We start from the raw sequence: 83940 nt of genomic DNA, 5'->3' as shown, positions 1-83940 counted from the left end.
CCCCCCCCCCCCCCCCCCCCCCCCCCCCCCCCGCCTGCGCCCGGCGCCCTGTCAGATCCTGATTGCGAGCAGTTCGCGCAGGATGTCGCGAACGGCTCCCAGGCCATCCCGCGGGTTGTCCCAGAAGAGCATGTGCCCCGCGTCGGGGACCTCGACCAGGCGCGCGGCGGCGTTCGTCCTGGCCGCCTCCTGCGCTCCGAGAGCGGTCACCACCGGGCTGAGCGCGCCGTACACCAGGAACGTCGGCGCGGGCACCGACGGCCAGAAGTCGAAGAAGTCCTCGCTCTCGAAACCCCGGTGCGTCTGCGCGACGGCCTCGTCGCCGCAACTGGCCAGCCAGCGCGCCCTCAGTTCCTGCTCGCGCCGCGGCCAGCGAGGCCAGGATCCGGCCACCTCGTCGGCGTCCGTCCCGCGCCGCGCCTGCCGGAGCTGGCTCTGGAACGCCGCGAGCGTGGTCGGATACGGCCCGCGCCGCGGGCCGCTCATCGGCGGGTCCGCGAGCACCGTCCCCCGCAGCGCGACGTTACCCCTGGCCGCCGTCAGGCCCGCGATCCGCGCCCCCATCGAGTGGCCCAGCAGCACGGCGCCTTCGAGCCCCAGGCCCGCGAGCACCGCCTCGGTGTCGGCGGCGTAGTCCTCCAGCGTGTAGGAGGGGCCGTCGTCGGAGAGTCCGCGGCCGCGCACGTCCATGACGACGGGGCGGACCAGGCCGGTCAGCTCGCGCGCGACGAAGTCCATGGCGATCGCCGGGCTGGTGATCCCCGGCAGGACGAGCAGGGGCACGCCGTCGCCGCCGTAGTCGAGGACGTGCAGCCGGATCGGGCCCGAGCGGGCCCACCGGCTCCGCGCGGGCACCGCGGCGAGGTCGGCCAGGGCCGGCTGGGTGAGGGTGCGTTCAGACATCGAGGGCGACTCCTTCGGCGAGGTAGTCGACGGCCTCCGCGAGGTCGATGACGTCGCCGTACTTGGCGTGGATGTCGAAGAGGCTCGCCTCGTGCGGGCCTGCGGCGCGGTCGCCGACGCACTCACGCGGCACCAGCACGGTGAAACCGGACTGGACGGCGTCCACGGCGGTCGCCCGTACACAGCCGCTGGTGGTGGCGCCGCAGACCAGGACCGTGTCGCGGCCGAGGCCGGTCAGGATCGAGGCGAGGCCGGTGCCGAAGAACGCCGAGGCGCCCTTCTTCACCACCAGGGCGTCGTCCGGGCGGCGCGGCAGCCGCTCGTCGATCGCGACCGCGGGGCTGCCCTCGCGCATCGCGCGCATGCCCGGAGCCTTGTGCAGCCAGGTCACCATGTCGCCGTCGGCCTCGGCCTGCGTGTAGGCGATGGTGGTGAAGACGACCGGCACGCCGGCGGCGCGACCGTGCTCGATGAGCCTGGCGGTGGCGGCGACCACGTCCGACAGGTCGGCGCCCGACGGGTAGGCGGGGTCGGTGAAGCCGTTGGTCAGGTCCACGACGACGATCGCCGGGCGCTCGCCCCTGCGCGCCGGTGCGCCGAACCCGGCGTGCGCGTACGTGTCGTCGGTCGGCTCGCCGTACATGCCGCTAGCCACGGCGCAGCTCCTTGATGATCTTGGCCTGGGCGCCGACCTTGCCGAGCAGCCAGCCCTGGAACAGGCCGAGTGCGAAGGCGGCGGCGATCGGCACGTATTTGGCGGCGCCCGGCGGCACCAGCATCGACAGCGCATCCAGTTCCGCCGCCGGTCGCGGTGCTGGTTGCGGTGCCGATTGCGGTGCCGGTTGCGGTGCCTGGACGGTCGCGGCCGCGTCGGCCGGTCTCGGGCCGCCGGAGCGGTCGGCCTCGATGAGGCGCGCGAGGTTCCCCGCGAACTGCCTCAGCAGCTTGTCGGAGACGGTGACGATCGCGCCCTTGCCGAACTGGACGATCTTCCCTCGGATCAGCAGGTCGGTCCTCACCCGCAGCACCGCGCCGCCGGGCGCCTCCTCCACCGTGAGGACCACCTCGGCCTCGGCGTCGCCGCTCCCGTGCGTGTCGGCGCCCCTTCCCTGCAGCCGCAGCCGCCGGGCGCCGGGGTCGACCTCCAGGAACCGCACGGTTCCCGCGTACGCGGCGGTGATGGGACCGACCTTGACCTTGACGCCGCCGCGGTAGGCGTCTCCGTCACGGCCGTCGAGCGCCGCGCCCGGCAGGCACGTCACGACCCGTTCCACGTCGTTGATCAGGGCGAAGACGTCGTCCGGCGACGCGTTCACCGTGATCTCGTTGTCCAGGATCATCGGCCTTCCCCCACGTCGCGCCGCCCTCTGGCGCAGGACTCGATCGCGTCGACGATGGTCTGGTAGCCGGTGCACCGGCACAGGTTGGCGGACACGAGTTCGCGGATCTCCTCTCTCGTCGCTTCGGGACGCTCGGCGAGGAAGCCCTCGGCGAGCATCAGGAAGCCGGGCGTGCAGAACCCGCACTGCAGGCCGTGATGGGCCGAGAACGCCTGCTGCAGGTCGTTCAACTCACCGTCTCGGGCCAGCGTCTCGACCGTGCGGATCTCCTGGCCCTCGGCCTGGGCGGCGAAGATCAGGCACGAGCGCACCGGGGCGCCGTCGAGCAGGACCGTGCAGGCGCCGCAGACGCCGTGCTCGCATCCGACATGCGTGCCGGTGAGGCCGAGGTGGTGCCGCAGCACGTCGACCAGCGTGTGCCGGGACTCCACGACCAGATCGTCGTGCCGCGTCCCGTTCACGGTCAGGCTGATCAGCAGTTTCTCCGTCATACCTTCGCTCCGATCGCCCGCTGTACCGTCTCGGGCCGGATGGGTGTGTCGTCGAGCTCCACCCCGGTGGGCCGGAGCGCGTCGTTCACGGCGTTGAGCACCGCGGCGGGGGCGCCGATCGTGCCGCCCTCTCCCGCGCCCTTCGCCCCGCTCTCGGTGAACGCGCACGGGGTCTCCAGGTGATGGATCTCGATGTCAGGGATCTCGTTGGCGGTGGGCACCTTGTAGTCGATGAAGCTCGCGCACGACGGCTCGCCCTGCGCGTCGTAGGTCACCTCCTCGAACAGCGCCCCCGCGATGCCCTGGGCGATGCCGCCGCGGCACTGTCCCTCGACGACCTGGGGGTTGATGGCGACCCCGCAGTCCTCCACGCAGACGTAGCGCAGGAACTCCACCCGTCCCGTCCCCGGGTGCAGTTCCACGACGACGCCGTGCGCGGCGTTGGAGAACGTCCCGTCCCCGTGCACATCGAACGACGCGCTCGCCGTCAGGCCCGGCTCGGCGTCCTTGGGGAGCAGGTTGGCCTTCAGGTAGGCGACGTCGGCCAGCTCCTGGTACGCAACGGCCCGCCCTTGGTCGTCGAGCCTGCGCACGTGCCCGCCGTGCAGTTCCACGTTGTCGCGCGTCGTCTCCAGCAGGTGCGCGCCCAGGTGCAGGAGCCGGTCGGCCAGCTTGGTCGCCGCGCGCGCCACGGCGCTGCCCCCGATGGTGGCCGAGCGGCTGGCGAACGTGCCGAATCCGTAGGTGATCCGGTCGGTATCGCCCTGATGGATCTTGACCTGGGTGAGGTCCAGGCAGAGCCGGTCGGCGACGATCTGGGCCAGCGTGGTCTCGTGGCTCTGCCCGTGGCTCATCGTCCCCGTCGTCACGGTGACGGCCCCTGTGAGGTCCATCCTGATCTCGGCGAGGTCGAAGCCCGGCACCACGGCCATCTTGCGCTTGGCGAAGGCGCCGGAGCCGTAGCCGGTGCGCTCGCTGAAGCAGGAGTAGCCGATGCCGAGGAAGCGTCCCTCCCCGGCCGCCTGCTCCTTCCGCTCGTACCAGCCCTCCTCCCTCAGCGTCCGCTCACAGAGGTCGAGCGACTCCAGGTAGGAGCCGGGGTCGTAGGTGACGTCGTTGATCCCGGTGTAGGGGAACTCGGTGATCAGGTTCCGCCGCCGGATCTCGACGGGATCCAGATCGAGTTCGCGGGCCGCCCGCTCGAAGATCCGTTCCATGACCATGACGAACTGGGGTCTGCTGACGCCCCGGTACGGAGCCGACGGCGCCTTGTTGGTCGTGACGGCCCTGCCGCGCACCCGGTAGGCGGGCACGCGGTAGACGCCCGGCATCTCCGCCGACGCCATCAGCGGCTCGATGCCGGCGGTGAACGGGTAACAGGAGTAGGCGCCCATGTCGCACACCACGTCGGCGTCGAGAGCCAGGATCCTGCCGTCCGCGTCGAAGGCGCCGCGCACGTCGTAGCGCTGCTCGCGGGCCAGGAACGAGGCCGTGAGGGCGTCCCTGCGGTCCTCGATCCACTTCACCGGGCGACGCAGCCGCAGCGCCGCGGCCCCCACGGCGATCTCCTCCCGTCCGACGACGCATTTCTGCCCGAAACCGCCGCCCATGTCGGGCACCACGACCCGTACGGCGCGCTCCGCGAGACCCAGGCACTCGGCCATCACCGTGCGGACCTGGTGCGGGACCTGGGTGCAGGTGTGCACGAGGAGCTGTTCCTCACGCGCGTCCCACGTCGCGACGCTGCCCCTGGTCTCCAGCGGCAGCGCGTTCTGCCGGCCCGTCCTGGACCGTACGCGGACCACGCGGTGCGCGGCGGCGAAGACGTCGTCGATGCCGGGTGTCGCGAACATCGACACGTCCACCAGCGTGTTGGCCGCCGCCGCGTCGTGCACGAGCGGCGCGCCACCGGCGAGCGCCTGCTCGTCGGAGAGCACCGGCGTGCGCGTCTCGTACGTCACTCTGGCGGCCTCCAGGCCGTCCTCGACGGAGTAGGGGTCCTCGGCGAGCACGATGGCGATCGGCTCCCCGACGTAGCGGACCCGGTCCCTGGCGAGCACCGGCATCGCGGTGGGCACGAACTCCGACAGGGGCCGGTCGAGGACGGCGGTGACGTCCCCGACCTGCAGGTCGGCGGCGGTGAACGCGGCGACGACCCCCGGCACGGCGAGCGTTCCGGACAGGTCGATTCCTGTCACGGTGCCGTGGGCGATCGTGCTGCGGACGAACTGCGCGTGCAGCATGCGGGGAAGGTGGATGTCATCGACGAACCGCCCGTTCCCCGTCAGCAGCCGCGGATCCTCCCGCCGGGCGGCCGATCTCCCGACCCAGCTCATCGTGGCATCGCCTCCTCACAGGCTCGGACGATCAGGGTCCTGGTCAGGGCCCTGCGGTAGCCGGCGCTGCCGTTCGCGTCCGAGGGCGGGTCGATGGCCGCCGCGGCCGCCTCGGCGCATTCGGCGAACGTCCCGCCGCCGGCGAGCACGGCCTCCGCCTCGGGGACCCGCAGCGGCACGGGGGCCACCCCGCCGAGGACGACGCGTCGCGCGTCCAGGTCGACGGCGGCGGCCACGACGGCGAAGTCGCCCCGCCGCTCGGCGTGCTCGGCCAGCGCGGCGTGCGGCGCGGGCCGGGGGAAGACCACCTCTATGATCATCTCTTCCGGCTCCAGCGCCGTGGTGAAGAAGCCGAGGAACAGGTCCTCGGCGGGAACGCGCCGCAGCCCTCCTGGCCCGTGGACCACGACCTCGGCGCCCAGCAGGACCGCGAGCAGGCACCACTCGGCGGTCGCGTCGCTGTGGGCGAGACTGCCGCCGACGGTGCCGCGCGTCCGGATCGGCAGGTGGCCGATCCACTCCATGGCGTCGCCCAGCACGGCGAAGTCCCGGCCGAGCGGCGCGGTCTCCACCTGGTGGTGGGTGGTCAGCGCGCCGACGCGCAGCGCGCCGTCCTCACTCCTGATGTAGGCCAGCTCGCCGCGCAGGCCGTTGAGATCGACCAGGTGCGAGGGGCGGGCCAGGCGGAAGTTCATCATCGCCACCAGGCTCTGGCCGCCCGCGATGTACTTGGCGTCCTCGCCCAGCTCGGCGAGCAGGGCGACCGCTCCCGCGACGTCCCTCGCGCGGTGGTAGGCGAACGGCGCCGGCTTCATCACGTCCCCACCTTCGCCGCGTCGTCGGCGCGGCCGGTGATGTGGTCCAGTTCCCTGCCCTTGGTCTCCGGCGCGGCGAAGGCCATCCACAGGACGACCGCCAGCATCACGGCGCCGAGGACGGCGAACGTCAGGGTCAGGCCCAGCAGGGGCCACAGCAACCCGCCGAAGATCAGTGGGATGAAGCCGGAGGTCACCCGGCTGGCCGACGAGGCCCAGCCGAACCCGCTGGCCCTGATGGGTGTCGGGTACAGCTCGGCGACGTAGGCGTACAGCACCGGGATGGCGACCTGGATGAAGAAGCCGAAGACGCCCAGCCACACCAGCGCGGCGGTCTTGAGGTCCAGGAACAGCGCGAAGCCCACGAGCGCGGCCGCGGCCACCGGCGCCGACACTCCGATCACCCACTTGCGGCCGACGGCCTCGACCAGCCACGCGGAGACCAGGACGCCGACGATGCCCACCGCCGTCATCAGCGTGGTCTTGGCGAAGGCCGCGTAGTCGGTGTAGCCCTCCTCCTTGAGAATCGTGGGCATCCAGCTCAGCGCCACGTAGTACACCGTCATCACGGTGATGAACAGCAGCCAGGCGACGGAGGTCACCCGCGGGCTGAAGCTCCAGACCTGGCGGAGCTGGTCGAGCACCGCCCGCACCCCCCGTGAGCCGGCGCCGTCCTCGGCGGGGGCCTCGATGACGTACGGCTCGGCACGGGCGCCCGTCCGGGCGACGAGATCGTCGATGATCTCGCGCGCCTCCTGCTCGCGACCGGCCTTGGCCAGGTAGAGGGGCGATTCGGGAACGCCACGGCGCACCCAGAACAGCAGCAGCGCGGGAAGGACCATCACGGTGAGCATCCAGCGCCAGTTGCCCTGCACCGGCTCGAGCACGAGGGCGACCACGCCGCACAGGGTCGCGCCGATCGGCCACCAGACGTCCATGGCGGCGAGGATCTTGCCGCGCAGCCGGCTCGGCGAGAACTCGCCCACCAGCGCGTAGTCGACGGGAATGCAGCCGCCCAGGCCGACCCCCGCCACGAAGCGCAGCACGAGGAAGACGCCGTAGTTCGGGGCCAGGGCGCCGAGGACGGAGAAGAGCGCGAAGATGAGCAGGGTCAGGCTGAAGGCGCGCTTGCGGCCCAGCCGGTCGGCGATCGTGCCCCACAGGACGGCTCCGACGGCCATGCCGATGAGGTTGGCGGTCGCCACCAGGCCCTTCTCGCCGACCGACAGGCCGAACTCCTTGCCGAGCAGTGGCGTGAGGAAGCCGTTGAGCGCGACGTCCCAGGCGTCGAACATGTAGCCGAGGCCGCCGATGATGAAGATCTTGCCTTGGACGCTCCACTTCCACGGCAGACTCTGGACGATCTGGTCTCCTGTTTGCATGGTGTTCCCACCCTGATGTGAGGTGTTGAGGAGACGGGAACGCGGTAGGAGCGTCCCCGGGGGTGCCCGGGACCCGTCGGGTCCGGGGGCCTGTCAGTTGTGGAACTGGTAGGAGAAGCTCTCCTCGTCGGGGTCGTTCAACGGGGTGCCGTTCCACAGCCACTCGTAAGAGACGTCGGACTCGCCGTCGAACCGCTTGAGCCTCTCGTCGCGGGCCCGCTGCTCAGGGCCGTCGGGCAGGTGGTAGAGGGACATGTTGCGCCAGGCGGCGTCCTGGACCATGCCGGCGTGCTTGGCGCGGCGCGCCACGTACCGCGTGAGGGCGGCCCGCACGCCCTCGGCCGGTACGGCGCCGAGCTCCTCGGCGAGCACGGCCGCGTCCTCCATGGCCTGCGAGGCGCCCTGCGCCTGGTAGGGCAGCATGGCGTGGCAGGCGTCGCCGAGCAGGGCCACGTGGCCGTCCACCCACACCGGATCACGGCGGCGGTGGTACATGGCCCATGCGGAGACGTCGCCTTCGGCCTTGGAGAGCATCAGGGCGACCCGGTCGTCCCAGCCGGGGAAGGCGTCGGCGAGCTCGTCCACCGTGGCCGGTACGGTCCACCGCCGCTCGACCTCGGGCGAGCAGGGCACGATCGCGACGACGTTGAGCCACTCTCCGCCGCGGATCATGTAGTGGACCAGGTGCCGGTCGGGCCCGTACCAGATCGTGCTCTGGAATCGATCCACCAGCCAGCGTGTCGCCGGGTCCGCGGCGATCTTGTCTCCTGGGATGAGCGCGCGGTAGGCCATCTCGCCGGAGAAGAGCAGGGTGTCGGGCAGGCCCAGCGCGTCGCGTACGCCGGAGCGGATGCCGTCCGCGCCGACCAGGACGTCGGCCTCGTACCGCTCGCCCGCGGCGGTGAGCGCGGCGGGCCTGGCGGGGTTCGAGCGGTCGACGGCCACGACCCTGCACCCCGTGCGCACGCGCACGACCGGGCCGGGGCGGGCCTCGTCCAGGCACGCGTCCAGGAGCACCTTGTGCAGGTCGGCGCGGTGATAGTGCCAGTAGGGGGCGTTGTACTCGCGCTTGCAGAAGTCGCCGAGCGGGGTCAGGCCGATCACGCTGCCGTCCTGCCAGCGGCGGCGCACCTGGTCCAGCGGCTCGGTGTGGATCTCCTCGAGAGCGGCGCGCAGCCCGAGCCCGAGCAGGACGCGGCTGGCGTTCGGCGCGGTCTGGATGCCGGCGCCGACCTCGCCCAGTTCGGCGGCCTGCTCGAGGACCGTGACACGCAGGCCGCGCTGCCGCAGTGCCAGCGCGGCGGTCAGCCCGCCGAGCCCACCTCCGACGATCGTCACGCGGTACGACTGGCTCGGCGCCAATGGCTCCTCCAACCCCTCGGAATGTCATCTCGGATGCCGTTGCGGCTGTTCGCGGGCACGCAGATCACAGCCGTTCCGCCTTCGCGGTGGAAGCACGGGTGCTGCGTCCGGCAAAACTAATCCGAACACGGACGATCCGGAAAAAGCAAGAGGTAGGCCAGGATGCGGACGCTTCGCGCGCCGCTTCAGGACCGCGTCACTCGTCGCCCATGAGCCCTTCCCAGCGGGCGGCCAGCGCTGTCATCTCGCGCAGAACGCGGTCCCGTTCGGCCGGTGAATAGCCCTCCAGCAACTGCTCGTCGAGCGCCCGGGCGCGCCGGTTCACCTCGTCGAGGCGCCGCGCTCCCTCCTCGGTGAGGTGCAGCAGCTTGCGGCGGCCGTCGTGCAACGCGGTGTGCCGGACGATCAGCCCGTTGTCCTCCAGCCGCCGGACGATGTCGGCCATCGTGGACCGGTCGAGCGCCACCGACGAGGCGAGCGAGCCCTGGTCGACACCGGGATGGTTGTCCACGGCCGTGAGCACCGCGAACTGCGGGCCGGTCAGGACCGGATCGACCATGCGCGTCCACAGCGCGACATAGGACTGGTAGAGCCGCCGGGCCACGTAGCCAGGCGCGGCGAGGAGTGCGGCAGGGGTCGCGATCGCCTCGCCGCGACCTCCCCTAGCCGCCGTCGATTTACCCGCTTCACGCACCATGCGCCCTACCCAATCATGAACCCGGCGCGCCCCCTTCATCGCCGTCACCGCCGCGACGGTCGGTTCCGCCGTCAGGACGGACTGATCCGTCCGGAGAGATCCTCTCGAGCCGCCTGCGGTTGTGCGCGGACCTGCTCGTCCGGTCTCGGCGCCTGCTGCTCGGGTCGGCCCGCGCGGGCGCTGCTCGTCAAGAAGGGCCGCCCCTTCTGGGAGAGCCGCGTCAGCACATGGTCCATGTGGCCGACTTGGTCTTCCGCACCGGCGAGGTGAGCTGGAAGACGACTGTGTGCGTGGACCCGAGATCGGGAGTGATCTGCCTCTTCGATCCGAAATAGTCGTCTCGGCCGTAGGACGGCAGCCGCCTGGAGCCGCTTTCGATCGCCTGTCCGTCGACGAGCCACTGGTAGGAGAACGGAGCCCCCATCTCGGTCGCGCCCAGGGCGATGCCGAAGCTCACCGAGCCTGAGTAGCAGGTGACACCGTCGCCGTTGATCCTGGACGCGCCGGCGACCCGCACGTAGGCGAGGCTGAACGAGGCGGCCTTGGGCCTGCTCGCGGTGGGCGACGGACTCTTCGTCGCCGGTTTCCGCGTCGCGGGGTTCTTCGTCGTCGGGCTGTTCGTCGCCGGTCTCCTCGTCGGCGTGGGCGTGTCCGCAGGCGTAGGACGGACGGTCGCGCGCTCCTGCGACGGCCTGGGCGTGGGGCGTGGGCGCATGGTCGTCCGGGTGGCCGTCGGGGTTCGTCTCTCCCTGGGCGCGACGGTCTCGCCTCGCTCGGGCGAGGTGGTCGCCGAAGGGGACGGCTCACTGGAGCCAGCGGCAAGCGCGGACCGGGTGGTGTCGGTGCCCGGCCAGGCGTTCCAGACGACGACGCCGGCCGCCAGGCACACGGCGACGGCTCCGGAGGCGGCGGCGAGCAGCGGCACGCGCGGTCTCGCCCGGCCCGGCGGAAGGGTGGCGGGCGGGCCGCCCGCCTGGGCGTGGCGGTGCCAGGGCGGCGCCTGCTGACCCGACGGCGGGTGCCGGTTCCCCACGGTGGTGGCCGGTTGCCCGCCGAGCAGGCCCAGCAGGACGTCCCGCATCTGCGGGCGGGCGCCGGGGTCCTTGGCCAGGCAGGCGTACACGACGGAGCGCAACGGCTCCGGCAGGTCGCCCAGGAACGGCTCCTGGTTCAGGATGCGAGTGATGACCGCCGGCAGCGAGTCGTTGCCGAACGGCGGCGTGCCCGTCCCCGCGAACACCATGACCGCAGCCCAGGCGAAGACGTCCGCCGCGGGGCCGACGCGCGCGCCCGCGAGCTGCTCGGGCGCCATGTACGCGGGCGTCCCGACGACGCTGCTGGTGACGGTGACCGCGGAATCGGCCACCCGGGCGATGCCGAAGTCGACGACGCGCGGCCCGTCCCGTCCGAGCAGCACGTTGGCGGGCTTGAAGTCGCGGTGCACGATGCCCGCCTCATGGATGGCGGTCAGCGCCGTGGCCGTGCTGACGGCCAGGCGCTGCAGGTCGGCGCCGTAATGGCGGCCCGACTGCTGCAGGGAGGGCCCGTCGACGTACTCGCTGACGATGTACGGGCGCCCGCCCGTCGACGCGTCGAGCACCTGGGCGATGCAGAACGGCTCCACGCGCCGGGCCGCGGCGACCTCCCTGGCGAAGCGGTCGTCGCCGCCGACGGACTGCCGCAGCACCTTGACGGCCACCGGTCGGCCGTCCGGAGCCTGACCGAGGTAGACGACGCCCTGGCCACCCTCGCCGAGCCGTCCGACGATCCGGTAGGCCGCGATCGCCTGGGGGTCGTCTGGACGCAGCGGTTCGGCGTTCGGCATGAGGGGAGTGGCTCCTGAGACGGCCGGGACGGACCTCATGCACCTTAACGGGATAGATCCCGATTTGTACGTACGTTTCGCGATCTCCGCTGCATGTGGCCGCTCTCTTGCGCGACCGGTCGGCTACCGGTCGCGGCGGGAGCGTGGTGTGCCGCCGTTCCCGTGCCCCCGGCGGGAACGGCGGCGGTCTCGGTCAGCCGGAGATTTCGACGACGGCGTGCCGGCTCGCCTCGTCGGCGACGTGGGTCAGCAGGTAGTGGGCGAGGTCGGCACGGGAGATCGACCTCGCCTTGGCGAGGTGGGCGTTCTCGGCGGTGCGGTAGTCGCCGGTCACCGGCCCGTCGGTCAGCATCGGTGCGCGCACGATGGTCCAGTAGAGGTCGCGGGCGGCGGCCACCACCCGCTCCATGCGCGTCATGTCGGCGTAGCCGTGCCGGTAGAGGCGCTGGATCACGTACCGGGTGACGAGGCGCTGTCCGAGCGGCGTGCCCGGCGCGATCTCCAGGCCCGCCGACGACAGGCACAGCAGACGGCTCACCCCGCCGTCGCGCATCGCGGCGAGGATGTTGGCGGTGCCCGCGGAATAGACCGTGGTGGGGTGGCGGCGATCCGTGCTGCCCAGGCACGACAGCACGGCCTCCTGGCCGGCGACGGCGACGTGCCAGGTCTCCGGCGTCAGCACGTCGCCGCCGATCACGGTCACCTGGTCGCGCGCGGAGACGCGGGCAGGGTCGCGCGCCAGGACGGTGACGTCGTGCCCTGCGGTGACCGCCTGCTCGACCACCTGGCGTCCGGTGCCCCCGGTCGCGCCGAAGACCATCAGCTTCACGCCGCACCGGCCATCGCGTGGACGACGGCGGTGACGACCTCGCACTGACCGGCGATGTCGAGGTGAACGCCGTCGTCCAGATAGAGGCCCTCGGCCGAGGCGTCGAATCTCGTGTCCACGGTGGGTTCCGGCCGGTCCAGCAGGTATTCGGCGATCTCGTCGATGTCCTTGTTGGCCCAGCTGATCCCGGCGCGCCGGAAGTGCGGATATTCGGCGACGCGCGACTCGTCCACCGCGCTGGGGGTGAGCCATGTCCAGCGCACCGGCCCGCGCTGCCGGGCGAGGTCGTGCAGCAGGGCCAGGTTACGTTGGGTTTCGGGCAGTCCGACCTGGGTCGGCGCGCCGGGCGCGGGATGCTGCGCGTCGTTGCCGCCGAGCATGCACAGCACCATGTCGGGCCGCTGGAACGCGAGCGCGGGCGTGTAGGAGAGCGCCTGGGTGGTGGTGCAGCCGGAGACGGCCAGGTTGGTGAACCGGACGGCGTCGGCGGGGCGGCGCAGCGTCACGGCGTGCCGCAGGATCTCGAACCACGACAGCCGGTCGGCGGTGGTGCTCTCGCCGATGGCGACGATGTGGGGGGAGTCGTTCAGCGGCAGCCGGTCCACGGCGTCGGCGAAATCCGTGCGCGCGAGCAGGGTCTCGGCCGCCTGCCGGGTCTGCCGCTCGAAGTCGTCGAGCAGCGCGCGGTAGGCGGGGGCGTCGAGGCCGAACAGGGCGGCGACGCGGGTCTCGTCCGCGCCCGCCAGATACGGCAGGGCGGTGGTGGGCCGCTGGAACCGGACGAGCCGTACGGCCATCGGATCGAAAGCCGGATGGGGAGTCGCTTCGGTCTCCAGGTGGGGAGTCGCGCCAGGCGTCGAGTCCGAAGTCGCGCCGGTCGTCGGGTCAGGAGTCGCGCCGGGCGTCGAGTCCGGAGTCGCGCCGGGCGTCGAGTCCGGAGTCGCTTCGGTTGTCGGGTCGGTCATGGGGAGGTCTCCGTTCGGGTGGTGGGCGGGTGGCTGCGCGGGTCCCGGTACGCTCGCCGGCCGCAGGCGGCCGGCGTGGGTGCGGTGGGCGGGGGCGGTCATCCGGTCACCCGTCCTCCCGTGAGGTCGAACGTCGCGCCGGTCACCCAGGACGAGGCGGGCGAGGCGAGGTAGAGGACCGCCTGCGCGATGTCGTCGGGCTCGCCGATGCGGCCGAGGGGGAACGCCGCCGCCAGCTGCTCGAGCCGTTCGGCGGGCAGGGAGCCGAGCTTGTCGTTGAGCACGGCCGAGGGTGCCAGGCAGTTGACACGCACTCCGTCGCCGCCGACCTCGGCGGCCAGGTGCTGGGCGAACATGACGACGCCGGCCTTGGCTGCGGCGTAGGCGGCGTTGGCGCCGCCAGGGCGGCGGCCCGCCGTGGACGACATCAGGATGATCGACCCGGCACGGTGCCTGAGCATGCTCGGCAGGAACTCGTGGACCGTGAGGAACACCGACGTCAGATCGGATTCCAGCACGGAGCGCCATCGGGCAGGGTCGAGCTCGGCGGTCGGCGCGGGCGCGCCCTGCCCGCCGGCGAACGGGGCAAGGATCTCCACCGGTCCAAGCTCGCTCTCCACGCTCGCACGGATGCGGGCGAGCGTGCCCGCATCGGTCACGTCGCCGGGCGCCGCGAGCGCTCGCCCGCCCTCGTCGGTGATCGACGCGACGACGCGGGCGACCGCCGCGGAGTCGCGGCCGGTGACCGCGACGCTGACGCCGTTGGCGGCCAGGGCGCGGCAGGCCGCCGCGCCGATGCCACGTGAACCGCCGGTGACCAGGGCGACCTTGCCGTCCAGTCCGGGATATCGCGGCCAATCGGTTGTCATCACACATCACTTCTCTCTAGAGAAAGGTTCACTCGTGTGAATCATTCTGCGTGGAGTACAGTATGCGCCGTGACCGAGTCCCGCAACCATCCGATGGGCGCCGCGTTCCTGCTCGCGCAGCTCGGCGCGCACGCCGCGAACCGGTTCGCCGCGCGGACCGCCGAGCTCGGCCTGTCGCCCGCCGACGTCGGGCTGCTGCGGATGATCGCCGCCAGGCCCGGCCGCAGCCAGCAGTCGCTGGCCGAAGACCTCGGCGTGGTGCCGAGCCGCGTCACCTCCCTGATCGACCCGCTGGACCGGGCGGGACTGGTGGAGCGCCGCCGGTCCACCGGCGACCGCCGCAACTACGAGCTGCACCTGACCCCGGACGCGGCGCGCGTCATGGACGACATCGCGAGGACCGCGATGGCACACGAGGCCGACTTCACCTCGGCCTTGGATCCTGACCAGCGCAAGCAGCTCATCGCGCTGCTGACGGTGATCGCCGAGGACCAGGGCCTCAGCCCGGGCGTCCACCCCGGCTACCGCGGCTCCTCGCCGCGCCCGCCCGGGGCGGGAACCTCATCCGGGTGTCACTGACGGGCCGATCGCCGGCCGTCCCCAAGACCGGCTCCGCGGGCGCCGTCGCGTGTGCCGAGCGTCCCTGCGCCGTGCCGAGCGTCCCTGCGCCGGGTGTCCCTGCGCCGTGCCGTCCGCAGGTCATGGGCGCCGGTCGCGTTCCTCACGGGCTCGGCAGGCAGGGCGAAAGCGCGCATCTTCGCGCCCGCTCGAAGTCCACACACCAGCTCGAAGAGGCTGGTTGCCGCCGGTTCCGGACATAAGCGTCCGCCGCAGGGGGCGGGGATGGGCGTCGCTCCTCATACGGCGAGCGCCGCCGCCGGCCATGACGTCGACGACGGCGCCGGGGGACGGCGACGTGCGGGGCAGGGCGCGACCGGGACGCCCTGCCCGACCCCCTGCGTCAGGACGCAGGGGCGGCGTTCTTGCGCGCGCTCACCAGGGCGAAGGACAGGTACTCACCCCGGTCGGCCTCCAGCATGGCGATCGTCCGCTCGACGACATCCCTGTCGGTGGCGCCGTGTTCGAGGCAGGCCCTGGACCACAGCAGCCAGTCGTGCCAGCCGTTCTCCTGCAGCCGGGCGGAGGTGACGGTGACCAGCTCGGTGATGTCCCACTGGAAGCGCCACCAGTCGGCGGTGTGCCAGGCGATCGCCTCCCACCCGACGAGGGCCTTGACGTGCGGCGGGATGGCGCCGAGGTCGCGGACCTCGCGCGTCATGCCGGGGGTGGCGACCCCCAGCTGACCGCCCGGCTTGAGGAAGCGGGTGATGTAGGCCAGGTAGCTGTCAGCGGTGCCGAAGTACTCGTAGGCGTCGATGCTGACGATCGCGTCGAAGGACTCCGGCTCGAACGGCAGGGCGTGCGCCTCGGCGCTCACGGCGCGTACCTGGTGCGCGACGCCCGCCTCGGCGAAGACGGCCTCGGCCTTCTCCGGCGCGATCCACAGGTCGGCGGCCACGACGTCCACGCCGAACTCGCGGGCCAGGAACACCGACGTGGCGCCCATGCCGGAGCCGAGGTCGAGAACCCGCATGCCCGGCTTGAGTTCGAGATCGCGGGAGAGGTCCTCCAGCAGCCACAGCGGGTTCGGCCCCATGTCCAGACCAACAAGCCAACCGGGGTCGTAGCGAGAGGAGCGCGGGTAGTCGTGGGGGCGGATGAGGCCGCTCATGGCTGTCACAGCGCGGCATCCCATCACACCGTGAAGAGCGCCCGCAAACGGTTAAACCAATGAATCCCACCTGGCAGGGCCGCCGTCGGGCGACGATCGTCGGCGAACAGGAGCAGCCGCTTCGAGCGCGCGCATCAGGCTGCTCCGGTGCTCGGGCGGGTGATCGTTCCCGCGGGGTCGACGACGACACCGATGACGTCCAGGTCCTTGAGCATGCCGCGCAGGGCCGGCTCGCTGAGCCGTACCCACTGCTGGCCGGAGCCGAGCGCTTTGGCCAGGCGCAGGGGAGAGGTGAAGCCCACTGCGGTCTTCCTGCCTGCGACCGTGCGGAACAGCCGGAGCGAGGCGCTGAACCGGCCCTGCCGGACCGGAACGAATAGCGGCACTTCTGACATGTGATTCCTCCTGGGGGAACTTATGTAGAAAGTGACGCTATGGCGTGAGAAATCGGCCTGGGCGGGGCCGATACGGGATCTGAACGGCGACCGCCGAAACCCTGACACGTGATTGACGTCGGTCCTGAGGACGGCGCGTCCCGCGTCATTATCGCGTCAGGATTCGTCATAAAAACGGAGGGATATCGTAGTGATTTATCGCGCGCTTTCCGTAATGCGGTGTGATGAATCGTGCATGTCATTCGTGAGAGGCCGCCGGTGGAATTCCTGATCGCCGGCGGGTTCGTGGTGACCGTCGCGGCCTGTGCCGCCGTCGCCGTCCTCGTCCCCGTCGGCACGCCGCGCGTCGTCGCGATGGCCGCCGTGGCGGGGGCGTACGCGGCCTGGTCGCGAAGTCCCCTCGCCGCCTCGGCGACGGTCCTGATGGTGTGGTGCTTCACGACGGGGTTCCTGGTGAACACCGCGGGGGAGCTGACCTTGACCCGGCCCGACATGCTCAGGTTCGGGGTGTTCGCCGCCGCGGCGTTCGCGGGATCGATGATCGCGCGGTCGCTCGTGACTCTGTCGACAGCGGCCCGCCGGAGTCCTGACGTGCCGCGCCAGGCGCGCGGCCACACGGAGCGGACGGTACCGAAGGTCGGCGCGCGAACCTGAGACCGGCTGAGGCCGCCTTGCGATCGCCGAGGCCGCACAGGCGTTCAGGTCCTCTACTGTGCCTCGCGGAAGTACGCGCGCGCCGACGGCACCGCGAGCAGGATGATCACGAGGACCGAGCCCAGGGTGGTCAGGGCGAGCTTGGCGATGCTCGCCGAGTGCGCCCAGCCGGGCATGACCTGCGTGGCCGCGTCGACCAGGGCCGGCACATCGACGCGCGCCAGCACGGCGTCGCCCGAGCTCTTGAAGGAGGACTCCAGGAGCTGGGCGGTGAACAGCTGGCTCGGGATGATGACGACGCCCATCGCGAAGAGCACCGGCTGGAACACCCAGGACAGGACTCGGCCGATCCTCCTGCCGGTCAGGTTGAGCAGCGCCAGGGTCACCAGGACGAGGACGAGCACGATGGCCGGCGTCTCGCTTCCCGCGAAGGAGATGCCGTGCTGGGCCAGGATGCCGGCGGGCAGTCCCTGCCGCACGATCTCTGCCTCGGCGGCCGCCTGGGCGTCCGCGCCGTGGCGGACAACGATGAAGGTCCCGAGCAGGAAGGGGATCACGGTCAGCAGTTGCAGCGTCGCGGCGGCGATGACACTGCGCGGGCGGCGTCCTGCCCGGGGGACCGGGTCGGTCATGTCTGCTCCTCGGCGGCCAGATTTGAACTAAGTGCAACAGTAGGGCTGAGTTGAACTAAGTGCAACTGGATATTCTCAGCCCATGCCGCGCGACACGCTGACCAAGCAACAGATCGTCCTGGCCGCCGTCGACGTCCTCGACGCCGAAGGCGTGAACGGCCTGAACATGCGGCGGCTCGGGGCCCAGCTGGGCTCGGCGGCCACGGCGATGTACTACCACGTGCAGAGCAAGGACAAGCTGGTGGTGCTCGCCGCCGATCACGTCTTCGGCGAGATCGAACTGCCCGACCTGGGCGCGGTCGGATGGCGCGAGGCGGCGGCGACGCTGGCGCGCGGCGCCCACGAGATGATCATCCGGCATTTCTGGTTGATACCGGCCATGAGCACGCACCTCATCTACGGTCCCGGCAAGGCCCGCTACGACGAGCACTGCCTGGCCGTCTACGAAGCGGCGGGATTCACCGATCGGGACGCGGACCAGGCCGCCGCGACGGTCCTGATGTTCGTGATCGGCGCCGCACAGGGCGAGGCGGCGGAGTCGGCCTGGCGGGCACAGCTGCGCCGCGCGGGCGCCGACGAGGAACGGCAGCTGCGCGACACGATCGCGCACATCAGCGAGATCGCTCAGCGGTTCCCCCGCCTGCGCGCCCGTACCGCGCCCTCGACGGACGCCGCCGCCGCCCAGCCGGCCGAGGCGACCTTCGAGTTCGGTCTGCGGGCCGTCCTCGACGGCCTGCAGTCACGACTCGCGGCCGACTCGCGCCCTCGTTGACTCGTTGACGCGGGCCGGCGGTACGCTCCGGGCCCGTCACCTCGTCCTGGCGTTCGCCATCACGCGGCGTTCGCAGGCTTGGCTCGGTGAACGGCGCCGCCGCTGTGAAGGCCGGCGGGGCGTCACTCGCCGGAACGTCCCTGCCGGGTGCTACCGGAGTGGCCCGTGTCCCTGTGCGCCGGGCCGGGGCTCGTGAACGAGCCGACCGGCAATCTCGACCTGGTCGGCATCGGCCGGCTGGAGGGCGCGCTCGGTGCGTACGAGGGGGCGTTCGTGGTGGCCGGCACGCGCCCTCGCCGGCGTCACCATCTTGACAGGTGCCGATTGGGTTGCGGGTATCGTCACCAGTTAGAAGGGTGACGTGACCGTGTGGACCCGTCCAAGGGGAAGTGCCATGGCTGTCAGCTACACCGCGGTCGTCACCGCGACGGGCGAGGGCCGCGACGGAGGTCGCATGGCCGCCGACGGCGGACTCCTCGACCGGCGGCTGCCAGGCGTTTCCCGCCCATCCGTCAACGAAGGAGCATCATGTCGCATGTATCGAACTACGTGAAGGCGCTGTCGGTGGCCGTGCTCGTCGTGGCCATCGCCCTTGCCTGCTTCGCCCAGGTCTTCTGAGCAGGGAGACGTGAACACGGGGGCGCGTGAGGCGCCGCGCTCGCGCGCCGAGTTCGGCGAGGCGGGTACCGGGCGACCCCGGTCGGTCTACCGGATGCGCACGCCGCCTGGTCGGCCGGTTCCGGAGTCAGGGCGGCCGTACGGAACCGGGTACCCGCGAGCAAGGGGGTGACGGCCACTCCAGACATCGGAGGGGAGCGCATCCCGAGCAAGACTGACGAAAGTCTTACGGACACCCGCCATCGCTGGCCAACGGGAGTCGCGGCTGCTCGAATCGCGAGGTGACTGATGCACGAAAGGGACCCGAAAGCGGTCCACCCATAGCGCGACGGGTGATGTTCTCGATGCTCGGTGCCGGCGCCGCCGGCCTCGTCACCGCGCCCTACCTGCAGGGCGGCTGGGAGAAGGTCCTCGGGGCCGTCTCGCGGAACGACCCGACCGGACTCACCGAGCTGCTGCCCGATCCGGCCGGCTTCCGTTACTTCAGCGTGGCGGCCTCGGTGCCCCGGAAGGACAGGACGAACTACCGGCTGACGGTCGACGGTCTCGTGGACCGTCCTGCGACGTACACGCTCGACGCCCTGCGCGCGTTGCCGCAGACCAGGGTCGTCGGTGACGTGCAGTGCACCGACGGCTGGCGGGTCCCGAGGACGCCCTTCGAAGGGGTGCCGCTCTCGCACCTCCTCGACGCGGCGGGCGTGCGGCCCGAGGCCAGGGCGGTCCGCTTCACCTGCTTCGACGGCGTGTACAGCGAAAGCCTCACGCTCGCGCAGGCACGCCGTTCCGACGTGCTGGTGGCGCTGAAGATGCTCGGCGAACCCGTCACCCACGATCACGGCGGGCCCGTGCGGCTCTACGTGGCGCCGATGTTCTTCTACAAATCGGCCAAATGGCTTTCCGGCATCTCTGTCACCGACAAGGTAATCCCTGGCTACTGGGAGGAGTACGGCTATGACGTCGACGGCTGGCTCGACGGGGCCGACAGGTCCGCCTGAGCGCTCTCGGCGCATACCGCGGTTCACCCGCGCCGAGCGGTCGGTCCACCGCGCCACAGCCGTGCTCATGCTGCTGTGCGTGGGAGCGGCGGCCTGCCTGTACGTCGCGCCCCTCGCCCAGCTGGTCGGCCGCCGCCACCTGGTGGTCGTCGTCCACGAGTGGTCGGGGATCCTGCTGCCGGTGCCGTTCCTGCTCGGGCTCGCCTCGTCCGCGTTCCGCGCCGACCTGCGCAGGCTGAACCGCCTGGCGCAGTACGACAAGGAGTGGCTGCGGGCCGTCCGCAGGCGCTGGACCTCGCCTGGTCTGCGGCCTGCCGGCAAGTTCAACGCCGGGCAGAAGATCTACGCGGGGTGGATCGCCGGAGCTGTGCCGATCATGATGTTCACCGGGCTGCTCATGTGGTTCACCGGACTCCTGCCGGTGATCTCCCGGACGAGCGCCATCTTCGTGCACGACGTGACGGCGCTGGCCATCGGTGTCGTCCTGCTCGGGCACCTCCGGCTGGCCTACCGGGATCCGCAGGCGCGGCGTGGGATGCGCACGGGCTTCGTGGAGCCGGCCTGGGCGGCGAGGGAGCACTCGGAGTGGATGGAGGAGGACCGCGCCGCAGGACTCTCGTCGCCGTCCGGCCGGGGCTTGGGGCGCCGGGAGGGGGAGCGCCTCATGGGGCGCCGAGGACGCCGGCGCGCGCGGCGGCCATAGCGATCTCGGCCGCGTGGTCGGCGGTGTGCTCGTCGACGGGCTCGCCGGTGACCAGCAGCCGGAAGTACACCGGAGCGGCCAGGGCCTTGAGAAGCGTGGAAGGGTCGGTGCGGGGCGGCAGCTCGCCCCGCTCGACGGCGCGTACGACCACGGGTTCGGCGCGCCCGAACCGGTCGTCGAAGATCTGGCGCCTGGCCTCGGCGACCCCTGGCACGTCGGCGGCGCCGGAGAACATCGCCGCCAGCAGCGCCCGGCCGGTGGGTCCCGTCATCATGCGGACCAGCGACCTGGCCAGCTCGCGCAGGTCGGACTCCACCGAGCCGGTGTCGGGGATCGGCACGTCGGTCGCCGACCGGTCCGACAGCGCGTCGACGACCAGGCTCTCCCTGTCCTTCCATCGCCGGTAGACCGTCGTCTTGTGCACCCCGGCTCGCTGGGCGACGCCCTCGACGGTCAGCGCGGCGTAGCCCTTCTCGACGAGTTCGGCCAGCGTCGCGGCGTGGACGGCCACCCGTACCTTCTGGCCGCGTCCTACCGCGGCAGGGCGCGGGGAAACACCTTCCATTGCAACTCCAAGTTGCGTTATCGGTGGATGTGATGTCACGATCACTCTATCGCAACTCTGAGTTGCAATGAGAGAAGGGTTCGACCATGTGGACACTCGACTCCATCCCCGACCAGTCAGGACGGGTGGCCGTGGTGACCGGCGCCAACAGCGGCATCGGCCACGTCACCGCCGGCGAGCTCGCCCGCCGCGGCGCCCACGTCGTGCTGGCCTGTCGCAGCCTCGACCGCGGCAGGGCGGCGCTCGACCGCCTCAGGAACCGGGTGCCGGGCGCGCGGGCCGAGCTGCGCCACCTCGACCTGGCGAGCCTCGACTCCATCCGCGAGTTCGCCGCCGGATGGGATCTCGGGCCGCTGGACCTGCTGGTCAACAACGCGGGCGTCGCGATGGTCCCCTTCGCCAGGACCGCCGACGGCTTCGAATCCCACTTCGGCATCAACCACCTGGGCACGTTCGCGCTGACCGGGCTGCTCATGCCGTACCTGCTGGCCGGACGGGAGCCGAGAGTGGTGACGGTCAGCAGCGAGGGCCAGCGCTTCGCCAGGTTCGACCTGGACAACCTCAACGCCGAGCGCCGCTACAGCGCGCCCTTCGCCTATGTCCAGTCCAAGAGGGCCAACCTCTACTTCTCGGCCGAGCTGAACCGCAGGACGAGCGCAGCCGGCCTGCGCAGCATGGCGGTCGCGCCGGGCCTGACCCGCACCAACGTCCTCACGGGAGGCGCCAACGCCGGTCGCGGCCGCGCGTACCAGAGTCTCATCCGGCTGCTCGTCGCCGCCGCCTTCCAGCCCACCGGCGAGGGCGCGAGGACCTCGCTGTACGCGGCGACGGCTCCCGAGCTGCGCGGCGGCGAGTACATCGCGCCTGACGGACTGCTCGAGCTGCGCGGCCGCCCATCGATCCGGCACGGGCACCGAGCCACGCGTGACACCGGCACCGCGCGCCGCCTGTGGGAGATCTCGGAACGCCTCACCGGCGTGACGTGGAACAGCCCGATCCCCGACACGCGGTGACGAGCCTGCCCCCATCCAGCCGCGTTCACATCAGGATGGCGAGGGTTCTGGTCGCACGCTCTGGGCTTCAGCTGAGCGGCTCGCTGGTCACCGTCCTGGGATCCGGAGCCTTGATCGACACCTTGCCGCCCCACTTGGTGTAGCGGCTGTCGACGGTGATGGTTCTGCCCTCGACGTCCCCGCGGCCCACGACCCCCGTCGCGGTGTACGAACTCCGCACCCCGCTCACCAGACCCGCGGAGGTCAGTGTGAGGGTGTAGGAGACCTTGGTGCCATCGTGCCAGCTGCTTGGGGTCGAGGCCGCGAACCACGGCGAGACCCTCTCGAGCTCCTTGAAGGTGATCGTGCCCGTGACGGTGCTCTTGCCCGGCGTGCCACCCTTGATCAGGGCCGCCAAGGTCTTGGGCTCGGCCGGATTGATGATCTGTCCGTAGAAGCCGAACAGCCCGCCGCCGCGGGTCTTCAACCAGGTCTTGCCCTCTGGCAGCCGCCCGTCCAGCATGCTGCCGGAGACGTAGGTGGTCTTGTCGACGCCGATGGCCCGCTGCCGCTCGGAATCGATCGTCGTGATCGTGACATCGGAGGCTGCGACGCCCCTCTTGTCGAACTGGAAGGCGCCCTTGCGGCTCTGGACCTCCCACTCCTCCTTGTCATCCGACAGAACGGCCTTTTCGGTGAAGCGCACACCGTGTCCGGGCGTCAGCTTGGCCTTCAGCGCAAGGACGGGGTCCATGGGCGCCGCGTGCGCGGGGAAAGCGGTGACCACCAGGGCGCCACCGGCCACCAGTGCCGTGATCATCTTTCTCATGGCGAGGGATCATGTCGGAAACAGATCACAGGCGAGGCACGAGCGGCAGAACGGGGCCGACGGAACAGGCCGAGACGCGATCACAACCCGACTCCAACACCAACGATCTTGGGAGCGGGGCTAAAGGCCTGGTCCGGCAACGCACGGTGGTTCGGCGTCGACACGAGTTCGCGTCGACGCCGGACCTACTCGTCGGTGGCGGTTACGTCGGTCATGCCGAGGGCTCACCGGTTCTGAGGAGTCCGGCGGCGTGCCCCGGCGATGGCCGCGTCACCCACTCGCCAGAGGCTTTCGTCGGGCTACTCCGCGTAGGGCTGATCCTCTCCCTGGGCGCTGTAGCCGAGGCTCCAGATGTAGCCGTCCGGGTCAGCGAAGGAGCCGCCGTACCCGCCCCAGGGCAGGGCGCCGGCGGGCTTGAGGATCGTGGCGCCGGCCTTTTCGGCCTCCGCGATGATCTCGTCGACCCGCGCCTCACTACGGACGACATAGGTGAGGACCAGTCCGCTGAAGCCACTGCCCTCCGGGCTCGTGCCCACCTGGTCGGCCAGGCCTTCGCGGCCGTAGAAGCCGACGGGCGAGGCTCCATCCGATTCGAAGAACACCGAGATGCCGTAGTCGTCCTTGACCTCCCAGCCGAGCCCCTCTGTGTAGAACCGCCTGGACGCCTCCATGTCCCGGACGCCGAGGAGGATCGAGCTCACGTGCGCTTTCACGCCTTGTCTCCCTTGTGCTTGAGGTGTGCTTGAGGTGATGTGCCGCCTGAACTGGCAGGCCGGACATCCGGGCCAGGCCCGGATGTCACATCGGCGTGGGTTCGCCGGTCACTTGATATGACCGGCGAGACGGAGGAATGTGACAGATGATCGAGCAGGACTGGGTGAGCGAGCGGTTCGCCGAGCACCAAGACCGCTTGCACGCGGTGGCCTACCGGATGCTCGGCTCAACCGGCGAGGCTGAGGACGCGGTGCAGGAGGCGTGGCTGCGGGTCAGCCGCGCCGACACCGGCCAGGTGGAGAATCCGGGAGGGTGGCTGACCACGGTCGTCGCCCGGGTCTGCCTGAACATGCTCGAGGCACGCCGTACCCGGCGTGAGGAGTCGGCCGGAGCGCTGCCGCCCGAGCCGGCCGCGTCGCACGAGAGCATCCACCCGACCAGCAAGGCCGGCCCCGAGGACGAGGCGCTGCTGGCCGATTCGGTCGGTGTCGCGCTGATGGTGGTGCTGGACACGCTGACTCCCGCCGAGCGGCTCGCGTTCGTCCTGCACGACGTGTTCGCCGTGTCGTTCGGCGAGATCGGCGCCATCATCAACCGCTCCCCGGCGGCGGCCCGGCAACTCGCCAGCAGGGCCCGGCGCCGGGTGCAAGGAGCTGCCGGCGCATCCGATGCCGCGCGATCGGCGAAGCGGGAAATCGTCGACGCCTTCCTTGCCGCCGCCCGGGGCGGGGATTTCGCCGCCCTGCTCGAGCTGCTCGATCCGGACGCCGTGGTCGGCGAGATCCGCGGTGGCGACGCGGTGGCGGCCTTCTTCGCCGGACGGGCTCAGGCCGCCCGGCTCGCTCTGGTCGACGGCGTACCAGCGGCCGTCTGGTCGCACCTGGGCCGACCGAAAGCGGTCTTCACGTTCACCGTCAACGACGACAAGATCACCCGCATCGATATCGACACCGACCCCCGCCGGCTCCGCGACCTGGACATCGTCATTCTTACCGCCGGCGCCAAGGAGCGGCGTTGACCCGCACGGATCTCAGGCTCTCGTCCTGCACTCTCGCTGTCCACGACCTCAACGAGGCGCTCGGCTTCTACCAAGACGTGCTCGGCTTCGAGATACGCGACGACGACGGACCTGAGGGGATGCAATGGATGAGCGTCGGCCCGCCGTCGCAGCCGGACGTGCAGATCGTCCTCGAATCCCCCGGCGCGGACTCTGGTGTCTCGCCGGCCGACCGGCAGGCGATCGCAGAGCTGATGGCCAAGGGCCTGCTGGGTCGTCTCGTCTTCGTGACCGACAGCTGCGACGCCATCTTTGAGCGCATCGAGGCCGCAGGCGCCGAAGTGATGCAAGAACCGATCAACCAGCCCAACGGCGCCCGCGACTGTGCCTTTCTCGATCCCTCCGGCAACATGCTGCGATTCACCCAGCCGCGGCAGGTGGTCCTGACACTCGAATCACGGCAGGCACACGCCGCGACGGGCCGCCCGGCACCCTGAACGCCGCCATCCGTCGCCATCCTCACCCTGGTCCACCACCGGGGCGAGGGCCCGGAACGGCCGGGCGGGTGCCGCGCTCGTCCATGACCGGGAGCGGTGCTCGATCACCGTCGCCGCAACCGTCCCGGGCGCGGCGATGGCCTCGGTGAGGAAGGTGGGACCGGTTTTCGACCTGGTCGCCCGCGCTGCCTACGAACGACTGGCCTACAGTCGCAAGCGTGAGCACGTGCTCGCCGCCATCCGGGGTGCCACCCCACGCGAGGTGATCCGCAGACGGCTCCTGCTGGTCCTGTACGCGCTGGGCACGAATGTCAGGATCGAACGGTCGCCGACGGCGGCGGGCACGGGGAGAACGAGGCGGCGCTGCGCGCGACCCGGTACCTGTTCGTCAACCGCGACAACCTGCGCAACTCGGACCAGACGACCTCCCGTGGGCGTGCGGGCGGTGCCCAGGAGAGGACAACTGGTCCGGTTGCCGGAGTCCGGGCCCGCTCTGCCTGTCGTCGTGGGGCGGGTGGGCCTCGGGGAGGGTTGTGGTCCGCCTCCTCGGCCTCGCCGGCCATCGGGCCGTCGTGCATGCTTCCCGGCCGTGGTGTGGGGCGTTGGTACCCGACTCGCTGACGAGCAGCGGGGCGGCAACGGCGAAGAGGCGCCGAAAAGCGTGGCTTCTGGCGCCTCTTCGTTTCCTTTTTCGCAAGATTTCAGAAATGTGTATTAGTTGTTTCTGTTGCTGCCGCCGCCACCCGCATTGGTGCCGCCCAGGCTGATTCCGTTGCCAAGGCCGGGCCTGTCGGCGGATGCGATGTGGTGTGCGGCGGCCACGGTGTCGGTGCTGAAGACATCGGCCGACACGGTCGCGGGTGCGACGAGGGCGAAGGCTGCCACTGCTCCGGCTGCGAGAACGTTCTTCATCGTGAACATGCGGATCACTCCGTGTCTGGTCTCTTGTGCCTGGGCGCGGGGCCCGGGCTGGTTCCCGGAATTATGTGATTAATCCGGATATGTGGTGCTGCAACCGTCGGGGTGGGTTCCGCATTCCGCGAATCGGGGTGATTTCCAATGAAGGGGCATGCCCATACCTCTATTTGACGGTGCAGCTCGACGGCCATAGCAGGGATGCCCGTCTGGGCCGACGGATCCGGCCCGTCGACAGCGCACGTCGCCAGGCGGGGCGAACCGCCGGCGTCCGGCCAGGCTCGTTTCCGCGTCGTCCCGACCGTCGCTGACCGCACACCGCGTGGGCAGGAGGGCCTTCTCTCGGGGTATCACCGCAGGCAGGCAGGTCGTCGTGCGCGTCTGCGGGGCAGGTGACGGAGCGCGGCGTGTGACCTGCCTGCCGACACGGCGACTTCGAGGCTGAGGACGTCCACGCCGTCGTGACACCGCTTCGGGCGCCGAGGCCCGTCATCCAGCTCTGAGGAGGAACCGTGGCCGAGAGCTACGACCCCCGCCACACGGCGGTCCTTCTGGTCGATCCCTACAACGACTTCATCTCCGAGGGCGGCAAGCTCTGGCCCCGCCTCGAGCACGTGGCGCAGGACGTCGGCCTGCTGGACCACCTGCGGATGGTGATCGCCTCCGCCCGCGCGGCCGGCGTGCGCGTGATGTTCGTCCCGCACCGCCGCTGGCAGGAAGGCGACTACGACACCTGGGGCCACCCGAACCCGACCCAGCGCGGCATCCAGGAGCGGCACACCTTCGCCCGGGGCTCCTGGGGCGGGCAGTTCCATCCGGACTTCCAGCCGCAGCCGGGCGATGTCGTCGCCCATGAGCACTGGGGGCAGAGCGGGTTCGCCAACACCGACCTGGACCTCCAGCTCAAGCAGCACGGCATCACCCACGTGGTGGTCGTCGGCGTGCTGGCGAACACCTGCGTCGAGTCCACCGGCCGTTTCGCCATGGAGCTCGGCTATCACGTGACGCTGGTCCGGGATGCCACCGCCGCCTTCGAGGCCGAGATGATGCACGCCGCACACGAGCTGAACGGCCCGACCTTCGCCCATGCCATCGTCGTCGCGGGAGATCTCGTCACCGCGTTCAAGGAAGCCCGGTCAGGATCCTGACCGGGCGACCGCCCGGGCGAGCCGCGCCGCCGTCACTCGTGTCGGCGGACGGCGGCGGCACCGTCGAAAGGCGTCCTACGCCGCGGACATGCCCCACCGCCCGGCGCCCAGCAGGTTGAGATGGTGGGTGTGGAAGGCGTTCAGGGTACTGCGGTGGCCGACGCTGACGACCATGCACTCGGGCAGGCGTTCGCGGATCAGGCGGTACAGGGCGTGCTCGAGGCCTTCGTCGACGGCCGAGGTGGCCTCGTCGAGGAAGGCCAGGTGGGGCCGGTTCAGCAGGATCCTGGCGAACCCGAGGCGCTGCTGCTCGCCGGGGGACAGGATGCGCGACCAGTAGGCCTCGTCGTCGATCCGGCACTCCAGGTGGCCGAGCTGTACCGCGTGCAGCATCTCGCGCGCGAGCTGATCCGCGATCCGGTCGGGCGGCTCAGGATAGGCCAGGGCGGTACGCAGGCTGCCCATGGGCAGGTAGGGCTGCTGCGACAGGAACTGCGTGCGCCCGCCGGCGGGCCTGCGGATGGTGCCGTGCGCGTGCGGCCAGAGGCTGGCCAGGCTGCGCAGCAGCGTGGTCTTGCCGCTGCCCGACGCGCCTTTGACCAGGAGCGCCTCCCCCGGGCTCATGGTCAGGGTCAGGCCGTCGATGAGCGGCTCGTGGTCGGGACGCCAGACCCTCAGTCCCTCGATCACCAGGGCGCCAGGATGGTCGGCGACGGTCGGCGACGGCAGCCGGCGCGAGTCGTGGTTCGCGTCCATCAGGGCCGTCAGCCGGTCGAGCCCGGCTTGGTAGGCGGCGAAGGAGTCGTAGGAGTTCCTGAAGAAGGACAACGAGTTGTGCACCTGGCCGAACGCGTCGGCGGTTTGGGTGACGTCGCCGAGCATGAGCGTCCCGGCGAAGAAGCGCGGAGCCTGGATCACGTAGGGGAACACCTGCGCCACCTGGGTGACCGAGTCGTTGAACCCCTGCAGTTTCAGCCGCCGCAGGGCGATGATCCAGGTGTTCTTGATGACGGCGGTGAATCTGCTGGCCAGCGCCGCCCGCTCCATCTTCTCCCCGCCGTAGAACGCGATGTTCTCGGAGTGGTCCCGCAGGCGGATCAGCGCGTAGCGGAAGGACGCGGACAGCCCTTCGCGCAGGAACTCCAGCCTGATCAACGGGCGCCCGATCCTGAAGGCGATCAGTGAGGCGACCAGCACGTAGACGTAGGCGAGCACGACCATCGCCCGTGGTACCTCGTGACCGAAGACCGGGATCGGCCCCGACAGCCCCCACAGGATGGCGGTGAACGACACCAGCCGCAGGGCTGCGTCGACCGTGCCGGTCGACAGGTAGTGGGAGTCCTCGACGAACTGCTGGACGTCTTCCTGGATGCGCTGGTCGGGGTTGTCGACCGGCTCTGTCACGTACTGGCTCCGGTGGTAGGCGTGCCCGCTCAGCCAGTCGGTGATCATGTGGTCGGTCAGCCAGGTCCGCCAGTGGATGATGAACCGTTGGGAGACGAGATAGCTGATGAGGGAGCTGATCACGAAGATCGCGGCCAGGACCGTGAAGCGCACGATGGAGACCCAGAAGTCCTGCGCGTACATCTTTCCCAGCGCCGTGAAGATGTCGTTCAGCGCGTACGAGATCAGCACCTGGAGGCGTACCGCGAAGATCGTCAGTGCGAGGATGAGCAGGACCGTGAGGAGCGGCCGCCGGCCGCGCCGGAGGTCGAAGTACGGGAAGGCGAGCCGGCCGAACTGGCGTCCCCACCGCGTGTATCGCGCCAGCAGCCAGATCGCCGCGGCGCTGGCGACGAGGGTGACGATGAAGGCTGTGGCCATCCAGGTGAGGGATGCGAGCCACTCGTGCCGCCAGTCCAGACTTGCGGTCATACTTTCCCCCAGAAAGTCTGATTGATGCCCCGTTGGAGAAAGAACGAGCAATAAGTCCGTTTTCATCCTGCTTTGATGTCATTGCCTCGTGCGTGGTGACGGAGAGCCCCCCGTGACCCTCGACGGCAGCTGGACGGGCCCGTCGAAGTCCGGTAACCGGCCGTCGACCAGGGGCGGGCGGCCAGAGTTGACTTCCGCTACGGCCATGCGCCCGCGTGGTTCGGCCATGCCACATGCCGATATCTCTTTCGCCCGGATGAGTGGGCGCGGCGCACGCCGGAAGCCGGTGAGGCTCCTGGGGCGGATGGTGTTCATTCGATCTGGCGATTTCCTGGTTTATCTCCTCAAAAGCTGGCAGACCGCCTGCCGATAGTTGAGCTGCCGTTCCTGGACTTCGACAGAGAGGGAGGCGAGGGTGGGAAGGCAGGACCCCCACCGGCACAACTCCGGCCCCGGTGGTGTACACAGGCCACCGGCATCGAACGGGGAGGATCCGAGGCCGTGGACATGAAGCTCGAGGTCGTGGTGCTGCCGGTCGCCGACGTGGACCGATCCAAGAACTTCTACAAGGCGCTCGGGTGGCGGGAGGACGCCGACGTCGCCGCCGGTGAGGGCTTCCGCGTGGTGCAGCTGACCCCACCAGGCTCGGCGTGCTCGGTCATCTTCGGCCAGGGGATCACCCTGGCCGAGCCGGGCTCGATGCAGGGCGTGTACCTGATCGTCGACGACATCGAGGCGGCACGGTCCGAGCTCGTCGACCGCGGGGCCGATGTGGGTGAGGTGTTCCACGACGAGGGCGGGGTGTGGCACCACGCCGGGACCGAAGGGCGGGTGCCGGGACCGGATCCGGACCGCACGAGCTACGGCTCCTTCGCCTCGTTCAGCGACCCCGACGGCAACGGCTGGCTGCTCCAGGAGATCACCACCCGCCTACCGGGCCGGTGACCGTGAGCGGGCGGTCGTCTCCGCACGAGGAGTACCGAGATGCCAGTGACCTTTGATTCCGTGGCCGATCTGGCCGAGGCGCTACGCCGTGCGGAGGCCGCGCACGGTCGATACGAGAAGGAGATCGGGCACTACGACACGGACTGGCCGGACTGGTACGCGCAGTACATGATGCACGAGCAGGCCGGGGACGCGGGTACGGCGAGCGGGTGAACGCCGGCTCCTCTGCCTGCCGGCACCAGCGCGCTCCCGCCCGACCGGTCCCCGAGATCCACAACGGCGGCCTACCCGGCCTCATCCGCCCCGCCTGACGGCACGTGCCGCAGCAGCACCATCGCGGCGACGGCCAGCACCGCCACGATGGCGCTCGCGATGGCGCCGGCGAGATTCAGCCCGCTGGTGAACGCCTCCCGAGCCTGCTCCACAACCTGCGCGGCCTCCGGGCCGGGCAGGTCCCCGGCCACGGCGACGGCGCCGGCGAGCGTGTCACGCGCGCCGTCCGCGACCGACGCCGGGAGGCCTTCCGGCAGGGCGGCGCCGATCCCGCTTCGGTACGCGGCGGTGACGACGCTGCCCAGGGCGGCGATGCCCAGCGCGATGCCGAACTCCATGCCCGTCTCCGACATCGCCGCGGCCGAACCGGCCTTGTCCGGCGGCGCCGAGCCGACGACCAGGTCCGTACCGAGCACCATCATCGGGCTGATGCCCGTGTAGATGAGCACGAATCCGGTCACCAGCAACGGCAGCCCGCCGACGCTGTCGACCTGAGCGATGAGGGCGTATCCCAGCGCCGACAGGAACAGCGCGCCGCCGAGGACGTACCCGGGGCGTACCCGCCGGGTGATCGCGGGCGTCAGCGAGGAGGCCACGATCAGCGCCGCGGCGGCGGGCAGCAGCCACACGCCCGCCTCGACCGGCGACAGGCCCCCCACCAGTTGGAGGTACTGCGTGATGAACAGGTACAGCCCGCCCATCAGGCCGAGGCCGAGCAGCAGCACCAGCAGCGCGGCGCTGAACGCCCGGTTCCCGAACAGCCGCAGGTCCAGCAGCGGATCGGCCAGCCTGCGCTGGCGCAGCACGAACGCCACACCCAGGACCACACCGGCCAGGATCGTCCCGTACGCCAGGGCGTCCACCCCGTGCTCGGCCAGACGCTTGATCCCGTAGATCACCGGCAGCACCGTGAGCAGGGACAGCGCCACGCTGACCAGGTCGATCCGGCTCGCCCGCGCGTCCTTGTGCTCAGGCAGCAGCAGCGGCGCCGTCACCAGGAGCACCAGCATCACCGGTACGGCGAGCAGGAACACCGAACCCCACCAGAACCACTGCAACAGTGCGCCGCCGAGGACAGGGCCCACGGCGGTGCCGACGGAGAAGCACGTCACCCACACGCCGATGGCGACCCCGCGCTGCCGTGGGTCCCTGAACATGTTGCTGATCAGGGCAAGCGTCGAGGGCATCAGCGTGGCGCCTGTGACACCCAGCAGCGCGCGGGCCGCGATCAGCATCTCCGGGCCGGTGGACAGCGCGGCAAGGACCGAGGCGAGGCCGAAGCCGAACGCCCCGATCATCAGCAGCCTGCGGCGGCCGATCCGGTCGCCCAGGGTGCCCATCGTCACCAGGAATCCGGCGATCATGAAGCCGTAGATGTCGACCGTCCACAGCAGCTGGGTGCTGCTGGGGTCGAGGTCCGCGCTGAGGTGGGGGACCGCCAGGTTCAGCACGGTCGCGTCCAAGGCCAGCAGGATCGTCGGGAGCGTGAGCACGAAGAGCCCGAGCCACTCCCGAGGCCCTGCTCTGAGGCCTGCGGGGCCCTGAACTTCTGTCGTCATGGAAATCCTCCGTGGGTCGTCGATCGCCTGCGGCCGCCGCCGACGGCATCCCTGGGCAGACGGGCGCGCGTCTGCGCAGCCCGGCGGCGGTGAGCACGCCCCACCTTGCGACCGGGCACTCACGAGTTGCTCACATCCCGCTCAAGGCCCACTCTCGGCGCGTAAGGAGCTGCGTTACCGTGGCTCCCATGCGATTCGGGGTACTGGGGCCGCTGGCCGTATGGAGGGCGGACGGCAGCCCGGTCGCCGTGCCAGGGCTCAGGACCCGCGCCCTGCTTGCCGCCCTGCTGTCGCACGAGGGGCGCCCCGTGTCCGCGGACCGGCTCGTCGAGGAGTTGTGGGGCGAGGGGGAGCTCCCGGGCAATCCCTCCGCCGCCCTGCAGACCAGGGTCTGGCAGTTGCGGAAGGTGTTCGAGGACGCCGAAGCGGGCGGCCGAGACCTGCTGGCGCTGCGCGATGGCGGCTACCTGCTGCATACGGAACCCGACGGCGTCGACATGGGCAGGTTCGGCGCGCTGACGGCACGCGCGCGGGTCGCCGACGACCCCGGCACCCGTGCGGCCCTGCTGTCCGACGCCCTCGCGCTGTGGCGGGGCGCGGCGTTCTCCGGCTTCGAGGACGCCGCGTTCGCGCGTCCGGTCGCCACCCGCCTCGAAGAGGCCCGTCTCGCCGCCCTCGAAGCGCACGCCGAGGCCCGGATCGACCTGGGCGAACACCTCGGCGTGGCGCAGGACCTGCACGAACTCGTCGTGCGGCACCCGCTGCGGGAGCGGCTGCGCGCCCTCCAGATGCGCGCGCTCTACGCCGGGGGCCGGGCGAGCGAGGCACTGGCCGGCTACCAGGAGCTGCGAGCCCGGCTCGCCGACGAACTGGGCCTGGACCCAGGGCCCGCACTCGCCGCCCTGCATCAGGCCATGCTGGAGCAGGATCCGGCGCTGAGCGCCGGGCCCACCGCCACGGATCCGCCGCGCCGTCCCGCCACGAACCTGCCCGCTCCGCTGACCCGGCTGGTCGGCCGCCAGGGCGCGGTCGCCGAGGTGAAGTCCCTGTTCGCCATCACACGGCATCTGACGCTGACCGGCTCGGGCGGCGTCGGCAAGACCAGGCTCGCGCTGGAGGCGGCGGCCCAGCTCGCCGGCGACTTCCCCGACGGTACGTGGCTGGTCGAACTGGCCGCGCTGGGCCGTACCGGCGGCGCCGACGCGGCGGACCCGGTGGCGGAGGCCGTCATGGCCGCGCTCGGCGTCATGGAAGGGAGCGGGCCCTCGTTCCCCGGCACCGGCGGGCCGTCCTCGCCCGCCGAGAGACTCGCCGGGGCCCTCGGCGACAAGCGGCTGCTGCTGCTCCTCGACAACTGCGAGCACATCGTCGGCGCGGTCGCGGAACTGGCCGCGCTGCTGCTCAGGCGCGTCCCCGGCCTGTACATCCTGGCCACCGGCCAGGAGCCGTTGGGCATCCTGGGCGAAGTGGTCTGGGCCGTTCCCCCGCTGGAGGTGCCCGACCTCACCCGAGAGACGGAACTCGACGCCGTTGCCCGCTCCAGCGCCGTCGAACTGTTCGTGGCCCGGGCCGGCGCCGCGGCACCCGGCTTCACACTCGAGGCCGGCAACGCCTGGGACGTGTCGGAGATCTGCCGACGGCTCGACGGGATCCCCCTGGCGCTCGAACTGGCCGCCACCCGGGTACGGGCTCTCGGCGTGCGAGGGCTGCTCGCCCGCCTCGACGACCGTTTCCGGCTCCTGGCCACCGGATACCGGGGCGCGCCGCCCCGCCAGCAGACGCTGAGGGCGATGATCGACTGGAGCTGGGACCTGCTGACCGGTCCCGAGCGCACCGTGCTGCGCCGGCTCGCCGTCCACGCCGAAGGCTGCACGCTGGAGGCGGCGGAGGTCGTCTGCGCCGGGGGAGGGGTACGCTCCGAGGACGTCCTCGACCTGCTCGCCCGCCTCGTGGACCGTTCGCTGGTCGTCATGGCCGACAGCGGCGACGAACCCCGCTACCGGCTTCTCGAATCGGTCGCCGACTACGGCCTGGCCCGCCTGCGCGAGGCGGGCGAGACCGACGTCGTACGCCGCCGCCACCGCCGGTACTACACGGACTTCGCCGAGCGCGCCGGACCGCGGCTGCACGGCCCCGACCAGCGGCGCCGGCTGCGCCTGCTGGACGCGGAGGCCGCCAATGTCCGCAGGGCGCTCGACCACGCCGTCCAGCACGGTGCCGCCGAGGACGCGCTCAGGCTGGTCAACGCCCTGGTCTGGTACTGGTTTCTGCGCGGCAGGCTCCGGGAGGCAGGCCGGTCGCTGGAGGCGGCGCTCGCCGCGGCCGCCCAGAACCCGGACGCCGTGTCGTCCTTGCAGGCCCAGGCCAGGGCCTGGCGGGCGGGGTTCGCCGTGCTCGTCGGGGACGGCGCCGAGCGGACGCAGGACGGCAGGCCCGCGGCGGAGCTCGCCCGGGACGTCGCGGACCGGCGCGAGCGGGCCAGAGCCCAGTGGTTCCTCGGCTTCGCCCTGTTCGGGGTCGGCGACCAGGCCGCAAGCGAAGAACTCATCGACCGGGCGCTGGAAGGCTTCCAGGCTCTCGGCGACACCTGGGGGACCGCCGCGGCGCTGAGCGTCCGGGCCAACCAGGCGCATGTGCGCGGCGACCTCGCGCGGCTCGCGCACGACGGGCGGCGCAGTGCTGCGCTCTTCGCCGAACTCGCCGACGGCTGGGGGCGGTTGCAGACCGTCGAACCGCTCGCCTCACTGGCCGAGATGGCGGGCGACTACGAGCGCGCGGCCCAGCTCCACCGCGAAGGGCTGCTCTTGGCCGAGGACCTGGGGCTGTGGCCGGCGGCCGCGGATCGGCTGACCAGCCTGGGCAGCACCGCCATGCTCATCGGGGACCACACGAGGGCGCGGGAGTTCCACCAGAGGGCGCTGCGCCTCGCCGCCGAGCACAGCTTCAGGCAGGGAGAGATCCACGCCGAAATCGGCCTCGGGCTCGGAGCGCGCCGCGAAGGACGGCTCGACACCGCCGAGGCCCACCTGCGCCACGTGCTGGGCCGGCAGTACAGGATGGCCTTCGAACCCGGCCGCGCGCTCGTCCTGGCCGAACTCGGCTTCGTCGCCGAGCTGCGCGGCGACGCGGACCAGGCCCTGTGCCTGCACCTGGACGGCTGGACCGCGGCCCACAGGACGGGAGACGCCCGGGCCATGGCGCTGGCCCTTGAAGGGCTGGCAGGAGCCCACGCCCTCGCGGGGCGCCACGCGTACGCGGCCGTGCTGCTCGGAGCGGCGCACGCGGCCAGGGACTCCGTGGGCATGCCGCTTCCCCCTGCCGAACGGGGCGACGTCGACCGGATCGCAGGGGCGGTTCGGGCACACCTGGAGGAGGACGCCTATCAGGCCGCGTACCTGCGCGGCACCACGCTGACTCCTGAAGCGGCACGTGCCGCGGACTCCCAGGCTGAAACGCCCCCAGGCGTGCCCTCACCGCCCGCGGACCGCTCGGTGGCCTGCTGACAGGGGACGCCCTGGGTTCGCGCAGGCTCAGGGATCCCCTGCAGCACGATCGAGGAGGCGAGCCGATCAGCGCGGGACGTCCTCGTCCCCCCACAGCAGCAGCGTGGGCGCACCGATCCGGGCGATCGCCTGGTGGACGGGACGCCGGTCGGCGAACAGGGCCGACAGGACCGAGGCGAAGGCCGTCACGGCCGCACCGAGCCTGCGGGGCTGGGCGGCGCGCAGTTCGTCGGCCAGCAGCGCGGTCATGTCCGGCGGTCGGGCACGACGACCGGCCCCAGGGCGCTCAGCGGCCCGATGACGTCGAGCACCATCGACGCGCTGCCCGCCATCGGGTGGACCAGCAGGTGGGTGGGGCCGCCCCGGCCGGCACCGGCGCTCAGGTAGTGGACGGCCGTGCCGCAGACGTCGGGCCTCTCCACCGCTCGCGCAGAAGGTGGACCGGCTCTGCTCAGCCGGCGGGGCGGGGGTCCCAGCGCTCGGTGAAGAGCCGCTCGCTGGGCGGGTGCCCTGGCAGCGGTTCGGTGTGGACGGCGCGCAGGCCGTCAAGGGCGATGGCGACGATGCGCGTGCGGGCCTGGACGGCGGCCTCGATGAGGTCCTTGCGGCCCTGCTTGCGGAGCTGTTCCAGGACGGGTGAGGTGCCGTGCTGTTCGATCAGGAGGGAGACGTCGACGGGGGTGACGTCCGGCCGCAGCACACCGGCCTCGTGGGCGCGGGCGACGAGGGCGGCCAGGAGCGCGTCGGACCGCTCGGACTTGGCCCGCATCTGCGCGGATATCTCGATCGTGCCGGCGATCGGCGCGAGTGAGCCCTGGCCGAACTCGATGCATTCGGTGATGAAGCCGGTCAACCCCTCCCACGGGTCGTCCGCGGCCAGCCCCTGCGCGGCGGCGTTGTTCCAGTTGTCGAGGGAGAGCTCCGACAGGCGCTGGAAGAGCTCCTCCTTGGTGCGGTAGCGGCGGTAGAGGCTGCCGATGCCGACTCCCGCGCGGGCGGCGATCGCGGCCACCGACGCGTGGACTCCGTCAGCGGCGAGCACCTCGCGGGCGGCCTGGAGAAGTGCGCGGTCGTTGCGTTCGGCCTCGGCCTGGCGTGGGGCGCGGCGCCGGTGTTCAGGCATGACATCGATCATATCCGCTTGCGGAGCGAGACGCTCCGTTATACGGTGCCGATTCTATCGGAGCGAAAGGCTCCGTTTATTGAGGAGCGGTGATCGTGCGCGCAGCGGTGATGGACAGGTTCGGTGGGCCGGAGGCGTCCCACGGTGACGGCCAGGTGCGGGTGGCGGTGGGGCACGCCGGTGCGACGATCGGCGAAACCCGGCTCATCCCATGAGCGCGCGAAGGGTGCGCAACGCGACGCAGTCGGCGGCGCCCGCGCCGAGCATCGCGCCGCTGATCACGACAGTGCTGGTGGGGGCGATCGCGGCGCTGCTCGACACCACGATCGTCGCGGTGGCGCTGAACGAGTTGCGCCGTGACCTTGACGCGGGGGTCACCGTGATCCAGTGGGTCACGACGGCGTACGTGCTGGCGATGGCCGCGGTGATCCCGTTGGTCGGCTGGACCGTGGGCCGGTTCGGCGCACGCGCCATGTGGTTGACCGTGCTCGGGCTGTTCCTGGTCGGATCGGTGCTGTCCGGTATGGCGTGGTCGATCGACTCGCTCATCGCCTTCCGGGTGCTGCAGGGACTGGGCGGTGGCATGATCCTGCCGTTGACCCAGCTCACCCTGGTCAGGGCCGCAGGGCCGGAGCGCCTCGGGCGGGTGTTGGGGGTCAGCGGGCTGATCGGTCAACTGGCCCCGATCTCCGGGCCGCTGCTCGGAGGGCTGCTGATCGACGGCTGGGGCTGGCGGTGGATCTTCTTCGTCAACGTGCCCATCGTGCTCGTCTCGCTCCTCATGACCGTGCGGTGGTTCCCGCGCGACAGGCAACGTTCCGACGAGGCCCTCGACCTCGTCGGGCTCGCCCTGCTGCCGACCGCGGTGGTCGCGCTGCTCTACGCCCTGTCCACCGTCGACACCGGACCGGATGCCGCGGTACGCGTCGAGACGCTCGCGGGTGGGATCGCCGCCGTACTGCTGCTGACGGCCTTCGTCGTCCGGTCGGTGCGCCGTGGCGGGGTAGGCCTGATCGACCTGCGGCTGTTCGCCGACGCCTCCTTTCGCGCCGGCGTGGTGATGATGTTCGTCCTCGGCGTCACGACCTGGGGGCCGATGTTCTTGCTGCCGCTGTACTACCAGCAGGTCCGCGGGCTGTCGGCGTTCGACGCGGGACTCGTGCTCGCGCCACAGAGCGTCGGTGTCGGCCTGGCGTACCTGCTGGTCGGCCAGAGGGCCGACCGCCTGCCGCCCCGTCCGCTCGCGCTCGCCGGAATGGCCGTCGCCACCGCCGGCACCATCCCGTTCGCCTTCGCCACGGCCGGCACCGACACGCTCCTGCTGGGCGCGGCGCTTCTCGTGCGAGGAATCGGGTTCGGCGTCGCCGGCCTGACCATCGCCGTGGCGATCTACCGGACGCTCACGCCTGCGGCCGTCCCGGGCGCCGCCAGCGCCGGCAACGTCATCCAGCGCATCGGCGCAGGCACCGGCACTGCCCTGATGGCCCTCATCCTCCAGGCCGGCGGTTACACACCAGCCCTGACCTGGATGCTCATCCTCACCGCCGTCGGCCTGGCCGCCACCGTGCTTCTGCCCGGCCGCGCACGACCTACCTCGGCGCCGACCACGCAACAGACCACGCCGCCGACGGAGGGCACCGCCCAGCCCTGAGCGAGCGGCCGCCACAGAAGGAGAACAGACCTGTGATCAACGTAGGGATCATCATCGGAAGCACCCGCCCTGGACGCAACGGGGAGGCCGTGGCCCGCTGGGTTCACGAGCTGGCGGCACAGCGAGGCGACGCCCGGTTCGAGCTGGTAGATCTGAAGGACTTCGACCTGCCGCACCTGGACGAGGTGATGCCGGCCGCGATGGGCCGGTACGAGCACCCACACACCAAGGCCTGGGCCGACATGATCGCGTCTTTCGACGCGTACGTCTTCGTCACGCCCGAGTACAACCGCTCGACCTCCGGGGTGTTGAAGAACGCCATCGACTTCCTGTACGCCGAATGGAACAACAAGGCGGCCGGGTTCGTCGGCTACGGTGTCGACGGCGGTACCCGAGCCGTCGAGCACCTCCGCCTGGTCATGGGCGAGCTCCACGTCGCCGACGTACGAGCCCAGGTCGCCCTGTCGCTGTCCGCCGACTTCGAGCACTTCAGTCTGCTGCGGCCGGCCGCCCATCAAGAGGAAGCCGTCGCCACCATGCTGGACCAGGTCATCGCCTGGGGGACCGCGATGAAGGCGGTGCGAGCTGACCGCGGCCGCGCCGTTGGAGCGGACGTCTCGTGCGCTCTTCGGGCACAGGGATGAGCAGCGCCGCGCTGATGAGCGGGTTCGGAGCTGAGGGCCGACCGGCCCCTTCTCCTGCTGCGCTCGGTGTTCGTCACTCGGGCGCGTCCGGAGGGATGTCATCGGAACACGTGGGCGTTCTCGCTGACCCAGTCGTGCAGGGTCAGCGGCGGTTCGCCGGTGAGCCTCTCGACGGTGTCGAAGACGTGGTGGTCCCAGTCGGCTGACTGGCGCTTGAGCTCGAGAAGCGCGTCCAGGCGCGGGCCGCGCCAGCCGAGGCGGTCGAATTCGGCCTGTGCCTCGGCCCTGGTGCGTTCGACGAGCCGGATCGGCCGGCCGAGGACCTGGCCGATGATGTCGGCCTGGTCCTGGGGGGAGAGGGCACGGCCACCGGTGAGGGTGTAGGTCTGGCCGTGGTGGCCGGGGGTGGTCAGGACGTGGGCGGCGACGGCGGCGATGTCGCGGGGGTGGATCATGGCGGAGACCGGGTCGCCCTCGGTGACGTACATGGTCTGCTCGGCGGCGATGGCGGCGGCGTAGCCGTACAGATAGACCATGAAGGTGCCGGGGCGCAGGATCGTCCAGGCCGGGCAGAAATCCTTGACGACCTGCTCGCCCAGGCGGTGGCCGGTGCTGATCGGGTCGGTGGCGTCGAAGGTGACGCCGCTGGTGGACAGCTTGACCAGGTGGGTGACGCCGGCCGCGGCGGCGGCGGCTGCGAGGGCGCGTTCCTGGACAGGGCCCTCAGGGCCGTACCCGGGTGGCAGGACGAAGACCTTCTCGACGCCGTCGAGCGCGGCGGCCAGGGTGTCGGGCCGGTCGAAGTCCCCGGCGACGACCTCGACGCCGGAGGGGAAGGTGGCCTTGGCGGGCTCGCGGGTCATGGCGCGGACGGGGATGTCGCCGGCGGCGAGGAGGGCGACGAGTTCGGAGCCGACGTTGCCGGTGGCACCGGTGATGAGCATCATGGGCGGGGCCTTTCAGACGGAGAGCGTGGTGTTGAGGAACAGGGAGATGACCAGGCCGATCAGGGCCATCGGGATGACGGCGATGAAGACGGGCCGCAGGGCGTCGGCGTAGGCGGCCGCGTCGGCCGCGCCGTACGGGAGCCTGCTGGTCATGAGGGCGGCGAAGAACGACACTCCGAGTGCCGTGCCGCTCTGGCGGGCCAGGGTGGCGGTGCCCTGGGTGGCGCCGATGTCGGCGCGGCTGGAGGTGCCGCGGGCCGCCAGGCTGAGGGCCTGGGTGTTGAGGCCACCGGCGATACCGAACAGCAGCAGGTAGACGGCGGCCAGGAACGGGCTGGTGGCGGGACCGGCGGTGGCGAACAGGGCGGCGGCCACGGCGAAGACGGCCATGCCGGCGACGGGATACCAGCGGTAGGAGCCGGTGCGGGCGATCAGCTTGGTGGTGGTGTACGACGTGGCCACGACGCCGAGCATCATCGCGGTGAGCAGGTGGCCGGAGGCCTGGAGGCCGATCGTCAGGACGGTCTGCAGCCACAGCACCAGGTAGTTGACGATGCCGAGGCCGACGAACCCGGCGATGAAGCCGACCGCGACGACGACGGTGAAGGTGCGGTCGCGAAACAGGCGCAGCGGGATGATCGGGTCGGCGGCGTGGCTCTGGGACAGCACGAACAGCGCCGACGACAGGGCGGTGGTCGCGGCCAGGCCGACGATGACGGGGGACGTCCAGGTGTGGGTGGTGCCCGCCCAGGTGGTGAGCAGGTTCAGCGAGACGATCGCGGAGATGAGCAGGAGCACGCCGAGATAGTCGACGCGAGCCTTCGACCTGCTGTGGGCAGGCAGGTGGAGCCGGGTGGCGACGATGACGATGACGACGCAGCCGATGGGCAGGTTGACCAGGAAGATCCAGCGCCAGCCTGCCAGGTCGGTGAGCAGGCCGCCGAGAGTGGGGCCGGCCAGCGAGGCGGCGCCGAAGGTGAGGGAGAGCCAGCCGTAGTAGCGGGCGCCTTCGCGAGGGCCGAACATCTCGCCGATGATGGCGAGCACCGAGATGAACAGGCCGCCGCTGCCGACGCCCTGGATGAGGCGGAAGGCTATGAGCTGGGACATGGTCGAGGCCAGACCGCAGGCGGCCGAGCCGGCCAGGAAGACCAGGATCGAGATCAGGAAGATGCGCTTGCGGCCGAACAGGTCGCCGAGTTTGCCGTAGACGGGCGCGGTGGCGCTGCCGGCGATGAGGTAGCCGGTGGTGATCCAGGCGAAGGCGTCGAGTCCGCCGAGGTCGCCGATGACGCGCGGCAGGGCGGTGGCGACGACCTGGGAGTCGAGGAGGGACAGGAAGACGGCGGCCATCAGGGTGGCGACGACGGTGGTGGCCGGCTCGGCCGGTGCGGTCCCGACGGCGGGCGCCGCAGAGCGAGAAGACATGGAAGGGGAGTCCTTGCGATCGGAGAGCCGCGCCGATGAGGCACGGGCTCTCGAGAAACGAACCGTTGAAGAACGCCACCGCGTGGGCGACGGAGAATGGATGCGGCCAGGCGTGCGCCTGACGTGAACCGGCCTTACTCGGCCCTCTCAACCCTGATCAACCACATTGATCACGGTTCTTCGGATGGTCGTTTGTTCTCGAGGCTCCAGGGGATCGCAGATATTGACAGCTGGTGGTGATCAGCCAGCTGGACGCGAGCGACAGTAACAGCCGCGCGACCACGGTGCAACCGCGGTGGCGTCAACGGCCGGGCGCGTCCGTCGCTCTCATTCGCCCCGGATGGCCGGCCGGCTGTTCGGCACAGCCGGCATGCGAACCACGTCGAGCGTCGGCACGCCGGCGGGTCACAGTGGTTCGACGACCTCCGACTCGTTGGGGATGCCCCGCTCGACCACGTCGGGCGTCACACCAGGGCGGCGCCACGCCCGGTACTCCTGGAATGCCATGGGCAGACCCCGCGCGGTGAAGGGATCGGCCGAATCCATGATCTGGATGTGCAGGTGCGGCTGCGTGGAGTTGCCCGAGTTGCCGCAGTCGGCCAGCTCCTGGCCGGCCACGACCGACTCGCCCTCGCCCACCCGCACCGAACCGGCGCGCAGGTGCGCGAGCACGACATACCCGCCACGATGGTCCAGCTCGAGAAGCACATGGTTTCCCGCGATGGCGCCGGCGCCCCCGCGAGCCCTGGCCGCCTGGGTCAGGGCGTAGGGCAGCAGGGCGAGCTGCGACCGTCGCGCCACGTGGTCCACCTCGCCGTCGTGGACCGACACGACCCTCCCATCCGCGGGGGCGAGGATGGGCTGACCGAAGGCGAAGAACCGCTCCACCGGCTCCGTGTACAGCAGCGACCGCCAGTCCCGCTTGGTGGCCGTGCGCCTGCCTTGTACAGCGATGAAGTCCATGGCGTACGTCGTGGCGAACAGGTGAGTACCGTGGCTGGGCACGCGCCGCGCGGGACTGTTGCGCGCGAGCCACGTGCCGCGAAACGGCAGCCTCAGCACGACATGGTCAGGTGTGGACATCGCGAGCCCTCCGTGTCGTCAACTCGCAGCCGGTCACGAACTCTATCGGCGCGGCCACCGCGCACTCGACCCCGATGTCCGCGCATTCCCATGCGTGGCCCTGCGCGGGGCCTGAGCCGGCGCACCAGGCGCCTGGCCGGACGGGGCGAGCGGAAACACCCGCTCTCGTGCGACACGCCCGGTTTCGACCGCGCGACCGACGCCGCAGGTTTCGGCCGGTGTCAGCGGGAACGTGAACGCCACGAGGAAAGGGCGCCATGCCCAGCACGACGACGTCGCCCGCCACGGCGTGATCCCGCCGTCACAGAGGCCGGCAGGAAGGTAGCGACATGGACGCGCAGGAAGATGTGATCTCGGTACTGGTCACCGACCACCGCGAGGTCGAGCAGATGTTCACCGAGCTGGAACGGATGATCGGTGACATCGGCGAGAAAGCCAAGACACTGACCGATCAGGTGACCATCGAGCTGGTCCGGCACTCGATCGCCGAGGAGGCCTACCTGTACCCGGCGGTGCGCGAGCACGTGCCGGGCGGCGACCGGCTGGCAGATGAGGAGCTCGCCGAGCACGCCGAGGCCGAGCAGACGATGAAGCGTCTGGAGGGGCTGGAGCCGGGGGACAACGCGTTCTGGCCCACCGTCCGTCTGCTGATGGAGCAGATCCGCCACCATGTCCGCGAAGAGGAGGCCGATCTGTTCCCGCGGTTGCGGGCGGCCTGCACCGAGGAGCAGCTGAAAGAGCTGGGCGGCAAGATCGAGCGTGCCAAGAAGGTCGCGCCGACCCGGCCGCATCCTTCCGCGCCCGATACCCCGCCCGCCAACAAGCTGCTGGCGCCGGGAGTGGGTCTGGTCGACCGGATCCGCGACGCACTCTCCGGCCGAGGTCGCTCCTGACCTCGCCCGACAGTCGCTCGGAAAGAGCCGCCAAGGGACATTCCTCCGGCACCGTGGATGGGGCAGGCCAGGCGAAGGGAGCTCTCTCCTGTCCATGAGCCCCGATTGTCCATGAGCCCCGATCGACACGGCCCCGCTCAGCGCGCCGGGGTGGACTCGCACGCTCAACGCCGCGCATCCGCCGCAGGGGCGCACGGGACGTCGACGGGCCGGATCCGTCGGACCAGACGGGCATCCCTGCTATGGCCGTCGAGCTGCACCGTCAAATACAGGTATGGGCATGCCCCTTCATTGGAAATCACCCCGATTCGCGGAATGCGGAACCCACCCCGACGGTTGCAGCACCACATATCCGGATTAATCACATAATTCCGGGAACCAGCCCGGGCCCCGCCCAGGCACAAGAGACCAGACACGGAGTGATCCGCATGTTCACGATGAAGAACGTTCTCGCAGCCGGAGCAGTGGCAGCCTTCGCCCTCGTCGCACCCGCGACCGTGTCGGCCGATGTCTTCAGCACCGACACCGTGGCCGCCGCACACCACATCGCATCCGCCGACAGGCCCGGCCTTGGCAACGGAATCAGCCTGGGCGGCACCAATGCGGGTGGCGGCGGCAGCAACAGAAACAACTAATACACATTTCTGAAATCTTGTGAAAAGGGAAACGAAGAGGCGCCGGAAGCCACGCTTTTCGGCGCCTCTTCGCCGTTGCCGGAGACTTCTCCGCTGGCGGCAGAGGGCGGTCATCGGGGTCCCCTTGGCCCTGCGGTACGGCCCGCATGCTGGAGGCGAGCCCTGTCAAGATCGCCGGGCCCGTCCCGCAGGGCGGGATCGACGCTGGACGCGAGGGCTCTTCGCGGGTCCTCCGCATCTTTTCGGATTATCTTGGGCGCGATGTCGATCCGGCGGTTCCGCCGTTCGACTCATGGGTGAGAGGGTCCGAACGGGACCCGCGACACGGTAGGAGAAGACCGTGAAGTACATGCTGATCATGCGTGCGACCGACGAGGCCAACGCCGCGTTCCAGGATGTCGACTTCAACCAGATCATCGAGTCCATGGGCCGGTTCAACGATGAGATGATCTCGGCGGGCGTGCTGGTCGCCGCGGAGGGTCTCGACGACGCGTCACAGGGCGTTGTCGTGGACTACTCCTCCGAGCCTCCCGTCGTCACCGACGGACCCTACGGTGAGACCAAGGAGCTGTTCGGCGGATTCTGGATCCTCGACGTCGCCTCGAAGGAAGAGGCCGTCGAGTGGGCCAAGCGGGCACCGATGAGCGGTCCCGGGATGAAGGCCGAGATCCGGCGCGTCGCCAGCATCGAGGAGTTCCCGCAGGACAACGAGTGGATCCAGAAGGAGCGGGCATGGCGGGTGGCGACCGGCCAGCTGTGAGCGATCCGTACGGCGGTCGGCAGGCCGTGGCGGCGGTGTGGCGGATCGAGTCCGCGCGCATCGTCAGCACGCTCGCCCGGTTCACCGGCGATTTCGCGCTGGCCGAGGACCTGGCCCAGGAGTCACTGGCCGAGGCGCTTGTCGCCTGGCCGCGGGACGGCGTGCCGCGCAATCCCGCGGGCTGGTTGCTCACGGTGGGACGGCGCCGGGCGATCGACTCCTACCGCCGCCGCTCGGCTCTCGACGAGAGGTACGCCGCCCTTGCCAGGCATCTGGGCGAGGGCGGCCTAGCCTCCGGCGATCCCGGCATGCCTCTGGCGGGCGCCGCACCGGACACCGACCTGCTGTGGGATCCGGACCGCATCGATGACGACCTGTTGGCGCTGATGTTCATCGCCTGCCATCCGGTGCTGTCGCGCGAGGCCCAGATCGCGCTCACGCTCCGCGTCCTCGGTGGCCTCACGAGTGACGAGATCGCCCGCGCCTTCCTCGTGCCGACCGCCACGGTGCAGGCGCGAATCACGCGGGCGAAGAAGACGCTCGCGGCCGCGCGGGTGCCGTTCGACGTGCCGCCGTCCGACGAGTGCCGCAAGCGGCTCGGCTCGGTGCTCAGCGTGCTGTACCTGATCTTCACCGAGGGTTCGACTGCCTCCTCCGGAGATCAGTGGATCCGCCTCGACCTGGCTCGCGAGGCGGTCCGGCTGACCAGGATCCTGGCGCGGCTGGTCCCGGACCAGGCGGAGGTGCACGGCATGCTCGCGCTCTTCGAGCTCACCGCCGCCCGGTTCCCTTCGCGCCTGGATGACGACGGCGAACCGGTCCTGTTGGAGAAGCAGGACCGCCGGCGTTGGGACCGGGCTGCGATCCGGCGCGGTCGGGCGGCGTTGGTTCAGGCCGGGCGGGCCGGTCGTGGTCTCGGTGTCTACGGCGTGCAGGCCGCGATCGCCGAGTGTCACGCGGTAGCGCCGTCTGTCGAGGCGACGGACTGGGAGCGGATCGTGCTGCTCTACGAGGCGCTTGGCCGGCTGGCGCCTTCGCCGGTCGTCGAGCTCAACCGGGCGGTCGCGATCTCCATGGCCCAGGGCCCGGCGGCCGCACTCGCGGTCGTCGACGATCTGGTCGCGGCGGGCGGCCTCTCCGGCTCCCATCTGCTGCCGAGCGTGCGCGGCGAACTGCTCAGCCGACTCGGGAAACCCGACGACGCGCGGCGTGAGATCGAGCTCGCCGTACAGCTCTGCGGGAACGAGCGCGAGCGCGGCCTGCTCCAGCGCAAGCTCGCCGCCTTGGACTGACGATCCGGCGAGACCCGGCGGCCCTCACCGCACTCGGCCTCCTGGCGGGCCCACCTCCGCGTAGAGCCTGGAATAGCGGTTGTAGAGGCCGGTGGGCACCAGATAGGCGTTGATGACGACCTGCATCAGGAGCAGGAAGACGCCGTACTGCACGGCGCCGAGGCCGGGCACGACGTCCACCGGCAGCGTGTAGGCCATGACGACCCGCACGGCCGCGTCGAGCAGCAGGCCGGTGCCGTAGATCACCGTCACCACCCGCCAGATCCTGCGGAAGGCGGGCAGCCGCTCCCACAGCACGTCCCACGACTCGCGGTTCGGGCCGATGCGCCCTTCCAGCAGGAAGCGGGTGAGAACGAAGGCCAGCGGCCGGTCGCCGCGTGCGGTGGCCAGGAACCAGAGCCCGGCCACGGCGGTGAACCAGCCGTCCTTCGCCAGCAGGAACCGGTGGTCGTGGACGAGCAGGGACACCGCGGCGCTGCCCAGCATCATCGCCGTCATGAACAGGCTCAGACCGTCGGGCCTGCGCCGCCGTAAGAGGGCCAGGACGACGCTCAGGCCGGGGACGAGCGAGCTGACAAGCAGCGCGCCGTGATCGCTGACGCCGGTGGCGCGCAGCAGGTAGTACACGCCGATCGGCACGGCGACGTCCACCGCCACGACCAGCAGCCCCTTCGACCGAGGGCTCATCGCGCGGCCCAGGTGGCGCGGGCGAAGAGCTCGGCCAGCTCCTCGGCGTACTCGGCCAGGTCCGCGTCCGGGTCGGCCTCCAGCAGGAACGGCAGACCGTCGAGCGCGCGCTGGATCGCCATCGCCATCACGCGGGTGCTGAACGGGCGGAACGCTCCGGTGTCCTGGCCCCAGGAGAGCAGTCGTTCGATGTGGGCCAGGGCCGACAGGTCGGTGGCGGCCTCCCGGGCGGCCGTGCCGCCCTCCGGCCGGAAGTTGAGGAAGATCTCCGTGGCGGCGCGCATCTCGGCCCGGTGGTCGCCGATGTACTCCACCAGCGAGCGGATGTAGGTGTCGAGGGCCGCGACGGGCGTGGTCTGGGCGCCGACCCTGGCGGTCATGAAGGCCGCCAGGTCGGCGTAGATCGTGGAGAGCGCCTGGCCGATCAGCTCGTCCTTGCCGTCGAAGTGATAGGAGATCATACGGGTGCTGCTGAGCTCTGCGCGCTCGGCGATGCGGGCGAAGGAGGCGTGGTGGTAGCCGAGTTCGGCGATCGTCTGGATCGCGGCCGTCACGATCTGCCGCCGTCTGGCGGAGCTGGTGACCGAGTCCGCCCTTTTTACTTGCATGAGTAATTTTTAACTCATGTGAGTAAGGCGAGCAAGGGGCTCGCGACGGTGCCGGCATCCGGCTCAGAGCGATCGCCACCGGCTTGGGACGGCAAAGGGTTAGCGCAAACGCGGCCCCGGTGAGAACAGCATGAGGCGCGTCGCCCGTGCGGACCCGGGTCCGCCGCGCCCAGGAAGGAGATCAGCTCATGCGCGCCGTCACCTACGACGCCTACGCGGCCGACAACTCGCGACTGAAGGTCGGCGAGATCCCCGATCCCAAGCTCGGGCCGGGCGAGGTGCTCATCGAGGTTCGCGCGGCAGGGGTCAACCCGGTGGACTGGAAGATCATGGCCGGTCTGCTGGACGGGATGATGCAGACGGTGTTCCCGGTCGTGCCCGGCTGGGACGTCGCCGGGGTGGTGCGGGCGGTCGGCCCCGACACTCCGGAGTTCGCGCCCGGCGACGAGGTCATGTCCTATGCCCGCAAGACCGTCGTGCAGGGCGGGACGTTCGCCGAGTACGTCACGGCGCCGGCCTCGGCGGTCGCGCGCAAGCCGTCCGCTCTCGACTGGAACCAGGCCGGAGGGCTGCCGCTGGCGGGGCTGACCGCCCAGCGCAGCCTCGACCGGCTCGAGATCGGCCCTGGCGACATCCTGTTGGTGCACGGCGCATCGGGTGGCGTCGGCGGTTTCGGGGTCCAGATCGCCCGCGACAGGGGTGCCCGCGTCATCGCAACCGCCTCCGAACGCAATCACGGCCACGTGCGGGAACTGGGCGCCGAACCGGTGACCTACGGAGAGGGCCTGGCCGACCGCGTCCGCGCGCTGGCCTCGGACGGCGTGACGGCCGTGGCCGACTTCGTCGGCGGCCAGCTCGAGACGACCCTCGCCGTTCTGGCCGAGGGCGGGCGGCACGTGTCGATCGCCGACAACACCGTGGAGCAGCACGGCGGCCACTGGATCTGGGTACGGCCGGACGGCGCCAAACTCGCCGAACTGGCCGAGATGGCCGACAGGGGGGCGTTGACGGTCGAGGTGGCGCAGACCTTCCCGCTGGAGCAGGTCGGCGCGGCCTTCGACCTCAGCCGTAGCGGCCACGTCCGCGGCAAGCTGGCGATCACGCCCTGACCCCGGCGGACCGTCCCGCAGCGCCGGCGACCCCTCCTGGGTCACTCGGGCGCGAGGGGGGGCGAGGCGGTCCCCTGCGCCGCCGGAGCAGGGATCACGCCCGGGGTGTGCTGCCGGCCGCGCGCAGGCGGCGGCCGAGTTCGAGGCCGAAGAGGATCTGCGCGCGTTCGGAAGGCGCGCACGCCGCGAAACGGGGGCCTGCCGACGTGGCCGGGATACGGCAATGGAGCGGCATTTCCGGTGGGAAGCATAACCACGCCATGGCCGCGGCCCGCCCTGCCGTAGGGCGGGCCGTAGCTCTATGGCAGGGCACGGAAATTGATCCCAGACCGGGAAATTTCGTTCGTTGAGTAGCGGGCCTACTCGCAATCAGTGAGCGGCTTCGTACCGTTCGACGATTGCGGAGGAGATCCTGCCTCGCTCGCTGACCTGGAGGCCATGTGCCTTGGCCCACTGGCGAATCTCGGCGCTTTTCTCCCTGCTCATCGCGGCGCTACCGCGGGTCCCGCCACGACCGGCTCGCACGCTTCTGGGCTGCACGACTTTGCGGGCCTTGATGATGAAGGGTGCGAGCGCCGCATGCAGCTTGTCGGCGTTCGCCGCCGACAGGTCGATCTCGTAGTTCTCGCCATCGAGGGAAAACTTCGTCGTCTTCTCCGCGACACTGCCGTCGAGGTCATCAACGAACGTCTCGACAATCTGCTTAGCCATTGATCATTTTCTCGCATCTATGTGTGAAGACGAGCCAAGCTCGGGTCTTCCGTCGTCAGCAAATGGGCGGAACGAGTAGGCATACTTCGACGGCCTACCTGTGTGCTGCATGAACCTTATACCTGAAAGCACAGCAGCCGGTGTCGCCTGAGGACATTGTCGTGAGAGGTTCTCGCGTCCGCGGCTATCCATGGTTTGCGAAGAGTTGTCCGGCGCCCGCCCGCAAGACGTCGTTTCACCTGACGGACGATGGCGATGGCAAAGCCATGAAACACACCCCCACCGATGGCGCGGGGCTGACAACCCGGCGAGCCGGACGGCGACACCCTGTTCGAGATCGCATCGGTGACCAAGGTGTTCACAGGTCTGGCGCCTGCCAAGCAGGCGACGAGGCAGCGATCCTCGGGGGCGGCGGGCACGCGGCTCCGTACCGTGCCAGGCGCCCGGTTCCGGTATTTCCAATCTCGGCGCCGGACTGCTCGGGTCGTCCGCTCGACGGTGGCGGACCTGCTCACCTTCCTGCGGGCCCAGCTCGAGGGCGACGATGCCGCGATCCGCCTCAGCCGCCGGAGCGAGCACAGGATCAACCCGTCGCAGGCGATCCAGCTCGGCTGGATGGAATCCCGCCTGCATCCGAAGAGCGGCGGCGGCCGCCGGATCTGGCACAACGGTCGCAAGGGCGGTTTCGCCTCATACGTGGGCTCCGACCCGGATCGGCGGATCGGCGTCGTCGTGCTGAGCAGCATCTCGCGGCCGGTGAACGGCATGGCCTCCGGCCTGTTCCGGACCTTGACGTCATGAACCGGGCCTCGTGGTCGCGGGGACCGCCTCGCGGGGAAGGTCGTCGCAGGATCCGGGTGTGAACCCTGACCGGGGACGGACGCCGTCAGGACGGCCTGCCGTACAGAAGGTGGCGAGCTCTTCTGCTCCCTGGACGACAGGCGGAAGACTGCCAGCCGTACGGCCCTCGGCGCAGTCGTGTCTCACTCGGCCCAGGGCTGGAAGCCGGTGTGGAGGACGGTCCGAGTGATGAGGGGTTCGCGTCCGTGCGCCGGAATCCGCCATGACGCGGCCGAGGTGGCTCTCGCGCGGTCAACCCAGGTAGAAGTCCCTGCGAGCGGCCACGAACGACTCGATCGTCTGGGCGGGTACCCCTGTCACGCGTTCCACGTCGTCGGACGCGCGGTCGTAGCGATTCTCACGGTGCAGCCGGGCCATAGTGGCGATGTGCTGTTCGGTGTGCGGAGGCAGGCCCGCCTTCGCGAGCACCTCGGCCAGCCACCTGTCGAGCGGCACGTCCAGATAGGACACCGCACGCCCCAACGCCTTCGAGAACTCCTCGGCCATCTCCGTCATGTCGACCGTGCGTGGCCCGGTCAGCTCGTAGACGTTCCCGGCGTGCGGAGCCGGGTCGCGCAGCACGGTGGCCACCACCCGGGCGACGTCGTCCACGGCGACCGGCGACGTGCGCCCGGTACCGAACGGGAGCGCGATCGTGCCGTTCTCCCTGATCGATTGTGCCGCCAGCGTGGTGAACAGCGGATTGTTCAGGAACGACGTCGGCCGGATGTGGACCACCGGCAGGCCCGACCAGTTGAACACCTGCTCGACCAGCCAGTGCAGCCGCTGCTGATGCGACTCCGCGGTGCTGGTGGCGCTCATCTGCGACACCGTCATCTGTGACATGCCGACCAGGCCGGCCAGCCCCCCGCGTTCCCTCGCCACGGTGGCCACCACCGTCGCCGCCAGCAGATGGTCCGGCGAGACGGGCATCGCGAAGTACATCCGACCGACGCCCTCCAATGCTGCCGCGACCGTCTCGGGTCGCGTCAGATCGCCGAGGACGACCTCCGCGCCAAGCGCACGCATCGTGGCCCGCGGCGTCTGGAGAGCCCCGCCCGGCGGCATCTCGCGGACGTGATGCTCGACGGGTTCGACGACCGCCACAAGGAGAGGTGATCTCGCGCCGGGGCGAGGACGCCTTCCGGGTGAGCAACGACCGGTGGCACGCCACGATCGGGACCTGGGGCAGCGGAAAGGCCCTTCGTACGGTGTGTACGGTTTCCGTATGCGGTTCGGGGTGCTCGGTCCACTGATGGTGTGGGATGGCGAGGGGCAGGAGATCAGGGTCCCCGAGGCGAAGGTCAGGGCGCTGCTCGCCGATCTGCTGGCGCACGAGGGCAGGCCGGTCTCCGCCGACCGGCTCATCGACGACCTGTGGGGTGAGGAGCCGCCGGGTAACCCGGCCAACGCCCTGCAGGCCAAGGTGTCCCAGCTGCGCCGGGCTCTCGGCCGTGACCGCGTGGTCCATCAGGTGCCCGGTTACCGGCTCCGCGTCGACGACGCCGAGGACGAAGTCGACCAGCGTCTCTTCCAGTCCTTGGTGGCCGAGGCCCGCCTGGCGGGCGACCCGCGGGCGAGGGCCGCGCTGCTCACGGAGGCGCTGGAGCTGTGGCGGGGACCCGCGTTCGCCGATTTCGCCGACGAGGAGTTCGCGCGTGCGGCGGCGCACCGCCTGGCCGAACAGCGCCTGGCCGTCCTGGAGGAGCAGGCCGAGGCCCGTCTCGAAGCGGGCGACCGTACCCTGCTGACCGGGGAGCTCGCCGATCTGGTGGACCGCCATCCGCTGCGGGAACGGCTGCGCGCCGTCCAGATGCGGGCCTTGTACCTGGCCGGTCGCCAGGGCGACGCGCTGGCCTCGTACGCGGAGCTGCGTGACAGGCTGGCGCAGGAGCTGGGTCTCGACCCGAGTCCGGAACTGGCCGCGCTGCACACCGCGATCCTCCGCCAGGACGTGTCACTCGCTCCCGGCACCGTACCCCTTCCCGCCGCGGCGCAGGACGGCGGCCGGCCCCTGTCGAACCTGCCGGCCCCGCTCACCGCCCTGATCGGCCGCGACACGTCCGTGGAGGAGGTCGTACGGCTTCTCGGCACCGCGCGTCTGGTGACGCTCACGGGAACGGGCGGGGTCGGCAAGACGCGGCTTGCCGTGGAGCTCGGCGCCAGGCTCCTCGGGGAGGTGCCCGACGGGGTGTGGCTCGTGGAGCTCGCCGGCCAGAGAGGTGAGATGGCGGACCTCGTCCAGGTGGTCGCGGGAGTGCTCGGTGTCAGGGACGACGTGCCCTCCGGCCTCGGTGGGCCTCAGGCGCCCGTCGACCGGCTCATCGCCGCCCTGCGCGACCGCCGGACCCTGCTCGTCGTCGACAACTGCGAACACGTCGTCGAACCGGCGGCCGAGCTCGTCGACCGGCTGTTGCGCGCCGCGCCTGGACTGCGCGTGCTGGCCACCAGCCAGGAGCCGCTGGGTCTGGCCGGAGAGACCGTCTTCCTGGTCGAGCCGCTCGAGGAGACCGAGGCGGTGCGGCTGTTCACCGCGCGTGCCGCGGCGGCGGCCCCCGGTTTCTCGCTGGACGAGGCCGACCAGGTGTCCGTGGCGGAGATTTGCCGCCGTCTCGACGGCATTCCGCTCGCCCTCGAACTCGCCGCCACCCGTGTCCGTGCTCTTGGCGTGCGAGAGTTGGCCGCCCGCCTGGACAACAGGTTCCGGCTGCTCACCCATGGGCAGCGAGGCGCCCCCGCCCGTCAGCGAACCCTGCGGGCGATGATCGACTGGAGCTGGGAACTGCTCGGTGAGCCCGAGCGTGCCGTGCTGCGCCGTCTCGCCGTGCACGTCGACGGCTGCACCCTGGAGGCCGCGGAAGCGGTGTGCGCGGGTGACGTTGTTCCTCACGAGGAGGTCCTCGACCTGCTCACCCGGCTCGTGGACCGGTCGCTGGTCGTCATGGTCGACGGGCCGGCAGGCCCCCGTTACCGGCTGCTCGAGTCCGTGAGCGTGTACGCGATGGAGCGTCTGCGGGAGGCGCAGGAGGCCGACGCCACACGGGGCCGGTACCTGCGCCACTACCTGGACCTCGCGGAGCGGGCCGAGCCCCGGCTTCGTGGGGCAGGGCAGCAGGCGTGGCTCGGTCGCCTCGACGCCGAGGCCGCCAACCTGCGCTCGGCGCTCGAGGAGGCGGTACGGCGGGCCGCGACGGACGAGGCCCCTGGCGGTGAAGCGGTGCGGCTCGCCACCGCGCTGAGCTGGTGGTGGCTGCTACGTGGCCGGTTGAGCGAAGCCGGCCGCGCCCTGTCGGCGGTACTCGCCGTCGCTCCCGAGGCCGCCGAACTCCGCGTCCTGCGAGGCGCGTTCGCGCTGCTGACCGGGGACCGTTCCCAGGCACGTCCGGGCCTCGATTCGGCGATCGCGGATCCCGTGCGGCGCGGCCGGGCCGTGTGGCTGTACGCGTACGGGCTGTTCAACGGCGGCGATCCCGCCGCCAGCGCGGAGGTCAACGGCCGGGCACTCGACCTCTTCACGGCGGCCGGCGACCTGTGGGGCACGGCCGCCGCTCTTGGGCTGCGGGCCATGCACGCGTTGATCCGGGGTGACCTCGCCGGCATGGAACGGGACGGTCTGCGCGGCGCCGAGCTGTTCCGCGCGCTCGGGGACCGCTGGGGCGAGCTGCAGACCGCGCAGCCGCTCGCCGCGCTCGCCGAGATCAAGGGCGACTACGAGGAGGCCTGGCGCCTGCAGAGCGAGGGACTGCGCATCGCGCAGGACCTCGGCCTGGAGACGGAGCTCTCCTCACGCCAGTCCGGCCTCGGCAGGCTGGCGCTGCTCGCCAAGGAGTGGGACAGGGCTCGTGAGCTGCACGAGCGTGCCAGGCGGCTGGCCGCCGAACACGGGTACAAATACGGCGAGGTCCACGCGGAGATGGGACTGGCCCTTGGTGAACGTCGCGTCGCTCAGGCGACCTCGATGCCGCCGAGGCGCGCCTGCTGCGCATCCGTGACGCGTACGCCGGTCTGTCCTCGAAGGCGGGCGACCATCTGGTCCTCGCGGAGCTGGGTTTCGTCGCCGAACTGCGCGGGGACGCGGCTCGGGCGGCAACCCGCCATCTCCTCGGGCTCGAGATCGCCCGCTCTCTTGATGAACCGCGCGCCATGGCCCTGTCCCTGGAGGGACTCGCCGGAGCGGCGGCGCTGTATGGCGAGGCGGATCGAGCCGGATGCGGCGCCCTGCTGCTCGGCGCGGCGGACGCGGCTCGCCGGAGTGTGGGCGCACCGCTGCCGCCGGCCGAGCGCGGCGACGTCGACCGGATCACGACGGCGTTGACGGCCGCCCTGGGCGGGGCGGCCTTCGCCGACGCGTTCCTGCGGGGCACGGACCTGACGCCGGAGGAGGCAGGGGACGCCGCCCTGGCAGCCCTCACTCCTGCGTCCTGACTGGTCAGCTCTCCTGTGTCCTGACCGGTCAACGCCCGGAACACCGGACGGCTCCCCGGCCTGGCGCGCGGACCTCGAGGGACTCCGGTGCTCGCGGGGACTGCGGTGCCTCGCCCGGCTCAGGAGATCTCATGAGGGATGGCCCCTCGTCGTCCGCGGGCCGGCTCGCGATGGTCATGCGGCGGCCGGTTCGGGCGCCGGGACCTGATGCGGGGCGGCGGTCGACACGGGGTAGTCGGTGTAGCCCGCTTCTCCGCCCGTGTACATCATGCCCGCGTCGCGTACCGGATTGAGCGGCGCACCGGTGCGGAGCCGTTCGACCAGGTCGGGGTTCGCCAGGAAGGCGCGGCCGAGCGAGACCAGGTCGGCTCCGGCGGCGAGCAGCCGCTCGCCTTCGTGCCTGCCGCCGTCGGCGGGCAGCGGCCCCGGCCACGGCAGCGCCGGGTTGGCGATCAGCGTGCCCGGCCAGCCCTCCCTGAGGGTACGGAAGATCGGCTGGTCGGGGTCGGCGAAGACGACGTGCAGGTAGGCCAGGCCGAGAGGCGCCAGCGCGTCGATGAGCGCCGGATAGATGCGCGCGGTGTCGCCTTCGTCGATGCCGTTGACCGCGACTCCAGGAGAGATGCGCAGCCCCACACGGTCGGAGCCGATCGCCTCGGCGACGGCCCGCACCACCTCGACCACGAGGCGGACGCGGCCTGTGACAGGGCCGCCGTAGGCGTCGGTGCGGCGGTTGGTGTTCTGCGCCAGGAACTGGTGCAGAAGGTAACCGTTGGCGGCGTGCACCTCCACTCCGGCGAACCCCGCGTCGATGGCGTTGCGGGCGGCGGCGGCGAAGTCGGCCACCGTGGAGGCGATCTCGTCCAGGGTCATCTGGCGGGGCACGACGGTGTTCTGGTGCCCGCTGGGAGTGAAGATGGTGTCAGGAAGAGGCACCGGGGAGGGCGCGACGGGTGTCGACCCGCTGTTGTCGGGGTGGCCGACGCGGCCGCCGTGCTGCAGTTGCAGGAACATACGCCCCCCTGCGGCGTGCACGGCGCCCGTGACCTGCCGCCATCCGGCCACGTGCGCCTGGCCGTAGATGGCGGGAATGTTGGGGTAGGTCTGTCCGACGGCGTTCGGTGTGGCCGCCTCGGCGATGATCAATCCGGCGGAGGCGCGTTGCGCGTAGTAGGTGGCCATGATGGGCTCAGGGACGCCGTCCGCCGCCGCCCTGTTGCGGCTCATCGGCGCCATGACCAGCCGATTGGGCAGACGCAGCGCGCCCAGCTCGGCGGGTTCGAACAAGGGGGACACCGGTGATGGTTCTGTGCCCGGCGTGCCGTCGACGAGCTCTTCGTTCTGTGCGTACGCGGTCATGGTCCGCTCCTGCCGTTGGTTCGTGCTGCTGGCAGGAATGACTGTGCTCGTAAGCGCTTCGGAAGCGCTGATGGTCCGCTGATGCGCGCTCTGTCGGCACCTCGGACCTCAGGGCCGGTTCCACGCCTTCACCGAGCGCCATCGGATCATGACTCGACGTCGACGCCGAACAGCGGTTCGTCCGCCGCACGGAGATCCTGGTTGGGCAGCCCGTTCGGGTACTCACGCCTCACCCGATCGAGGGCTGCCAGCGCGATACCGAGATGACCGCGTTTGCTCGCCTCGTAGAAGGACTGCGCGCCACCGGAGAGCTTGGGATCGGCGTGCAGAGGCTTGTCCGAGACGCACAGCAGCGTCGCGTTCGGGATGCGGTAGCGGAAGCCGTTGGCCGCGATCGTCGCCGACTCCATGTCGACGGCGATACTGCGCGCGCCTTTCATCAGCGCAAGGGTCCTGCCCTGGTTGAACTCCCAATTGCGGTTGTCGGTGGTGTGGACGACGCCGAGGCGGTAGCGGGCGTGCGCGGCGTCAAGGCTGTCGAGCAGAAAGGTGTTCAGCCGGTGGTTGGGGATGACGGGGATCTCGATCGGCAGCACCTCGTCGAGCACGTGGTCGGCTCGCTGGTAGGCGGTCGCGAGCACGAAATCGCCCCGGGCCTGATGGTTGCGCAGGCCTCCGCAGTGCCCGATCATGATCATCGTGTCGGGCCGCAGCACGGCGAGGTGGTCGGTGATGGTCTTGGCGTTCGACGGGCCGACGCCGATGTTGACCAGGCTGACACCGTCGCCGTGCGGAGTGCGGTGATGCCAGGCGGGCATCTGGACCCCTGGTCGGCTCGGGCCCTCGGCATCGGGAAAACGTTCCCTGAAGGACTCGACGTGCATGGCGTAGTTGGTGAACAGGACATGCCGCTGAAAGGACTCGGCCGGTGTGCCGCAGTAGTGCGAGAGCCGGTCGAGGGACAGCGCCATGCGTTCGGGGCCGAACAGGAACAGCTTCTTGCTTCGCAGGTCGATGCGGTCCTCGTCGAGGGCCGCGAAGAAGGCGGGGTCGTCGAACGCCGGGGCGCGCCGGGATGCCCGCACGGTCACGGTCGCACCGGCCTTCAGCAAAGCCGACAGCTCTCGATGCAGGTAGCCGCGGATCGCGTCCGGCCTCGCGAATTCTCCGGTGATGCGCGGGTTGGCCGTCGACCATGGCCGCTCGACCTCGATCGCGGGATACCAGCCCTCCGCGTCCAACGAGCCGAGCGCGTCGAGCAGTTCGTCGACGGCGGACGCGATGCTCTGCGACGGTGTCCTCTTCTTGGTTACTTCGGCATCCACTGGGCCCCCTCATACTGTTCCAACCGGTTCTTAGCAGGTCAGACGGACCGGGCGATGCGCGTGCCGACGTCCTCGCCCCGGCAGATCGCGCTCATCGCGCCCACCGCGGCGACGTCGAAGACGTGCATGAGCAGCCCCTGCTCGTCAGCGAGGACGAAGGCGCTCTGGTCCATGACCTTCACCCCTGCGGCCAGCGCCTTCCGGTAGGTGAGGTCGGTGAATCGTTCGGCGTCGGGGTCCAGGTTGGGATCGCGGTCGTAGACGCCGTCCACCCCACGCTTGGCGACCAGCAGCGCGTCCACTTCCAGTTCCAACGCTCGCTGGACGGCGGGATAGTCGGTGGTGACGTAGGGCTGCCCGATGCCGCCCGCCAGCAGCACGATCAGCCCGCGCCGCAGGTGCCGGTCCGCGCGCAGCCGGATGTACGGCTCGGCCACGCTCTGCATCGGCACCGCCGTCATCACCCGCACATCCGACTCGCTGCGCGCCGTCAGCACGCCGCGCAGCATCAGCGCGTTCATCACCGTGCCGAGTATGCCGATGTTGTCGGCCTCGGCCCGGCCGATGCCCCATCCTTCGGCCATCCGCCCCCGGAAGTAGTTGCCGCCGCCGACGACCACGGCGAGCTCGATCCCGAGTTCGTGCACCGACAGCAACTCGTCCGAAAGCTGAGCAAGGCTCTCCGGATCGGCGCCCCAGCCCGTGGGGCCCGCCAGGGCCTCCCCGCTGAGCTTCACCACGACACGTGAATAGCGACCCACGATCTCACTCCTTCAGCGGGTCGCACGGTCGGCGACCCGGCCCAGCCTACGAGAGCGACGCGGCGTCACCGCGTTCGGCCGTGCCGGGCGAGCCCCTTGTTTTTCTTACGGTTCCTTTCAGGTCACGCGAGGTGTGTCGCCACCGCGCTTGTCCTGAGATGACGCATCACGATTCCCGTCGAATGGGGCGACGGATCAGCGGGGAACCCAGGCGGTGATCGCAGCCGCGATCGCCTCGGGCTGGTCTTCGGTGGCGTGGTGACCTGCCGGTCCAATGTGTTCGATCTGCAGGCCGGCGATGTTGTCCTTGCACCAGGCGGCGGTCTCCGGGGTGATGAGCAAGGTCGGGGAGGAGTCGAAGGTGAGCAGCAGCTTGGGGATGTCAGAGCTGGTGGCCAGCCAGGCGTCATAGGCGGCGACCCGTTCGGCCACGTCGGCGGGCTCGCCGTCGAGCGGCAGTGAGCGGGCCCACTGCAGGACGGGGCGACGGCTGTCACGCGTGGGGTAGGGCTCCAGGTAGGCGGCCATCTCGTCCGGGCTCAGCGGATGGAGGACGCCGCCTGTGTAGGCGGTTTCGATGAAGAAGTTCTGGTCGAGGACCAGGTCCTCGCCCTTCGGCGAGCGCATGGTCTCGGCGCGGGCGCGGGGGGCCTCGCCCAGTTCGCTCCACGACATGGGGCGGACGATCGTCTCGAAGAAGGCGATGCCGCGCACCCGCTCGGGGTGACGGGCGGCCCAGTCGAAAGCCAGGGCGCCGCCCCAGTCGTGACCCACGAGCACGACGTCGTCCAGGCCGAGGGCGTCGAACCAGGCGTCGAGGTAGCGAGCGTGGTCGGCGAAGGTGTAGGCGATGTCGGGCTTGCCGGAGCGGCCCATGCCGATGAGGTCGGGGGCGAGCAGCCGGGCGGGAGCGCCGATCCCGGGCAGCACCTTGCGCCAGGAATGGGAGGAGGAAGGGTTGCCGTGGAGGAAGACCAGCGCGGGACCGCTGCCGGTGTCCTCGTAGTGAATGGAGGAGTCCAGGACGTCGACGTAAGGCATGATCACAACAATCTGTTAGTCAGGCGAACGTTTGTGGCACTAACGAATCTATATCGTTAGGGCGACTAACGCAAGGGAGATATCATCGGAGCCATGGCCATCGGCGACATGCGGCATCTGGGCGACGATCAGGCGACTCCGGCACGGCTGCGGCGGATACCCAGCAGGCTGCTGTCGATCGCGGCGGCGCAGGCTGATCGGCTGGTGACCACCGGACTGGCCGAAGCGGAAGGACGCAAGTGGCACTACGCCGCCCTGACCGCGCTGCAGGACTCCGGCCCGGCCAGCCAGGCGACGCTGAGCCGCCGGACCGGCATCTACCGAAGCGACCTGGTCGCGGTGATCAACGAGCTCGCCGAGCGCGGTCAGGTGGAGCGCGCCCCTGATGAGACCGACCGCCGCCGCAACGTCATCACCATCACCCAGGAAGGCCGGAAGCAGTTGGACCGGCTCGACGCCCTGCTGTCGACCCTGCAGGACCAACTGCTCGCGCCCCTGACCGTGGCGGAACGAGAGCAGTTGGTCGAGCTCCTGGGACGGCTGGTCGAGCACCACGCACGAGCCGGCGACGCGTCCTGACCGCCGGGGTGGCGACCGGCCACCCGAAGGCCCGCCGTCAGCCGCGGCCCCTGCGGCACGTCGCACGCCCTCCGGCAGGCGCCGGCGTGATTCTGGCCGGGCTCGCCGCGCGTCGCGTGGGGGTTCGAGGACCTCCCACCCCCACGAAAAAGCCAAGAAGGTGCCTTCCGATCGGAACCTGTTCTCGTTCCACACCGGTCAGACGGGAAAGGCGCCACCGCCCCCGGGTGTCCGGCACTCCGCCGTCCTTCAGCCGTCGCCGCGATGAGCGCGCAGTTCCCGGCGCGCCTGGTGACGGCTGCGCCGACGCTCCTCCCGTCGGAAGCAGTACCACTCCCGATTCCCACCCCTGGTGCCGCAACCGAACACGTAGAAGGCGGGGGCACTTGCGGTGGTCCAGGGACGCGCTCTCGGCGGTGATCTCGTCCGGCAGCGTGCACGGCCCGAACCGATGATCATGCACGGGCAGGCAGGTCACCATCGGCGAGTCTGCCATCCGCACCCACCAGGGCCGGGTCTTGTCGGTCTTGCTCATACGGTCACCTTTCGGCTCCGTGACGCCCCAGGATGGGGCCGTCATGGGACCGGGTGCACCGTGATCACCTCCGACGCCGGGCACGATCATCATGCCGCGTCCGACATCACCGTGAGCCCCTTGATCTTCATATGGATGGCATGCGCGTCAACCGGTCGTGGCGCGGTGGCCGGCAGCCGGCCGTTTGCGGTACGGCGGAGGCCTTAACAGACTGGGGATCATGAAAGCGTTGTCAGTACTCACCGTCAGCGCGGTAGCGCGCAGGAACGGTGAAGTCCTCCTGGTCCGACAGCGGAACGCGGGCGATGCGGGCTCGGGATGGGACTTGCCCGGCGGGATGGTCGAGGCTGGAGAACTCGCCGACGACGCGGTGCTCCGCGAGATCTGGGAAGAGACAGGGCTGAGGGCGGACATGCCGTCCCGGCTGCTGTGCATCGCGCAGTTCCGCAACCCCGACGCGCCGCCTCCTGGCATGTTGACCGCGATGTACTTCGAGGTCGAAGGGCTGCAGGGGGAGATCTGTTGTCAAGATCCAGATGGGGATGTGCTGGACGCGGAATGGGTCTCGATCGCTGAAGCGGTCATCAGACTGTCCGCCGGCCGCGCATCTCATATGCGTGATCCCGCCGTTCGCTGTCTGACCCGTCCTGGGCCCGAGGTGAGCTTCTGGACGTGGCCGAACGGCCTGGCTCACGAACCTCGGGTGATCCCGCCTGACGATTGAGGTGACGGCAGGCGGATGCGGCGCCCCCAGCGCGAGCAGGCGGACGCCGAGGTCGTGCCAGGCCCTTGCCTGGCAAGTGTCACGCTTACGGCGCCGCATCCTTCCCATCGCCTCGACGATGCACGCGTGCGCCTGTTCGGGCTGCCCGCTGCGGACGAGCCGTTCGCTGCACAGGTCCACCGCCTGGAGGAACTGAACCGTCGAGTCGGCCTGGTGCCACCAAGCCGCCATGACCTCGGCGCTCACCTCTGCGGCCTCGGCCACGCGGCCGACCTTGTCCAGCCGATCCGCATAGGCCGTCAACGCGTGGATGAGTTCGAAGCTCGCCGATGTGGCCCCAGCGTGCCGGAGCCGTCCGCGGATCTCGGTCACCGCCTCGGCCGCGGACTCCACCGCCTCCTGGTCGCGGCCGAGCCTGGCGAGGAGCAGCGTCCGTCAGTAGCGCGCGTCCGGGGCCTCTGCCTGCGCGGATCGGTTGGTCTCCGACAGCAGCAGGAGTTCGTCGACGACCTCGAGTGCCTCCTCGTGCCGCTTGCACTCCATGAGGCTGCGACGTAACGCGGCCAAGGCGTGGACGATCCGGTCGGCGAACAGACCCGGTCGGACGGCGGACAACCTCCCATAGACCGCCAGTTCTTCCCGGCGAGCCAGGCAGGTGAGATCGTCCCATCCCAGTTCGGTCAGCCACTTGGCGAGTCGGTCCAGCGAGTCGGGTAAGGCGGTCGGCGTGGGCCACGTATCCGGGGATCGCCCACGCAGCCGCCTGACCTGCTCGAGCTCGTCCGCCGCCCACCGCACGGTCTTGTCCGGCCGGACCACACCCCCGTAACGGGCTGGATCCACGGGGCGTGCGAGCATCGCAGGCTGAACCACCTCAGCGTCCGGCCCGTTCGTCACCTGTGTATACCCTCTGCACGTGGTGGGTGGAGTAGGGCTCCAGGACGGCCGCTGAACGGCGGTCGGATCACCACGACCCACCAGATCATCTCAGAAGTGGATCAACCGAGTGATCCACTGTCCTAGTACGGCAGGTAGTAGCTGAGCAGGTCGGCGGTCAGCGGCGGGAAGAGCGCCTGGAACAGCTCTTCCTCCCCGGCGTAGACGTCGGGCCGGATCCGGGTCAGCCCCTCGATCCCGTGCGGGCCGAACAGCAGGGCGGGCAGGTGGTCGGGCGCGACTCCGGCGCCTCCCACGACTCCCGGGCCCTGCATCGCGCCGCCCGTGACGACCTCACCGAGGCCGTCGGCGTGGACCGGGATCCGGTAGTGGGCACCGAAGGTCGAGATGACGAGGTCGCGGCCGGTGTGATCCATCCCGGCTGTGGTGAGGCGCTGCCGGAGCAGCGGCCGCAGCCGGTCGAGCAGCGTCGCGACGTCCGGGATGCGGACGTAGTACTGCTCCGCCTGCTTGCGCGGCTCATGGTCGAGGAAGTCCTGCCATGCGGCGGCGGTCACGGTACCGGCCCGATGGACGACCCGCACCTGGCCGCCTGGCACCAGGCCGGCGACGCCTCGCAGCAGGTCCCGTGCCGCCGCCTCGTCCCGTGCGGCGGCCTCGGCCAGCAGCACCTCGTCGTCGTCGGGTGGCGTGGTGCGTCCGGTGGCGACGACGGTGCCGGCGCGCTCCAGGACCCAGAGGCTGCTCCCCTCGTGGGCCAGCAGCCACCGCCAGCACGCCGCCGAGTGCGGCATGGCCACGTCGAACCGGTCCTGAGCCGTGTCCTGCAGGGCCGCCATGGCGGGGATGTCGGAGGGCAGGGCGGCGCGGAGCGCGGGGATCCCCTCACCGGGCGGCGGGGTGCGCACGGTCAGCGCCCGAGGAATGTCGATGGCGTACTCGTAGCCGAACAGCCGGTAGAAGTACGGGATCCCGATCATCGTCTGAATCACGTGGCCGCGGGCGGCGGAGCGGTCGTGGGCCCATCGCATGAGCGCTCGTACGAGTCCGCGTCCTTCGTATTCGCGGTCGGTGGCGACCAGCTCGACCTGGCCGGCGGGCAGGTGGACGTCGCCGATGCGTACCACTTCGTCGAGGAGCGTCGCGGTGGACACGACCCGGTCGCCGTCGACGACCACGGCGCAGGCGGACCAACCGGCGTCGGGGTCCGTGACGACCAGCCGGTGGTCGAGGGCGTCGACCGGATCACCGCGCTCGGCGAGGAGCGTGCCGATCTGGTCGAGGTCCGCGGGCTGTGCCTGTCGCAGGACGAGACCGTCGGCCAGTGGAGTGGCTGCGGGGGAGGCGGTGGTCGTGGTCACGGCGGGACTATCGCATCGCCATGGCCGCCTCGTCCATCGAGTTTCCGCCGGGTGGGGCGCGCAGTCCTATCATTCGTTCCGACCTGGCCGTCTTCACGGAGGCGTCGCGCAGCGTGCTGGACGCTACCCCCGCCGAGAACGCCGGCGCCGACCATGAGGGGCAGCCCGGCGACCAGCAGGTTGTTCGAGAGCGTCCGGCTCCCGAACATCGGGATGTCCTCGCCCGGCCGGCCCTTGAGATCGGCGATGGCCCTGTGCGCGTCCGCCCGCCGCGCGATGGTGGTGGTGTCGGTCCACGGCGCCGTGTCCTTCTCGGTCAGCGAGTCGGACACGACGACCTTCCGCAACGCGTTGTCGCGCTGCCCGGTCTCACGGTGCGGGTCGGCCAGGCCGGGATTGTCGGCGACCGCAGGGACAGAGTGAGGTCCTCGACCGCCGGCCGGTACCCCTTGAGCCCCATGTACATCGTCGCGCCCAGCAGGAGAAATGTGCTGTCTGGTACCGCTCACGCGGGCACCGCCTCGCGCACCGGCCTCGAAGCGCCGGGCACCCGCGTCGACCTGGATAGCCACCGGGGTTGATGCGCGAGGGACACACGAAGGGCGTCGATGCGGCCGCCGGTCCGGGGCTGCGGGCGAGGACTCAGGAGCCGGGTACGGCATCGCCGTACAGAAGCGATGTCCAGGCCTTGGTGAGCGTGTCGACCAGGACCTCCTCGTTGTCGAACGGTGGGACCCTCCCTGACGGCAGCACGCTGACCGTCGAACTCCGTCTCGGCGACACCACGCTGGCAGTGGCGGGGGAGATGCCTGCTCGGGGGATGCGCGCTCCTGCGGGCCTCGGGGCCACCTCCGCGGCCTTTCACGTCCCGGTTCCCGACGTCGACGCGGCGTGGGCTCGGGCGATGGAGGCGGGTGCGACGGTCTTCGAGCCGGTGCAAGACGCCTTCTGGGGTGACCGCACCGGCCAGCTGCTGGATCCGTTCGGGCACCGGTGGGCGCTGAATCAGCACGTCCGGGACGTCCCCGCGGACGAGATCGCCCGCAGGGCGGCGGAACTGCTCAGCGGTTCAGCGTCGGCGTGAGGCGGACAGGCCGGCGCGCGCCGGCCCGAAAGGCGACGGCGTGCGCGCGCCGGCCGTCGGGGGCCGCGGAGACACGGGCCGGCCCTTCGACACCACGTCGATCAGTAGCGTTGGTCCAGCACCGCGACGAGGCCGCGAAGTTCGCGCGCCCGCTTGCGTGACATCGCCGCCATCACGGCCTCGAGATACTCGCGGGCCTGCCACGGGTCGCCGCAACACGCCCGCTCCGTGCAGCTGCCGCCGCCATCGTCCCAAAGGCGTCGATTCGGCCGGTGGACGAAGCTTCTCCAGAGGACGAAGGCGGACCCGGCCGACCCGTCCCACCGGTGCTGACCGCCGCCTCCCGCGTGTCGGGCCCACGGCGCGATTCGCCGCGCTGTGGGCCCGACAGGATCCGGAAAGGCAGGCACCTGCGCATGCGAGGCGCCGTCCTGTCCCGGCGACGGCGGGGAAGCGTCACTGGCCGGCGCTTCCCCGCGTCACTTGCCGACGAAGGCCAGCAACGCCTCGTTGACCTCGGCGGCGTGCGTCCACAGCAGCCCGTGCGGCGCTCCCTCGACCTCGATGTAGTCCGCCTCAGGGAAGGCCTGGTGGAAGGGGCGTCCGGTGGAGTCGATCGGCAGGATGTTGTCCTTGGTGCCGTGCAGGATCAGTGACGGCTTGCCGGCGGCCCGCACCGCGGCCACGTCCTCGCGGAAGTCCTCGATCCAGGAGGACACCACCGCGTAGGCCGCGACTGGGGCGGAGGTGGTGGCGGTGTTCCAGTTGGCGGTGACGACTTCCTGGCTGATCCTGCTGCCCAGGTTCTCGTCGAGGTTGTAGAAGTCCTTGTAGAACTGGGTGAACCAGGCGTAGCGGTCGGCTCGTGCCGTGTCGGCGATGCCGTCGAACACCGCCCGCGGTACTCCGGTGGGGTTGTCGTCGGCCGCCAGCAGGAACGGCTCCAGGGACGCCAGGAAGGCCAGCTTGGCGACCCTCTCGTGGCCGTGGTTCCTCACGTAGCGGGCGAGTTCGCCGGTGCCCATGGAGAATCCGACGAGGATGACGTCGCGCAGATCCAGTGTCTCCAGGAGGGTGTTGAGATCGGCTGCGAAGGTGTCGTAGTCGTAGCCGCTGCCGACCTTGCTGGACTGGCCGAAGCCGCGGCGGTCGTAGGTGATGACCCGGTGGCCGGCGGCGAGGAGCTCGCGGGTCTGGCGCTCCCAGCTGTGCCCGTTCAGGGGATAGCCGTGGATGAGGACGACCGGCTGACCGGCCCCCTGGTCCTCGTAGTAGAGCTCGATGCTGGTGCTGTTCTCGGCACCGACCTTGATGTAGCCCATGACAGTACTCCCTCCCTCGCAGAGAACGATCGTTCTCTGCCTGTGTCCCCTACAGTAGAGAACGATGGTTCTCTGTGCAAGGAGGGTTCTCGTGATCGATGAGGCGACGGCGCAGGAACGGGTGGTGTCCACTGCCGACCGGCTGTTCTACGCCCACGGGGTTCAGGCCGTCGGGATGGACACCGTTCGCACCGAGTCCGGCGTCTCGCTGAAGCGCATCTACGCGCTGTTCCCCTCCAAGGACGACCTGGTCCTCGCCGTGCTGCGCCACCGTACGAACCAGTGGAACACCGGCATGGCCGGTGCCGTCGCCGGTGCGGGAACGCCGCGTGACAAGGTGTTGGCCATCTTCGACTTCCTCGCCGCGTGGTTCCGCGAGGACAGTTTCCGCGGCTGCGCCTTCATCAACGTGTTCGGCGAGTTGGGAGGCGGCAGCGACAGGGTCGCCGAGGCCGTTCGCGAGCAGAAGGCGTCCTTCCAGCGCCGTGTCGCCGAACTGGTCCGCGAGGCCGGCGGCCCAGGCCACCTCGCTCCGCAGCTGGCCCTCCTCGCCGAGGGTGCCCAGACCACGGCCGCCATCTCGCAGGATCCCGACGCGGCGGCGCACGCCCGCGCCGCCGCGGAAACCCTCATCCGGTGCGCGCTCGGTGACTCCGAGAGCGCGCCCGCCGCCTGACATCCCACTGCCAGGGCCCGGTCACGTCGCCGGCCTTCCCCGGTAGGTGCGACGGTAGGCCGTCGGCGTGGTGGCCGCGTCCCTGGACATGTGCAGCCGCAGGTTCGCGGCCGTGCCGAGCCCGCAGCGGCGGGCCACCTCCTCCACGGTCAGATCGCTGTTCTCCAGGAGTCGACGCGCCTCGAGGAGACGTTGCGCGGCCAGCCAGCGCAGCGGGGTGGTGCCCGTCTCGGCGACGAAGCGCCGCGCGAAGGTGCGCGGCGCGAACCCTGCCTGGCGGGCGAGGTCGGCGACGGTCAACGGCTCGGCCAGCCGGTCGAGCGCCCATGCGCAGACCGCGGCCATCCCGGCACCGGCGGCCGGTACCGGGCGCTCCAGGAACTGCGCCTGACCGCCGTCACGGTGGGGCGCGACGACCAGGCGCCGCGCGACCCGGACCGCGGCCTGCGGGCCGTAGTCGGTGCGCACCAGGTGCAGGCAGAGGTCGATGCCCGCGGCGAAGCCTGCGCTGGTCAGGACGTTCCCGTTGTCGACGTACAGCAGGTCGGGATCGACGTCGACCGCCGGATGGCGGGCGGCCAGCTCGGCCGCGTCCATCCAGTGGGTGGTCGCCTGGCGGCCGTCCAGCAGGCCCGCGGCCGCCAGGGCGAACGCTCCGGTGCACACCGAGACCACCCGCGCGCCTCGCGCGGCGGCGGCGCGCAGCGCGTCCAGCACCGGTGGCGCGGGTTCGTCCAGCGGCGCGTAACCCGGCACGACGACGGTGTCGGCGGTGGCCAGGGAATCCAACCCCAGCGGGACATGCATGTCCCAACCGGAGGTCGTGGGCACCCGTCCGGGCGACTCCGCGCAGACGGCGAACGAGTAGTGGTCCCGGTCGCCGAAGACCTCTGCCGGAATCGCCAGGTCGAACGCGACCACGTCGGGCAGCGCCAGGGCGATGACACGGTGCATGGCAGCATTCTTGCGCACAGAGGCATTCCTGCTACTCGTTCCGTGCGCCGTCGCGGGGCAGGCTGGTGGCTCGGCACCGGGGCTCGGCCGGCGAGGTCCGAGCGCCGCGAACGAAGGAGAAGGAACCCTCATGCTCTTCATCGACGCCCGCTCCTACACCGCCGAGCGGCCCTGGGGAGCCCTGGACATCACCGAGATCGACGATGTGAGCGTACGGCTGCACTGGACGGACCAGCCGTACGTCTGGCACGTCAACGACGGGCCCGAAGTCTTCGTGGTGCTCGACGGCGTCGTCGACATGCACTACCGCAGCGACGGCGAGGAGCATGTCGAGCGGCTCACCCCAGGGCGTATCTGCCACGCCGCACCAGGCGACGAGCATGTCGCGCACCCCGCACCGGAGGCGCGCATCCTGGTCATCGAACGCAGGGGCAGCATCTGATCCACCACGTAGCCGTGGCGCGTTCTGGGAATTCCCCTCGCGTCGTCGCGTGCGGTGGGCGGCGGGCGGCGACGCCGTCCGGCTGGGCCTCGATCCCGGCTGGTCGGCGCGCAACGACGATGAGGGCGATGGCCCTGACCAGGGCGATCGTGGTGGCGCGGCTAGCATGGTGGGTATGCGAGGAGTTGGCCACGGACGTGGCTCCGAGTCGGACATGATGCGGGACCGCGTCATCGAGACGGCCATCCGGCTGTTCGCCTCGCTCGGCCATGACGCCACCCCGGTCCAGATGATCGCCGACGCGGCTGGGCTCGACGTCGTCACCGTCACCGATCTCGTGGGCGACAAACGCGAGATCTACCTCGCGGTGATGAAACGGACCTACCGGGACGTATGGGTGATGCTGGACGGAGTGTTCGCCGAGTTCACCCCTGACCGGGCCGGCGTCCACCTGCTCGCGAACCGCTATCTGGACTTCTGCGTGGAGCACCCCGAGGTGCCCGAGCTCTGGATCCATCGATGGCTGTCGGACGCCGCCGACGTCAACGGGCTGGAGGCGCTCTACCTCAAGCCGACGCTCGATCGGCTCACCGACGCACTTCGGGGCATCATCGACACCGACGTGGACCTCGAGGAGGCGCTGTGGACCATCATCTGGTGCGTGCGCGGCTTCGTCGTAGGCGGTGTGCTCACCTCGAGCGGCCAGCGTGCGGGGCCGGGCAACATCTACTACCTCCGGCGCTTCCGCGCCCACTTGCACGTGCTCGTCGACCGGATGTTCAAACCGGACCGGTGACGACGGGGCCGCTGAGAGCGTGACGTGCGACGTCGCTCGGCCGCCGCGAGGGCGACCCGCTCACCCACCCGAAGATCCGCACCCGTGACCGGCGGGCGCTGCCGGCCTGGTGGGACGACTCGATCGTGCGCGACCGGCATGCGCTCGGCCAGGGCGACCCCCAGCCGTACGAGCGGACGCTGGTGTCGGCCGGTGACGCGAGATTCCAGCTTCATGCGTTACTTCGGCGAGGGCTCGTCCGCTGTGGCGATGTTGCCTGTGAGGGTTCGCCTGTCATCTTGCCGCGTCCCCGCTGTCGTCTGCCCGAAGAAGAAGCCGAGGATCAGCAGAAAGGCACTGGTCACAACTTCAGGGGTTCGGGTGCTGGTGAACATGGCGACGATGAGAGCGAGACCCAAGAGGATCAGCAGGACCGCGCCGATGAGGATCGCCACCGGCTCGCGTTCTAGGAACGACCAACGCATCCGCCATTTGCGCTCGCTGATCTCGATGTCCTTCAGCGCCATGTCCATGTCCGTGGACTGTGTCGCGGCGGATTGCTCCTCAAGAAAGCGTTGCTCCGCCATCAGGCTCGAAATCATGCTGTACAGCTCGTCGCGAACCACGGGGTCGTCGACCTTCTGGTTCACGATCTCCTGAACGTCTTCCAACTGCTCCTGGGGATACAGCACGCGGATGCGGTCGATGATGGAACGCTTCCGCTCCAGCAGGATGGGCAGGGCGCCGATCGTCACCGTGGCCTCGGCGCCTGCTCTGGCGATGATGGCGCCCGCTGATGTGGTGAGCTTCAACGCCAGCGTGCCGAATTGCGACGGATGGGAGATGGCGCGATTCACCCTGTCGAGGGAGTCTTTGAGCTCAGTCAAGGACTGCTGTTCGATCTCCTGATGACCCAGTCCCATGAGCTTCATCTGGGGCTCGTAGTAAGCGCGTGCGGTCTCCAGATAGTTCGCCAGCTGTGAGACTGCGACGTCAGGTGCTCGACTCATGGAAAACCTCCCCGTCCTGGAACCATGGCGGTGCTTCGTGATGATCCCAAGTCGGAGGGCCTTCGCGCCTGGATGAAATCAAACCGTCGTCAACAACCCCTCCGAAAGTGCATCGAGAGTACTTCGCTCAGGTGAGTCAGATCATTCCGCTGCTGTGGATGTCGTGGCCAGGTTCTTCGGCCAGCTGTGTCAAGGAGCGATCGAGCGAACCCTGCTCCTCATGAGGGTGAGCCGTCGGCTAACCTCTGGCGGCATGACTGCCACCTCCCACGTGATGACCCGGTTCACGGACGGGCTTGTCCACGCGTATGACTTCTCGAGCAGCCCGGTTGAGTCGGCTGCGCCGTCGGTTGTCGCGTTTCCCATCGTCGAGGCCGTCGAACCGGTGAGCCACGCGGTGGCGCCGAACCTGCGACGTGCGGTGTATGCGACGGCCGACGAGATGGCGTGCCTCGACCGCGAAGGCAAGGTGCTGTGGCGGCTCGGCTTCGGCCCTGGGGCGGAGGAGCCGTACAACGCTGTGGCGAGCTGTGAGTTTTCGCTGGACGGGACGGTGGTGTGGGTCTACCGGCCCGACGCGATGTCAGGACGCGGCGATGGCCTGGATCATTGGCTCGCTGTTGACGCCGAAACCGGGGGCGTGGTCGCGCAGGCCGAGTTGGACTGCGCCGGACACGGTGGGCACCAGTTCGTTCACCCGGACGGCGCCCACATGCTGCTCGATGTCGGCGAGGGGCAGGACGGTTCGCGGGTGTACCGCGGCCGCCTCGACCGAAGCGTCATCGACCTGACCGTCTACCCGTGGACAGACCGCAGCCTCGTGAGTCTCGCTCCGGACGGCCATCACTTCATGACTGTCCACCACGATCAGGAGGACGTCGCTTTCCATGCGTACCCCGACGGTGACGTGGTGATCCGGATTCCGGTGGAGTCGTTCGGCTACGACCCCGACGAGGCATACGTGGAGTGGGCAGGTGGCTACCTCGACGCCGATAACGCCATTGTCACGATCGGCGGGGAAACCGAGGACGAACAGGAGTGGTACCAGCACCATCTCGTCGACGTACGGACCGGCCAGGTACACGGGACGCTCGGTGCACAGTCCAGCCACGCGTACGACGTCAGACCACTAGGGGACGGCTCGTGGCTCAGTACCGATCGTAACGACCGATTGTGCCGTCACACCCGATAGCCGGCCTGCCAGAGGCGCTGATACACCCCTGTAAGGGGAGAAGGCATCTCTCAAGCCGGGGCGGGGGCGAGTGCCTCGGACAGGGCACGGCCGAGGCGGCGCATGCCCTCGGTGATGTCCTCAGGGCGGTAGGTGCTGAAGGAGAGGCGGAGGGTCGAGGGGTCGGGTTCGGCCGGGTAGAAGGGTGCTCCGGGGACGAAGGCGACGTCGTGAGTGAGGGCTCGTCTGAGGAGCTGGGTGGTGTCGACGCCGTCCGGGAGGCGGACCCAGATGAACATGCCGCCGTCGGGGTCGGTCCAGGTGGTGCCCTGCGGGGCGATGCCGGCGAGGCCCTCGATCATCGCGTCCCGGCGGGGGCGGTAGGCGTCGGTGAGGGTGCGGATGCGGGCGTCGAGGTCGGTCGCGGTCAGATAGCGGGCGGCGGCGGACTGATCGATCGTTGAGGTGTGCAGGTCGGTAGCCTGCTTGGCGATGGTGAGAGCGCGCAGGAGCTGGGCGGGAGCGCGCAGCCAGCCGAGGCGGAGGCCGGGGGCGCCGATCTTGGAGAGGCTGCCGAGGTAGATCGAGGTGTTCTCGGCGCCGGGGTAGGAGCTCAGCGGCGGCAGGGCTTCGCCGCGGTAGCGCAGCTCGCCGTAGGGGTCGTCTTCGAGGATCCAGAAGCCGTGGGAGGCGGCCAGTTCGGCCACCGCATGGCGGCGCGGGCCGGTGAGCGTGCGCCCGGTCGGGTTGGCGAAGGTGGGCACCAGGTAGAGCAGCGTCGGTCGTTCCCGCTCGGCGATCTCGCGCAGGGCGTCGGGGTCGAGGCCGTCCTCGTCGCTGCGGACCGGGACGATGCGGGCGCCCGCCAGCCGGAAGCACTGCAGCGCGGCCAGATAGGTGGGCTCCTCGACCAGCACGACGTCGCCCGGCTCGACCAGGGCGGTGGCGACGAGGGAGATGGCCTGCTGAGAGCCGGTCGTCACCAGGAGCTCGTCGCCCGACGTCCGCAGCCCCCTGGTGGTGAGCCGTCGCGCCAGCAGGTCGCGCAGCGCCGGGTCGCCCTCCGTGGAGGAGTACTGCAGCGCGCGCCGCGCCTGGGCCGAGGAAAGGACGTCATCGAAGGCGCCGCGCAGGGCGTCCACGTCGAACAGTTCGGGACACGGGAGCCCGCCGGCGAACGAGATGACTTCGGGCCGGTCGATGAGGGCCAGCAGGTCCCGGACGGGCGAGCTGTCGATCCGGCCCAGCCGGCCGCTCAGCGGGCTCTTCGGGGCGGGACGGGACATGGTGGGCACCTCCAAAGCTTGGCGACGAGGCGAGGGATGACGCACTTGTGCTGCGTGTGCCTCGCACGAGAAAGTTCGCCGGTCAGGCGCCGCGATCATCCTACAGGCGGGTTTGGGGTGGAAGTCCTGGGGGGAGCGGATGAGGCCGGTTCGGCCGTCATCGTGGTGCCTCGCTCGCGTGCGGGCGCAGCTCCCCCGTGATGCTGGCCATGGGCCGAGCCAACCGCCGCACAACGGGCGAAGTGTCGGTCATGTCTACTACGGTCGTCTGGCATGATCATCAAAGGCGGCCAGATCGTGCTGGCCGGGCGGTTCGTCCGGCTTTCGAAGGATGAGGCCAAGCGTGGCCTGGAGGCGCTGGGCGTGAAGGTGACCGCGTCGGTCTCGGCGAAGACGGACCTGGTCTTCGCCGGGGCGAAGTCGGGGGCGAAAGCGGGTCCGGCTGCGGTGCGCGGCATCCCGATCCTCGACGAGGACGCGCTGGCGGCCGTGCTCGACGGCAGGGAGCCCGGCACCCCGCCGCAGTCCCCGCCGTTCACCGGTGTCCCCGACGAGCGGATGGGGCCCGACGAGGCCCTCGACACCCTCAAGAACGCCGACTGGTCCGCGTTCTGCCCGCAGCGCGACACGGTGCCACTGCGGGACGCCCTCCAGGCTCTCGAGCGCGTCCACGGCGTCACCGGCGCGCATCGTCTCGCGACCGCCCGGCTCCGCGACGCGGGCGCTCTGCTGCGTCACTCCGACGTGCACCACGGCGAGCTGAACGGCCATGCGCTCAGCCCCGACGGCCGCCACCTCGCGGTCGGAAGCGGGACCGGCGACGACTCCGACAGGGGCGGCGTCCTGCAGGTCTTCGAGGTCGCCACCGGCCGCTGCGTTCACGCGATCGACGGCATCATGGGGGGCATCGGCTTTCCGGACTACGCGCGCAGCCTCCAGTGGTCAGCGGATGGCACGCGAATCGCCCTGGAGTACAACACCAACGCGACCGGCGTGTGGGACCCGTTCGGCACCGCCCGCGAGCCGATCGCCGACGCGTTCTTCCTCGCCTCCGGCAGGCCACTGGGCATGGCCTTCGCCCCCGAGGGCAGGCGGGCGTTCGTCTACGGAGGCGAGTCGGACGTCCTGCGCAACGTCATCGTGGCGATGCACGAGGGCTCGGTCGCCGGGCCGCCGGACTCCCACCCCGAGGGGACGGCGCCGATCGAGTTCAGCGGACCGCTGCCGGACGAGTCCAGGCGAACCTGGGGCGACGAGCCCGAGCTCATCCTCAGCCGGGCGTTCTGGTCGCGTGACGGCTCGCGCGTCTACGGAGAGTCGACGGACGAGTACGCGGCGCTCTCGCTCGACGTGGAGAAACGGCGGATCTCCTGGATTCTGGGCCTGGAGGAGGACCAGGACGCGGCTCCGCCCGAGTGGAGCCTGGACGAACGGCTCCTGGCCCACCAGCGCGACGGCAAGCTCGTCATCGCCGACGCGCTGACGGGTGAGACGACGGCGGAGCTTCCCGGCCGACCCGGCGCCGACGTCCTGTGCTGGGGGCCGGGCGGCAGGCTGGCGGTGGTGGACCCGGAGGCCGGGACCGTCGGGATCGTCGACGCGGCCGCCGGCGAGCACCGGTACGACCTGAACGTTCGGGCGGCCACCTCCAACCCGCGCGGCTGGGACGCCCGGTCGTGGGCCTGGTCGCCGAACGGCGAGCGGGCGGCCTGCGTCACCGCCGAGGGGCGGATCGAGATCTGGTCGCTCGGTGAACGCCCCGAACGGCTGGGCGTCCTGGACGGCGTCCGGCGCACCGTCGGCCAGTGGGATCACGGTTTCGGCCTGGAATGGCCCGCCGACGACGTGCTGATCGCGATCGGCTCGCACGCGGTGCGCTTCCTGCGCCCCGAGAGCGGCGAGATCGTGGCCGACCACCCCTTCCACCACGCCCCTGCCGCCCGTCGCCCGCTCTTCTTCACCGGCCGTGACCTCGGCGACCGGTTCCCGCTCAACCCGACGTTCGCGCTGGACGAGGACACCTGGGCGGTGGCATTCGAGGACGGAACGGTCATCGCGCGGCCCGGCAGGGACGACGAACTCGCGGAGCTCGACGGCCGGCTCTGCTGGTCCATCGCCCGACGCTTCGCCTGGCCGTACCGCTGGGGCGAGCGGAAGATCTTCCCCGATCCCGCCCGCGCGGGAGTGGGGGCGGCCTCACCGGAGACCGAGCGGCTGCTGGAGCCCTTCCGGGGACGTGACAGCACGGCGGAGGCGACGGGGACGTGGCCGCCACCCGACACCGCCACCGTCGCCGATCTGATCACGGTGGTCCGGGGCACGCTCGTCGACCTGACCGTTCAGGACTCGGTCGTCCGCGGAGACTGGACCGTCGACACGCTCCAGCAGCTCGCGATGATCCACGCCCGGCGGGGCGAGGCCGCCGAAGCCCGCGAGCTGGCCCTCGCGATGCCAGAACACCGGCGGCGTCTCGGACACCTCGCGCGGATCGCGCTCGCGCTCGGCGCGGCCGGTTTCGACGCCGAAGCCGCCGCCGTCCTGCCCTACGCCGGCGGCGATCTCGCGGACGTGAGCGACGCGGCGGACATGGCGGCGCTCGCCGGGGCCTGCGCGGTCCTGGGGCAGGATCGACGCTCCCAGCAGTGGTTCGCTTCCGCGCGCGAAGCCGCCGACGCTCACCGTTCGAACTGGGAGGTCCGCCTGCCACTGGTGTGGGCGCTCACCGAGTGCGGCAGGGAGCGGGAGGCCCGCGCCGTGCTGGACGAGGGCGTCGGCACACCGGTGGGCCGGTATCACGGCACGCCCTGGCTGGTCTGCCTGCTCAGGCGGGGCGAGACCGAACTGGTACGCCAGCTGATCGGCGAGCGCAGCGAGCCGAAAGATCCAGAGAAACCGCACGTCAACGGCGTGCGCTGGTTCGACGACTGGACGGCGGCCCGCGCGCTCACCGCCTACGGGCAGCCGGATCTGCTCCAGCTGCGGGCCGAGATCAACTGGGTCTCGGTACGGCACGACCTGCCGACGGCCGAACGGATCGCGGCCGAGGGCAGGCCCACCCGCCCGACCGACGACCAGGTGACCGATCTCGCCGCCCAGCACGCCACCCTCGCGAAACTCCCCAAGGCGACGAAGCGTCGCGAGTCCGCGCAGCTGGCCCGTATCGCGGCGGAGTGCGGCCATATCAGCGCCGTGCTCGACCTGCTGCCCGGGACGGGCGACCCGGACAAGTACGGCGGACTGGACAGCAACGCGCGCACCTGGGTCGCGCTCAGCGCCCTGCGGACCATCGCGATCGGCGTGGACGTCGACGTGTGGTGATCGCTGCCCCGGCCGGCTCTTCGGCGGCTGCCGGGGAACCGGTCGAGGTAGCCGTCATGCCGGCACGCCGGGGGCCGCGGTGAGGCTGACCGACGCCTCGGCCGTGTAGACCAGGAAGGTCAACGTTTCCTGGAAGTACAGCCGGACGCTGGTCTCGTCGTGCGCGAGATAGCCGATCGACACGTCCTGGCCGATGCGCATCTCGAAGTCGCCGCCTCGGGTGGACAGCAGGAGAGCGCCCTCGATGGCGGGCGCCCAGATGATCTGACCGTCCAGCAGGCGGGCGATGTGCTCGTGGATCGGATAGCCGTGGTCGGAGGTCTCGCTGACGGCGGTGTAGGTGTCGGCGCTGAGCACCAGCGTGTACGGTCCGCCCACACCGGCCAGCCGGAGCGCCGTCACGGCCCGGCTCACGGCGTCGGGGTAGGCACGGGTCTCGGCCGGCAGCGCGATCGCCGCGTTGGAGGAGCTCTCGCGAATGCCGGAGATACCGGCCGCGGCGTACCCGTCGAAGACAGTGCGGTCTTCGGCGAAGGCGAGCCGGCGCGCGGCGTCCTTGACCGGCTGCCAGTCGGCGTCCTTCGCGCCGCGCTCGACGTCGTCCACCTGCCGCCGGTCGACGGTGAACGGCACGCGGAGTTCGACGAGAGGTTGGGAGAGGCGGACGCGCGCGATCACCGCATCGCCGGGAGCGCCGATCTCCTCCAGCCGGCCGGTGGAGACGGAGGCGAGCTGGGCGCCTCCCGGATCGGAGACGTCGACGACACGACGCCCGGCCACATGGCGTTCGAACGTACGCCGGGCCTCCTCCTCCAGGTCGGTCCATGCCGCGGCGGAGATGGGCGCCAGTTCGCGATGCAGATTGTTCATCGGGCAGTGCCTCTCTTCAGATCGCCGATTCCGAGAGATCCGTCGGTCGTGGCCGGGACCGGAGCCGCGGGGGAGGGGCCCGTGTCGGTCGTGGCCGGGACTGGAGCCGCGGGGGAGAGGTCCGTGTCGGTCGTGGTCGCGCCGTTCGGCGGATCGGGAAGGTCCTGGAGGAAGTCGGCGCTCGGGACGAAGAAGAGCGTGCCGGTCACGGCCGTGGAGAAGTCGAGGACCCGGTCGTGGTCGGCCTGCGGGGTGCCGAGGAACATCCTCTCCAGCATCCGCTCGGTGACCGTGGGGGTGCGGGCGTAGCCGATGAAGTAGGTGCCGAACTCGCCGCGGCCCACGGACCCGAAGGGCATGTTGTCGCGCAGGATCTGCCGCTCGGTGCCGTCGGGGTCGACGATCGTGGTCAGGGAGACATGCGAGTCGGCCGGTTTGCTGTCGTCGTCCAGTTCGATGTCGGTCAGCTTCCTGCGGCCGATGGCTCTCTCCTGCGCCTCGACCGGCAGGGCGTTCCAGGCTCGTAGATCGTGCAGGTACTTCTGCACGATGACGTAGCTCCCGCCGGCGAACGCGGGATCCTCGTCACCGATCACGACCGCCTCGTGCGCGTCAGGGCCGACGGGGTTCTCCGTCCCGTCGACGAAGCCGAGCAGGTCTCGGACGTCGAAGTACTTGAACCCGTGCACCTCGTCGCGGACGGTCACCGCGCCGTAGAGCCGGTCCATGATCTCCGATGCCAGGGCGAAGCACAGGTCGAGGCGCTGCGCCCGGATGTGGAACAGCAGGTCGCCGGAGGTGGACACGGCACGATGCCGGCTTCCGACCAGTTCACGGAAGGGGTGAAGTTCGGCGGGTCGGGGTCCGGCGAACAGCAGGTCCCAGGCGTGGGAGCCGATCGCGGCGACGCAGCTGAGCGTGCTGTCCGGCGCCCTGAAGCCGATGGCCCGCTGCAGCGCGTCCAGGTCGGAGAGGAGGTCTCTTGCGGCCGGTTCGCCACCCGGATCGATGGTCGCCACGATGAAGATCGCCGCTCTTGTCAGCGGGCTCAGTACCGGTTGGGGAAGCGCGTCCGCGAGTTCCGCCATGCCGCTCCTCCTCAAGCGTTCGTGTACACCGTGGCCCGCGCCGCAACCGTTCCCCGTTTTCGGTCAACCGATTCAAGGCATGTCGTGGTTAATCGGCCAGGTGCGGCGCGTGTTCCGCAGTCTTTGCCGCGACGCGAACGGGCCTTGGCGCACAGCCGGAACAGCCGCAGGCCCGACGCGGGCGGGGATGCCGCTCACTCCTTTCCGCGACGCCTTCAGCGCACGGAGCAGATCGCCGAGCCGATCACCGACGTCACCGCGTCCGGGTGCGATATGAGTGTCAGATGTGATCCGCCCTGGAACGTGGTGACCTTCGAGCGTGCCCGCTCGGCCATGGCCTTCTGCGAGTCCGGGGTGATGATCTGATCACCGGTGCTGACGAAGTACCAGGACGGGATCGTCTTCCACGCCGCGGCCTTCGACGGGGTCATGAACGCGCTGGTCGAGGCGGCTCGCTGGGAGGCCCACAGGCGTACGGCGGTGTCCCGCGGCAGGTCGGAGCCGAACGAGCGGACGAAGGGCTCCTGTTTGAGATACAGGTCCTTCGCTCCTTGAGGCGCTCCCGCGTAGGGCGCCGTGTCGTAGAGCGAGTCCGGATTCGCGCTGAGGGCGGACCCGGAACCGCTGAGCTGGGCGGTGGTCTCGCCGACGTCCGGGACGGCGGCGTCGACGTACACAAGCGCCTTGACGCCGGGGACGCTCGCGGCGGCGTTCGTGATCACCGAACCTCCGTAGGAGTGCCCGACGAGCACGATCGGGCCGCGCATGGTCTTCAGGAAGTCGGCGACCGTCTCGGCGTCGCTGGTCAGGTCGCGGAGCGGGTTCGCGATGGCGCGTGCGTCGTAGCCCGCCCTTCGCAGGGCGTCAGCCTCGCCGTTCCAGCTCGAGGTGTCGGCCCAGGCTCCGTGGACCATGACGACAGCCGGCTTGGTAGGGGCCGGTGACGGGCATGGCAGGGGGATCGCGGGGGCGGATGCGGCCGTCTCAGCGTTGACCGCCGCCCCCGCCACAGGCGTGGTGACCACGGTGAACGCCGCCAGGGACGTCATCATCTTCCTTCGGCGTGAAAGTGCCATCCTCTTCCCCCTCGGTCGGGCAGTGCGCTGCCGCTCGTGGCGCCGGGCTGACCGGTCGTTCATGGCGGGCCCAGGCGGCCCCGCCGCCCGGGGCGCGCGGTCATCCCCATCGCGCGGCGAGCTCCTCGTGGACGCGGCGGGAGGCCGCCCGGGTCTGCCGGGCGCTCGGCGAGGTGAGGCGGTTGCTCAGGTCGTGGCTCACCACGCCTGGGTCGTCGAGCGCCGGGATCTGGCTCGCCCGCGGACCGTGCGGGAGCAGCCCGCCGGAGAGGGAGGTTCCCACGATGAGGGCGATCACACGATGTCCGGCGTGGTTGGGCAGGTGTGCGTCCGCGGCGACCACCTCGGTCACCGCCTCGGCGAGGGCGAGCCCTTCGTGGAGCCCGGCCTCCCATGCTTCCGGTCGTCGCCCTCCAGCGCCGCCCGGCCCCCGGGGCGCAGCGACGCCTGGAGCGCCTCACGCATCCGCCCGGAGTCCACCACCCGGCCGGAGACGAAGGGGCGGACCGTGTCCGAACGCTCCTGCTCGGCGGTCCGCCGCTGCGTCCAGTGTCGAGTGGCCAGTTTGGTGCGTGCCATCCCTCGCCCCCGTCCCGCGTTGCCCCTGATCTGATGCCTCGAAAGGTGTGAAAGTAATCCAAAAAGGACTAAAGGAATCGCCCGCCGCGACGTACACCGGCGCTGACCCCCGGCAACGCCCGTGCCCGGCCGTCGCTGTGCCCTGGGCCGCAACAGGGACTGGTCGGCGCCTGCTCGTATGCGGCGTTGCAGGCCTCATGGCCGCGGTGCGGGCTGGCGAGCTGCGCCGTCACCTTGACGACGTCGGAGAAATCGAGGTCTCGAGCGGCGCGAAGGGGTCGCGACATGCTCGGGAACGCCATCGGACAGGCTCCATCCGTCGGCCACCGTACCCGTCTGCGAAGGCTTCCATACAGCACTGTATGGTACGGATCGTGGACACCGTCGACCGGAGGGCAGGGCAATGGAGATCGTCGGGTTGTTAGCCGTCGTGGGGCTGGCCGCCGTAGGAGGGTTGCACGCCGTATGGGCCTTCTCACCGTGGCCCGCCACCGACCGCACCACCCTGGCCAAGGTCGTGCTCGGCGATGAGGGCGAGGGATTCCCGTGGGGCCCTGCCTGCATCGCCATGGCGGCAGTGCTCGGCGGTGCGGGTTACGTGGTCGCCGTCCGTTCGGGCCTGCTTCCACCGGTGGGCCCGGCGCAGCTCTACACGGCGGGAGCGTGGGTGATCGCCGCTGTGCTGTTGGCGCGGGGCGCCGTCTTCCCTGCCGTCGTGACGCTGCGCGGCACGTGGAGTCAGGAGTTCAGGACCTGGGACCTGAAGGTCTACGCGCCGGTCTGCCTGGCCCTGGGCGGATTGACGCTCGCGGTGGCGCTGGGCGGGCACGGCTGATGGTCACCCGAGGTCGGCGAAGATCTCGCGCAGCAGTCGCAGTCGTGCCGACGTGACCCGCCGCAGGACCCGGTGCCACCACCGGGTCGGCGACCTTGGCGGCCGGCGTGGCCTCGACCTTGGCCGTGATCGGATGCTTGAAGGCCGTCTCGAAGATCGCCCGCAGTCGCTCCTCGGAGTCGTAGTCAGCTCGCAGGCCTGCCTCGACAGTAGTACACAGAATCCGGCAGGCCCTGCGGGCCTTCCTGAGGCCGGGGAGCGGGTCCGGGATCGGCGTCCTCGATCGTGACCCCGATCCGCTCTGCGACGTCGCGCGGCGACGCGGCCACAGGGCGGGACGGCGGCGGCAGCCGGCCGCGGAGGACGAGCGATGCTGGCCCGCGCCGTGGAAGCGGGCGTGCCGGTCTCCTGGGTGAGCGCCGATGAGGCCTACGGCATGGAGCACATATTCCGGCGCTTCCTGGAAGAGCACCACCTCAGCTATGTGGTCGCGGTGCCCAAGAACCAATGGATCGGCATGGGGTGGGGCGGGGAGGTCCGCGCCGACACCGCGACCGCCCAAGCTCCGCCCGAGGCGTGGAAGCGCCGCTCCTGCGGCCAGGGCGCCAAAGGGCCGCGCGTGTATGACTGGGCGCTCGCCACGGTTCATTTCGAGGCCGAGCCCGGCTACCAGCGCTGGCTCCTGGTCCGCCGCGGCCTGACCCCCAACGCCAAGGGCGAGCTGGAACTGGCCTACTACCTGTGCCACGGCCCGGTCGGCACCACGATCGAGGACCTGATCGGTATCGCTGGAGCACGCTGGGCCATCGAAGAGTGCTTCCAGTCCGCCAAGAACGAGACCGGCTTCGACCAGTACCAGGTCCGACGCTACGACGCCTGGCACCGCCACATCACCTTGGCCATGCTCGCCCACGCCTACCTGGCCGCCACCTCCGCCTGCGCCCCAAAAGCCCGAGCGGCCTGGTCCGCCTCACACCCGCCGAGATCCGCCGTCTCCTGGCACACCTGACCAGCGCCGCCACCCGCCCCCTCGGCCAGAGGCTCCCACGGGCCCTCGCCTGGTCACAGCGTCGGCGACAACATCAAACACGCGCCCGCAGCAGCCACTATTGGAAACGCTGGCTCCGCCACAACCAGATCCAGATATAGATCACAAAGTCTGGCTGTAATACTAGTCGGCATGCTCCAATGTCAAGGCGCTGCTCACCGGGGTGGCTTTGGCGACGGCTTGGAACGGCGGAAAGTCCTGTGCCTCCGCAAGAGCCGCCTGCCACTCCTCATCGCCGTTGGGGAAATAGAAGCCTGTGTGGTCCGAATGAGAGCTGAGTACTGACCAGCGCCCCCATTGCAGGATGAACCCGTCGGAGTCGGAATCCGGTTGGGTATCGATTCCGGCGACCTTCGTCTGAGCGAACTCTGCGAATGCCGCCCACGCGGCCATGGTGTCCGTAATAGCGTCGGGTGCTTGCCCGTGTTGGCGCAGGATGCTGGCAAGAAGGTCGAGGGCGGCCTGCCAGTCGACGCGAGTCATGGCCGGACCATACCGTCGAGCCCGTCAACACCGATGGGATTCAGGGGAGGCCGCCGTCAAACATGTCCTGAGACTGCTGTATCAAGCATGTCGCGGGACAGGACGTTGCTGGACCGAGTCACGCTGCCGGATTGTTCTTTAGGGATCAAGGGCCACCGCGCGGTGGCCCTTCGCACCGACAAGCAGAACGCATCTACGAAGGCGCCATCGACGTCGCCTCGATCAGGATCTGGCTCCGTGACCCTGTCCTATGATCCACGGGACCACGCTCTAGGAGTAGGCCGGGACGCCGATGGAGGCGACGTCGAGGGCGATCGCCCGTGAGTCCGCCCGTATCTTGGCCGCTCGCCAGCGGCCGGCCGACCGGTCGGGCAAGGCGTTGGATCAGTCGGCGGCGTCTGCGGGGCCACGCCGGTTCGCGGGCAGGTCGGGCTTCTCATCGGTCCAGCCGGTCTCCTTGACCGCCTCGTAGGAGAAGCTGGCCGCACCCTGCCTCGACGGGTCCGGTGCGTTGGTGTGTACCAGCGCCAGCGGCAGCCCGGTTTGGGCGTCTACCACGAGCTGGTCCACGCCCTCCGACTCGCCCGTGTCGGTCGTGCGTGGGATGCTGACAGCCCGGCCGCGGCGACCGAGCGGGTCGGTGACTTCGCCGACGGCCGTCACGCTGGGCAGGGACGCGATCATCCGGTACGCGGCGGCCCGCACCTCCGGTGACACCGGGAAGTGCATGATGATGTGCGCACCCATGTCGTAGAGCCACAGGTCGGCGTGCTGGCCCCGGCCCAGGGGAGGTAGGTTGCCGTCCGCGGCGCCCTTCTCGATGACCGACTCCAGGTAGTCCCGGAGCCCTTCAGGAGTCGCCGGCAGCTTGCCCAGCCGGTCCGGGGTCATCGGCTCGCCGTTGGTCAGCATGCCCAGTGACCCGCCCGCGTCCTCCCGCCGTACCTCGCGCGGGCCCGCAGCGGCGGTGACCGCCCTACTCTTCGTCACGAAGGACGTACCGCCCTCGTCGATGCGCTTCCCCGGATACGTCCAGGTCTTCGGTGAGCCGTCGGCGCGCCATGCCTCCTCGTCCTTCGGGGTGGCGGGCTTGGCCCCGAGGAACTGGGTGATCCGCCAGGTGGGCTTGCCCGCCTGCGGGGACGCCCACAGTTGCTCGGAGAAGGTCCGCTCCAGCAAGTACTTGCCGCTTGGGTCAGGCTCCATGCTGCCGCTGACGACATGGTTCATCCAGTAGTCGCCGTCCGCGGAAGTCTTCGCGACCGACGCTGCGGCGGCGAGCAGGATTTGCCGGGCCGACGGCGTCGCGTCGGGCCGTGGGGACGAGCCGGTGGATGTGTCCACCGAGGGCGGCTGGGCAAGGGTGGCGGAGTCCGGGCCGCCTGGGGCCGTGCCTGATGTGATCACCACGGTGACGGCGGCCGCCGCACCGAGCAGCCCCGCCCCGAGCGCCGTCCACCTGGCCGTGCGCAGCGCGGCGCGGCGGCGCCCCGCCCCGGCAGCGGACCGGCGGGAGTGAGGGGAGGTCTGCGTGGCCAGGTGAAAATTCTCCTGAGGGTTCGGAGTGGTCGTCTGGGCGGTGAAGGAGGCGACGAGCCGGGCACGGCCCTCGGCGGTCACCTGCGGGGAGGGCGGGGTCGAGGAGAGCAGGTCCCGCACCGCGTTCAGGTCATCCATCTGCGTCTCCAAAGTCTTCGTGCATCGGGTTGACCCCGCCCAGGGCAGCGCGAAGCTTCCTGCGGGCGCGGTTGAGCCGGGATCCGACGGTGCCCGGGGGGATGTCGAGGGCTTGGGCGATCTCCTCGTAGCCGAGCCCGGCCAGGGCCGTGAGGATCAGTACGTCGCGGTCGGCCTCGGAAAGCGCCGCTAGCGCGGACGCGAGCTGCTCTTGCATACCGGCGGCGGCCAGGCGCTGGGCCACGAGGTGCCGGCCACGCGCAGCATGTCCTCCCAGTGAGCGCTGATCCGCTCGGCCTGGATGCGCTGGCGCGAGACCGGTTCCAGCGGCCCGTAGTCGGCGCCCAGGTCGAAGCGCCACAGCCGGGCATCGGAGATGTCGGCGATGCGGGGGGAGCACTGATAACCGCAGATCGCGAACAACCCGAACACCAGGTCACTGTAGGAGGCGGTGTCGGTGATCACGATCTCGGGGCGAGCAGGGCCGTCGAGGTTGAACACCGCATCCGAGATGCCCAGCGAGTCGCGCAGCGTGCCGGGCATGACGATGCCACCCAGGCCCAGCACCCGGTCGGAGACGACGTTCAGCCAGGTGGCGCCGCGGCCGGAGCCGAAGTACTTGCGATTGGGCCGGGTATGGATCGAGCGCAGCGGCACCGCAAAACGCATCCCGTCAGCCGAGGCCACATGCCCGCCACCCCAGTCTCCGGCGATGCCGATCTTGCCTTGGGTCTCCACCAGCAGAGCCGAGGCCGCGCGCAGGCCGCCCAGGTGGAAGTAGGCGTAGTCGGCGCCGGTCAGTCGGCCCCGGGTCAGCGCTTTTGGCCACACGACCTGCAGGACTTCCATCGGAGCATGCTGATAGAAGCTGGAGGTGGAGCCGAGCAGGATCGGGTGCCAGCTCGGATCGACCGTCTTGACGAAGACGGCATGGCCTTCCAACACGTCGTCACGCCGCTGCTCGGGGGCGGGGGCGCGCTCGGCCTCGCCGAGGATGTTGAGACATTCGTGCATGAGGTCCAGGTCGAGCCCGCACATGATCAGATCGGGCGTGCCTCGCGTATTGCTCGCCTGCACGGCCCTGGAGAACGCGCGAACGACCAGCTCAAGTCCTGGCGGATCTGCGTAAACTCCGCTGCCCAACAAGGCTGGCCACCTCGTCAAGGCGAAATGACCCGGCGCGCCGCTTCGACAAAACACCCCGACACTCGCTAGATATGGATCAAGGCCAGGACTGAGGAATTACCTGACACGAACCCCAGGGGCATTACGTGCCGTTCCACGGGAGGAGATCGAAATTGACTATTCTCTGCGATTTTCAATGGGTGCATGGTGTTGAAACGGGAGTTGATATCGGAGATGGCCAACCCGTTTGGGAGCAAACCTTTTCAACCGGCGGTCGTCACAGGAACGGGCACGCCGTCCTGGTCTTCATGGTTAGAGGCCTCACGGGTTCGAACGGAGCTGAAGTCCGGCTGAACAATAAATTCATCGGACGGATCGACCCTTATCCCGGGGCCAACGCGAGTCATTGGTACATGCAAACGATCAATATCTCCGGCGGTCCCCTTCTGGACGGCAACAATGAGCTGCAGGTCAATGCGGCTCCGTCCGCGAATCCCACCCCAGGTGACATCTACGACGATTTCCGGCTGAAGAATATTTTTTGCATTTTCCAGCAGGCGTCGTGATAGCTACAGT

The 83940-nt window shown here is 70.3% G+C and carries 84 protein-coding genes; 32 read left to right on the top strand and 52 right to left on the bottom strand.

All coding sequences use genetic code 11. The annotated features are described in order from the left end of the window. Window positions 1-51 precede the first annotated feature (51 nt). The 13 genes from AC3EO4_RS47475 to AC3EO4_RS47415 form a co-directional block, all read right to left on the bottom strand. Window positions 52-903 carry an alpha/beta fold hydrolase gene (locus AC3EO4_RS47475; protein ID WP_379577460.1) on the bottom strand — a complete coding sequence of 284 codons (852 nt, stop codon included), beginning with the start codon at window positions 901-903 and terminating at the stop codon, window positions 52-54. Then, window positions 896-1558: an isochorismatase family protein gene (locus tag AC3EO4_RS47470; RefSeq protein ID WP_379577458.1), complete on the bottom strand. Its 663-nt coding sequence runs from the start codon at window positions 1556-1558 to the stop codon at window positions 896-898. Before AC3EO4_RS47470 ends, AC3EO4_RS47475 begins: the two co-directional genes overlap by 8 nt. After that, window positions 1551-2243 (bottom strand): SRPBCC family protein, encoded by a 693-nt coding sequence (locus AC3EO4_RS47465; protein ID WP_379577456.1) that lies wholly within the window; start codon window positions 2241-2243, stop codon window positions 1551-1553. Before AC3EO4_RS47465 ends, AC3EO4_RS47470 begins: the two co-directional genes overlap by 8 nt. Further along, complete coding sequence (locus AC3EO4_RS47460; RefSeq protein WP_431902617.1) at window positions 2240-2734, bottom strand: (2Fe-2S)-binding protein; 495 nt, start codon at window positions 2732-2734, stop codon at window positions 2240-2242. Before AC3EO4_RS47460 ends, AC3EO4_RS47465 begins: the two co-directional genes overlap by 4 nt. Then, complete coding sequence (locus AC3EO4_RS47455) at window positions 2731-5070, bottom strand: xanthine dehydrogenase family protein molybdopterin-binding subunit (RefSeq protein WP_431902616.1); 2340 nt, start codon at window positions 5068-5070, stop codon at window positions 2731-2733. The genes AC3EO4_RS47460 and AC3EO4_RS47455 overlap by 4 nt, the downstream gene beginning before the upstream one ends. Beyond that, a complete protein-coding gene (locus AC3EO4_RS47450) occupies window positions 5067-5885 on the bottom strand; it encodes an FAD binding domain-containing protein (RefSeq protein ID WP_431902620.1) in 819 nt (272 codons plus the stop codon). Before AC3EO4_RS47450 ends, AC3EO4_RS47455 begins: the two co-directional genes overlap by 4 nt. Next, window positions 5885-7267 carry an MFS transporter gene (locus AC3EO4_RS47445; RefSeq protein WP_431902615.1) on the bottom strand — a complete coding sequence of 461 codons (1383 nt, stop codon included), beginning with the start codon at window positions 7265-7267 and terminating at the stop codon, window positions 5885-5887. The genes AC3EO4_RS47450 and AC3EO4_RS47445 overlap by 1 nt, the downstream gene beginning before the upstream one ends. Before the next feature lie 93 nt (window positions 7268-7360). Next, window positions 7361-8605, bottom strand: coding sequence for an FAD-dependent monooxygenase (locus AC3EO4_RS47440; RefSeq protein ID WP_431902614.1), 1245 nt, complete (start codon window positions 8603-8605; stop codon window positions 7361-7363). A 220-nt stretch (window positions 8606-8825) separates the two neighbouring features. Then, complete coding sequence (locus tag AC3EO4_RS47435) at window positions 8826-9326, bottom strand: MarR family winged helix-turn-helix transcriptional regulator (RefSeq protein WP_379577446.1); 501 nt, start codon at window positions 9324-9326, stop codon at window positions 8826-8828. A 220-nt stretch (window positions 9327-9546) separates the two neighbouring features. Then, window positions 9547-11151, bottom strand: coding sequence for a serine/threonine-protein kinase (locus AC3EO4_RS47430; protein ID WP_431902613.1), 1605 nt, complete (start codon window positions 11149-11151; stop codon window positions 9547-9549). Window positions 11152-11344: 193 nt separating this feature from the next. Next, the gene (locus AC3EO4_RS47425) at window positions 11345-11971 is read right to left on the bottom strand and encodes an NAD(P)-dependent oxidoreductase (protein ID WP_379577605.1); all 627 of its coding nucleotides are present in this window, start codon (window positions 11969-11971) and stop codon (window positions 11345-11347) included. A 5-nt stretch (window positions 11972-11976) separates the two neighbouring features. Then, window positions 11977-12945 (bottom strand): SGNH/GDSL hydrolase family protein, encoded by a 969-nt coding sequence (locus AC3EO4_RS47420; RefSeq protein ID WP_379577442.1) that lies wholly within the window; start codon window positions 12943-12945, stop codon window positions 11977-11979. Between the two features lie 98 nt (window positions 12946-13043). Continuing rightward, on the bottom strand, window positions 13044-13814 hold the full coding sequence (locus AC3EO4_RS47415; RefSeq protein ID WP_379577440.1) for an SDR family NAD(P)-dependent oxidoreductase: 771 nt from the start codon (window positions 13812-13814) through the stop codon (window positions 13044-13046). 69 nt (window positions 13815-13883) lie between these two features. Here AC3EO4_RS47415 and AC3EO4_RS47410 point away from each other — a divergent pair, with 69 nt between their 5' ends. Further along, window positions 13884-14393, top strand: coding sequence for a MarR family winged helix-turn-helix transcriptional regulator (locus tag AC3EO4_RS47410; RefSeq protein ID WP_379577438.1), 510 nt, complete (start codon window positions 13884-13886; stop codon window positions 14391-14393). Between the two features lie 382 nt (window positions 14394-14775). On the opposite strand, the gene AC3EO4_RS47405 is transcribed toward AC3EO4_RS47410, so the two are convergent. After that, window positions 14776-15546 (bottom strand): SAM-dependent methyltransferase, encoded by a 771-nt coding sequence (locus tag AC3EO4_RS47405; RefSeq protein WP_431902611.1) that lies wholly within the window; start codon window positions 15544-15546, stop codon window positions 14776-14778. A 134-nt stretch (window positions 15547-15680) separates the two neighbouring features. Further along, window positions 15681-15932: an SAV_915 family protein gene (locus tag AC3EO4_RS47400; protein ID WP_379577434.1), complete on the bottom strand. Its 252-nt coding sequence runs from the start codon at window positions 15930-15932 to the stop codon at window positions 15681-15683. 267 nt (window positions 15933-16199) lie between these two features. On the opposite strand from AC3EO4_RS47400, the gene AC3EO4_RS47395 reads away from it, so the two are divergent. Then, complete coding sequence (locus AC3EO4_RS47395; protein ID WP_431902609.1) at window positions 16200-16595, top strand: hypothetical protein; 396 nt, start codon at window positions 16200-16202, stop codon at window positions 16593-16595. Window positions 16596-16648: 53 nt separating this feature from the next. On the opposite strand, the gene AC3EO4_RS47390 is transcribed toward AC3EO4_RS47395, so the two are convergent. Next, a complete protein-coding gene (locus tag AC3EO4_RS47390; RefSeq protein ID WP_431902607.1) occupies window positions 16649-17227 on the bottom strand; it encodes a hypothetical protein in 579 nt (192 codons plus the stop codon). An 82-nt stretch (window positions 17228-17309) separates the two neighbouring features. Between AC3EO4_RS47390 and AC3EO4_RS47385 the strand changes: the two genes are divergently transcribed. From AC3EO4_RS47385 to AC3EO4_RS47375, 3 genes are all read left to right on the top strand, one after another. Then, entirely contained in the window at window positions 17310-17999 is a 690-nt protein-coding gene (locus AC3EO4_RS47385; RefSeq protein ID WP_431902605.1) for a TetR/AcrR family transcriptional regulator C-terminal domain-containing protein, read from the top strand. 953 nt (window positions 18000-18952) lie between these two features. Further along, on the top strand, window positions 18953-19612 hold the full coding sequence (locus AC3EO4_RS47380; protein ID WP_379577426.1) for a molybdopterin-dependent oxidoreductase: 660 nt from the start codon (window positions 18953-18955) through the stop codon (window positions 19610-19612). Beyond that, entirely contained in the window at window positions 19569-20315 is a 747-nt protein-coding gene (locus tag AC3EO4_RS47375; protein WP_379577424.1) for a cytochrome b/b6 domain-containing protein, read from the top strand. Before AC3EO4_RS47380 ends, AC3EO4_RS47375 begins: the two co-directional genes overlap by 44 nt. Here the strand turns inward: AC3EO4_RS47375 and AC3EO4_RS47370 are convergent. Next, a complete protein-coding gene (locus AC3EO4_RS47370) occupies window positions 20275-20880 on the bottom strand; it encodes a TetR/AcrR family transcriptional regulator (RefSeq protein WP_379577422.1) in 606 nt (201 codons plus the stop codon). The genes AC3EO4_RS47375 and AC3EO4_RS47370 overlap by 41 nt on opposite strands. Before the next feature lie 86 nt (window positions 20881-20966). Between AC3EO4_RS47370 and AC3EO4_RS47365 the strand changes: the two genes are divergently transcribed. After that, a complete protein-coding gene (locus AC3EO4_RS47365; protein WP_379577420.1) occupies window positions 20967-21893 on the top strand; it encodes an oxidoreductase in 927 nt (308 codons plus the stop codon). A 67-nt stretch (window positions 21894-21960) separates the two neighbouring features. Here AC3EO4_RS47365 and AC3EO4_RS47360 read toward each other — a convergent pair whose 3' ends face one another. Beyond that, window positions 21961-22701 (bottom strand): hypothetical protein, encoded by a 741-nt coding sequence (locus tag AC3EO4_RS47360; RefSeq protein WP_379577418.1) that lies wholly within the window; start codon window positions 22699-22701, stop codon window positions 21961-21963. 299 nt (window positions 22702-23000) lie between these two features. Then, a complete protein-coding gene (locus AC3EO4_RS47355; protein WP_379577416.1) occupies window positions 23001-23414 on the bottom strand; it encodes a VOC family protein in 414 nt (137 codons plus the stop codon). Between the two features lie 146 nt (window positions 23415-23560). Here AC3EO4_RS47355 and AC3EO4_RS47350 point away from each other — a divergent pair, with 146 nt between their 5' ends. Then, entirely contained in the window at window positions 23561-24433 is an 873-nt protein-coding gene (locus AC3EO4_RS47350) for a sigma-70 family RNA polymerase sigma factor (protein WP_379577414.1), read from the top strand. Next, window positions 24430-24909: a VOC family protein gene (locus AC3EO4_RS47345; protein WP_431902603.1), complete on the top strand. Its 480-nt coding sequence runs from the start codon at window positions 24430-24432 to the stop codon at window positions 24907-24909. The genes AC3EO4_RS47350 and AC3EO4_RS47345 overlap by 4 nt, the downstream gene beginning before the upstream one ends. Window positions 24910-25623: 714 nt before the next feature. Here AC3EO4_RS47345 and AC3EO4_RS47340 read toward each other — a convergent pair. After that, entirely contained in the window at window positions 25624-25830 is a 207-nt protein-coding gene (locus AC3EO4_RS47340) for a hypothetical protein (protein WP_379577391.1), read from the bottom strand. A gap of 506 nt (window positions 25831-26336) precedes the next feature. Here AC3EO4_RS47340 and AC3EO4_RS47335 point away from each other — a divergent pair. Next, window positions 26337-26972 carry a cysteine hydrolase family protein gene (locus AC3EO4_RS47335; protein WP_431902602.1) on the top strand — a complete coding sequence of 212 codons (636 nt, stop codon included), beginning with the start codon at window positions 26337-26339 and terminating at the stop codon, window positions 26970-26972. Between the two features lie 75 nt (window positions 26973-27047). Here the strand turns inward: AC3EO4_RS47335 and AC3EO4_RS47330 are convergent, their stop codons facing one another. Continuing rightward, entirely contained in the window at window positions 27048-28847 is a 1800-nt protein-coding gene (locus AC3EO4_RS47330) for an ABC transporter ATP-binding protein/permease (RefSeq protein WP_431902600.1), read from the bottom strand. 507 nt (window positions 28848-29354) lie between these two features. On the opposite strand from AC3EO4_RS47330, the gene AC3EO4_RS47325 reads away from it, so the two are divergent. Both AC3EO4_RS47325 and AC3EO4_RS47320 read left to right on the top strand, forming a co-directional pair. After that, a complete protein-coding gene (locus tag AC3EO4_RS47325) occupies window positions 29355-29792 on the top strand; it encodes a VOC family protein (RefSeq protein ID WP_379577603.1) in 438 nt (145 codons plus the stop codon). 39 nt (window positions 29793-29831) lie between these two features. Further along, window positions 29832-30005: a hypothetical protein gene (locus tag AC3EO4_RS47320; protein WP_379577408.1), complete on the top strand. Its 174-nt coding sequence runs from the start codon at window positions 29832-29834 to the stop codon at window positions 30003-30005. Between the two features lie 71 nt (window positions 30006-30076). On the opposite strand, the gene AC3EO4_RS47315 is transcribed toward AC3EO4_RS47320, so the two are convergent. Next, the gene (locus AC3EO4_RS47315) at window positions 30077-31624 is read right to left on the bottom strand and encodes an MFS transporter (protein ID WP_431902599.1); all 1548 of its coding nucleotides are present in this window, start codon (window positions 31622-31624) and stop codon (window positions 30077-30079) included. A 188-nt stretch (window positions 31625-31812) separates the two neighbouring features. Between AC3EO4_RS47315 and AC3EO4_RS47310 the strand changes: the two genes are divergently transcribed. Then, the gene (locus AC3EO4_RS47310) at window positions 31813-35127 is read left to right on the top strand and encodes an AfsR/SARP family transcriptional regulator (RefSeq protein ID WP_431902597.1); all 3315 of its coding nucleotides are present in this window, start codon (window positions 31813-31815) and stop codon (window positions 35125-35127) included. Between the two features lie 66 nt (window positions 35128-35193). On the opposite strand, the gene AC3EO4_RS47305 is transcribed toward AC3EO4_RS47310, so the two are convergent. The 3 genes from AC3EO4_RS47305 to AC3EO4_RS47295 are packed head-to-tail and all read right to left on the bottom strand — an operon-like array spanning window position 35194 to window position 36250. Beyond that, window positions 35194-35376: a hypothetical protein gene (locus AC3EO4_RS47305; protein ID WP_431902596.1), complete on the bottom strand. Its 183-nt coding sequence runs from the start codon at window positions 35374-35376 to the stop codon at window positions 35194-35196. Next, window positions 35373-35549 (bottom strand): alpha/beta fold hydrolase family protein, encoded by a 177-nt coding sequence (locus AC3EO4_RS47300; RefSeq protein WP_431902594.1) that lies wholly within the window; start codon window positions 35547-35549, stop codon window positions 35373-35375. Before AC3EO4_RS47300 ends, AC3EO4_RS47305 begins: the two co-directional genes overlap by 4 nt. Window positions 35550-35578: 29 nt before the next feature. Next, entirely contained in the window at window positions 35579-36250 is a 672-nt protein-coding gene (locus AC3EO4_RS47295) for a TetR/AcrR family transcriptional regulator (protein WP_379577403.1), read from the bottom strand. A gap of 211 nt (window positions 36251-36461) precedes the next feature. On the opposite strand from AC3EO4_RS47295, the gene AC3EO4_RS47290 reads away from it, so the two are divergent. Continuing rightward, window positions 36462-37901, top strand: coding sequence for an MDR family MFS transporter (locus AC3EO4_RS47290; protein WP_431902592.1), 1440 nt, complete (start codon window positions 36462-36464; stop codon window positions 37899-37901). 32 nt (window positions 37902-37933) lie between these two features. Beyond that, window positions 37934-38545 (top strand): NADPH-dependent FMN reductase, encoded by a 612-nt coding sequence (locus tag AC3EO4_RS47285; RefSeq protein ID WP_431902591.1) that lies wholly within the window; start codon window positions 37934-37936, stop codon window positions 38543-38545. Between the two features lie 98 nt (window positions 38546-38643). Here AC3EO4_RS47285 and AC3EO4_RS47280 read toward each other — a convergent pair whose 3' ends face one another. The 3 genes from AC3EO4_RS47280 to AC3EO4_RS47270 all read right to left on the bottom strand — a co-directional run bounded on the left by AC3EO4_RS47280 (window position 38644) and on the right by AC3EO4_RS47270 (window position 42003). Next, window positions 38644-39492, bottom strand: coding sequence for an NAD(P)H-binding protein (locus AC3EO4_RS47280; protein ID WP_431902589.1), 849 nt, complete (start codon window positions 39490-39492; stop codon window positions 38644-38646). A 12-nt stretch (window positions 39493-39504) separates the two neighbouring features. Beyond that, window positions 39505-40920 (bottom strand): MFS transporter, encoded by a 1416-nt coding sequence (locus AC3EO4_RS47275; RefSeq protein ID WP_431902588.1) that lies wholly within the window; start codon window positions 40918-40920, stop codon window positions 39505-39507. A gap of 405 nt (window positions 40921-41325) precedes the next feature. Beyond that, entirely contained in the window at window positions 41326-42003 is a 678-nt protein-coding gene (locus tag AC3EO4_RS47270) for a M23 family metallopeptidase (protein WP_431902586.1), read from the bottom strand. A 329-nt stretch (window positions 42004-42332) separates the two neighbouring features. On the opposite strand from AC3EO4_RS47270, the gene AC3EO4_RS47265 reads away from it, so the two are divergent. From AC3EO4_RS47265 to AC3EO4_RS47250, 4 genes are all read left to right on the top strand, one after another. Next, the gene (locus AC3EO4_RS47265) at window positions 42333-42896 is read left to right on the top strand and encodes a hemerythrin domain-containing protein (RefSeq protein WP_379577393.1); all 564 of its coding nucleotides are present in this window, start codon (window positions 42333-42335) and stop codon (window positions 42894-42896) included. Between the two features lie 428 nt (window positions 42897-43324). Continuing rightward, window positions 43325-43531, top strand: coding sequence for a hypothetical protein (locus tag AC3EO4_RS47260; RefSeq protein WP_379577391.1), 207 nt, complete (start codon window positions 43325-43327; stop codon window positions 43529-43531). A 340-nt stretch (window positions 43532-43871) separates the two neighbouring features. Further along, window positions 43872-44291, top strand: a complete 420-nt coding sequence (locus AC3EO4_RS47255; protein WP_431902585.1) for a YciI family protein — start codon at window positions 43872-43874, stop codon at window positions 44289-44291. Next, the gene (locus AC3EO4_RS47250) at window positions 44288-45583 is read left to right on the top strand and encodes an RNA polymerase sigma factor (protein WP_379577601.1); all 1296 of its coding nucleotides are present in this window, start codon (window positions 44288-44290) and stop codon (window positions 45581-45583) included. Before AC3EO4_RS47255 ends, AC3EO4_RS47250 begins: the two co-directional genes overlap by 4 nt. Before the next feature lie 24 nt (window positions 45584-45607). On the opposite strand, the gene AC3EO4_RS47245 is transcribed toward AC3EO4_RS47250, so the two are convergent. Continuing rightward, window positions 45608-46270 (bottom strand): VC0807 family protein, encoded by a 663-nt coding sequence (locus AC3EO4_RS47245; RefSeq protein WP_379577387.1) that lies wholly within the window; start codon window positions 46268-46270, stop codon window positions 45608-45610. Next, complete coding sequence (locus tag AC3EO4_RS47240; protein WP_431902583.1) at window positions 46267-46878, bottom strand: TetR/AcrR family transcriptional regulator; 612 nt, start codon at window positions 46876-46878, stop codon at window positions 46267-46269. The genes AC3EO4_RS47245 and AC3EO4_RS47240 overlap by 4 nt, the downstream gene beginning before the upstream one ends. Window positions 46879-47066: 188 nt before the next feature. Here AC3EO4_RS47240 and AC3EO4_RS47235 point away from each other — a divergent pair, with 188 nt between their 5' ends. Then, entirely contained in the window at window positions 47067-47987 is a 921-nt protein-coding gene (locus AC3EO4_RS47235) for an NADP-dependent oxidoreductase (protein ID WP_431902581.1), read from the top strand. 369 nt (window positions 47988-48356) lie between these two features. Here AC3EO4_RS47235 and AC3EO4_RS47230 read toward each other — a convergent pair whose 3' ends face one another. Continuing rightward, window positions 48357-48698 carry a histone-like nucleoid-structuring protein Lsr2 gene (locus AC3EO4_RS47230; protein WP_379577381.1) on the bottom strand — a complete coding sequence of 114 codons (342 nt, stop codon included), beginning with the start codon at window positions 48696-48698 and terminating at the stop codon, window positions 48357-48359. A 345-nt stretch (window positions 48699-49043) separates the two neighbouring features. Between AC3EO4_RS47230 and AC3EO4_RS47225 the strand changes: the two genes are divergently transcribed. Next, window positions 49044-49499, top strand: coding sequence for a serine hydrolase (locus AC3EO4_RS47225; RefSeq protein ID WP_431902579.1), 456 nt, complete (start codon window positions 49044-49046; stop codon window positions 49497-49499). A 291-nt stretch (window positions 49500-49790) separates the two neighbouring features. Here AC3EO4_RS47225 and AC3EO4_RS47220 read toward each other — a convergent pair whose 3' ends face one another. After that, the gene (locus AC3EO4_RS47220; protein ID WP_431902578.1) at window positions 49791-50645 is read right to left on the bottom strand and encodes an NmrA family NAD(P)-binding protein; all 855 of its coding nucleotides are present in this window, start codon (window positions 50643-50645) and stop codon (window positions 49791-49793) included. Between the two features lie 121 nt (window positions 50646-50766). On the opposite strand from AC3EO4_RS47220, the gene AC3EO4_RS47215 reads away from it, so the two are divergent. Further along, window positions 50767-53853, top strand: a complete 3087-nt coding sequence (locus AC3EO4_RS47215) for an AfsR/SARP family transcriptional regulator (protein ID WP_431902576.1) — start codon at window positions 50767-50769, stop codon at window positions 53851-53853. A 284-nt stretch (window positions 53854-54137) separates the two neighbouring features. Here AC3EO4_RS47215 and AC3EO4_RS47210 read toward each other — a convergent pair whose 3' ends face one another. The 4 genes from AC3EO4_RS47210 to AC3EO4_RS47195 form a co-directional block, all read right to left on the bottom strand. Then, a complete protein-coding gene (locus AC3EO4_RS47210; RefSeq protein ID WP_379577599.1) occupies window positions 54138-55259 on the bottom strand; it encodes an alkene reductase in 1122 nt (373 codons plus the stop codon). A gap of 209 nt (window positions 55260-55468) precedes the next feature. Then, window positions 55469-56647, bottom strand: coding sequence for a phosphorylase family protein (locus AC3EO4_RS47205; RefSeq protein ID WP_379577373.1), 1179 nt, complete (start codon window positions 56645-56647; stop codon window positions 55469-55471). A gap of 38 nt (window positions 56648-56685) precedes the next feature. Next, entirely contained in the window at window positions 56686-57408 is a 723-nt protein-coding gene (gene pyrH, locus AC3EO4_RS47200; RefSeq protein WP_379577371.1) for a UMP kinase, read from the bottom strand. Between the two features lie 195 nt (window positions 57409-57603). Beyond that, entirely contained in the window at window positions 57604-58449 is an 846-nt protein-coding gene (locus AC3EO4_RS47195; RefSeq protein WP_431902574.1) for a haloalkane dehalogenase, read from the bottom strand. 93 nt (window positions 58450-58542) lie between these two features. On the opposite strand from AC3EO4_RS47195, the gene AC3EO4_RS47190 reads away from it, so the two are divergent. Together AC3EO4_RS47190 and AC3EO4_RS47185 are read left to right on the top strand one after the other, a co-directional pair. After that, the gene (locus AC3EO4_RS47190; protein ID WP_379577367.1) at window positions 58543-59028 is read left to right on the top strand and encodes a MarR family winged helix-turn-helix transcriptional regulator; all 486 of its coding nucleotides are present in this window, start codon (window positions 58543-58545) and stop codon (window positions 59026-59028) included. A 755-nt stretch (window positions 59029-59783) separates the two neighbouring features. After that, entirely contained in the window at window positions 59784-60287 is a 504-nt protein-coding gene (locus AC3EO4_RS47185) for an NUDIX hydrolase (RefSeq protein ID WP_431902572.1), read from the top strand. Between the two features lie 435 nt (window positions 60288-60722). On the opposite strand, the gene AC3EO4_RS47180 is transcribed toward AC3EO4_RS47185, so the two are convergent. The 3 genes from AC3EO4_RS47180 to AC3EO4_RS47170 all read right to left on the bottom strand — a co-directional run bounded on the left by AC3EO4_RS47180 (window position 60723) and on the right by AC3EO4_RS47170 (window position 62877). Then, on the bottom strand, window positions 60723-61145 hold the full coding sequence (locus AC3EO4_RS47180) for a hypothetical protein (protein ID WP_431902570.1): 423 nt from the start codon (window positions 61143-61145) through the stop codon (window positions 60723-60725). A 161-nt stretch (window positions 61146-61306) separates the two neighbouring features. Continuing rightward, window positions 61307-62545: a GNAT family N-acetyltransferase gene (locus tag AC3EO4_RS47175; RefSeq protein WP_431902568.1), complete on the bottom strand. Its 1239-nt coding sequence runs from the start codon at window positions 62543-62545 to the stop codon at window positions 61307-61309. Next, window positions 62542-62877, bottom strand: a complete 336-nt coding sequence (locus AC3EO4_RS47170) for a hypothetical protein (protein WP_379577357.1) — start codon at window positions 62875-62877, stop codon at window positions 62542-62544. Before AC3EO4_RS47170 ends, AC3EO4_RS47175 begins: the two co-directional genes overlap by 4 nt. A gap of 386 nt (window positions 62878-63263) precedes the next feature. Here AC3EO4_RS47170 and AC3EO4_RS47165 point away from each other — a divergent pair, with 386 nt between their 5' ends. Beyond that, the gene (locus tag AC3EO4_RS47165; RefSeq protein ID WP_379577355.1) at window positions 63264-63629 is read left to right on the top strand and encodes a VOC family protein; all 366 of its coding nucleotides are present in this window, start codon (window positions 63264-63266) and stop codon (window positions 63627-63629) included. 479 nt (window positions 63630-64108) lie between these two features. Here AC3EO4_RS47165 and AC3EO4_RS47160 read toward each other — a convergent pair whose 3' ends face one another. Further along, window positions 64109-64951 (bottom strand): alpha/beta fold hydrolase, encoded by an 843-nt coding sequence (locus tag AC3EO4_RS47160; RefSeq protein ID WP_379577353.1) that lies wholly within the window; start codon window positions 64949-64951, stop codon window positions 64109-64111. A 91-nt stretch (window positions 64952-65042) separates the two neighbouring features. Between AC3EO4_RS47160 and AC3EO4_RS47155 the strand changes: the two genes are divergently transcribed. Beyond that, on the top strand, window positions 65043-65627 hold the full coding sequence (locus AC3EO4_RS47155; RefSeq protein WP_379577351.1) for a TetR/AcrR family transcriptional regulator: 585 nt from the start codon (window positions 65043-65045) through the stop codon (window positions 65625-65627). Window positions 65628-65648: 21 nt separating this feature from the next. Here AC3EO4_RS47155 and AC3EO4_RS47150 read toward each other — a convergent pair whose 3' ends face one another. Next, complete coding sequence (locus tag AC3EO4_RS47150) at window positions 65649-66581, bottom strand: helix-turn-helix domain-containing protein (RefSeq protein ID WP_379577349.1); 933 nt, start codon at window positions 66579-66581, stop codon at window positions 65649-65651. 130 nt (window positions 66582-66711) lie between these two features. Here AC3EO4_RS47150 and AC3EO4_RS47145 point away from each other — a divergent pair, with 130 nt between their 5' ends. Continuing rightward, window positions 66712-67023 carry a cupin domain-containing protein gene (locus AC3EO4_RS47145; protein ID WP_379577347.1) on the top strand — a complete coding sequence of 104 codons (312 nt, stop codon included), beginning with the start codon at window positions 66712-66714 and terminating at the stop codon, window positions 67021-67023. Between the two features lie 175 nt (window positions 67024-67198). Further along, complete coding sequence (locus AC3EO4_RS47140; protein ID WP_379577345.1) at window positions 67199-67819, top strand: TetR/AcrR family transcriptional regulator; 621 nt, start codon at window positions 67199-67201, stop codon at window positions 67817-67819. A 218-nt stretch (window positions 67820-68037) separates the two neighbouring features. Here the strand turns inward: AC3EO4_RS47140 and AC3EO4_RS47135 are convergent, their stop codons facing one another. Then, window positions 68038-68808: a hypothetical protein gene (locus AC3EO4_RS47135; protein ID WP_431902565.1), complete on the bottom strand. Its 771-nt coding sequence runs from the start codon at window positions 68806-68808 to the stop codon at window positions 68038-68040. Between the two features lie 253 nt (window positions 68809-69061). On the opposite strand from AC3EO4_RS47135, the gene AC3EO4_RS47130 reads away from it, so the two are divergent. Further along, window positions 69062-70000 (top strand): hypothetical protein, encoded by a 939-nt coding sequence (locus AC3EO4_RS47130; protein WP_379577341.1) that lies wholly within the window; start codon window positions 69062-69064, stop codon window positions 69998-70000. Window positions 70001-70050: 50 nt separating this feature from the next. Here AC3EO4_RS47130 and AC3EO4_RS47125 read toward each other — a convergent pair whose 3' ends face one another. Then, window positions 70051-71265, bottom strand: a complete 1215-nt coding sequence (locus tag AC3EO4_RS47125) for an aminotransferase-like domain-containing protein (RefSeq protein ID WP_379577339.1) — start codon at window positions 71263-71265, stop codon at window positions 70051-70053. A 273-nt stretch (window positions 71266-71538) separates the two neighbouring features. Here AC3EO4_RS47125 and AC3EO4_RS47120 point away from each other — a divergent pair, with 273 nt between their 5' ends. Continuing rightward, on the top strand, window positions 71539-74583 hold the full coding sequence (locus tag AC3EO4_RS47120) for a WD40 repeat domain-containing protein (RefSeq protein WP_431902563.1): 3045 nt from the start codon (window positions 71539-71541) through the stop codon (window positions 74581-74583). 54 nt (window positions 74584-74637) lie between these two features. On the opposite strand, the gene AC3EO4_RS47115 is transcribed toward AC3EO4_RS47120, so the two are convergent. The 5 genes from AC3EO4_RS47115 to AC3EO4_RS47095 form a co-directional block, all read right to left on the bottom strand. Then, entirely contained in the window at window positions 74638-75453 is an 816-nt protein-coding gene (locus tag AC3EO4_RS47115) for a family 1 encapsulin nanocompartment shell protein (RefSeq protein WP_431902561.1), read from the bottom strand. Beyond that, on the bottom strand, window positions 75450-76541 hold the full coding sequence (locus AC3EO4_RS47110; RefSeq protein ID WP_431902559.1) for a Dyp-type peroxidase: 1092 nt from the start codon (window positions 76539-76541) through the stop codon (window positions 75450-75452). The genes AC3EO4_RS47115 and AC3EO4_RS47110 overlap by 4 nt, the downstream gene beginning before the upstream one ends. A 215-nt stretch (window positions 76542-76756) precedes the next feature. Continuing rightward, window positions 76757-77593, bottom strand: a complete 837-nt coding sequence (locus AC3EO4_RS47105; protein ID WP_431902558.1) for an alpha/beta hydrolase — start codon at window positions 77591-77593, stop codon at window positions 76757-76759. Window positions 77594-77717: 124 nt separating this feature from the next. After that, on the bottom strand, window positions 77718-77969 hold the full coding sequence (locus AC3EO4_RS47100) for a hypothetical protein (protein WP_431902556.1): 252 nt from the start codon (window positions 77967-77969) through the stop codon (window positions 77718-77720). Beyond that, complete coding sequence (locus AC3EO4_RS47095) at window positions 77966-78196, bottom strand: hypothetical protein (RefSeq protein ID WP_431902554.1); 231 nt, start codon at window positions 78194-78196, stop codon at window positions 77966-77968. The genes AC3EO4_RS47100 and AC3EO4_RS47095 overlap by 4 nt, the downstream gene beginning before the upstream one ends. Window positions 78197-78599: 403 nt before the next feature. Between AC3EO4_RS47095 and AC3EO4_RS47090 the strand changes: the two genes are divergently transcribed. Both AC3EO4_RS47090 and AC3EO4_RS47085 read left to right on the top strand, forming a co-directional pair. After that, window positions 78600-79031: a DUF3995 domain-containing protein gene (locus AC3EO4_RS47090; protein ID WP_431902553.1), complete on the top strand. Its 432-nt coding sequence runs from the start codon at window positions 78600-78602 to the stop codon at window positions 79029-79031. Between the two features lie 301 nt (window positions 79032-79332). Further along, window positions 79333-80040: an IS701 family transposase gene (locus tag AC3EO4_RS47085; protein WP_431902618.1), complete on the top strand. Its 708-nt coding sequence runs from the start codon at window positions 79333-79335 to the stop codon at window positions 80038-80040. 162 nt (window positions 80041-80202) lie between these two features. Here AC3EO4_RS47085 and AC3EO4_RS47080 read toward each other — a convergent pair whose 3' ends face one another. The 4 genes from AC3EO4_RS47080 to AC3EO4_RS47065 form a co-directional block, all read right to left on the bottom strand. Further along, window positions 80203-80562 (bottom strand): hypothetical protein, encoded by a 360-nt coding sequence (locus AC3EO4_RS47080; RefSeq protein ID WP_431902551.1) that lies wholly within the window; start codon window positions 80560-80562, stop codon window positions 80203-80205. Between the two features lie 384 nt (window positions 80563-80946). Then, complete coding sequence (locus AC3EO4_RS47075; RefSeq protein WP_431902550.1) at window positions 80947-82239, bottom strand: CU044_5270 family protein; 1293 nt, start codon at window positions 82237-82239, stop codon at window positions 80947-80949. Continuing rightward, the gene (locus AC3EO4_RS47070) at window positions 82232-82456 is read right to left on the bottom strand and encodes an RNA polymerase sigma factor (RefSeq protein WP_431902548.1); all 225 of its coding nucleotides are present in this window, start codon (window positions 82454-82456) and stop codon (window positions 82232-82234) included. Before AC3EO4_RS47070 ends, AC3EO4_RS47075 begins: the two co-directional genes overlap by 8 nt. Beyond that, window positions 82429-83316, bottom strand: coding sequence for a DUF4262 domain-containing protein (locus AC3EO4_RS47065; RefSeq protein WP_431902546.1), 888 nt, complete (start codon window positions 83314-83316; stop codon window positions 82429-82431). Before AC3EO4_RS47065 ends, AC3EO4_RS47070 begins: the two co-directional genes overlap by 28 nt. Before the next feature lie 221 nt (window positions 83317-83537). Here AC3EO4_RS47065 and AC3EO4_RS47060 point away from each other — a divergent pair, with 221 nt between their 5' ends. Further along, window positions 83538-83930, top strand: a complete 393-nt coding sequence (locus AC3EO4_RS47060) for a hypothetical protein (protein ID WP_379576933.1) — start codon at window positions 83538-83540, stop codon at window positions 83928-83930. Window positions 83931-83940: the final 10 nt, after the last annotated feature.

This window comes from Nonomuraea sp. bgisy101, from assembly GCF_057708945.1.
The sequence above is the reverse complement of the archived record's forward strand: the minus strand, read 5'-3'. Positions and strand labels throughout refer to the sequence as shown.

Excerpts from the sequence above, each read along its gene's own strand:
- AC3EO4_RS47475 (WP_379577460.1), bottom strand. The coding sequence starts at position 903 with ATGTCTGAACGCACCCTCACCCAGCCGGCCCTGGCCGACCTCGCCGCG.
- AC3EO4_RS47465 (WP_379577456.1), bottom strand. The coding sequence starts at position 2,243 with ATGATCCTGGACAACGAGATCACGGTGAACGCGTCGCCGGACGACGTC.
- AC3EO4_RS47460 (WP_431902617.1), bottom strand. The coding sequence starts at position 2,734 with ATGACGGAGAAACTGCTGATCAGCCTGACCGTGAACGGGACGCGGCAC.
- AC3EO4_RS47455 (WP_431902616.1), bottom strand. The coding sequence starts at position 5,070 with ATGAGCTGGGTCGGGAGATCGGCCGCCCGGCGGGAGGATCCGCGGCTG.
- AC3EO4_RS47450 (WP_431902620.1), bottom strand. The coding sequence starts at position 5,885 with ATGAAGCCGGCGCCGTTCGCCTACCACCGCGCGAGGGACGTCGCGGGA.
- AC3EO4_RS47445 (WP_431902615.1), bottom strand. The coding sequence starts at position 7,267 with ATGCAAACAGGAGACCAGATCGTCCAGAGTCTGCCGTGGAAGTGGAGC.
- AC3EO4_RS47435 (WP_379577446.1), bottom strand. The coding sequence starts at position 9,326 with ATGGTGCGTGAAGCGGGTAAATCGACGGCGGCTAGGGGAGGTCGCGGC.
- AC3EO4_RS47430 (WP_431902613.1), bottom strand. The coding sequence starts at position 11,151 with ATGCCGAACGCCGAACCGCTGCGTCCAGACGACCCCCAGGCGATCGCG.
- AC3EO4_RS47425 (WP_379577605.1), bottom strand. The coding sequence starts at position 11,971 with ATGGTCTTCGGCGCGACCGGGGGCACCGGACGCCAGGTGGTCGAGCAG.
- AC3EO4_RS47420 (WP_379577442.1), bottom strand. The coding sequence starts at position 12,945 with ATGACCGACCCGACAACCGAAGCGACTCCGGACTCGACGCCCGGCGCG.
- AC3EO4_RS47415 (WP_379577440.1), bottom strand. The coding sequence starts at position 13,814 with ATGACAACCGATTGGCCGCGATATCCCGGACTGGACGGCAAGGTCGCC.
- AC3EO4_RS47405 (WP_431902611.1), bottom strand. The coding sequence starts at position 15,546 with ATGAGCGGCCTCATCCGCCCCCACGACTACCCGCGCTCCTCTCGCTAC.
- AC3EO4_RS47390 (WP_431902607.1), bottom strand. The coding sequence starts at position 17,227 with ATGACCGACCCGGTCCCCCGGGCAGGACGCCGCCCGCGCAGTGTCATC.
- AC3EO4_RS47385 (WP_431902605.1), top strand. The coding sequence starts at position 17,310 with ATGCCGCGCGACACGCTGACCAAGCAACAGATCGTCCTGGCCGCCGTC.
- AC3EO4_RS47380 (WP_379577426.1), top strand. The coding sequence starts at position 18,953 with ATGTTCTCGATGCTCGGTGCCGGCGCCGCCGGCCTCGTCACCGCGCCC.
- AC3EO4_RS47375 (WP_379577424.1), top strand. The coding sequence starts at position 19,569 with ATGACGTCGACGGCTGGCTCGACGGGGCCGACAGGTCCGCCTGAGCGC.
- AC3EO4_RS47370 (WP_379577422.1), bottom strand. The coding sequence starts at position 20,880 with ATGGAAGGTGTTTCCCCGCGCCCTGCCGCGGTAGGACGCGGCCAGAAG.
- AC3EO4_RS47365 (WP_379577420.1), top strand. The coding sequence starts at position 20,967 with ATGTGGACACTCGACTCCATCCCCGACCAGTCAGGACGGGTGGCCGTG.
- AC3EO4_RS47360 (WP_379577418.1), bottom strand. The coding sequence starts at position 22,701 with ATGAGAAAGATGATCACGGCACTGGTGGCCGGTGGCGCCCTGGTGGTC.
- AC3EO4_RS47350 (WP_379577414.1), top strand. The coding sequence starts at position 23,561 with ATGATCGAGCAGGACTGGGTGAGCGAGCGGTTCGCCGAGCACCAAGAC.
- AC3EO4_RS47340 (WP_379577391.1), bottom strand. The coding sequence starts at position 25,830 with ATGTTCACGATGAAGAACGTTCTCGCAGCCGGAGCAGTGGCAGCCTTC.
- AC3EO4_RS47330 (WP_431902600.1), bottom strand. The coding sequence starts at position 28,847 with ATGACCGCAAGTCTGGACTGGCGGCACGAGTGGCTCGCATCCCTCACC.
- AC3EO4_RS47325 (WP_379577603.1), top strand. The coding sequence starts at position 29,355 with ATGAAGCTCGAGGTCGTGGTGCTGCCGGTCGCCGACGTGGACCGATCC.
- AC3EO4_RS47320 (WP_379577408.1), top strand. The coding sequence starts at position 29,832 with ATGCCAGTGACCTTTGATTCCGTGGCCGATCTGGCCGAGGCGCTACGC.
- AC3EO4_RS47315 (WP_431902599.1), bottom strand. The coding sequence starts at position 31,624 with ATGACGACAGAAGTTCAGGGCCCCGCAGGCCTCAGAGCAGGGCCTCGG.
- AC3EO4_RS47310 (WP_431902597.1), top strand. The coding sequence starts at position 31,813 with ATGCGATTCGGGGTACTGGGGCCGCTGGCCGTATGGAGGGCGGACGGC.
- AC3EO4_RS47305 (WP_431902596.1), bottom strand. The coding sequence starts at position 35,376 with ATGACCGCGCTGCTGGCCGACGAACTGCGCGCCGCCCAGCCCCGCAGG.
- AC3EO4_RS47295 (WP_379577403.1), bottom strand. The coding sequence starts at position 36,250 with ATGCCTGAACACCGGCGCCGCGCCCCACGCCAGGCCGAGGCCGAACGC.
- AC3EO4_RS47290 (WP_431902592.1), top strand. The coding sequence starts at position 36,462 with ATGAGCGCGCGAAGGGTGCGCAACGCGACGCAGTCGGCGGCGCCCGCG.
- AC3EO4_RS47280 (WP_431902589.1), bottom strand. The coding sequence starts at position 39,492 with ATGATGCTCATCACCGGTGCCACCGGCAACGTCGGCTCCGAACTCGTC.
- AC3EO4_RS47275 (WP_431902588.1), bottom strand. The coding sequence starts at position 40,920 with ATGTCTTCTCGCTCTGCGGCGCCCGCCGTCGGGACCGCACCGGCCGAG.
- AC3EO4_RS47270 (WP_431902586.1), bottom strand. The coding sequence starts at position 42,003 with ATGTCCACACCTGACCATGTCGTGCTGAGGCTGCCGTTTCGCGGCACG.
- AC3EO4_RS47265 (WP_379577393.1), top strand. The coding sequence starts at position 42,333 with ATGGACGCGCAGGAAGATGTGATCTCGGTACTGGTCACCGACCACCGC.
- AC3EO4_RS47260 (WP_379577391.1), top strand. The coding sequence starts at position 43,325 with ATGTTCACGATGAAGAACGTTCTCGCAGCCGGAGCAGTGGCAGCCTTC.
- AC3EO4_RS47245 (WP_379577387.1), bottom strand. The coding sequence starts at position 46,270 with ATGAGCCCTCGGTCGAAGGGGCTGCTGGTCGTGGCGGTGGACGTCGCC.
- AC3EO4_RS47240 (WP_431902583.1), bottom strand. The coding sequence starts at position 46,878 with ATGCAAGTAAAAAGGGCGGACTCGGTCACCAGCTCCGCCAGACGGCGG.
- AC3EO4_RS47235 (WP_431902581.1), top strand. The coding sequence starts at position 47,067 with ATGCGCGCCGTCACCTACGACGCCTACGCGGCCGACAACTCGCGACTG.
- AC3EO4_RS47230 (WP_379577381.1), bottom strand. The coding sequence starts at position 48,698 with ATGGCTAAGCAGATTGTCGAGACGTTCGTTGATGACCTCGACGGCAGT.
- AC3EO4_RS47215 (WP_431902576.1), top strand. The coding sequence starts at position 50,767 with ATGCGGTTCGGGGTGCTCGGTCCACTGATGGTGTGGGATGGCGAGGGG.
- AC3EO4_RS47195 (WP_431902574.1), bottom strand. The coding sequence starts at position 58,449 with ATGCCTTACGTCGACGTCCTGGACTCCTCCATTCACTACGAGGACACC.
- AC3EO4_RS47190 (WP_379577367.1), top strand. The coding sequence starts at position 58,543 with ATGGCCATCGGCGACATGCGGCATCTGGGCGACGATCAGGCGACTCCG.
- AC3EO4_RS47185 (WP_431902572.1), top strand. The coding sequence starts at position 59,784 with ATGAAAGCGTTGTCAGTACTCACCGTCAGCGCGGTAGCGCGCAGGAAC.
- AC3EO4_RS47180 (WP_431902570.1), bottom strand. The coding sequence starts at position 61,145 with ATGCTCGCACGCCCCGTGGATCCAGCCCGTTACGGGGGTGTGGTCCGG.
- AC3EO4_RS47160 (WP_379577353.1), bottom strand. The coding sequence starts at position 64,951 with ATGGGCTACATCAAGGTCGGTGCCGAGAACAGCACCAGCATCGAGCTC.
- AC3EO4_RS47150 (WP_379577349.1), bottom strand. The coding sequence starts at position 66,581 with ATGCACCGTGTCATCGCCCTGGCGCTGCCCGACGTGGTCGCGTTCGAC.
- AC3EO4_RS47145 (WP_379577347.1), top strand. The coding sequence starts at position 66,712 with ATGCTCTTCATCGACGCCCGCTCCTACACCGCCGAGCGGCCCTGGGGA.
- AC3EO4_RS47140 (WP_379577345.1), top strand. The coding sequence starts at position 67,199 with ATGCGAGGAGTTGGCCACGGACGTGGCTCCGAGTCGGACATGATGCGG.
- AC3EO4_RS47135 (WP_431902565.1), bottom strand. The coding sequence starts at position 68,808 with ATGAGTCGAGCACCTGACGTCGCAGTCTCACAGCTGGCGAACTATCTG.
- AC3EO4_RS47130 (WP_379577341.1), top strand. The coding sequence starts at position 69,062 with ATGACTGCCACCTCCCACGTGATGACCCGGTTCACGGACGGGCTTGTC.
- AC3EO4_RS47125 (WP_379577339.1), bottom strand. The coding sequence starts at position 71,265 with ATGTCCCGTCCCGCCCCGAAGAGCCCGCTGAGCGGCCGGCTGGGCCGG.
- AC3EO4_RS47120 (WP_431902563.1), top strand. The coding sequence starts at position 71,539 with ATGATCATCAAAGGCGGCCAGATCGTGCTGGCCGGGCGGTTCGTCCGG.
- AC3EO4_RS47115 (WP_431902561.1), bottom strand. The coding sequence starts at position 75,453 with ATGAACAATCTGCATCGCGAACTGGCGCCCATCTCCGCCGCGGCATGG.
- AC3EO4_RS47110 (WP_431902559.1), bottom strand. The coding sequence starts at position 76,541 with ATGGCGGAACTCGCGGACGCGCTTCCCCAACCGGTACTGAGCCCGCTG.
- AC3EO4_RS47105 (WP_431902558.1), bottom strand. The coding sequence starts at position 77,593 with ATGATGACGTCCCTGGCGGCGTTCACCGTGGTCACCACGCCTGTGGCG.
- AC3EO4_RS47095 (WP_431902554.1), bottom strand. The coding sequence starts at position 78,196 with ATGGCACGCACCAAACTGGCCACTCGACACTGGACGCAGCGGCGGACC.
- AC3EO4_RS47090 (WP_431902553.1), top strand. The coding sequence starts at position 78,600 with ATGGAGATCGTCGGGTTGTTAGCCGTCGTGGGGCTGGCCGCCGTAGGA.
- AC3EO4_RS47080 (WP_431902551.1), bottom strand. The coding sequence starts at position 80,562 with ATGACTCGCGTCGACTGGCAGGCCGCCCTCGACCTTCTTGCCAGCATC.
- AC3EO4_RS47075 (WP_431902550.1), bottom strand. The coding sequence starts at position 82,239 with ATGGATGACCTGAACGCGGTGCGGGACCTGCTCTCCTCGACCCCGCCC.
- AC3EO4_RS47070 (WP_431902548.1), bottom strand. The coding sequence starts at position 82,456 with ATGCAAGAGCAGCTCGCGTCCGCGCTAGCGGCGCTTTCCGAGGCCGAC.